This is a genomic window from Nostoc sp. FACHB-133 (assembly GCF_014698055.1).
GTDB lineage: Bacteria > Cyanobacteriota > Cyanobacteriia > Cyanobacteriales > Nostocaceae > Nostoc.
Genome location: NZ_JACJSH010000016.1, coordinates 1 through 115,343 on the forward strand (window position 1 = coordinate 1; position 115,343 = coordinate 115,343).

113 protein-coding genes and 3 pseudogenes (1 of these 116 running past the window's edge) are annotated in these 115,343 nt (G+C 41.3%); 53 read left to right on the forward strand and 63 right to left on the reverse strand.

Features of this window, described 5'->3' with window-relative positions; all coding sequences use genetic code 11:
• The first annotated feature begins 101 nt into the window (after positions 1-101).
• A complete protein-coding gene (locus H6G86_RS14650; protein ID WP_190934943.1) occupies positions 102-2,111 on the forward strand; it encodes a GAF domain-containing sensor histidine kinase in 2,010 nt (669 codons plus the stop codon).
• 27 nt (positions 2,112-2,138) lie between these two features.
• A pseudogene (locus tag H6G86_RS14655) lies at positions 2,139-3,128 on the forward strand (Rpn family recombination-promoting nuclease/putative transposase).
• Positions 3,129-3,295: 167 nt separating this feature from the next.
• On the opposite strand, the gene H6G86_RS14660 reads toward H6G86_RS14655, so the two are convergent.
• A complete protein-coding gene (locus tag H6G86_RS14660) occupies positions 3,296-4,873 on the reverse strand; it encodes an NAD(P)H-quinone oxidoreductase subunit 4 (protein WP_190934944.1) in 1,578 nt (525 codons plus the stop codon).
• A gap of 350 nt (positions 4,874-5,223) precedes the next feature.
• Between H6G86_RS14660 and H6G86_RS14665 the strand changes: the two genes are divergently transcribed.
• Positions 5,224-5,481 carry a hypothetical protein gene (locus H6G86_RS14665; RefSeq protein WP_190934945.1) on the forward strand — a complete coding sequence of 86 codons (258 nt, stop codon included), beginning with the start codon at positions 5,224-5,226 and terminating at the stop codon, positions 5,479-5,481.
• Between the two features lie 114 nt (positions 5,482-5,595).
• On the opposite strand, the gene H6G86_RS14670 is transcribed toward H6G86_RS14665, so the two are convergent.
• Positions 5,596-5,823: a type II toxin-antitoxin system MqsA family antitoxin gene (locus H6G86_RS14670; protein ID WP_242064821.1), complete on the reverse strand. Its 228-nt coding sequence runs from the start codon at positions 5,821-5,823 to the stop codon at positions 5,596-5,598.
• Positions 5,824-5,825: 2 nt separating this feature from the next.
• On the reverse strand, positions 5,826-6,107 hold the full coding sequence (locus tag H6G86_RS14675) for a DUF4258 domain-containing protein (protein WP_190934946.1): 282 nt from the start codon (positions 6,105-6,107) through the stop codon (positions 5,826-5,828).
• 274 nt (positions 6,108-6,381) lie between these two features.
• On the opposite strand from H6G86_RS14675, the gene H6G86_RS14680 reads away from it, so the two are divergent.
• Entirely contained in the window at positions 6,382-7,386 is a 1,005-nt protein-coding gene (locus tag H6G86_RS14680; protein WP_190934947.1) for a type I restriction enzyme HsdR N-terminal domain-containing protein, read from the forward strand.
• Positions 7,358-8,128 (forward strand): hypothetical protein, encoded by a 771-nt coding sequence (locus H6G86_RS14685; RefSeq protein WP_190934948.1) that lies wholly within the window; start codon positions 7,358-7,360, stop codon positions 8,126-8,128. The genes H6G86_RS14680 and H6G86_RS14685 overlap by 29 nt, the downstream gene beginning before the upstream one ends.
• Before the next feature lie 146 nt (positions 8,129-8,274).
• On the opposite strand, the gene H6G86_RS14690 is transcribed toward H6G86_RS14685, so the two are convergent.
• The 6 genes from H6G86_RS14690 to H6G86_RS14715 form a co-directional block, all read right to left on the reverse strand.
• Entirely contained in the window at positions 8,275-8,505 is a 231-nt protein-coding gene (locus tag H6G86_RS14690) for an addiction module protein (RefSeq protein ID WP_190934949.1), read from the reverse strand.
• 46 nt (positions 8,506-8,551) lie between these two features.
• Positions 8,552-8,737 (reverse strand): type II toxin-antitoxin system HicA family toxin, encoded by a 186-nt coding sequence (locus H6G86_RS14695; RefSeq protein WP_190935049.1) that lies wholly within the window; start codon positions 8,735-8,737, stop codon positions 8,552-8,554.
• Complete coding sequence (locus H6G86_RS14700; RefSeq protein WP_190934950.1) at positions 8,734-8,925, reverse strand: type II toxin-antitoxin system HicB family antitoxin; 192 nt, start codon at positions 8,923-8,925, stop codon at positions 8,734-8,736. Before H6G86_RS14700 ends, H6G86_RS14695 begins: the two co-directional genes overlap by 4 nt.
• A 150-nt stretch (positions 8,926-9,075) precedes the next feature.
• Positions 9,076-11,178, reverse strand: coding sequence for an NAD(P)H-quinone oxidoreductase subunit 5 (locus tag H6G86_RS14705; RefSeq protein WP_190934951.1), 2,103 nt, complete (start codon positions 11,176-11,178; stop codon positions 9,076-9,078).
• A 220-nt stretch (positions 11,179-11,398) separates the two neighbouring features.
• The gene (locus H6G86_RS14710) at positions 11,399-11,785 is read right to left on the reverse strand and encodes a thioredoxin family protein (protein WP_163927474.1); all 387 of its coding nucleotides are present in this window, start codon (positions 11,783-11,785) and stop codon (positions 11,399-11,401) included.
• A gap of 414 nt (positions 11,786-12,199) precedes the next feature.
• A complete protein-coding gene (locus tag H6G86_RS14715; RefSeq protein WP_190934952.1) occupies positions 12,200-12,922 on the reverse strand; it encodes an NnrU family protein in 723 nt (240 codons plus the stop codon).
• Between the two features lie 212 nt (positions 12,923-13,134).
• On the opposite strand from H6G86_RS14715, the gene H6G86_RS14720 reads away from it, so the two are divergent.
• The 5 genes from H6G86_RS14720 to H6G86_RS14740 all read left to right on the forward strand — a co-directional run bounded on the left by H6G86_RS14720 (position 13,135) and on the right by H6G86_RS14740 (position 19,639).
• Positions 13,135-14,148 (forward strand): LysR family transcriptional regulator, encoded by a 1,014-nt coding sequence (locus tag H6G86_RS14720; RefSeq protein WP_114084359.1) that lies wholly within the window; start codon positions 13,135-13,137, stop codon positions 14,146-14,148.
• A 253-nt stretch (positions 14,149-14,401) separates the two neighbouring features.
• Entirely contained in the window at positions 14,402-15,799 is a 1,398-nt protein-coding gene (locus H6G86_RS14725) for a serine/threonine-protein kinase (RefSeq protein WP_190934953.1), read from the forward strand.
• A gap of 26 nt (positions 15,800-15,825) precedes the next feature.
• Entirely contained in the window at positions 15,826-16,872 is a 1,047-nt protein-coding gene (locus tag H6G86_RS14730) for a PstS family phosphate ABC transporter substrate-binding protein (protein ID WP_190934954.1), read from the forward strand.
• 57 nt (positions 16,873-16,929) lie between these two features.
• Positions 16,930-18,330 carry an ABC transporter substrate-binding protein gene (locus H6G86_RS14735; RefSeq protein ID WP_190934955.1) on the forward strand — a complete coding sequence of 467 codons (1,401 nt, stop codon included), beginning with the start codon at positions 16,930-16,932 and terminating at the stop codon, positions 18,328-18,330.
• Positions 18,331-18,592: 262 nt separating this feature from the next.
• The gene (locus H6G86_RS14740) at positions 18,593-19,639 is read left to right on the forward strand and encodes a PstS family phosphate ABC transporter substrate-binding protein (RefSeq protein ID WP_190934956.1); all 1,047 of its coding nucleotides are present in this window, start codon (positions 18,593-18,595) and stop codon (positions 19,637-19,639) included.
• 54 nt (positions 19,640-19,693) lie between these two features.
• On the opposite strand, the gene H6G86_RS14745 is transcribed toward H6G86_RS14740, so the two are convergent.
• Positions 19,694-20,413 (reverse strand): Crp/Fnr family transcriptional regulator, encoded by a 720-nt coding sequence (locus tag H6G86_RS14745; RefSeq protein ID WP_012412419.1) that lies wholly within the window; start codon positions 20,411-20,413, stop codon positions 19,694-19,696.
• A gap of 524 nt (positions 20,414-20,937) precedes the next feature.
• Between H6G86_RS14745 and H6G86_RS14750 the strand changes: the two genes are divergently transcribed.
• Positions 20,938-21,666 carry a DALR anticodon-binding domain-containing protein gene (locus H6G86_RS14750; protein WP_313931016.1) on the forward strand — a complete coding sequence of 243 codons (729 nt, stop codon included), beginning with the start codon at positions 20,938-20,940 and terminating at the stop codon, positions 21,664-21,666.
• A 180-nt stretch (positions 21,667-21,846) separates the two neighbouring features.
• On the opposite strand, the gene H6G86_RS14755 is transcribed toward H6G86_RS14750, so the two are convergent.
• Together H6G86_RS14755 and H6G86_RS14760 are read right to left on the reverse strand one after the other, a co-directional pair.
• Positions 21,847-22,716, reverse strand: coding sequence for a Cof-type HAD-IIB family hydrolase (locus H6G86_RS14755; protein ID WP_190934958.1), 870 nt, complete (start codon positions 22,714-22,716; stop codon positions 21,847-21,849).
• 283 nt (positions 22,717-22,999) lie between these two features.
• Positions 23,000-23,698, reverse strand: coding sequence for a choice-of-anchor E domain-containing protein (locus H6G86_RS14760; protein ID WP_190934959.1), 699 nt, complete (start codon positions 23,696-23,698; stop codon positions 23,000-23,002).
• Between the two features lie 540 nt (positions 23,699-24,238).
• Between H6G86_RS14760 and polA the strand changes: the two genes are divergently transcribed.
• Positions 24,239-27,172 carry a DNA polymerase I gene (gene polA / locus H6G86_RS14765; RefSeq protein ID WP_190934960.1) on the forward strand — a complete coding sequence of 978 codons (2,934 nt, stop codon included), beginning with the start codon at positions 24,239-24,241 and terminating at the stop codon, positions 27,170-27,172.
• 217 nt (positions 27,173-27,389) lie between these two features.
• On the opposite strand, the gene psb27 is transcribed toward polA, so the two are convergent.
• From psb27 to H6G86_RS14785, 4 genes are all read right to left on the reverse strand, one after another.
• On the reverse strand, positions 27,390-27,794 hold the full coding sequence (gene psb27, locus H6G86_RS14770) for a photosystem II protein Psb27 (RefSeq protein ID WP_175586534.1): 405 nt from the start codon (positions 27,792-27,794) through the stop codon (positions 27,390-27,392).
• A 622-nt stretch (positions 27,795-28,416) separates the two neighbouring features.
• Positions 28,417-29,115 carry a phosphatase PAP2 family protein gene (locus H6G86_RS14775; RefSeq protein WP_190934961.1) on the reverse strand — a complete coding sequence of 233 codons (699 nt, stop codon included), beginning with the start codon at positions 29,113-29,115 and terminating at the stop codon, positions 28,417-28,419.
• Between the two features lie 31 nt (positions 29,116-29,146).
• Positions 29,147-29,890 (reverse strand): COG4705 family protein, encoded by a 744-nt coding sequence (locus tag H6G86_RS14780; RefSeq protein WP_190934962.1) that lies wholly within the window; start codon positions 29,888-29,890, stop codon positions 29,147-29,149.
• Between the two features lie 132 nt (positions 29,891-30,022).
• Positions 30,023-30,790, reverse strand: a complete 768-nt coding sequence (locus H6G86_RS14785; RefSeq protein WP_190934963.1) for a COG4705 family protein — start codon at positions 30,788-30,790, stop codon at positions 30,023-30,025.
• Positions 30,791-31,093: 303 nt separating this feature from the next.
• Between H6G86_RS14785 and H6G86_RS14790 the strand changes: the two genes are divergently transcribed.
• Positions 31,094-31,579 carry a PepSY domain-containing protein gene (locus H6G86_RS14790; RefSeq protein WP_190934964.1) on the forward strand — a complete coding sequence of 162 codons (486 nt, stop codon included), beginning with the start codon at positions 31,094-31,096 and terminating at the stop codon, positions 31,577-31,579.
• A 19-nt stretch (positions 31,580-31,598) separates the two neighbouring features.
• Here H6G86_RS14790 and H6G86_RS14795 read toward each other — a convergent pair whose 3' ends face one another.
• Complete coding sequence (locus H6G86_RS14795) at positions 31,599-32,831, reverse strand: HAMP domain-containing sensor histidine kinase (protein ID WP_190934965.1); 1,233 nt, start codon at positions 32,829-32,831, stop codon at positions 31,599-31,601.
• Between the two features lie 63 nt (positions 32,832-32,894).
• Positions 32,895-33,569, reverse strand: coding sequence for a response regulator transcription factor (locus tag H6G86_RS14800; RefSeq protein WP_190934966.1), 675 nt, complete (start codon positions 33,567-33,569; stop codon positions 32,895-32,897).
• A gap of 417 nt (positions 33,570-33,986) precedes the next feature.
• Here H6G86_RS14800 and H6G86_RS14805 point away from each other — a divergent pair, with 417 nt between their 5' ends.
• Positions 33,987-35,672, forward strand: coding sequence for an alkaline phosphatase family protein (locus H6G86_RS14805; protein WP_190934967.1), 1,686 nt, complete (start codon positions 33,987-33,989; stop codon positions 35,670-35,672).
• 145 nt (positions 35,673-35,817) lie between these two features.
• Here the strand turns inward: H6G86_RS14805 and cofH are convergent, their stop codons facing one another.
• The 4 genes from cofH to H6G86_RS14825 form a co-directional block, all read right to left on the reverse strand.
• Positions 35,818-36,960 (reverse strand): 7,8-didemethyl-8-hydroxy-5-deazariboflavin synthase subunit CofH, encoded by a 1,143-nt coding sequence (gene cofH / locus H6G86_RS14810; protein ID WP_190934968.1) that lies wholly within the window; start codon positions 36,958-36,960, stop codon positions 35,818-35,820.
• 103 nt (positions 36,961-37,063) lie between these two features.
• Complete coding sequence (locus H6G86_RS14815) at positions 37,064-38,665, reverse strand: glycosyltransferase family 39 protein (protein ID WP_190934969.1); 1,602 nt, start codon at positions 38,663-38,665, stop codon at positions 37,064-37,066.
• Between the two features lie 234 nt (positions 38,666-38,899).
• Positions 38,900-40,069 (reverse strand): hypothetical protein, encoded by a 1,170-nt coding sequence (locus H6G86_RS14820; protein WP_190934970.1) that lies wholly within the window; start codon positions 40,067-40,069, stop codon positions 38,900-38,902.
• Between the two features lie 390 nt (positions 40,070-40,459).
• Entirely contained in the window at positions 40,460-40,651 is a 192-nt protein-coding gene (locus H6G86_RS14825) for a CbtB domain-containing protein (protein ID WP_163927486.1), read from the reverse strand.
• 711 nt (positions 40,652-41,362) lie between these two features.
• Here H6G86_RS14825 and H6G86_RS14830 point away from each other — a divergent pair.
• From H6G86_RS14830 to H6G86_RS14845, 4 genes are all read left to right on the forward strand, one after another.
• On the forward strand, positions 41,363-42,388 hold the full coding sequence (locus tag H6G86_RS14830) for a multicopper oxidase domain-containing protein (RefSeq protein ID WP_190934971.1): 1,026 nt from the start codon (positions 41,363-41,365) through the stop codon (positions 42,386-42,388).
• Between the two features lie 165 nt (positions 42,389-42,553).
• A complete protein-coding gene (locus H6G86_RS14835) occupies positions 42,554-43,591 on the forward strand; it encodes a ComEA family DNA-binding protein (protein WP_190934972.1) in 1,038 nt (345 codons plus the stop codon).
• Between the two features lie 187 nt (positions 43,592-43,778).
• A complete protein-coding gene (locus H6G86_RS14840) occupies positions 43,779-44,213 on the forward strand; it encodes a ferritin-like domain-containing protein (RefSeq protein ID WP_012412436.1) in 435 nt (144 codons plus the stop codon).
• A gap of 113 nt (positions 44,214-44,326) precedes the next feature.
• On the forward strand, positions 44,327-45,295 hold the full coding sequence (locus H6G86_RS14845) for an FTR1 family iron permease (protein WP_190934973.1): 969 nt from the start codon (positions 44,327-44,329) through the stop codon (positions 45,293-45,295).
• 102 nt (positions 45,296-45,397) lie between these two features.
• Here H6G86_RS14845 and H6G86_RS14850 read toward each other — a convergent pair whose 3' ends face one another.
• Positions 45,398-46,333 (reverse strand): ABC transporter substrate-binding protein, encoded by a 936-nt coding sequence (locus H6G86_RS14850; RefSeq protein WP_190934974.1) that lies wholly within the window; start codon positions 46,331-46,333, stop codon positions 45,398-45,400.
• 448 nt (positions 46,334-46,781) lie between these two features.
• Between H6G86_RS14850 and H6G86_RS14855 the strand changes: the two genes are divergently transcribed.
• Positions 46,782-48,281: a family 10 glycosylhydrolase gene (locus tag H6G86_RS14855; RefSeq protein ID WP_190934975.1), complete on the forward strand. Its 1,500-nt coding sequence runs from the start codon at positions 46,782-46,784 to the stop codon at positions 48,279-48,281.
• Between the two features lie 116 nt (positions 48,282-48,397).
• Here H6G86_RS14855 and H6G86_RS14860 read toward each other — a convergent pair whose 3' ends face one another.
• The 3 genes from H6G86_RS14860 to H6G86_RS14870 all read right to left on the reverse strand — a co-directional run bounded on the left by H6G86_RS14860 (position 48,398) and on the right by H6G86_RS14870 (position 51,477).
• Positions 48,398-48,994 carry a molybdenum cofactor guanylyltransferase gene (locus tag H6G86_RS14860; protein ID WP_190934976.1) on the reverse strand — a complete coding sequence of 199 codons (597 nt, stop codon included), beginning with the start codon at positions 48,992-48,994 and terminating at the stop codon, positions 48,398-48,400.
• Between the two features lie 102 nt (positions 48,995-49,096).
• Positions 49,097-51,154 carry a thioredoxin domain-containing protein gene (locus H6G86_RS14865; RefSeq protein WP_190934977.1) on the reverse strand — a complete coding sequence of 686 codons (2,058 nt, stop codon included), beginning with the start codon at positions 51,152-51,154 and terminating at the stop codon, positions 49,097-49,099.
• Positions 51,155-51,321: 167 nt separating this feature from the next.
• Positions 51,322-51,477 carry a QAALIT motif small membrane protein gene (locus H6G86_RS14870; RefSeq protein WP_167755982.1) on the reverse strand — a complete coding sequence of 52 codons (156 nt, stop codon included), beginning with the start codon at positions 51,475-51,477 and terminating at the stop codon, positions 51,322-51,324.
• Positions 51,478-51,791: 314 nt separating this feature from the next.
• Here H6G86_RS14870 and H6G86_RS39540 point away from each other — a divergent pair, with 314 nt between their 5' ends.
• Both H6G86_RS39540 and clpP read left to right on the forward strand, forming a co-directional pair.
• The gene (locus H6G86_RS39540; RefSeq protein ID WP_277883603.1) at positions 51,792-51,914 is read left to right on the forward strand and encodes a hypothetical protein; all 123 of its coding nucleotides are present in this window, start codon (positions 51,792-51,794) and stop codon (positions 51,912-51,914) included.
• Between the two features lie 255 nt (positions 51,915-52,169).
• Complete coding sequence (clpP, locus tag H6G86_RS14875) at positions 52,170-52,781, forward strand: ATP-dependent Clp endopeptidase proteolytic subunit ClpP (RefSeq protein ID WP_190934978.1); 612 nt, start codon at positions 52,170-52,172, stop codon at positions 52,779-52,781.
• A gap of 119 nt (positions 52,782-52,900) precedes the next feature.
• Here clpP and H6G86_RS40170 read toward each other — a convergent pair whose 3' ends face one another.
• On the reverse strand, positions 52,901-53,428 hold the full coding sequence (locus H6G86_RS40170; protein WP_524538509.1) for a slr1353 family protein: 528 nt from the start codon (positions 53,426-53,428) through the stop codon (positions 52,901-52,903).
• An 87-nt stretch (positions 53,429-53,515) separates the two neighbouring features.
• A complete protein-coding gene (locus H6G86_RS14885; protein ID WP_190934979.1) occupies positions 53,516-54,400 on the reverse strand; it encodes a slr1353 family protein in 885 nt (294 codons plus the stop codon).
• A gap of 961 nt (positions 54,401-55,361) precedes the next feature.
• Here H6G86_RS14885 and H6G86_RS14890 point away from each other — a divergent pair.
• The 3 genes from H6G86_RS14890 (at position 55,362) to H6G86_RS14900 (ending at position 59,226) form a co-directional block, all read left to right on the forward strand.
• On the forward strand, positions 55,362-57,716 hold the full coding sequence (locus H6G86_RS14890) for a ribonuclease R family protein (RefSeq protein WP_190934980.1): 2,355 nt from the start codon (positions 55,362-55,364) through the stop codon (positions 57,714-57,716).
• 17 nt (positions 57,717-57,733) lie between these two features.
• Positions 57,734-58,354, forward strand: coding sequence for a flavin prenyltransferase UbiX (locus tag H6G86_RS14895; RefSeq protein WP_190934981.1), 621 nt, complete (start codon positions 57,734-57,736; stop codon positions 58,352-58,354).
• A gap of 173 nt (positions 58,355-58,527) precedes the next feature.
• Entirely contained in the window at positions 58,528-59,226 is a 699-nt protein-coding gene (locus H6G86_RS14900) for a LapA family protein (RefSeq protein WP_190935050.1), read from the forward strand.
• 19 nt (positions 59,227-59,245) lie between these two features.
• Here H6G86_RS14900 and H6G86_RS14905 read toward each other — a convergent pair whose 3' ends face one another.
• From H6G86_RS14905 to H6G86_RS14935, 7 genes are all read right to left on the reverse strand, one after another.
• The gene (locus H6G86_RS14905; RefSeq protein ID WP_114084331.1) at positions 59,246-59,440 is read right to left on the reverse strand and encodes a hypothetical protein; all 195 of its coding nucleotides are present in this window, start codon (positions 59,438-59,440) and stop codon (positions 59,246-59,248) included.
• A 1,207-nt stretch (positions 59,441-60,647) separates the two neighbouring features.
• The gene (locus tag H6G86_RS14910) at positions 60,648-61,736 is read right to left on the reverse strand and encodes a sensor histidine kinase (protein ID WP_190934982.1); all 1,089 of its coding nucleotides are present in this window, start codon (positions 61,734-61,736) and stop codon (positions 60,648-60,650) included.
• Positions 61,737-61,741: 5 nt separating this feature from the next.
• Positions 61,742-62,452, reverse strand: a complete 711-nt coding sequence (locus H6G86_RS14915) for a response regulator (protein ID WP_190934983.1) — start codon at positions 62,450-62,452, stop codon at positions 61,742-61,744.
• An 80-nt stretch (positions 62,453-62,532) separates the two neighbouring features.
• A complete protein-coding gene (locus tag H6G86_RS14920) occupies positions 62,533-63,228 on the reverse strand; it encodes a LabA-like NYN domain-containing protein (RefSeq protein ID WP_190934984.1) in 696 nt (231 codons plus the stop codon).
• A gap of 562 nt (positions 63,229-63,790) precedes the next feature.
• The gene (locus H6G86_RS14925) at positions 63,791-64,873 is read right to left on the reverse strand and encodes a fatty acid desaturase (RefSeq protein WP_190934985.1); all 1,083 of its coding nucleotides are present in this window, start codon (positions 64,871-64,873) and stop codon (positions 63,791-63,793) included.
• 193 nt (positions 64,874-65,066) lie between these two features.
• The gene (locus H6G86_RS14930) at positions 65,067-66,119 is read right to left on the reverse strand and encodes a fatty acid desaturase (protein ID WP_190934986.1); all 1,053 of its coding nucleotides are present in this window, start codon (positions 66,117-66,119) and stop codon (positions 65,067-65,069) included.
• 342 nt (positions 66,120-66,461) lie between these two features.
• Positions 66,462-67,283 carry an acyl-CoA desaturase gene (locus H6G86_RS14935; RefSeq protein WP_114084324.1) on the reverse strand — a complete coding sequence of 274 codons (822 nt, stop codon included), beginning with the start codon at positions 67,281-67,283 and terminating at the stop codon, positions 66,462-66,464.
• A 90-nt stretch (positions 67,284-67,373) separates the two neighbouring features.
• Between H6G86_RS14935 and H6G86_RS14940 the strand changes: the two genes are divergently transcribed.
• Positions 67,374-68,609 (forward strand): methionine gamma-lyase family protein, encoded by a 1,236-nt coding sequence (locus H6G86_RS14940; protein ID WP_190934987.1) that lies wholly within the window; start codon positions 67,374-67,376, stop codon positions 68,607-68,609.
• Positions 68,606-68,965, forward strand: a complete 360-nt coding sequence (locus H6G86_RS14945) for a hypothetical protein (protein WP_190934988.1) — start codon at positions 68,606-68,608, stop codon at positions 68,963-68,965. Before H6G86_RS14940 ends, H6G86_RS14945 begins: the two co-directional genes overlap by 4 nt.
• On the opposite strand, the pseudogene H6G86_RS39985 reads toward H6G86_RS14945, so the two are convergent.
• The 8 genes and pseudogenes from H6G86_RS39985 to H6G86_RS14980 all read right to left on the reverse strand — a co-directional run.
• A pseudogene (locus H6G86_RS39985) lies at positions 68,951-69,061 on the reverse strand (NADH-quinone oxidoreductase subunit D-related protein); the annotation flags it as partial. The gene H6G86_RS14945 and the pseudogene H6G86_RS39985 sit on opposite strands and share 15 nt — an antisense overlap.
• 222 nt (positions 69,062-69,283) lie before the next feature.
• Entirely contained in the window at positions 69,284-69,625 is a 342-nt protein-coding gene (locus H6G86_RS14955; protein ID WP_114084321.1) for a cupin domain-containing protein, read from the reverse strand.
• Between the two features lie 104 nt (positions 69,626-69,729).
• Entirely contained in the window at positions 69,730-70,899 is a 1,170-nt protein-coding gene (locus H6G86_RS14960) for a zinc-dependent alcohol dehydrogenase (protein WP_114084320.1), read from the reverse strand.
• A 163-nt stretch (positions 70,900-71,062) separates the two neighbouring features.
• Complete coding sequence (locus H6G86_RS14965) at positions 71,063-71,455, reverse strand: hypothetical protein (RefSeq protein ID WP_114084319.1); 393 nt, start codon at positions 71,453-71,455, stop codon at positions 71,063-71,065.
• Positions 71,456-71,544: 89 nt separating this feature from the next.
• Positions 71,545-71,670, reverse strand: a complete 126-nt coding sequence (locus H6G86_RS39545) for a hypothetical protein (protein WP_277883604.1) — start codon at positions 71,668-71,670, stop codon at positions 71,545-71,547.
• A 154-nt stretch (positions 71,671-71,824) separates the two neighbouring features.
• The gene (locus H6G86_RS14970) at positions 71,825-72,523 is read right to left on the reverse strand and encodes an SRPBCC family protein (RefSeq protein ID WP_190934990.1); all 699 of its coding nucleotides are present in this window, start codon (positions 72,521-72,523) and stop codon (positions 71,825-71,827) included.
• 106 nt (positions 72,524-72,629) lie between these two features.
• Positions 72,630-73,727: a DJ-1/PfpI/YhbO family deglycase/protease gene (locus tag H6G86_RS14975; protein WP_190934991.1), complete on the reverse strand. Its 1,098-nt coding sequence runs from the start codon at positions 73,725-73,727 to the stop codon at positions 72,630-72,632.
• Between the two features lie 93 nt (positions 73,728-73,820).
• On the reverse strand, positions 73,821-74,222 hold the full coding sequence (locus H6G86_RS14980) for a DUF2267 domain-containing protein (protein ID WP_190934992.1): 402 nt from the start codon (positions 74,220-74,222) through the stop codon (positions 73,821-73,823).
• 124 nt (positions 74,223-74,346) lie between these two features.
• On the opposite strand from H6G86_RS14980, the gene H6G86_RS39550 reads away from it, so the two are divergent.
• The 7 genes from H6G86_RS39550 (at position 74,347) to H6G86_RS15005 (ending at position 78,628) form a co-directional block, all read left to right on the forward strand.
• Positions 74,347-74,469 carry a hypothetical protein gene (locus H6G86_RS39550; protein ID WP_277883605.1) on the forward strand — a complete coding sequence of 41 codons (123 nt, stop codon included), beginning with the start codon at positions 74,347-74,349 and terminating at the stop codon, positions 74,467-74,469.
• A gap of 115 nt (positions 74,470-74,584) precedes the next feature.
• Positions 74,585-74,983 carry a DUF6335 family protein gene (locus H6G86_RS14985; protein ID WP_163927511.1) on the forward strand — a complete coding sequence of 133 codons (399 nt, stop codon included), beginning with the start codon at positions 74,585-74,587 and terminating at the stop codon, positions 74,981-74,983.
• A gap of 320 nt (positions 74,984-75,303) precedes the next feature.
• Complete coding sequence (locus tag H6G86_RS14990) at positions 75,304-75,501, forward strand: hypothetical protein (RefSeq protein ID WP_190934993.1); 198 nt, start codon at positions 75,304-75,306, stop codon at positions 75,499-75,501.
• A gap of 195 nt (positions 75,502-75,696) precedes the next feature.
• Positions 75,697-76,188 (forward strand): orange carotenoid protein N-terminal domain-containing protein, encoded by a 492-nt coding sequence (locus H6G86_RS14995; RefSeq protein WP_190934994.1) that lies wholly within the window; start codon positions 75,697-75,699, stop codon positions 76,186-76,188.
• A 910-nt stretch (positions 76,189-77,098) separates the two neighbouring features.
• Entirely contained in the window at positions 77,099-77,548 is a 450-nt protein-coding gene (locus H6G86_RS15000) for an orange carotenoid protein N-terminal domain-containing protein (protein ID WP_163939222.1), read from the forward strand.
• Positions 77,549-77,820: 272 nt separating this feature from the next.
• On the forward strand, positions 77,821-78,009 hold the full coding sequence (locus tag H6G86_RS38185; RefSeq protein ID WP_199338281.1) for a hypothetical protein: 189 nt from the start codon (positions 77,821-77,823) through the stop codon (positions 78,007-78,009).
• Positions 77,966-78,628, forward strand: a complete 663-nt coding sequence (locus tag H6G86_RS15005) for a ZIP family metal transporter (protein ID WP_199338282.1) — start codon at positions 77,966-77,968, stop codon at positions 78,626-78,628. The genes H6G86_RS38185 and H6G86_RS15005 overlap by 44 nt, the downstream gene beginning before the upstream one ends.
• Positions 78,629-78,687: 59 nt before the next feature.
• Here the strand turns inward: H6G86_RS15005 and H6G86_RS15010 are convergent, their stop codons facing one another.
• Together H6G86_RS15010 and shc are read right to left on the reverse strand one after the other, a co-directional pair.
• The gene (locus H6G86_RS15010) at positions 78,688-78,855 is read right to left on the reverse strand and encodes a hypothetical protein (RefSeq protein WP_190934995.1); all 168 of its coding nucleotides are present in this window, start codon (positions 78,853-78,855) and stop codon (positions 78,688-78,690) included.
• A 252-nt stretch (positions 78,856-79,107) separates the two neighbouring features.
• Positions 79,108-81,018 carry a squalene--hopene cyclase gene (gene shc / locus H6G86_RS15015; RefSeq protein WP_190934996.1) on the reverse strand — a complete coding sequence of 637 codons (1,911 nt, stop codon included), beginning with the start codon at positions 81,016-81,018 and terminating at the stop codon, positions 79,108-79,110.
• A 119-nt stretch (positions 81,019-81,137) separates the two neighbouring features.
• Here shc and H6G86_RS15020 point away from each other — a divergent pair, with 119 nt between their 5' ends.
• The 3 genes from H6G86_RS15020 (at position 81,138) to H6G86_RS15030 (ending at position 83,476) form a co-directional block, all read left to right on the forward strand.
• Positions 81,138-82,379, forward strand: a complete 1,242-nt coding sequence (locus H6G86_RS15020) for a glycosyltransferase (RefSeq protein ID WP_190934997.1) — start codon at positions 81,138-81,140, stop codon at positions 82,377-82,379.
• A gap of 84 nt (positions 82,380-82,463) precedes the next feature.
• Positions 82,464-82,700 carry a hypothetical protein gene (locus H6G86_RS15025; RefSeq protein WP_041565757.1) on the forward strand — a complete coding sequence of 79 codons (237 nt, stop codon included), beginning with the start codon at positions 82,464-82,466 and terminating at the stop codon, positions 82,698-82,700.
• Positions 82,697-83,476, forward strand: a complete 780-nt coding sequence (locus H6G86_RS15030) for a nucleotidyl transferase AbiEii/AbiGii toxin family protein (protein WP_190934998.1) — start codon at positions 82,697-82,699, stop codon at positions 83,474-83,476. The genes H6G86_RS15025 and H6G86_RS15030 overlap by 4 nt, the downstream gene beginning before the upstream one ends.
• Positions 83,477-83,547: 71 nt before the next feature.
• On the opposite strand, the gene H6G86_RS15035 is transcribed toward H6G86_RS15030, so the two are convergent.
• Positions 83,548-83,898 (reverse strand): ArsR/SmtB family transcription factor, encoded by a 351-nt coding sequence (locus H6G86_RS15035; RefSeq protein WP_190934999.1) that lies wholly within the window; start codon positions 83,896-83,898, stop codon positions 83,548-83,550.
• 80 nt (positions 83,899-83,978) lie between these two features.
• On the opposite strand from H6G86_RS15035, the gene trxA reads away from it, so the two are divergent.
• The 4 genes from trxA (at position 83,979) to H6G86_RS15055 (ending at position 87,563) form a co-directional block, all read left to right on the forward strand.
• Positions 83,979-84,302: a thioredoxin gene (gene trxA / locus H6G86_RS15040; protein ID WP_012412473.1), complete on the forward strand. Its 324-nt coding sequence runs from the start codon at positions 83,979-83,981 to the stop codon at positions 84,300-84,302.
• A 164-nt stretch (positions 84,303-84,466) separates the two neighbouring features.
• Positions 84,467-85,261: an SDR family NAD(P)-dependent oxidoreductase gene (locus tag H6G86_RS15045; RefSeq protein WP_190935000.1), complete on the forward strand. Its 795-nt coding sequence runs from the start codon at positions 84,467-84,469 to the stop codon at positions 85,259-85,261.
• 391 nt (positions 85,262-85,652) lie between these two features.
• The gene (locus tag H6G86_RS15050; protein WP_190935001.1) at positions 85,653-86,765 is read left to right on the forward strand and encodes an alkene reductase; all 1,113 of its coding nucleotides are present in this window, start codon (positions 85,653-85,655) and stop codon (positions 86,763-86,765) included.
• Positions 86,766-86,897: 132 nt separating this feature from the next.
• Positions 86,898-87,563 carry a nitroreductase family protein gene (locus tag H6G86_RS15055; RefSeq protein WP_190935002.1) on the forward strand — a complete coding sequence of 222 codons (666 nt, stop codon included), beginning with the start codon at positions 86,898-86,900 and terminating at the stop codon, positions 87,561-87,563.
• Between the two features lie 180 nt (positions 87,564-87,743).
• Here H6G86_RS15055 and H6G86_RS15060 read toward each other — a convergent pair whose 3' ends face one another.
• Positions 87,744-87,914, reverse strand: coding sequence for a hypothetical protein (locus H6G86_RS15060; protein WP_190935003.1), 171 nt, complete (start codon positions 87,912-87,914; stop codon positions 87,744-87,746).
• 44 nt (positions 87,915-87,958) lie between these two features.
• Between H6G86_RS15060 and H6G86_RS15065 the strand changes: the two genes are divergently transcribed.
• The 3 genes from H6G86_RS15065 to H6G86_RS15075 all read left to right on the forward strand — a co-directional run bounded on the left by H6G86_RS15065 (position 87,959) and on the right by H6G86_RS15075 (position 90,823).
• Positions 87,959-89,257 (forward strand): MFS transporter, encoded by a 1,299-nt coding sequence (locus H6G86_RS15065; RefSeq protein ID WP_190935004.1) that lies wholly within the window; start codon positions 87,959-87,961, stop codon positions 89,255-89,257.
• A gap of 74 nt (positions 89,258-89,331) precedes the next feature.
• Positions 89,332-90,021, forward strand: coding sequence for an SDR family NAD(P)-dependent oxidoreductase (locus tag H6G86_RS15070; protein ID WP_190935005.1), 690 nt, complete (start codon positions 89,332-89,334; stop codon positions 90,019-90,021).
• A gap of 34 nt (positions 90,022-90,055) precedes the next feature.
• Positions 90,056-90,823: a class I SAM-dependent methyltransferase gene (locus H6G86_RS15075; RefSeq protein ID WP_190935006.1), complete on the forward strand. Its 768-nt coding sequence runs from the start codon at positions 90,056-90,058 to the stop codon at positions 90,821-90,823.
• Between the two features lie 72 nt (positions 90,824-90,895).
• On the opposite strand, the gene H6G86_RS15080 is transcribed toward H6G86_RS15075, so the two are convergent.
• A complete protein-coding gene (locus H6G86_RS15080; RefSeq protein ID WP_190935007.1) occupies positions 90,896-91,861 on the reverse strand; it encodes a class I SAM-dependent methyltransferase in 966 nt (321 codons plus the stop codon).
• Positions 91,862-91,887: 26 nt separating this feature from the next.
• Positions 91,888-92,058: a hypothetical protein gene (locus H6G86_RS15085; protein WP_190935008.1), complete on the reverse strand. Its 171-nt coding sequence runs from the start codon at positions 92,056-92,058 to the stop codon at positions 91,888-91,890.
• 137 nt (positions 92,059-92,195) lie between these two features.
• Here H6G86_RS15085 and H6G86_RS15090 point away from each other — a divergent pair, with 137 nt between their 5' ends.
• Both H6G86_RS15090 and H6G86_RS15095 read left to right on the forward strand, forming a co-directional pair.
• Positions 92,196-92,894 (forward strand): glutathione binding-like protein, encoded by a 699-nt coding sequence (locus H6G86_RS15090; protein ID WP_114084299.1) that lies wholly within the window; start codon positions 92,196-92,198, stop codon positions 92,892-92,894.
• A gap of 438 nt (positions 92,895-93,332) precedes the next feature.
• Positions 93,333-94,190 (forward strand): 1-acyl-sn-glycerol-3-phosphate acyltransferase, encoded by an 858-nt coding sequence (locus tag H6G86_RS15095; RefSeq protein ID WP_190935009.1) that lies wholly within the window; start codon positions 93,333-93,335, stop codon positions 94,188-94,190.
• Positions 94,191-94,307: 117 nt separating this feature from the next.
• On the opposite strand, the gene H6G86_RS15100 is transcribed toward H6G86_RS15095, so the two are convergent.
• The 7 genes from H6G86_RS15100 to acs all read right to left on the reverse strand — a co-directional run bounded on the left by H6G86_RS15100 (position 94,308) and on the right by acs (position 101,355).
• A complete protein-coding gene (locus tag H6G86_RS15100; RefSeq protein WP_012412483.1) occupies positions 94,308-94,568 on the reverse strand; it encodes a MoaD/ThiS family protein in 261 nt (86 codons plus the stop codon).
• Positions 94,569-94,687: 119 nt separating this feature from the next.
• The gene (locus H6G86_RS15105) at positions 94,688-95,446 is read right to left on the reverse strand and encodes a Uma2 family endonuclease (protein WP_190935051.1); all 759 of its coding nucleotides are present in this window, start codon (positions 95,444-95,446) and stop codon (positions 94,688-94,690) included.
• A gap of 108 nt (positions 95,447-95,554) precedes the next feature.
• Entirely contained in the window at positions 95,555-96,511 is a 957-nt protein-coding gene (locus tag H6G86_RS15110; RefSeq protein ID WP_190935010.1) for a nucleoside triphosphate pyrophosphohydrolase family protein, read from the reverse strand.
• Between the two features lie 123 nt (positions 96,512-96,634).
• Positions 96,635-97,183: a DUF1643 domain-containing protein gene (locus H6G86_RS15115; protein ID WP_242064822.1), complete on the reverse strand. Its 549-nt coding sequence runs from the start codon at positions 97,181-97,183 to the stop codon at positions 96,635-96,637.
• A gap of 45 nt (positions 97,184-97,228) precedes the next feature.
• Positions 97,229-98,410: a nucleotide kinase domain-containing protein gene (locus H6G86_RS15120; protein ID WP_242064823.1), complete on the reverse strand. Its 1,182-nt coding sequence runs from the start codon at positions 98,408-98,410 to the stop codon at positions 97,229-97,231.
• A 173-nt stretch (positions 98,411-98,583) separates the two neighbouring features.
• Positions 98,584-99,264 (reverse strand): tetratricopeptide repeat protein, encoded by a 681-nt coding sequence (locus H6G86_RS15125; protein WP_190935053.1) that lies wholly within the window; start codon positions 99,262-99,264, stop codon positions 98,584-98,586.
• A 117-nt stretch (positions 99,265-99,381) separates the two neighbouring features.
• Positions 99,382-101,355 (reverse strand): acetate--CoA ligase, encoded by a 1,974-nt coding sequence (acs, locus tag H6G86_RS15130; protein ID WP_190935012.1) that lies wholly within the window; start codon positions 101,353-101,355, stop codon positions 99,382-99,384.
• 232 nt (positions 101,356-101,587) lie between these two features.
• On the opposite strand from acs, the gene H6G86_RS15135 reads away from it, so the two are divergent.
• From H6G86_RS15135 to H6G86_RS15155, 5 genes and pseudogenes are all read left to right on the forward strand, one after another.
• Positions 101,588-102,232: a restriction endonuclease subunit R gene (locus tag H6G86_RS15135; RefSeq protein ID WP_190935013.1), complete on the forward strand. Its 645-nt coding sequence runs from the start codon at positions 101,588-101,590 to the stop codon at positions 102,230-102,232.
• Positions 102,233-102,254: 22 nt separating this feature from the next.
• Positions 102,255-103,004, forward strand: a pseudogene (locus tag H6G86_RS15140) (Uma2 family endonuclease).
• Between the two features lie 91 nt (positions 103,005-103,095).
• The gene (locus tag H6G86_RS15145) at positions 103,096-103,788 is read left to right on the forward strand and encodes a hypothetical protein (protein ID WP_175586905.1); all 693 of its coding nucleotides are present in this window, start codon (positions 103,096-103,098) and stop codon (positions 103,786-103,788) included.
• Positions 103,789-103,855: 67 nt separating this feature from the next.
• Positions 103,856-104,296, forward strand: a complete 441-nt coding sequence (locus H6G86_RS15150) for a hypothetical protein (RefSeq protein ID WP_190935014.1) — start codon at positions 103,856-103,858, stop codon at positions 104,294-104,296.
• Between the two features lie 572 nt (positions 104,297-104,868).
• Positions 104,869-105,591 (forward strand): MeeY/MeeF family manganese export membrane protein, encoded by a 723-nt coding sequence (locus H6G86_RS15155; protein ID WP_114084286.1) that lies wholly within the window; start codon positions 104,869-104,871, stop codon positions 105,589-105,591.
• 119 nt (positions 105,592-105,710) lie between these two features.
• Here H6G86_RS15155 and ndk read toward each other — a convergent pair whose 3' ends face one another.
• Positions 105,711-106,160, reverse strand: a complete 450-nt coding sequence (gene ndk / locus H6G86_RS15160) for a nucleoside-diphosphate kinase (RefSeq protein ID WP_012412496.1) — start codon at positions 106,158-106,160, stop codon at positions 105,711-105,713.
• A gap of 231 nt (positions 106,161-106,391) precedes the next feature.
• Between ndk and speA the strand changes: the two genes are divergently transcribed.
• On the forward strand, positions 106,392-108,410 hold the full coding sequence (gene speA / locus H6G86_RS15165) for a biosynthetic arginine decarboxylase (RefSeq protein ID WP_012412497.1): 2,019 nt from the start codon (positions 106,392-106,394) through the stop codon (positions 108,408-108,410).
• A 131-nt stretch (positions 108,411-108,541) separates the two neighbouring features.
• On the opposite strand, the gene H6G86_RS15170 is transcribed toward speA, so the two are convergent.
• The 3 genes from H6G86_RS15170 to H6G86_RS15180 form a co-directional block, all read right to left on the reverse strand.
• Entirely contained in the window at positions 108,542-109,711 is a 1,170-nt protein-coding gene (locus H6G86_RS15170) for a nucleotidyltransferase family protein (protein ID WP_190935015.1), read from the reverse strand.
• 231 nt (positions 109,712-109,942) lie between these two features.
• Positions 109,943-110,773 (reverse strand): segregation/condensation protein A, encoded by an 831-nt coding sequence (locus tag H6G86_RS15175; RefSeq protein ID WP_163930882.1) that lies wholly within the window; start codon positions 110,771-110,773, stop codon positions 109,943-109,945.
• 277 nt (positions 110,774-111,050) lie between these two features.
• Positions 111,051-112,136, reverse strand: a complete 1,086-nt coding sequence (locus H6G86_RS15180; protein ID WP_190935016.1) for an AI-2E family transporter — start codon at positions 112,134-112,136, stop codon at positions 111,051-111,053.
• Positions 112,137-112,263: 127 nt separating this feature from the next.
• On the opposite strand from H6G86_RS15180, the gene pdxH reads away from it, so the two are divergent.
• A complete protein-coding gene (gene pdxH, locus H6G86_RS15185) occupies positions 112,264-112,908 on the forward strand; it encodes a pyridoxamine 5'-phosphate oxidase (RefSeq protein WP_190935017.1) in 645 nt (214 codons plus the stop codon).
• Between the two features lie 122 nt (positions 112,909-113,030).
• On the opposite strand, the gene H6G86_RS15190 is transcribed toward pdxH, so the two are convergent.
• Positions 113,031-113,648, reverse strand: coding sequence for an FMN-dependent NADH-azoreductase (locus H6G86_RS15190; RefSeq protein WP_190935018.1), 618 nt, complete (start codon positions 113,646-113,648; stop codon positions 113,031-113,033).
• 146 nt (positions 113,649-113,794) lie between these two features.
• On the opposite strand from H6G86_RS15190, the gene H6G86_RS15195 reads away from it, so the two are divergent.
• Positions 113,795-114,148 carry a winged helix-turn-helix transcriptional regulator gene (locus tag H6G86_RS15195; RefSeq protein WP_190935019.1) on the forward strand — a complete coding sequence of 118 codons (354 nt, stop codon included), beginning with the start codon at positions 113,795-113,797 and terminating at the stop codon, positions 114,146-114,148.
• Positions 114,149-114,236: 88 nt separating this feature from the next.
• On the opposite strand, the gene H6G86_RS15200 is transcribed toward H6G86_RS15195, so the two are convergent.
• The gene (locus H6G86_RS15200; protein ID WP_190935020.1) at positions 114,237-115,130 is read right to left on the reverse strand and encodes a DUF3153 domain-containing protein; all 894 of its coding nucleotides are present in this window, start codon (positions 115,128-115,130) and stop codon (positions 114,237-114,239) included.
• A 26-nt stretch (positions 115,131-115,156) separates the two neighbouring features.
• A protein-coding gene (locus H6G86_RS15205) for a tetratricopeptide repeat protein (protein ID WP_190935021.1) crosses the window boundary here: on the reverse strand, positions 115,157-115,343 show its final stretch. The gene runs 356 nt beyond the window's last position; the window shows 187 of its 543 coding nt (coding positions 357-543); the start codon falls outside the window, past its right edge; the stop codon is at positions 115,157-115,159.

A 115,343-nucleotide genomic window follows, 5' to 3' on the forward strand; every position in this document is an offset into this window, starting at 1 on the left:
CAGAGAAGGGAAAATATAGTACACAGCGTATAAGATTTAACTCCAATTCTTCTGCTTAATTTTTTGTTACATACTTATAAATTTTTCCCACGGCTTACTTAGTGTTAAATTATTTCGGTGCTAAACTGCTGGATAATTTTAATCAAGCTTTCGCTAACGTACCTAGTCAGGGAATGCTGCTGAATGCTGATGGTTATTGGTTAAAAGGGGCTAAATCTGAGGATGAATGGGGATTTATGTTTCCTAATCGCAAAAACCACACTTTTGGCAAAACTTTTCCTCAAGCATGGCAGCAAATTTCTCAAAAAGAATCGGGACAATTCCAAACTGCTGAGGGAATGTTCACTTTTACTACAGTTTATCCACTTCTTGAAGGACAAAAATCTAGTACAGGGGCAGGACAGGCTTTTGCACCAAGCCAAAATCAAATTGATACCAAATCCTATTATTGGAAGATTGTCTCATGGGTATCGCCAGAGATGTTGATGGCCAAATCAAACCGATTTTTGAGCCAATTGCTACTTCTATATGCTGGGTTAATAGGACTCATTGGCATTGGTTCTTGGCTACTAGCAAAAGCTAGTGTCAATCGTCAGATGGCCCAGCTAGAGTTAAAGCAGTCTGAAACTGAGTTACGAAAGCTAGTTGAACGGGAAAAAATTCTTAAAACTCGTTTATCTAGTCAAATTCGCAACTCGCTGGATCTAAATACGATTTTGAGTACAGTAGTAGTTGAAGTTCGGGAACTGCTACAGATTGATCGATGCCAGTTTTTTTGGTGTCATCAAGAAGATGAATCTACTAGTTTTGAACTCAGTCAACAAGCTTGCGCTCCCGACTTGCCAGAACCTTTAGGTTGTTCTCCTATCCAGAATGTGGAAGCACTGAGTGAGGCTATTGTGCAAGGGAATTTGCTTTGCTTTGATGACATTGCAACAGATCCATGGCTTGATTTCAAGAGTCGGAATTTACTAGTGACATTGGGTTTTAAGTCTCTCCTAACAGTTTCGGTTCAAACTCAGTCAGGTCGCTTGGGTGTGATTGTCTGCGAACATACTAGGGCGCTGCGTTCTTGGAGTGATGAAGAGGTGGAACTGATTAGAGGCGTAGCTGACCAGTTAGCGATCGCCATTGACCAGGCGCAATTGTATAATCAAAGCCGCGCTGCGACTGCTGCTGCAACTACTCAAGCAGAACAACTCAACCACGTACTGCACAATCTCAAACAGACCCAAGCTCAACTAATTCAAACTGAAAAAATGTCGAGTTTAGGTCAATTAGTAGCTGGGGTAGCTCACGAAATCAATAACCCAGTTAACTTTATCTACGGTAATCTGACCCATGTAAATGAATATACGCTGGGCTTGTTGGAACTGGTAGAACTCTATCAAAAGTCCTATGCTAATCCAACACATGAAGTACAAGCTTATATAGAAGCGATCGACCTTGACTTTATGGCTGAGGATCTACCTAAACTCCTAACTTCAATGAAAATGGGAGCTAATCGCATTCGTGAAATAGTTCTATCCTTGCGGAATTTTTCTCGACTTGACGAAGCGGATATGAAGCCTGTCAACATTCACGAAGGTATTGATAGCACACTACTGATTTTACAAAATCGCCTCAAACAAACGTCTGGAAATACCGGAATTGAAATAGTCAAAGAATACGGTGATATCCCTTTAGTAGATTGCTATGCTGGACAACTCAATCAGGTATTTATGAATCTCATCAGTAATGCCATTGATGCCCTAGATAGTTATAACAGTCAGCGAACTCTTGAAGACATAGAACCTAACCCCAGCCAAATTGTAATTCGTACTCAGTTACGCAACCCAGATCGTATAACTATACAAATTGCAGATAATGGTGCTGGCATAACCCCAGCAGTTAAGCAACGATTATTTGACCCTTTCTTTACCACAAAACCCGCAGGTAAAGGCACAGGATTAGGATTGGCAATTAGCGCTCAGATTGTCACAGAAAAACACAATGGAGCTATCTGGTGTATTTCGGAACCAGGACGGGGAGCAGAATTTTGGGTTGAGATTCCGATTTCTCAAAGTAGTACACTAGCTACTACAAGTACCGCTAGTCTATCCAGAGTTTGATGTTACTCTGGACCAATGGAAAATGATATGAATAATTATAGCAACCGCGCTGATTTTGATAGCCCTTGGAAAGAAATTATAGAAGCTTATTTTCCCCAAGCAATGCATTTCTTTTTTCCAGAAACTTCTGCATTAATTGATTGGGAACGTCCCTACGAATTTCTAGATAAAGAATTCCAACAAATAGCTCGTGAAGCCGAACAGGGTAAGAGATATGCCGATCAATTAGTCAAAGTTTGGCAAATCCAAGGGGAAGAACTTTAGTTATTAATCCATGTTGAAATTCAAGCACAAAAAGAAGATAACTTTGCCAAGCGGATGTTTACCTACAACTTTCGTATATTTGACCGCTTTGATCGACCAGCAATTAGCCTTGCAATTCTCTGCGATCCAAACCGCGAATGGAGGCCAAGCAATTATAGTTACAATTATCCCAATACTCGCTTAAATTTTGAGTTTGGCAGTATTAAACTTTTGGATTACGAAAATCGATTTGACGAGTTAGAAAATAGCGATAATCCATTTGCAACCGTTGTCATGGCGCATTTGAAAACACAACAGACACGCTCATCACCAGAACAACGCAAAATATGGAAATTTAGCTTGATTCGTAGGCTCTATGATTTAGGTTTAGAAGAGCAGGATATTCGCAACCTGTATAGATTTATCGATTGGGTTATGATATTACCAAAGGCATTAGAAAATCAGTTTTGGGAAGAGTTTAAACAATTTGAGCAGGAGCGAACTATGAGATATGTAACTACAGGTGAGCGCATTGGCTACGAGCGCGGAAAACAAGAAGGCAAACAAGAAGGCAAACAAGAAGGTAAAAAAGAAGGTGAACAACAGCTTATTTTAAGGTTACTACAAAGACGAGTGGGAGAATTATCACCAGAATTGCAAGAGCGCATCCAATCTCTTTCTTTAAATCAATTAGAAACCCTTGGCGAAGCTTTGTTAGATTTTACTGGTATGGAAGATTTGCTTAAGTGGTTGCAAACAAATCAATCAGCTTAAAATCTATTTTTATAAAAATTCACTTAACCCTATACAGGATTTTTTAAATCAGTTCAATGATTTAGTTTTTACCTTGCCCATAAAAAGTTACGAATGAGTAACAAAAAGGGCAAGTATAAAACCTGCCCTCAAAGCAATCAATATTAAAACTAAACTAGCGATCGCAACTAATTACCAATTTCCGGCGCACTCAAAGAAACCTTTAGTGTTTCTTCTTTTTGCTGTGCTAATGTCGGCACGGAATCACGCAATCTTGCTGTCAATTGTACCGTTGTCGCGTCATACATCTGAGTCAGCAATTTTGGATAGAAACCAATACCAATAATTGGAATTAACAAACAGGCAATGATAAATACTTCACGGGGTTCAGCATCTATTAAAGCTTGGTGAGAAACTAATTCCTCGTTCTCTTTACCGTAGAAAATTTCTCGCAACATCGACAGCAGATAAATCGGAGTTAAAATCACTCCAACTGCCATCAAAAACACCACAATAACTTTGAAGGTAGAGCTATAAGCATCGCTAGTAGCAAAGCCCACAAATACCATTAATTCTGCTACGAAACCGCTCATCCCTGGCAATGCCAAAGAAGCCATCGAACAGGTAGTGAACATAGCGAAAATTTTCGGCATTCTCTTAGCGACACCGCCCATTTCATCCAACATCAGGGTGTGGGTGCGATCGTAAGTTGCGCCAACCAGGAAGAACAAACTCGCCCCAATTAACCCGTGGGAAACCATTTGTAACACCGCTCCACTCAATCCCAAATCGGTGAAGGAGGCAATACCAATCATCACAAAGCCCATATGAGAAATTGAGGAGTAGGCAATTTTTCGCTTCAGGTTGCGCTGGGCAAAGGATGTCAAGGCAGCGTAGATGATATTAACTACCCCCAAAACCACCAACACTGGTGCAAAATAAGCGTGGGCATCGGGGAGCATTTGAGCATTCATCCGAACTAAGGCGTAACCGCCCATTTTCAGGAGAATACCTGCTAATAGCATGTGTACAGGGGCTGTAGCTTCACCGTGGGCATCAGGTAGCCAGGTGTGCAAAGGAATAATCGGCAACTTGACGGCGTAGGCAATTAGGAAGCCAGCATAGAGGGCTAGTTGGAAATTCAGGGCGAAATCTTTTAAGGCGATCGCTCTCATGTCGAACGTCACCGTATCGCCGTAAAATCCCATTGTCAGGGCAGACAGCAAAATAAACAGCGAACCGCCAGCAGTGTATAAAATGAATTTGGTCGCTGCATATTGCCGCCTTTTACCTCCCCAAATCGACAGCAGGAAGTATATCGGTACTAGTTCCAGTTCCCACACCAGGAAAAATAACAGCATATCCTGGACGGCGAACACGGCAATCTGACCGCCATACATCGCCAAAATCAAGAAGTAAAATAGCTTGGGCTTGAAGGTGACAGGCCAAGCTGCTAAAATCGCCAGCGTGGTAATGAATCCAGTCAAAATAATTAGGGGCATGGATAAGCCATCTGCCCCTACTGACCAATTCAAACCCATTTGTGGTACCCAGGGGTAACTTTCCACCAACTGCAAATCTGGATTGGAGAAATCATACCCAGTATAAAAAGCATAAACAATTAGTGCAAAATCTATCAGCCCCACAATAAGGGAGTACCAGCGCACTGTTTTGCCTTCTTTATCAGGAATGACGGGAAGAAGTAGCGACGCGGCTATCGGAAACAGAATAATCGTCGTCAGCCACGGAAAATTAGCTATATTCATCACAATTCGTCTGCTATCAAAATCATGTTTGGCAAAAAGTCACTAGTTATTAAGTAACAGCTTTTTGGGGATTTCGTCTTCCTCGTTAGGTTGATTTAATTAAATTGGCAATCCCCCGTTTCTTCTGTTGGGAGTCTCTTTTGACCTTTGGGCGTGCGGAATGTAGATTGTGATACTCCCAGTCAAGTCAAAAATGTACCCTAAAAAAGTTGGTAAACTAGAATTTTAGCGGTGCGATGTCTACGACAAGCCGCTCTGCGTCTACGTGTAGCCTACCACATCTCTAAAAATACAAGATGCTGTTTAGTGTTGATTCGATATAAAAAAGCATCACAGGAGAACTAAACATAATGATAATCGCACAAATTGAAAGTCAGATTCGCTATGTGACCAACGTAAATGGAGAAACAACAGATGTACTCGTCCCTGTAGAACTTTGGCAACAACTTATAAGTTCCATAAATTCTGATAACGTCAGTGGTTTAGCTTGGATTGATGAACAAGAGCCAAAAGCACAAATATTAGCCGATCTGCAAGAGTCTGTGCGACAAGCAGCAGTAGGACAAACTTTTCCAGTTTCAGACCTTTGGGACGATATCGAAGCCTAGATTTATGGCAGAAGTTCGCTTTACACCTCCCTATAAGCGCCGTCTCAAAACTCTGACTAAACAATATCTATATCATCAGCTTCATGCATGGTAACAGAGAAGTAAATAATAACACTAAGCTGCATATCTAATAATCTCCAATTCTGCTCCATTATTAATAGCTGACTCTGCTTTTTCTAAAACCTGTTCTGTAACTGCATCACTCAAATAATATTCACCACAGTTATCACAAATCTCTGCTGGAACTTTTTTCAAGACAATAATACATTCATCTCTTTCTAATGTCACAGTTACTAAGCCAGGTTTAGTTTCTCCATGCTTACAAATTACGCATCTCATCATCTTTATCTCCTAGTTGTAAAACCATCTAACCAAATATTAGTATCAGGAATATAAGCTGTTACTACATATCCTGTATCTGTAGCTTCATCGTAGGAAAATACAACATGAATCGGTTTACCTTCTATAAAATACAATATTAGATAACTGGGATAGGGTGTATCATCAGGATTTTCTTCTATCACTTCTCCATAAGAAATAGCAGTTTTTACTTCTTTTTGACTGATGCGACGATAAAACATTTGTTGGATAGCATGACGGGAGAAAACTAGATTTTCACAATACATACATGAATTATTTTTAAATTATAATTAGTGATAAAATTATTATTTCGCTGAATCTTGGGCTTATTTCGCTGACTCTTAGGCTTATATTAATTTTTCTCTTAAGAGATTGCCCAGAATAACATATCATTTATCTACTATGTAGTCTGTCTCCCATAGCAATAACTTCATGCCTTTCTCTGATTTCACTAATCCTTACCAAAATCCGGCTAACATACCACAGAAGTATCGCCAGCATATAAATCTATAGAAGTTATTTAAAGCTGATGGTTCTTATGTGCGTCCAGCAGAAGACCCTGTGACGATGTGGGCGCTTCAGATTTTAGTAGAAGAGTACGGTGTTCCACTAGAGGCAATGGAACTAGAACTAAATTCAGATTTTGCCGAGGGAACTTATCAAAGTGGGCGACGCTATCAACGACGTGTAGACATTGTAGTTTACGATTACTGTTATGCTGATTCTGTAGGTAATTTTGATCTAGCCTTCATTATGGTGGAGGCTATGGAAGCAAGTAAAAAATTTGGCGGGACTGAGGGGGAAGGTTGGGTCGATCATCTTAACCGACTCAATGCTTACATGAGTGCTTCACTATCTGCCCGTTATGCCATTTTAACCAGTGGTAAACATACAGTAATTTATCGTCGTGACCTTGACTATCCAAGAAAGTTAGAAATAATTGGTGATTTACCTAAATACGAAAGCGCCCGTGAAGCTGCACAGCACAGTCCTTATAGTGTAATCCTTAATCCCAGTGAACCAGATGGGATTCAAACCAGACTCACGCCCCTAACCCGTGATAGGTTTCGGGAGGTTTTGGGAGATACGCGTTCTGGTTGTCACTCTATTCTGAGAGATAACGAGGGTTTGCAGCCACAAGAAGCCGTTGATGCAATGGTTAAATTCTTGTTTGCTAAGTGGTATGACGAAGAGGCAACAATTGACTTGGTAAAGCAAACAGGAGAATCACGGGCTTATGTATTTAGTGTTAGTAATGAAACTGACCCAGAACGTTTATTAGTTCAAGTCAGAGACACTTTTGAAAAAGCGAAGCAGTGGGAACGAGAAACACTAGCGAAAAAATTTGGTGATGATTTGGGTGTGCGTTTGGCTTTTAATGAGGCTGATGTGCTGCAATTCAAGCCTCACACGACAATGGAAATCGTCAAGCGTTTACAGCCTTGGAGTTTGCGAAAATCTTCAGCAGATGTCAAAGGTGGGGTGTTTAAGGATTTTTTGAGTAAAACTTTCCGCGATGATTTGGGGCATAAAAAAGTATTTTGATGCTTTAGGGGCTACATACGATAGAAAGTTTCGGATTAATCCATCTAACAATTATCGTATAGCTGAAGCTTATTTAGCAATTGATTATGAATTAACTATTAATATTAATTGGGAATGTTCCCCCCAACCAAAATTATTAAATTTTGATATTGAATCTCTGCAAAATATTGATATTGATAAACTGAAGGATTTAATTGAAGAAGAAGCAGAAAATTATTTTGGTAAGTTAACGCTTGTATATAGCTCATGCGGTCGTTCTCGTAATTTAGCTAGTTTTCCATTCTTCTTTGACTTAGAAAATGTTATTAGGGAATTAATTATTAAAGTAATGATTTCTCAGTATGGTACTCATTGGTGGAATAACGGTGGTATTGATATTAACTTGGTAAGAAAAGCTAATAATTACAAAATAAATGAAACTACAAATTCGTTACATGATAATTTTGAATTACATCCAATTTTTTATTTAGATTTTAAAGACTTACAAAAAATCATAGATGATGAAGATGCAAAACATATAGCAAATAAACCATTCCAAGATATTTTTGATAATTATGACCAGGTAAACTTTATAGGTAAAATTAGGGAAACTCGCGACTTACGTAATCGCGTAATGCATGGCAAATATTTAACTGAAGATAATTTACAGACTATTCGATTTATTTGTAGTCAATTGCATAGGTTTCTTATACAGCGAGGTCATGTAGGTGATTTTCAGGATCAAAAACTAATCTCTAGATAATTTTTAAGTAATATTTTACAGAGAAAGTTTTTGAAAAAAGTGATAAAAAGTCTAGATAAAATGAGGTTAGAAGGAAAACAAATCACATGAATGAAGGAAGGGAGTAAGTAGCAGCCACTCCTAAATTTTTGCGTGGCAATGAGCAGTCATTGTAAAGATGCACGAACTCGTTGAAACACTTCTTCAGCCGGAATACCAGTAATTTGATTGGTGTTCATATCTTCATCACGCTTCTGGGCTTCTTCAGCCCAACTAGCCGCAATTTCTTTATCTATTCCACTTTCTTGACCCAATCTTTCTAGTAATCTTGCTAATAAAATCACTTGAGAATCTTTTGGAAGTGCAAGAACTTCGGCTTCAAGCTGTTCAAGGGTCATAGTCAGTATCTAAACTCTCTAGTAAAATTACCTCTTATTCTAAGCATTAGCCAGCTTCATCACTAAGTATCTTAATAATATGTTTTGCAAGTTGCTCTTTGATTTCTCTATGTCTGGGAACAGCTTGAGAAATTTTTGTTATTGGATTCTGATACCAATCATGTTTGCCACCATGACGAACGAAGATACAACCCATTTCTTCAAGCTTACTGATTAAATCTCTTCGTTTTATGAAACTTCAAGTTCTGCAACTCTACGAATATTTTGGATATTTCCACTTGTTAATTCACTGTAAATATCGAGTAGATTTTCTCTTAGCTCCTCTTCGGTTTCACCCTGAGTCCAATAGTCAGGATATTCTTCGATATAACCTAACCACATATCATCATCTTGCCAGTAAATGTATTTCTTCTTAATCATTTACCTATTCGCTGCCTTTTTCTGAACTAGGAGGTTTTTGAGTAATCTAGGAGACTGTATATTAAATTACTGAACTATTAGGCAAAAAAAGGAGTTTAATTTAGACTCTTAAAAAATTTAGGGGCGGACAGTCGCCCACCCCTATAAAAATCAGGTAACACCAAAAACAATCACTAAGCCCAAAACTGCCCCAAACACAATCAAGGCATAGAATTGAGCGCGACCGTTTTCTAGGTACTTCAGACCTTCACCGCTGACAAGGGTAAAAAAGCCTGTGAGGTTAACAGCACCATCAACAACGCGGAAGTCAACTTCCATAACTTGTCTAGCTACGCGACGCAAGCCGAGGACAAAAACCCGATGGTAAATGTCATCAAAGTACCACTTGTTGAGGGATAACTCGTAAAGTGGTTTGATTTGAGCAGCGATCGCAGCCGGGTCAATTTTACGGCGCAAATACATCAGCGAAGCCAGGGTAATCGCAATCAAAGAAATTCCGACTGAGGCACCCGCCATGATGTAGAATTCCGTCGCATTGAACTCGGAAGCCTTTTCTATAACTTCGGAGAGAGTTTCGCTAGGAGGAAAGATAAACTCTTCAAAATAATTGGCGTAGGGTGTTCCCACCAAACCAATCAAAATCGAAGGCACAGCCAACAGTGCCAACGGTAGCGTCATTGTCCACGGGGATTCGTGGGGCGAGTCGCTGTGATGCCCGTGGGAGTCATGGGAGTCATGATGCTCGCTAGTTGCCGCCAATTCTCCTTTCTTCATCGCCCCAGGCCCAAAATTCGGGACTGGTTCTCCTGACTCTAATTCCAGGACAATTGTCGCCGCAGCCTTCTTGAGCTTTTGCTTGATTTTCTCGTCATTACCCCGAAATTCGCCTTCAAATGTCGAGAAATACATTCTAAACATATAGAAAGCCGTAATCCCGGCAGTTAGCCAGCCAATCAACCAGAGAAATGGGTTAGCCTCAAAAGCCTTCCCTAAAATTTCATCTTTTGACCAGAAACCAGCAAAAGGCGGAATACCAGAAATTGCCAAGCAACCAATCAAAAAGGTAATTGAGGTGACGGGCATATATTTCCGCAGTCCACCCATCAACCGCATATCTTGCGCTAAGGCGGGGTCGTGACCGACGACACCTTCCATACCATGAATTACTGAACCTGAACCCAAGAACAGCATCGCCTTAAAATAGGCGTGGGTCATTAGGTGGAATAATCCAGCACTGTAGGAACCTATTCCCATTGCCATCACCATGTAACCAAGTTGGGAAATGGTGGAATAAGCCAAGCCCTTTTTGATGTCGTTTTGAGTAATGGCAATGGTTGCCCCCAAAAACGCCGTAAACGCCCCAGTATAGGCAATGACGTTCATTGCGGCTGGAACGTGTTCAAATACTGGGTACATCCGGGCAATTAGGAAAACACCAGCCGCCACCATTGTTGCCGCGTGAATCAAGGCAGAAATGGGGGTGGGGCCTTCCATTGCATCTGGCAACCAGACATGGAGGGGGAATTGGGCTGATTTCGCCACTGGGCCTAAGAAAACTAAAATCGCCAACAGGACAGCGAGGAAGTTGCTGATCGAACCTGATTGCACGAGTTCGGCGAGGCGATCGCCCATGACATTAAAATCAAAGCTTCCTGTTGCCCAGAATAGCCCTAGAATGCCGAGTAATAGACCAAAGTCGCCGACGCGGTTGGTCACAAACGCTTTTTGAGCGGCATCGGCTGCTGACTTGCGATCGTACCAAAAGCCGACCAGCAAGTAGGAACACATCCCTACCAGTTCCCAGAATATATAAATCTGTACTAGGTTGGGGCTGACCACCAGACCTAACATTGAGGAGCCAAACAAACTGAGATAGGCGTAAAACCTCACGTAGCCGGGATCGTGAGCCATGTAGCCATCGGTGTAAACCATGACTAAACAGGCTACCGTTGTGACAATCACCAGCATTAGGGCTGTCAGGTGGTCAATAGTGTAGCCCATGCTCAGGTGAAAATTACCTGCCGCCGCCCACTCAAAGGTGCGGAGATAAGGCGCGTGTCCTTGAATTTGACTCCATAACAAGGCAAACGACAGCCCCATAGCTGCTGCCATCATGGAGATAATCACCACAGCGTTAAGCTGCCGTAGGCGGTTTGTCACCTGATTCAACGAGATTAACCCTAGACCGACCAGCATTGCCCCAAAAAGAGGGAACACCGGAATCAGCCAGGCATACTGATAGATTACTTCCATCACTGACGCCTACTTTTAGAATTCTTGATTTAGCGTGTCGAAACTGTTAATAATTGTGACACACACCCTTTAGGATAAAATAACCCACCCAAGACTGATTGGGTGGGGTATTAAGCATGGTTTTAGATTTGGTCATTAGTCATTAGTCATTTGTCATTGGTCATTAGTCATTTGTCCAATGCCCCATGCCCCATGCCCCATGCCCTATTCCCAATATTCATCAAGCTGATCGACACTCTAAGTCCACTGTTTTTGGACTCTTGTAGATTTTCGCGTAATTGCTGTAGCTGGCTTTAATGTCTTCTAAAGCTAGACGTAAATCTTCTCTGCCGCGAAAGCCTTCCAAGCGATGGCGAACAGTGCCATTTTGAATCAGTAGTAAAGTTGGCAGTGACTTTAGCCTATAAGTAGTAGACAATTTAAAATTTTGATCGGCGTTAACCCCAACTAATTTAATTTCGTCCCCACATTGGGCTTGAAATTGCAACAACAGTGGGTGGATAATCCGACACAAGCCACACCAAGGTGCTTCAAAGTTAACTAAAACAGGAATAGGTGATTCTAAAACTTCTTGAGTAAATGTCCGTTCACTAACCGACAACACCATGACGCCTCTTGGATTATAAGGTTTTTATATCAAACTACCTATCAGTACTGAAGTGAAGGATTGGTAAGTCAGTAACTGCCGATAGATGCTTTCAGGAACCAAATCTCAGGACACAGAATAATTAGGCAAAAATTCAGCATGTTAATGTGTCTCTGACGTAAAAAGCCACTGCGATTCTCACTGTGGCTTTTTCGGATGTTAGACTCCTGATTGCTTTGTCCGCCTGGGATTTCACTGAATCTGCTACTGACTCCCAAGGAAAGACAACGGGTCTTCAACTACCAATATAAAATCTTAAGCCGACTAAACGCACCCCCACTGATAGATGTTTGAATTTATCCTACATTGATTCGGAGCAATTGATAAGCGGAAATTCCAATCTATTTGGGATTTTTTGCTGACATTGGGGATCGCTTAAATGTCCCATTTTATTCTACCAGTTGCTTCCATCAACAGAGGGTGCGACCACCAAAGCAAAGCGATAAAAATGGCAACTCCCAAATAGGAAGGGCGGAGAAATTCCTGCCATAAGATAGATTGACGGCCGTCAATAATTGCTTTAAAGGGAATAATTGAAGTCCGTTGTTTGGCAATTTCAAAGGCTTCCCCATAGCGATCGCTTAGACGGCGATCCCCATGCCAAACCCCAAACAAGTGATGCAACACCAATCCGATGGAAGTCACAAGGGTAAAGGTAGTACCCAGCCAGAGGGTATGGGCAACACACCAGATTATTTGTCCCACCATCTGGGGATGACGGGTAATTCGAATAATTCCTGTTTCGTAGAGATGAACTTGGGGCTTTTGAATGGCAGCAATTTCTAGTAGATTGAAGGTAGCAGGATATAAAAACAAAAACGAGATTGCTGACAGCAGCCAAACAAATTCTCGTACTCCTGGCACTCCTTGTACCTGCCAAAGTTGCAAACCATCATAGCGGTGCCCAAAAAAGTAAATAATTAATATCACAGCCAACGGTAGGCTGACTAATGCAAAAAAAATGCGATAAAGCCTTGGGCCAATATATTTTTCTGCCCAAGGACGCAAAGCAGCGCCTCCACTGTGAGCGATCGCAAAAACTATTTGTAACCCCAGTATGACAAAATGACTGGGTGTCAACCAAGAAATCAGCAGCATATAGACGGGTGAAGTAATTTAAAGAAAATTGAATTCAGTACAACCAATACCACAAAGTATTCCAAAGGAGACTTTAGTCAAGATGTTGTGCTACTGTCCTTTTCGAGTCAAGTCCTCAAGTTTAATATGCAACAAATCATACGCGGCTGATTGCTGCCAAAGTTTATTTGTTGTGTGCATCCGCTCCTTTCAATGTTTGTGGGTTGAGCCTTATGTCTGACCTTCCTTTCACTTTAGATCAGTTACGGATTTTAAAAGCGATCGCACAAGAAGGAAGCTTCAAGCGTGCCGCCGATAGTCTTTATGTCTCCCAGCCTGCCGTCAGCTTACAAGTCCAAAATCTCGAACGGCAGCTAGATGTCCCTTTATTCGACCGTGGGGGACGACGTGCCCAATTAACTGAAGCAGGACATCTACTCCTAAATTACGGTGAAAAAATCCTCAGTCTGTGTCAAGAAACCTGCCGCGCCATTGAAGATTTACAAAATCTCCAAGGCGGTACGTTAATTGTCGGTGCTTCTCAAACCACCGGCACTTATCTTTTGCCTAGAATGATCGGAATGTTCCGACAAAAATATCCAGATGTGGCAGTGCAATTACACGTCCACTCTACCCGGCGGACTGCTTGGAGTGTCGCTAATGGACAAGTTGATCTGGCAATAATCGGCGGTGAAATTCCTGGTGAACTATCAGAATCTTTGGAAGTTCTGTCCTACGCAGAAGATGAACTAGCGCTGATTTTACCTGTCTTTCACCCTTTTGCTAAACTTGAAACAATCCAAAAAGAAGACCTATATAAATTACAATTCATTGCCCTAGATTCCCAATCGACCATCCGCAAAGTGATTGACCAAGTGCTAGGACGTTGTGAAATTGATACCAGACGTTTTAAGGTTGAAATGGAACTAAATTCCATTGAAGCAATTAAGAATGCTGTGCAATCTGGTTTAGGGGCTGCTTTTGTTTCAACAAGTGCGATCGCTAAAGAGTTACAAATGGGTGTTCTGCACCGTACCCCTATTGAAGGGGTAGTCGTCAAACGGACGCTATGGTTGATTTTTAATCCCAATCGCTATAGATCCAAGGCCGCAGAAGCCTTTAGTCAAGAAATTTTGCCCCAGTTTGCTAACCCCGGATGGAGTCAAGATGTGTTAAAATTTACACAAAAAAACATCGTGGTAACTACATTGGATATAGCAATACCCGCCTCCTCTGGCGAAGACTAAAATCTGGTAACACAATTTTGGATTTTAAATTTAAGATTTTGGATTGATCCCATAGGAAAAGTGGAGCTTGAGATCATGAAATTATTTGATTCATCTCCACGAATTAATTCAAGGGTATAAAGCCAATATTTTAGATTTTGGATGGGAAATTTTTCCTTAACTCCAAAATCTAAAATCTAAAATCTAAAATTAGTTAAGGTTATTAGTCCTTTGTTTTTTGTAAATGACCAATGACTAATGACTAATCACGAAAATGGAAGTTTACTGTACTCGTCCACGTTGTCCACGCCCACAAAACTATTTTGCTGATTTAGATGATATTACAACCCTGAAAACAACGCAGCAAAAATACTGTACTACGTGTGGTATGCCACTGCTGTTAGATGGTCGATATGTACCCACGAAGTTGCTGGGAAGGGGTGGATTTGGAGCAGCATTTTTGGCACGCGATCGCCGCATCCCAGGAATGCGTCAATGCGTGGTTAAGCAGTTTCAACCAGTGGGTAATTTAACCTCAACTCAACTGCAACAAGCACAGATAATGTTTGAGAGAGAGGCAGACGTTCTAGCACAACTTGGTAACGATCACGAACAAATTCCTGACCTGTTTGCCTTCTTCCCAGTGATAGTTAATAGTTCGCAATCAGGACAGGAAGACCAATTTTTTTACTTAGTACAAGAATATATTGATGGGCAAAATTTAGAAGAAGAATTAGTTCAACAGGGTAAATTTTCTGAACACCAAGTCTTAGAGGTGCTGCAAGAAATCCTGAAGGTTCTAAAGTTTGTCCACGAGCGAGGCATTATCCACAGAGATATTAAACCTTCTAACATCATGCGCCGTCGTGATGGGAAACTTTTCCTCTTAGATTTTGGCGCAGTTAAGCAAGTAACAAATGTTGCACTAGGAGCTGCTTCTTCCACAGGAATTTATTCTATGGGATTTGCACCACCTGAACAGATGTCTGGGGGGCAAGTATTCCCATGTACAGACTTATACGCTTTAGCTGTAACTATTATTACCTTATTAACAAATCAAGAAGCAATTCAACTATTTGATGCCTATAGCAACCAGTGGAAATGGCGGGAGCAAGTAAATGTCAATCCTCGCCTTGCTGACATTTTAGATAAGATGCTGTTACCTGCTGCTAATCAGCGCTTTCAATCGGCGCAGGAAGTTCTAGATGCACTTTACTCACAGCCTCTAGCCCCTACACAGCTTAATTCGCCTTCTATAACACTTCCACCACAATCACCTAAAAGTTCTAATCCCGTCGTCTCCCAGACTTCACCAACTCAACCAGCGTTTTCTACACTAGAATTGTTGGGTGGAGCGGCATTTAGTGGATTTGAGGGGGCATTGATAGCGATCGCCCTCTTCAGTCTAGTACAATCGCCAATAGTTACTTTAAGCGTTGTATGTGTAATTTTGGGAATACTGGTATTTGCCCAAACCAGACGCTGGATTGAAAAGTTCGATTTATTAATTATTCCAACAATTACTTTTGCGATTATTTTTTTCATTCCCTTTTTACAAGGGGGTCTTGGCATTCAGGCAGTGGTCATTTTATCAGTTGCAGCAGCATTGGTAGCCATTTCACTGACAGCCATATTTCGGCTTATTTATAAATTATTATCTCTCATCCTTTAAAAAGCTTTTGGTGCTAATAGTCACCTATGTCTCAGAAAAACGAAACACTTAGTCTTTTCTTAGCTGCTGTTATCACCATTGGCTTAATCTTTAGTGGCTTATGGTTTTTTATGGAACGGTGGGCACAGCTAAATGGAACTGCTGCTAAATCTTCAGGGACTAACAACACAGATAATCCGATAAACCAGTTTATCAGTAGTAAATGTAACGTGCCCAACCTCTTAGAAGGGACATTCAACTATGGTGGTAGCACAACTTGGGCACCCATTCGTAAAGATGTAGACTCCGTACTAGAAAGCCAGTGCCCTCGATTTATTTTACGTTACACTCAACCTCCATCAGGTAATGCAGGATCTGGAACTGGTATTCGGATGTTGATAGACAATCAACTAGCTTTTTCTCAATCTTCTCGTTCAGTAAAGGCTGAAGAAAATGCCGAAGCTCAACAAAAAGGATTTAGTTTGAAAGAAATTCCAGTAGCGATTGATGGAATTGCGATCGCTGTCAACCACGATCTCAACATCCCTGGTTTAACTGTGGCTCAACTCAAAGACATCTACACGGGCAAAATTACTAATTGGCAACAGGTAGGTGGGCCAAATTTACCCATTAAAGTTTACTCTCGCAATGAAGAAACTGGGGGTACAGTAGAATTCTTTGTCGAAAATGTTCTAAATAAAGAAAAGTTTGGTGCCAATGTTAATTACGTTGACACGACCACTGAAGCAGTACGAAAAGTAGCTGCAAATCCTGGGGGAATTTACTATGCTTCTGCCCCAGAGATTGTACCTCAGTGTATTATTAAATCCATACCACTGGGACGCACAAGCAGTCAATTTGTCCCTCCTTACCAACAACCGTTTGTACCTCCATCTCAATGTCCCAGTAAACGTAATCAATTGAATAGTCAGGCATTTCGTAGTGGAGATTATGCAATTACCCGCAATTTATTTGTAATTATTAAACAGAATGGCCAAGCAGATCAGCAAGCAGGCGTTGCTTATGCAAATTGGCTGCTGACACCTCAGAGTCAAGACCTGATCGAAAAGGCTGGATTTGTCAGAATTAAATGATCAAATGAGCTAGATTTAGCCAAATAATAAACATTTTTATTTTATTAAAATTTGTTCATGTCACAAAAGAATGAAACCGCAGTTTTAACCTTGGCTCTGTTGCTGACAGTTGGAATAGTTGGCGGTGGTGTGTGGTGGTTTACTAATGGCTCTGGAGCCAAAATAGGTAATACCCTCATTCCAGGTTCAGAAGCAGGCAAAAATCCATCCCTACAAGATCGGATTAGTTTTGGGGACAAAACTTTGACTCCAGGTGCGGTTTCTGCTGCAAAAAAAGAAGGAGTCCAGGCGATCGCTGCTAAAAGTTATGATAAAGCGATCGCTAATTTCACGGATTCCCTAAAACTCAACCGTAATGATCCAGAAGCACTGATCTTTCTTAATAACGCCCGCATTGGCTCTTCCAAGAGTTACACCATTGTGGCTTCCGTAGCAATAGGCACTAACCCCAATGCGTCTTTAGAAATTTTACGTGGCATCGCTCAAGCCCAAAATGAAATTAATACCTCTGGGGGAGTCAAAGGAGTACAGTTGAGGGTAGGCATAGCTAATGATGACGACAATCCAGAAATAGCAAAGCAAATCGCTTCTAGCCTAGTCAGCAATTCAGAAGTATTAGGTGTAGTTGGGCCCATTACTAGCGATTCTACCTTAGCCGCAGGTACTATTTATACTTCTGGACAACTTGTAGCTATTTCCCCTACCAGTACATCTGTCAAAATTTCTAACTTTAGCCGCTACGTTTTTCGCACGGTTCCCAGTGATTTTATGGCTGCGAGAAGTTTAGCCAACTACATGGTGAGAACTTTGCAGAAAAAAAATGCAGTGGTTTTCTTTAATTCTCAGAGTAACTATAGCCAGTCCTTAAAGTCTGAATTTGTTTCATCTGTTTCTTTAGAAGGTGGACAGGTATCCAGCGAATTTGACTTATCCAAGGCAGATTTTAGTGCGGCTAAAAGTGTAGAACAAGCAACTAAGCAAGGTGCAGAAGTGTTGATGTTAGCTGCTAATACAGCAACTCTCGATAAAGCGCTGCAAGTAATTCAGATTAATCAAAAAAAGTTAACTCTGCTGGCAGGAGATGATGTTTATACCGCCAAAACTTTAGAGATTGGTAGAGAACAAGCTGTGGGGATGGTAGTGGCGGTTCCCTGGCATATTGACGGCGATCCTAAATCAGATTTCCCCCAGAAATCTCGGCAGCTATGGGGTGGTGATGTGAGTTGGCGAAGCGTTCTCAGCTATGATGCTACAGTGGCTTTGATTGCCGCATTAAAACGCAATCCCACACGTTCTGGAGTCCAACAAGCACTCTTTTCCTCTGACTTCTCTGCCACCGGCGCTTCTGGTACAATTCGATTTTTAGCATCAGGCGATCGCAATGCGCCAGTCCAACTTGTAAAAATCGTTCCTGGTTCTCGCTCTCGCACAGGTTATGACTTTGAGCCAGTGCGTTAATCAGCAATAAAAATTAAAAATTAACCAATAGTTAACCTAAAAAAGCTCTCAAGATGAGAAATTGAGCTTTATAGGGAAAAATTCTAATATCAATTAACAAATAATTCAAAGGAAATTTACTATATCTAAAACCGTAGGTAATTCAGAAGTTAGGATTTGTCATAATTCACTAACAAAATACCCGTCCGCCAAATACAATCTCTAGTAGCAAGCACCTATTAAGTTAAGCACTTATATTGAATGGACGTGCGGGTAATTTACTATGTCTCAAAAAAATGAAACAACTATTCTTGTTTTATCCATCCTAATCACAGCCGGGTTAATAGCTGGTGGTTTTTGGTGGTTTAGTAGAAAGTCTGGTGTTGAGCTAAATACAATTAATTCTGGTAGCACCAAAACACCACAAGCTGTATCAGAACAACCTAGTGGCAAGACTTTTGCCTCAATCCAAGATGTTCCTACAGGATTATTCAATTATGGAGGTAGTACATCTTGGGCACCGATTCGCTTGGTAGTTGATTCACCAATTCAAGCGGCGCGACCAGAGTTTCGGCTGCGTTATGTAGAACCCAGCAATGCATCTCCTGGTTCTGGTACTGGCATTCAGTCACTGATAGACGGTCAACTAGCCTTTGCCCAGTCTTCCCGACCAGTTCTCGATCAGGAATTAAGCCGCGCCCAGCAGCGTGGATTCAGTTTGAAACAAATTCCTGTAGCTATTGATGGTTTAGCAGTCGCAGTTAACCCCAACCTTAAAATCTCAGGACTGACTGTAGACCAATTAAAGTCAATTTACACAGGCAAAATCAATAATTGGAGCCAGGTGGGTGGCCCCAATATTCCGATTAAGCCCTATTCTCGCCGCATTGCTGATGGCGGTACTGTAGAACTTTTTGTCCAAGACATCTTGGGTGGTCAAGCTTTTAGCCCCAATGTGGAATTTATCTCCACAACCACCCAAGCCTTGCAAAAATTGGCTGGTAGTTCTGGTGGTATTTACTACGCTTCTGCCCCAGAGGTGATTCCTCAATGTTCAATCAAACCCTTACCGTTGGGGCGAACACAAGGGCAATATATTGCTCCTTACCAAGAAACATTTGTCCTCCCGTCTGAATGTCCTGGTAAACGGAACAAATTGAATATTGAGGCTTTTCAATCAGGAAAATACCCGATTACCCGCAATCTGTTTGTGGTGGTCAAACAGAATGGTCAGACTGAGCAGCAAGCAGGTGTCGCTTACGCCAACTTACTGCTGACTGAGCAGGGACAGGAATTGATTACCCAAGCTGGATTTGTCAAAATTCGCTGACACCTGGGATTACACTCAGGCAGAGTGGCGGAAATCGCCGCTCTGAACTCTGCTTTAACCAGCTCTATTAATCGATTCTGCTGGCAAACAAATTAAATTATCCCCTTGGGTGAGGATTAAGCCGCGTTGACGCAGCTTACCCATCAAGCGGGTGACGGTGACACGAGTCGAACCAATCGCGCTACCAATTTGGGCATGGGTGAGGGGGAAAGGCAGACAATAGCCGCGAATCACATCAGGATCGGTGTCGCTCATTGCTGGCTCTCCATATTCCTCAATTAACAATGTGAGAAATCCTAAGAGTCGATCAATTGTACGGCGTTGTCCCAAGGCACTCAGCCACAGCAGCTTACGCTGGTGCTGATACCTAAAGGCATCCATAACTTCACGACGGAAGTGAGGCCAGTTGTCTAGGTCATGCCAGTACATCCACAGCACCGCAGTTTGGTCAACATGGGCGTAAGCCTGGAGTGTAAATGGCGACTGAGCAACAATTTCAAATGGCTGTCCCGCTCCCACAAAACCCAAGAACGCTTCTTCTGGGGTTCTGTTGATTCGTCGAGACGTTAGCTGACTAGCTGTTGCACTAACTTGGGCAGTTCCTACCATGCGGATCGCACCCCTTTGCACCAAATATAGCAATCCAGGCCGGGCTGGAATACGCTCATCTTTGCTAAAGGTACGGCATCGATAGTGTTCTTGAGCCCAGTCAAGAATTCGTTGCCAAGTTAAGAAAGGCCGTGATGCCTCAGAAAAGGAGGATGGAGATTGCATAGGTAACAAAGAGCGTTCGGCTGAAGACAAAGACGTGATCAAAAGGTGCAAGGAGTGTCTTTGTGTTGACGAGGCAGGCTTAACGCCTAACAGCGCCAGCCAATCCAAAGAATAGAAAGCAAATTACTCTCTACTCTTTTGTTATACTTCCTACTGTACAATGATGGTAGTAAAGTTTACTTACTATTCATCGATTATTCATCAAATTTTATCCTCTTCTCATTTTTCTTCATCTAAATTCAATTTATACCGCAAGATAGATGACATAAAATTAACAAATATATCTTACATGGTTGTTTAAATAATATTACGTGCATTATAAATTACCAGCTAGCAAAAATAAGTCAATAAAGCAGTTATTGTACAGTTATTTAATAAAATCACTAAGCATTGATACTTATAACGCAGAAAATGGATGCATAAAAGATAAAAAAATTCATCTACATAAAGATAGAGATGAAAATAGAGTTTTATATACCTCAAGTGTGTCTCTGCAACTGTCAAAATCTCAGAATCGAAAAGCTATGGAGCTTGCTAGTGCGATCGCATCTGATTTATCAAGGACTTGTGGTGACGTTTTTACCATCCAAATTGTTCCCCCTGGCTGGATACATTTTGAATTGACTCACTCGACCTTAGCAACTTGGTTACAAAGTCTCGTAGTCGGGAGTTCGGGGGAAGAGGGGGAGATGGAAGTGGGAAGAGGGCAGGGGAGCAGGGAGCAGGGAGCAGGGGGGAAAGAGGTTATTTTTAATTCTCCCCCTTGCCCCCTGCCCCTTGCCCCTCTGCCTTTTGTGCCCAATTTGTTTGCTGTTCAGCACGCCCATGCACGTTGCTGTTCGCTGGTATTGCTGGCTCACCGAGAAGGATTGATTAAACTTAAACAACCTGTTACAAATACTAGTCAAGGTTTTTGGGATGTTATTTCTCCTAACCCTCTACCTTGGCTCAACGGTGATGAAACATTACGACTAAATCATCCAGGTGAGCGTCGTTTAATTGCCGAGTTAATACAAGTAGTAGACAACATAGAGTCCCCTGATATTAACGGTTCTGTGAAATGGGAAAAATTAGCGCTGAATTTGAGTCAAGCTTTTGAACACTTCTGGTCTAATTGCCGGATTTGGGGTGAGGTGAAAGTTACATTGCCAGAGTTAGCACAAGCCAGACTCGGATTACTTATGGCTACTCAGTCAGTATTAAGATACGTACTAGAAGAAAACTTGGGTGTTTTTGCACCCTTGGAGTTATAAATCGGTAAGGTCGCTTAGGCACAAATAAAAACTTTTATAATAGCTATTGACTCAATGCATCACCTCGGCTACATTAGCAGGTGTGTGAGGAGCGAACCAGCTAGGGCACCGAGACGAAACACGGCCAGTCGTCGGTGTCCTTTCTGATTTATAGGGTTTAGGCTTGAAAAAGTGTCCTCATTACAGCAAAAACTTTTCAATTGCTACTGCTGCTCCGTCTTCCTCTACACTAGGAGCTACCCACTGCGCGATCGCTTGGACTCCTTCGGGTGCGTTGCCCATAGCTATACCAAGTCCAACAGACTCTAGCATTTCTACATCATTGAAGTTATCACCAATCGCCATAACATTGGCTATCTGTAATCCCAGCAATTCTTCGGCTAGGTAACGCACAGCAGTTCCTTTATTCACAGAGGCGTTAGTTGCTTCAAAGAAGGTAGCAACGGATGTCGTGAGATAAAGTTCAGCAGGTGTGTATCGGCGGCGCAAATTCCCCAATAACTGATCGATTAAATCTGTGTCATCAGATAAAGCGAGAATTTTTGTCGGTTCATTCGTTAAGCTTTGGCGCAAATCACCAACGGGAATCGGAGTAATACCAGAACGTTCTGCATAAATTTGGGTTTCTCTGGTTAACTCACGGACGTATAGCTGATCGTTGATGTAAAAGTGGACAGATAGGAGCGATCGCAACTCAGGCTGTTCAAAATAGTCGAGTAGTTGATGAGCCATTTCCCTGGAAACAGGCCAATGGCGATGAATTTTTTGAGTAATTGGATCTTGAATCCAGGCTCCTTGATAGGCCATTAATGGTAATGTAGAGCCGATGTCTTGGTGAAAACGCAAGGCTGAACGGTACATTCTACCTGTAGCGATCGCCACTGGAATTCCTCGTGCTTGGACTGCCACAATAGCTTGCTTTACACCTGCGCTGATGGTGTTAGAGTGTCCTGCGATCGTACCGTCTATATCCAAAACTAGTAGTTTAATGTCTTTTGCAGCAGCCTGATAATCGGTAGATGCCAAATGGGTGGCAGATGCTTTCTGCATAATTTCCTAGATTTTAAGTTCCAGTAAGAGGTTAACAGGCTCTAGCGACCAGTGGGCAGTAATAGCAAAAATTGGGTTCTTTAGTCAACCTAACTTTTTTAACATGAGGATGCTGAATCACATGATTTTAGATTGCTATAGTTTTTTTATATTCAAAATTCTCGATAATAATCACAACAAAAAACCCCGATTCTCGAAAAAATCGGGGTTTTTCATTTAAATTAGAAAGCCTGATGGATAGATAATATAAGAAAAACCACCTATTCAAAAAAGCCTATAAATTTTACCCTTTGCTCCAGCTTTTTTTGCGTTGTGACAACAGACAAAGCCCAGCAATTAAACCAACTCCAAGTGTGGCAGAGGGTTCAGGTATCGATTTAACATCATCGTAGTCATAAGTTACTTTGATATTTGCTTTGGCAAGCGTTTGAACATAAGATGCTATGTTGCCCGAACCTGAAACTACTGAATTAGCTGAAGCTGAGAACAAAAAGTCTATGTTGCTATTACCAATGAAAGACTGCAAGAATTGGGTATTAGTGAAAGATTGAGTACCAGATTGTGTGGCAGTTAGTCCAGAAACAGTCTTTCCAGATGTACCACCAAAATTAATGATGTTGTCAAATTGACCAACTTCGTAACTGAAGCTATTTTGTGGATTGAGTGTAAATAGAGACTGATTATTTAGTTCTAAACTGAGTTGACTGGCAAGATTTACTGTTATATTGGCCGAGCTTTTACCCGTATTTTCAAAACCTGCATCTCCCAGGATGTCGCCAGTAAATCCTATTGTCACACCTGTGAGTGTGCCTAGAGATGAGTCAAATTGTTGGACGCTCAGAGGTGCATCAGTGATATCTGTCAAATCGTAATCAATGGAACTAGTGTACGAGAGAGAAGCTGCATTAGCTGCGCTAGATGTTGCAACTATTCCTGCCAACGTTGTGGCAGCCGCCAGAGTGTTCAATAATTTTGTTTTCATGATGAAAGATTTTTTCTAAAACGAATCATTACGGGATTACTAACTTACTTTCTAACTCTGAAACTTTACTTGTAGGCTTGATAAATACACGTAACTTTATGTAAAGCTTTTATATTCAAGCCCCTTCGGAAAGTATAGTTCATGATCGGTATATATAAAGTTTTATTAAAGAAGAGAGGCTTTGTATAGTGGTAGTCTACTATGGAGTGTTTGTGGTTCCTAAGAAGTAAGCTAGGTCTATCTAATTAAACATAAAACGCTCAAGAGTATAGATCCCAGATTTCTGCTGAAAAGTTGGGGACTTGTTTACTATGTTGATACTCACGTACTTAATTAGGGTAGTATCCTTAGTAAAAGTTATTCTACTGGGCTTCCGTACTAAAACTGTAAATACTTAGAATTTTTATGCATAAAATCATACTTTAAATAATTTATAAAATAATTTGCACTGAATAAAGTACGCTATTATCGCCAAAGCCAAGCTGAACAAGGATTGGAAATTGCTAACTATGTGACAAAGCTTCTGGCTAAAATAAGGCTATGTCTGAAATCACTTCTGTAACTGCAACACGCCCCACGTTCATCCTTGTAGATGGACACTCGCTGGCTTATCGTTCATACTTTGCTTTCGCCAAAGGGCGAGATGGAGGACTGCGTACTAAAGCAGGCATTCCTACGAGTATATGTTTTGGTTTTGTGAAGTGCCTGCTGGAAGTAATGGCAACACAACAGCCTCAAGCAATGGCGATCGCTTTTGATTTGGGTGAGGCCACTTTTCGCCATGAAGCTGACGAGACTTATAAAGCCGATCGCAAAGAAACGCCAGAAGACTTCATTCCCGACTTAGCAAACCTGCATGAGTTACTGAATGGCTTTAATCTACCAATTTTCACTGCCCCTGGTTTCGAGGCGGATGATGTTTTGGGAACCCTAGCGCAGCGAGTAACTGCTGCTGGGTATAAGGTGAAGATTCTGACTGGCGATCGCGATTTATTTCAACTGATCGACTCTGACAAAGAAATCACTGTTCTGAATTTTAGCCCAGATGCCATAAAACGCTCTACAAATAGCATTACGGAATTTGAAGCAGAACAAGTCAAAGAGAAGATGGGCGTTTTACCTTCACAAATTATCGATTTCAAAGCTCTTTGTGGAGATAAATCAGATAATATTCCTGGAGTTAAAGGAATTGGAGAAAAGACAGCAGTACAACTGCTAAATACCTATGGTTCCCTTGACAATATTTATGCTGCATTAGATGAAATTAAAGGCGCAACTCAGAAAAAACTGGCAAGTGGTAAAGAAGATGCCGATAAGTCTCGTTATTTGGCAACCATAGTTTTAGATGTTCCTATAGAAATTAATTTAGAAGATTGTAAATTAAAAGGATTTGATACAAGCGTCTTATCTCCAATTTTAGAAAAGTTAGAATTCAAGTCTTTTTTAGGGAAAATCAACGACCTTCAACAACGTTTTGGTGGCAAAATTGAAGAAAAGCAAGAAGCCAAAACAGACATAACTGCTCCTAACTCAGAATTGAAGGATGATGAAGATAATGATTTGTGGTTTTTCAGCGCTAGTGATACAGCAGCAGTTCCACAACAATCTACTTCTCCTATTACACCACGCATCATCAACACCGAAGCCAAACTAACTGAGTTAGTGAAACTTTTACAAACATTCACCACCCCAGATATTCCCGTTGCTTGGGATACTGAAACTACCGCTTTAGAACCAAGAGATGCTGAGTTAGTAGGAATTGGTTGCTGTTGGGGAATGCAACCAGATGAGGTAGCGTATATTCCTCTGGGGCATAAAACTGGAGAAAATTTGCATAAAGATTTGGTACTAGAAGCATTACGCCCAATTCTTGAAAGCGCTGATTATCCTAAAGCTTTACAGAATGCTAAATTTGATCGCTTAGTTTTAAAGTGTCAAGGGATTAATTTGGCAGGAGTAGTGTTTGATCCCATGCTGGCAAGTTACATTCTAAATCCAGATTCAAGTCATAATTTGATGGATTTAGGGCAGCGATATTTGGGATTAATAGCAAAAAGTTACTTAGATTTAGTTCCTAAAGGCAAAACCATCGCTGATATAGATATTCCCTCTGTTGCAGATTACTGCGGTATGGATGCTTATTCTACCTTTGGCTTAGTACCAAAATTGCGTGAGGAACTGGATAAAATTCCAACTTTGTCTAAGCTATTAGTGGAAGTTGAACAGCCACTAGAAGCAGTTTTAGCCGAAATGGAATACACGGGTGTCCGCATTAATTCGGCTTATTTAAAAGAACTTTCGCAGCATTTAGAAACTGAGTTAGCCAGGTTAAAAGAAGAAGCAACTGAAATAGCTGGGGAAAATTTTAACTTAGGTTCCCCTAAGCAGTTAAGCCAAATCTTGTTTGAAAAGTTGGGGTTAAGTACCAAACATTCTCGTAAAATTCAAACTGGCTTCTCTACAGACGCAGCCACACTAGAAAAACTCCAAGAAGATGATAAAAGTGGTTTTGTTGAGGCGATCATTGAGTATCGGACTCTATCTAAATTAAAATCTACTTATGTTGATGCCTTACCTGCATTGGTGCGTCCAGATACCCAGAGGGTGCATACTGATTTTAATCAAGCAGCAACATCAACCGGTAGGTTATCTTCTTCTAATCCAAATTTACAAAATATCCCGATTCGTACAGCTTTTAGTCGCCAAATTCGGAAGGCCTTTTTGCCTGAAGCTGGTTGGTTAATGGTGGCTGCTGATTACTCACAAATTGAATTGCGGATTTTGGCTCATTTGAGTCAAGAGCCAATATTAGTGCAAGCATATCAGCAAAATGAAGATGTTCACACTGTTACCGCGCGGTTAGTATTTGAAAAAGAAAATATAACCTCAGAAGAACGAGGAATAGCAAAAACTATTAATTTTGGCGTGATTTATGGAATGGGTTCTTTAAGATTTTCGCGCTCAACAGGGATAGATAAGAACATTGCCAACGAGTTCATTAAGCGGTTTAATGAACGATATCCTAAAGTTTTTGCATATTTGGAGCAAGTAAAAAAAGAAGCGATCGCTCTAGGTTATGTAGAAACTATTCTCGGTCGTCGTCGTTACTTTGATTTTACTAATAACAGTTTACGCAAATTAAAAGGCAGCAACCCAGAAGATATTGATCTGAGTAAATTGAAGAATTTGGGCCCTTATGATGCGGGTTTACTACGCTCGGCGGCTAATGCACCAATTCAAGGTTCTAACGCTGATATTATCAAAATTGCAATGGTAAGACTGCATGAGGTTTTGAAGAACTATCAGGCGCGTTTGTTGTTGCAAGTACACGATGAATTAGTATTTGAAATTCCCCCTGATGAGTGGGAAGAATTACAACCGCAAATTAAGTCGGTGATGGAAAACGCAGTTCAGTTGAGCGTGCCGTTGTTGGTAGAGGTGCGTGTCGGTGAAAATTGGATGGATACAAAGTAAGTTGAATTTTGGACTGCGGATTTAAACAATTTTTAGTGAAAAATTTAAAAGGTAATCAAGAGTCAAAACTTTTGACTCTTGATTCTTGATGATTGAATAGATAATAAGCTGTTTCACATTTAAATTGCATAAGCTGGGTGGGCTTTTCGGCCTACCACACAAGAGTTATATTTGATTTGGTTATGCAAATTAGATGTTTTTTCGCTTAGTCTAAAAGTTAACCGCCACGCTTTAGCGCTGCCTCAACCTGCTGTAATTCCTTTTCTAAACGATTTTTGAGTTTTTCGGGTACGGGACGATTTGGGTAAGAACTGTAGTGTCCAGCCAGGGAATTAAGGGCTGTCCGCATGGTTGTAAAGGAACCAAGACCAGAAACAGAGTTAACTCGCTGATAGCGAGCCGAAAAGTCATTAATTTTCTGACGCGCTTCTGCTTGAACTGCTGTTTTGTCTGATGAATCTTGTGATAGATTCAGAGCCTGTCTCATAACATTGACCACAGCTAAGGTATCTTGGCGATAATCCCCAGTCAAACTATCTGGACTGCCAGAACAGCCCATTAAGCCGATAGACACAACCAAAACCAGCGCAAGCAAACGCGACCAATAGCGCTTCATATGCATTAATTAAAAGAATACGTAAATCAACGTCCATCCTATCTTGGATTGGTAACTTGGGGATCAATTGAATGGGGAGTAGGAAGTTGGTAATGGCTATTTCATTCCCTAAAAGGCGTTCATTTACAAGCATCTTGGGCAAAAAATTAGATGATTAAAAAATCTGATTGGATAATTATCATAGTCATGGCTTCTCTACCAGACGCTACGCGCATAGTTTGCTTCGCCGTATGAGTACAGCAATACACTTAAATTTACTTGTTGAGGCGGTAGCTTTTCGATTACCAACTGGGTGCAGATTTTTCGCTTAGACTCTTGACAAAATTCCTGTGACAGTTGGTGAGTAGGGATTTCAATCGCCGATTCAACAAAATACTCAGAAGGGGTAATGCTCTCGTTTTGGGCTTACTACCTTATAGTGCAATACAGTTCAGTTAAGCATTTTTTATTCTATTTCTTCTCTTTCTTCGTGTCCTTTGCGTCCTTTGCAGTTTGTTAAAAAAATTCACTTTGACAAAGAGTAAAGCCTTAACCCAAGCGTATTGCCTTACAGTGAGAGTAAAAGTTTTCAGTCTATGGAAAATAGTAGCTTGTGAGTTAGATTTATATAATGAGAGGTTGAGACTATTTAATCAACTGACTTCCCTTGCCTCAATCTCTGCACTTTCAGCATCGTAATACATATTATCAGCCACAAAAAGCCGACTCCATAACCTGCAATTATGTCTGTGGGCCAATGGACTCCTAAATATAAGCGGCTAATACCAATAGCAGCAATTAAAATAACTGTCAAACTGTAAATCAACTTGGCAAAACGAGGATAATGAGTTGCCAATTCGTGAGCAATAAAACCATAAAGCACCATAGAGCCAAGTGCATGACCGCTAGGAAAACTAAAAGATTTTTCAGAAATTAATTGATGCCAGAGTTCCGGGCGAGGTTTAGAAAAAAATAACTTTAGCCCTGTATTTAAAATGAATGCTCCCAGGCAAGCAAGTAGAAAAAATCTTGCTTCTTCTCGATAACGTCGCCACCAAAGTAATAGTAGATTAATGCCGACAACGATAACCACTGTAGTAGGATTACCAAGATTTGTAATAAACAGCATTAAATTATCTAAATTTGGATTGGCAAACTGATGTAGCCATAACAGAAAAGTAGTATCAAATCTAAAAGCATCTCGCTCTAAAACCTCTTCAGCCAGTTGTGCTAAAACAAAAAGGATGAGAAGACAACTAGTAAGTCCAACAATACCAATTGTCGCAATTAAGGGAGCTAAACGAGGATGTATATGACGTAACCAAAAGTTAGAAATTTTTCGAATCATACTTTAATTTTATTCATTATGCTTAAACGCATCACTCAATTGGGTGACGCACTTTTTTCTCCTTTCGCACGGAAAAGAATAGCACAACTGCCAGCAGTATAAAGGCGATCGCCGAAGCATACCCCCTTGGCAGTGATAGACCACCATTTTTTACTGGTTTTGTCAGAAAATCACCGAAGGTAGCTCCGAAGGGACGTGTGAAGATGAACGCAAGCCAGAATAGGAGGATATCGCTCAACTTTGTTACGTAGTGAAGGGCGATGACAACACCAATGACGCTGGCTGTTACAAATGCTCCCTGGATATAACTTAGTCCCAAGTTGCTTGTCAGAAAGTCACCAAAGGCTGTTCCTAAACTGTTGGAGAATACGACAGCCAGCCAGTAGGTGGTCTCTGCATCTTTCTTCACGATCGGATAAACACTCAGATCCCGATCGCGGTAATACCAGATGCTAAGAACGCTCAGAAGACTGGCTACCAGAATAAGCGATCCCAGTGCATAGCCAAGCCCAAGAGATCGATCCATCAGGTCTGAAACTTCGGTTCCGGCTGTGGTTGTCGCGATGATGGCTGTCCAATAAAGAACTGGACGATATCTATCGGATTGAATTTGAAAAAACAGGAGAATAGCTAGAATGGCGAACGTTATGGCAAAGGCTACGTAATAGCCCAGTCCAAGAGACATTGATATAAAGTCACCTGCCGTTTCGCCGAGGGTCGTGGCGATGATCTTCATGATCCAAAAGAAAATTGTGACTTTTGCAACTTTGTTCATTTCTTTTTCACAATAAAAAATAGTAAGTCATCCTAGAGAAATACTGACTGTTGCTGCGATCGCAAATTACTACCAAATTGCTAGGTCACAAACAGAAAGACATCCAAGTTCAGAAACCGATCAATTGCCTTCTCAATCTTGTCGGTCAATCGGCAATAAGGCTGGTTTCTTCTGCTTAAGGCTTAAGTAAATAACCAGACTCGCGATTATAGACAGAAAAAGCATACTGGTTCCGACCGTACCAAAACCAAAGCCTCCATTTGTAGCAGATTGGGATAGTAAATCACCTATAGATGCTCCAAGTGGACGAGTCAATATGTAAGCTAACCAGAATGCCAAAACTGCATTCATCCACAAGTAATAATAAGCGCTCGCTATAATTGCAATTGAAGCGCCAAATATCAGTGATGATTGTGCATAGCCCAGTCGTAAATACTCTGCTAATAGGTCTCCTGTTGCAGTGCCCAAGGCAAACGTAAACAAAACAGCTACCCAATAAAAAAGCTCTCTTTTAGCTGTATTGATGGAGTGCATGGCTAATGTCTTTTCGTTTGAATACCAGAGCCCAAACACTACCAATAAGGAAACACTAAAAATTACAGTAGTTGTCATCAAGCTAACTCCAAGCTCGTCTACTAATCTATCAGTAATCAGTGTGCCAACGATACTTATCAAAACGACCACAAACCAGAAACTTGCTGGAACATAACGTTTAAGCTTAAACTGATTCAACAGCGCAATCAATAACACGCTGCTCATAATGTAAGATGTAATGCCTAAACCAAGGTTCAGGGTTGCTGACAGAAAATCTGCTGCGGTTTCACCTACTGTGGTTGCCAAAACCTTAATAATCCAGAAGTAAATTGTAACCTCTGGAACCCTGTTTAAAATCTTATTCATAATCTTTCTCCTTCTGGATTTTTCCATAGAAATGAGATTTCATCACATCTTAAAGTTACCTGTGTTGTCAGAAATTGCTGAGTGATTATACTTTACACAGCAAAAGTCAAGAAATAGTCAAGATTTTATTGAAAAAGTAATTTTCTCCTAATATAGGCACTAGGAATAACTGAAATTTATCATTAAAAATTAATTTCACCACTTGATATTAAATTTGTTAACTTAAAACCAATCTTGACTATTTCTTGACTTTTATTACCTACTATGAAAATACAAACCCAGACTTCAAAGGATTTTACAAGTATGAAGACTTCAACAAAAATTATTTTGACAGCAGCTTTTGTTGGTACTTTGGGATTTGCTGGATTGTCGAGAGTTGTTTCTGCAAAACAACCACAATCTTTCGTAGCAATTGCGCGTCAGCATCATAGTGCTATCCAAGTTGCTGAAGCCAGTGATGGAGACGGTGAAACCAACGACGATGCACAAGAAGCGGCAAAACTGCAACCGCTAGCTAAAATTACAGCACAACAAGCACAGCAAGCAAGTGAAGCATCGGTGCGAGGTAAAGCCAAAAGCATCAAACTCGAAAATGAAGATGGCAACTTAATTTATGCTGTAGAAATTGGTCAGCAAGAAGTTACAGTAGATGCTGGTAACGGCAAAGTTCTCTATGTTGAAAATGCCAATCAACAAGATGAGAAGAATGAAGCCACTCGTCCCAAGAGTAGTATTCAAGTTAAAGAAACTAGTGATGGCGATCGCGAAACCAATGATGATGCTAAGTAAGGAAAGTAAAATTACATTGTCAAGAAGTTGGTAAACGCACAGTAAAACAACTACCAACTCCTAATTGACTGGTAACACTAATTAATCCACCGTGATTTTGAGCAATAGTTTGAGCGATCGCTAGCCCTAAACCAGAACCACCTAACCAATAAGAACGAGATTTATCTGCTCGCCAAAAACGCTCAAAAACCTTGTCAATATCCTCTGGTGCAATTCCGACACCTGTATCTTGTAGGTTGACATAAAGCTGGGAACCAACACGACTAGTTTTAATTTCAACTACGCCTCCTGATGGTGTGTAGTAGAGTGCATTTTCAATTAAATTAGTAAACAGTCGCATTAATTGAACGGAATCACCTATTAGCTGAATATTAGCAATTAATTGAATTTTCAAATTAATTTGTTTGGCTTCAGCTTGAGGTTTATACAGTTGGATTAGGTTCTCTAATATTGAAGTTAAATCGAGAGTATCTCTATCCTGATTGGAAACTCTATCAGTGCGTGCTAACATCAATAAGTCTTCTGTGAGGCGAGTCATCTGGTTAGTAGCGTTGGCGATCGCCCGAAACTTTTCTGCATCTTTTGGGCCTATTTCTTCTGGATATTCTAGCGGTAACTCAGCATTAATTTTGATAGCCATTAACGGACTACGCAGTTCATGGGAAGCATCAGCAGTAAATTGTTTAAGCCTTGCAAAACTCTCTTCAATGGGTTGCATTGCTTGACGAGTTAGTAAAATTCCGCCAATACCACTCAGAACCAAAGTTATAATAATCCCACCACCTAATCCCCAGTCCAGCTTTTGCAGGGTTTCATCAAATTCATCTAAAGATTGACTAACTCTCACATACCCAACAAGCTCACCATTATCGCTAGCAATAATTGGTACAGTTACTGCTTGAATAGGAATTTTACCAGTCTGAACTTGTACTATTTTGTTTGGTAAAAAAGGTAAAGTTAAAACAGTTTTTCCTTGTTGCGTAATCAAGTTTCCTTGACTATCAAACCACTGTAATGCTTGATGAGAAGCAATTAAGTCTTGTGGACGAAAGTCACTTTCAATAGTTAGGCGACCTTTTTCAAACTCTACATTTGCAGATGCACCTTTCCCTATGGCTGTGAGTTTATCTGTGATTTGTTCAGTCAGACTACGTGTGAAAGCAAATCGGACTGCGATCGCAAATATTCCCAGCAGTGATGCGAACACAACTAAGTAAGACAACAACAAACGATATCTAATTCTTTGAAACACATTATTTTTGCTATAAAATGGTTAATTTTTATTTAAAAAATGACGATTTTATCTTAAATCATTTTACTTGCTTCCTAGACGATAACCAATGCCATAGATATTTTCAATCAAGTCTTCCGAACTTCCAGATGCTCTCAGTTTATTCCGCAAATTTGTAATATGAGTTTTAATACTTCCTTCTCCCGAAGATTTATCAAAATCCCATAGTTTCTCAAGAATTGCCGAACGAGTGATAACTTGATTTGGGTTTCTCAAAAAGTATTCTAATATCATATATTCTTTAGGAGTTAATAATATGATGTTTCCTGCATAAGTAACCTGTTGAGTTGCTGGGTCTAGTTGCAAATCACCGTGGATTAAAATCTGGGGACGAATTTCTGGAGTTCTTCGAGCTAAAGCTCTGATGCGTGCTGCTAACTCTTTTAATTCAAATGGCTTAACCAAGTAATCATCAGCACCAGCATCGAGTCCTATAATTTTGTCGCCTGTTGTATCTCGTGCCGTCAGCATTAAAATAAGAACATTAGATGAAGCAGCGCGTAAACGCTTACATAGAGTGATTCCATCTAATTTAGGAAGCATTAAATCTAATAAAATTAGCTCATGTAATGCTGATTGCGACCATTTCCAAGCTGCTAAACCGTCGGTTGTTATATCTACAATATGGTGTTGTCTTCTTAAAAACTCGGCTAATGGTTGGGCAATGCGATCGTCATCTTCAACTAGCAAAATTCTCATAATACTCCATCTCTAAATTATTAAGGCTTTCTAATACGAACGGGGGTTATCTTACCTACAAGGTTAGTCTTAATCTTTTTTATCATATATTCTTAACTTGAGCTTAATCTTATCTGATTAATGTTTCGTATGAGCGTTCAAAATATGCAATACCAATCAAGCTGATTCATCAAATGATAAATTCCTAAATTAAATGCTTACTTCAATAGAGGTAACGACAAATAGAGGAATTAAAACTTTTGCTATTTAGTAACCAAATACCTTTTTAATCAAGCGTATTCACAAATTTTCGTATTGTTTTAGCTTAGTCATATTCGGCTCTATAAAGGTTAATTGGCGTTGATTCATAACGCAAATAACCACAAACAAGCCTAAAACAATACATAGGGTACTTTATCAGCAAAGGAAATAAATAGAATGACTCGATTTAGCAATTCTCATCTACCTACTGTTTTCAAAACAGTAATTTTTAGCACAGTTATTTTAACAGGGCAGACATTTTTACAATTTAATAACTCAGCAGCAACAGCAGCCAGCCTTTACCAACATGTATTACTCTTATCAGTTGATGGACTGCATGATGCTGACATCAACGATCCTTTGCTTCAACCTTACTTACCAAATATTAATAATTTGCAAGCAAATGGTGTTACTTACACTAATGCCTTTACTAGTACACCCTCCGATTCTTTTCCTGGTGAATTGAACTATCTAACAGGAGCAAGTCCAAAAACTACGGGGGTTTATTATGACAATTCATATAGTCGCTCATTATTAAGTCAAATCGGGAGTCCTGCTGGTACTGGAGTTCTATTTGATGAAAGTATTGATAAAAACCCAAATCTTATTAGTGGAGGTGGTGATTTTGGGAAAGGTAGCATTGATCCAAGTAAGTTGCCAGTAGATAGCACAGGAAAACCCATTTATCCTCATAACTACCTGAATGTTAATACAATTTTTGAGGTAGCTCACGATGCTGGTTTACACACGGCATTTATTGATAAACATCCTGCCTATGACTTTGCTAATGGGCCTTCAGGCAAGGGAATTGACGACTTTTATGCTCCAGAAATCAATGCTAAAGTAGCTTTGGAAAATGGCAAATTAGTCGATCGATCAACAGCCCAAAATCCTAGCAATCTCACATTTAAAACGACAACTAAAAGCACTAGCCTTACAGAGGCTTATGATGATTTGAAGGTAAATGCGCTTTTAAACCAAATAGCTGGTAAAGATTCTCAAGGAATTACTACTCCGGGAACTCCTGCTATTTTTGGCATGAATTTTCAAGCTCTTAGTGTCGCTCAGAAAGATGCTAGTAGTAATGGTGGGATTGCTAGTGATGGAACACCTTCACCAGGATTAATTAATGCTTTAGAACATACAGACGCTAGTATCGGAAACATAGTTAATGCATTGAAGCAACAAAATTTGTTTGATTCAACATTAGTGGTATTGACAGCAAAACACGGTCAAAGTCCCCGTCAAGGAACAGCTACCCTGATTTCCGAAAACACATTTACAGATGTTTTAGAAAAAGCTGGGATTACCGTAAATCATGCAACACAAGATGATATTGGGTTGTTTTGGCTTGCAGATCAAAGCCAAGCTGATACTGCGACAACTCTTTTAAAAAATCTCAAAAATCCGGCGATTAATGAGATTTTATCTGGTAGCGCATTACAACAAGCAGGTTTTGGTAATCCTTTGTCAGATGACCGGACACCAGATTTTATTATCAAATTGAACCCTGGATATGTGATTTCAGATAGTACAAAAAGGGCTGAACATGGGGGTTTTTCAGATGACGATACCCATGTTGGATTGATTGCTGCTAGCGGGATTTTAGCTTCTGGACTCAAAGGTACAATCCAAACACAGGCGGTAAAAACAACTCAAATAGCTGTTACTGCTCTAGATGCGTTGGGGTTAAATCCCGATTTATTACAGGGTGCGGTGAAGGAAGGTACTAAAAAGTTACCAGGGTTAGAAATTTCTGATATCGATGCAGTACCAGAGCCAAATACAAATTTTGGCTTGTTATCTTTTATGGGCTTGATGTTAACTGTCTCTCTATGGAGACAACGCAAAGAAATCAGTTAAGCGTTGAAGATTAGCTTTTTTAAGCTGACTTGTAAAATCTGTTTTTTCTCTTTGAGCGCTCTGTGCCTTTGCGGTTGAAAAGCAATTTATTTAACCACGGAGGCACAGAGAATACAGACTAAGGAGATTGAAGAGGAATTTTTTCCTAACTCCTAATTTTCTGATAAAGAGTGTCTCGTTGTTGGTAAGGTCTTCCTAAAGAAGCGATCGCAGTTTCTAAAGTTTCCACTTCCATACATGTACCACCCAAAGCACCCGCCATTGTGGTGATATGCTCCTCCATCAAGGTGCCACCGATATCGTTGCAACCCCAAACTAGGGCTTCAGTTGCACCTGCAAGCCCCAGTTTTACCCAACTCTGCTGATGGTTGGGAATCCAATTACCCAAGTAAATCCGCGCCACAGCGCCTAGCAGCAGCGCATCGCTTAAAACTGGTTGATCGCGTCCAACACGGCGACGTAAGGGTTTGGGCGCTTCTTGACCAACAAAGGGTAATAAAATAAACTCTGTGATTTTTGCGGGATATCCCTGATTGATGGCAGTTTTTTGGAGCGATCGCAATTTTTCTAAATGTCCAATTTGCTGCTCGTGGGTTTCAATATGCCCAGATAACATGGTGCTAGTGGTATGTAAGCCTAATTTATGAGCGGTGCTGACAATTTCTAGCCAAGTTGCTGTATTAATCTTCTCTGGACACAATATCCGCCTTACTTCATCGTCTAATACTTCTGCTGCTGTTCCTGGCATTGAGCCAACGCCAGCATCACGCAAAGCAATAATTACATCGGCATATTCAAGTCCATCAAGTCTGGCGATAAATTCCACTTCCTGGGGAGAAAAAGCATGGAGATGAATCTGCGGAAATTCCTGTTTGATGGTTTCCACTACCTTGAGATAGTAGGGCAAAGATTTACCATTTATCTGCGCTTGTGGATTTAACCCACCCTGCATACAGATTTCTGTTGCACCCCGTCGCACTGCATCTGTTGCCTTTTCCAAAATTTGCGCCGAATCTAACCAGTATGCACCGACATCACCATCATCTCGACGGAATGCACAAAAACTACAGTGCTGCTCACAAATATTAGTAAAGTTGATATTACGGTTAATTATGTATGTAACCGTATCGCCTGCTTGGGTGTGGCGGAGTGTGTCTGATGTAGTACGAATTGCTGCGATCGCCTCTGGCTCAGTTTGTTGCAGCAATACCACTCCCTCTTGAGGAGATAAGTCATACCCCATCAAGGCACGCTCAAGAATTTTTTCAACAGCAATTTTTGTCAGCATTATTTCTTAATTTCTCAGTAAATTTTAATTTTATAATCTGGTAAATAATAAAATTTTACTTAATAAATACGCCAAGTTCTGGAGAATCCCAGCTAGAGAAAATTTAACTACCTTTCTGTTCTAGCCGCCACAGCCTACTATACTGGAAAACATCGACTAGTTTGTATTTCCTTTCAAGTTCATATCTAAATTTCTTAGAAGGATTATACAAAAATACCTCACTGAAACTATTAGGAATATTTGGCAGGCTTGGTTCAATTACCAATTGCATCTGCACTTTCTGATCTAGCAGATGAATGAGAGACATTATATCGCCAATATTTAGAGAATAAGTACTACTAATTAATAGTGGATTATTAGCTTTATTAATGATGCGAGCTATTTGAGGATTGGCAGGGCTGCTTTTATTCCACCACGACTCAGCTTGAGAACTGACAGCACAAGATACAATTCCACTAGAAATTACTACTACCACTACTAATTGCCAAAATTTCTGGGCTATTAACTTAGAAGTAAAAATTTGAGATGCCAGCAAGTAAGGAACAGCTAGCTGAATGCCTACATAGCACGGAATGACATATCTAGCTCGCAGACTAACCTTACCTCCAATAATCAAATCAGGCAATATGAAAGCTAAAGCAGGTACTCCACTTAATATAAAAACAAATAACCAAACTCGTGTTCCTGCGTGACGATAAAGAAATAAGAATGAGTATATTACCAAGATTAGTAGGAAGGGAATTAAAAATCGACCCCAGCGCAAAACTGGCAAATTCAAATCTGGAAAAAATTGTTCGTAGCGCCAAAAATCAGCAAATAAACAGCTAATATTACTAATCCAACCAGAAATCAAAACTGAAACAGATTGCCTGGTTTGAGCGCTGATTGTTGTGCGTTGAATTTCAGACAAGCTGTTAATAATATTTAAAATCCAAGGAACGAAAGCTAAAAACCCAACACTAGTTGCTATTAGATAAGCTTTAACAGTTTTGGTGAATCGAAAGCGCTCGATGGCAAATACATAAATACCGTAGGCGATCGCTAGCAACCCAGAAAACAAAAAGGTGTACAGTCCTAGTGCCACTGTTACTGCATAAATCCCCCAAAGCTTCTTGCTACCCAGTTTTATTGCTCGCAGCAGTACAGCACTCTCTAGCAAGGTAGTCACCATCCACAAACCAAACTCCCTTGCTTCTTGGGCGTACAGCACATGTAAGGGCGAGACTGTTAGAAGGGCTACGCTTATCCATGCTGTTATAGGTGACTCAAATAACTCTAAGCACAGCCAATAAATGCAAGGAAAAGCTATTAAGCTAATTATGGCTGACAAGCTTCTCGTAATCGCTACTGAGTTGCCAAAAAACTGCATCCATAATCTAACCATCACGTAATAAAGTGGAGGATGCTGGGCATCCTCCACTGCCAAAGAGTTGATTGTATTTATGAAACCTTTTTCAGAATTAGGCTGTTGATATTTTTGTATATCTCCAACAGCAAACACACGCCCATTAAACACTTGTTGAACAAATTCCGTCTTAGTGTAACCAGAAATTCTTAATGAGGTATAAGCTTCATCATGCCAGTAGACTTTTCTATCCAGATAGGCGAAGCGAAAAAATATGCCTAATATCAATAAAATAATGATTAAAAATCGAAGCCAAATAGGAGGAAAATATTTTGCAAGTAATGATTGTCTGTCGATCATAAATATAGAACTATAGCGCATATTGCAGATTTATGAAGTACATTAGCAGTCTTTAAACCAGATTTTAAAAATTTAAAATTAATCAAGTGTATAGCCGTTACAATCAGAAGAAAAACTTTTCTAAGAAGAATTCAGAACTTAAGGGCGGAGATAGAGACGCTTCACCTCCAGTCAGAATTCAGTATGAATTCTGTACGAGTAGGTGATAGCGTCTCACTAAAGCACTGGATATTGCTAATTTTCCCTTGCTTGTGGTGTTCGTCGGTGCTGTATTAGCAACCCAATCGCCATACCAATGCCGACGAAGGCTGTAAAGTAGAATAAACCAATTAATCGGATATAAATTGGTGGTGCGATCGCTTCAACTTCAACTTCTTGCGCTACTTTTACTGGTGCAAATTGACGGTTAGATCCAGGTAGAGGAGTTGCTTCCACCTCGATTTTGTGGGGTGAACCATCAAAAAACTGTTCTTGCCATGTTAACTTACCTTGCTTGTCGGGAATACCTTTGTAGTCAAAGACTGTTAAATTATGTTCTGTGGCGATCGCTTTCACTTGCAACGCTACATCAGTGATCGGTTGTCCACTTGCTGTATCTTTCAGTTGTAGTTCTAAATTCGCAAGTTTTCCGACAGTTGCGTTTTTATCTCCGTCAAGGCTAATTTCCAATCCCTGAGATTTCTGAGATGATGGTGCAATTACTTCGGTACTACTTGGATGGTGTTCACTGCCATGAGCTTCTGCAACTTCTGCACTAATATTGATAACTAATAGGGTTACTATAGCCACTACTGTCAATGCACTTAATAAAAGGCGTACTGACTGTGGCGCAATTTCTCCTTGTTGTAGTTCTCCTTGTCCGCCGATAACCCAACCACCTAACAATCCAAGTGATAGTAAAATAGCTGCGATAACCACAAAATATTTATATTTGGTTGGATTTTCGTGGACATTCAGATTTAAAGTTTGCTGATATGGAGCAAAAGCATTTGTTACTAAAGGTGAAACATTCACCAGTAGTTTGTATTTACCACGAATAGGTAACATTTGCTGAATTTCTAACTTACCATCAGGTGCATTAGCATCTATTTCCAGCAATTTTGTTCCTTCAACAATAGGGAAATCTGTTGTTAACCAAGGATTACGTGGTGGTGTTAGAATTTGTAAGCTAATTTTGGTATTTTCTAAATGTTTACCAGCAGCATCAACAGCTTGTAACGTCAGGGTAACAGGAGATTGTGGTTTTTCTGCCTCTGCTTCAAAGGGAAGAATACGTTCTAAAGGTGGGTTGGTAGAAAGTAGCACTCTGGATGTAGGAGTTTGGGAATTACCTACAAAAGAATAAAGAATTGACAAGGTGATGCAAACAGCACTGATAATCCCAAAAAGTCGATATTTTTTCATAAAAACTTACGGTAAATGTGAAATTTTTGTACTTTTTACAACTTAAAGCAGTTTTCATGTATATGAACCACATCTGTCGTAGTAGGGGTGCAATATCTACGCTCCTGACGTATGGTATATTTACTTGAAAATCGCTGTAAAGCTTAATAGCAGTGGATGAAATTTACTCCACATTCTTATTACTAAGTAAAAGAATTATTCATAAATTCAGACATTATCAAAAATACAGTTAAGGTAATGTGGAGATGAAAAAAGCATCTCTACATTACCTAAAAGTTATTTCCAAGCAAAAACACTGGTGCGAAACCTGCGATATTTTAGCGTTGTAACTTTGTTATGTTAACTAGCAAAGTTTTTCATTCACCTAAAAAATCTTGGGATTATGATAATTTAGTGACATGCAACGCCTAATGTATGGTGACGCGCTGAGTGTGCTGTGTTATGAACCGCAGGATAGGTGGAGAACAAAACAGTCCAGATAACTAAAGAAGATAGCAGCATATAAAGTGTTACCTGCACAGGCTTAGATAAGGTAATACCTGCGGTTTTCTGCAATACTGACATCTGAGAAAAAGTAGTCATTTTTGACCTCCGATAATTAATTTGGGTAATTTATCAATCAAAAGGCATGATGCCACTTGATTGGAAAAAGATATACGATCAACTTTGTCTTTGACAAGTGTGTATCAAATGTATTGTGTAATTTGACTTTAGTGAATACTATACTATCCTTTGAACATCGGCTCATCAGGAAGTAGAAATCTCCACATAAAATCCATACAAATAACAAAATAATGACACATGGATTTGAATAACGGCATTTTCAAAGCTGATAACACGAAGGTAACAGATTAAATTTAAAAATCAAAAATGCTCATGTTACCAAGCATCCAAAATTCCTTGAAATGTAATTTATGTTATCTCTAAGCCAATTAAATACACTACTGATTACCGATATTTGCTTGCTTGTGTCTATATCTAAGATGCTATTATACTCATTGTTTGTACTATAGGTATTGCTGAAGCAATAAGCATATCAGGAATAGGTATAAAACAGTTAGTTTTTGCCAAACATAATTTATACAAAAAACAAACGTAATAATACCGTTGAAATAAAACAAGGTTGGCTAAAATTTTTCAAGACTGATTCTAGCTTGATCTAGATTTAGCAACCTAAATAACAGTTTTTAAGCACTATCAAATTATTGACAATAATTATTAATTCCTCTAAGCTTTAAAAGCAATTGCAAATCTTTTGCAACTCTTTTTTGGTGCTAACCGTAACTAAATGTCATGCCCAACAACTTCGCTCTAGGTAACGGAAAGCCTTGGAGCCGCCGTCAATTATTGAAGCTGGGACTAGCAGGTGCTGGAGTGACTGGTGCAGCTGGACTTTGGCAGATGCTAAATCTACAAAGCCAGTCAATCGTCAAAGTGCCACCATTCAACATGGAAGCACCAGACGATGTTACTAACCCGATGAAGATGTTAAGGGATTTTGATTATGGGACGGTAAAGCAAGAAAATGGGCGGACTATCCGTGAATTTCAGCTAACTGCTGGTACTTCCATCATAAAGCTCAATAGTGCTGTCTCTTACAACATCTGGGACTTAAATGGTCGCATACCAGGCCCAACGCTACGGGCAAAACAGGGCGATCGTATTCGGATACTATTTCTCAATAACGCGGGACATTCTCACTCTTTGCATTTTCATGGGGTTCATCCGGCGGAAATGGATGGTGTTCGCCCTATCAGCAATGGTAGTGCCACAATTTATGAATTTGATGCCGAACCTTATGGTGTACACCTGTACCACTGCCATATTGAACCAGTCACCCGTCACATTGCCAAGGGACTGTACGGGATGTTTATCATCGATCCACCTACTCCCCGTCCCCCGGCTGATGAGATTGTACTAGTGATGGGTGGGTATGACGTGAATGATGATAGCCATAATGATTATTATGCCTTCAATGGTCTGCCGCACTATTACATGCATAATCCCATTCCTATTTACAAAGATCAGTTGATTAGGCTGTATGTCCTCAACATCATTGAATACGATCCAGCAGTGACTTTTCATCTCCATGCCAACTTCTTTGATGTCTATCGCTATGGCATGAGTATGACTCCTAGCGAGAAAACTGATGTGATTACGATGGGTGTAGCGGAAAGGCACATCTTGGAATTTGCTTTTCGCTACCCAGGTAAGTATATGTTCCATCCCCATCAGGATGCGATCGCAGAAAACGGTTGCATGGGTCAATTTGAAGTACTTACTGAGAGCAACTCTCAAAATACTGTTAAAAAGTCTTAAATAAATAATTTGTCATTAATTTCTTAAAATTTTAGTTCAACTAGTTGATAAAAACTGTCATTATATGTCAAAGTAAAGTCTACTACAACGTGTCAAACAAACTAGCTTCTACTAATAGTTTGAAATGTTTCAATTAATACTTTTTTAGTTTTGTGAGGAGCAAGAATGATAAAACTTCGTTATGTCTGTTTAACAGCAGCAGCAGCCTTAATAGTTACCTTGAGTTCCTGTAGCAGTACACCAACCGCAGAAAATCCATCAGCACCAGTTGTTAGTACTCCAGCTACAGAGGCAGTAAGTAATAACAGTCATAGTGGTCACGCTAGCAAAGAAAAAATTAACATTAACACTGCTATTTTGTCAGAATTAGATAAGTTTGAAGCCAAACTAGGTGTTCCAGCATTATCTAACAAAATCCAGGCAGGTCGTCCTTATGGCAGCCCTGAAGATTTAGTTACTAAAAAAGTAATTACTCAAGAACAATTTGACCAAATTAAAGACCAGGTTGGTGTTCAAGAAGTGGCACTCACGGGTGAGGCAAAAGATGTTGACTACATGAGTAAATTGGGCTTAATGAAAGGGCATCTTTTGGTAGCACAAGAACTGCTAGATCAGAATCAGCCAAAACAAGCAGAGCCTCATATTGGACATCCAGTTGAGGAAATTTATGTTGATGTAGAAGACCAATTAAATGAGCGTAAAGTTAAAGAATTTAAGACAACATTAGTGAGTTTGCAAGATTTAGTAAAATCTAGTCCGAAGGATAGCAAAGTTAAAACTAATTTTACTTCTTCAGTGCAAGCAGTTGACGGAGCGATCGCAGCTTTGCCAGAAGCTCAACGCTCAAAACCAGGATTTGTGCTACAGGTAATTAACGAACTGCTAGATTCAGCTAACTCCGAATATGGCGCTGCGATCGCCAATGGTAAAATAACCGCGCCCATCGAGTATCAAGACTCCCGTGGTTTTGTCGTTTACGCCAATGATTTATACAAAGGAATTTCTAGTCAAGTAGCTCAAGCAGATCCCGAAGCGTACAAAGCGATCGATTCTAGTTTTGCTGAACTAATAAAAGTTTGGCCCGCCGCCATCCCACCAGCTAAAGCAGTCAAAACACCTAATGATGTCACCAAGCTGGTAAAAACCATTGAAGAAAACTCTCAAAAAGTAGTTGACAAATCCAATACCCAAGCACAGCGATAACACTTTGTTTTAATGGAAAGCTGATGCGAAGGAGTTTAAAATGATGAAATCGTTAAGAGTTAGGGGTTATGAATTAAGAGTCCTGAGTTAAGAATCCCGATTTGCTAACTCTTGACTTCCAACTCCTCACTCCTAACTCCTAACTTCTACCTAATTACACTCCATTCGTTACTTGAACTAAGAACTGATGCAAGAACTTGACTATAAAAAGACTATCGACTTGCTGAACGCCATCATGGAATTTGAACTAGCAGGAGTAGTGCGTTATACACATTATTCTTTGATGGTGACTGGCCCTAACCGTATTCCAATTGTGGCTTTTTTCAAAGCACAGGCAAGCGAGTCTTTACTTCATGCTGAACAAGTAGGAGAAATTCTCACCGGTTTAGATGGGCATCCCTCCCTGAAAATTGCCCCAATGGAAGAAACTTACCAGCATAAAGTCAAGGATATCTTGGAAGAAAGCTTATCTCACGAAAAAAAGGCATTGGATCTGTATAAAAATCTGCTCGAAACTGTCACCAATGCTAGTATTTATCTTGAAGAATTCGCTCGCGGCATGATTGGACAAGAAGAGATGCATAATCTCGAACTGAAAAAGATGCTACGCGATTTTAGCTAATAGTCATTAGTCATTAGTCATTAGTCATTGGTCATTGGTCATTAGTTAAAAACAAATTCAAATGACAAAGGACAACTGACTAATGACAAAAGACAAAAGACAAAGGACAAAAAATGAATTTTAGTACTGCTCTACCTACTTTTATAATCACACTCCGAGAAGGAGTAGAAGCGGCCCTTGTTGTTGGTATTGTGCTAGCGTTGCTAAAAAAAGCTAAACAATCCCGACTCAACTCTTGGGTATATGCTGGTATCGGCGTTGGCATTATTGTCAGTGCTTTTATAGGTGTGCTATTCAGTTGGGTAATTCAAATACTGGGAGCAGCGAATCCTCAATACACCTCGGTAGTTGAGCCAGCCTTGGAAGGTGTATTTAGCGTATTAGCGATCGCAATGCTGAGTTGGATGCTAATCTGGATGACTAAACAAGCCAGATTCATGAAAGCTACGGTTGAGGGAGCAGTAACAGAAGCGCTGACACAAAACTCAAATGCTGGCTGGGGTGTTTTTACTTTAATTTTAATTGCCGTTGTCCGTGAAGGCTTTGAGACTGTTCTGTTCGTTGCTGCTAATTTTCAACAGGGATTAATGCCAGCATTGGGTGCTATTGCTGGTTTGGTAGCGGCATCTGCTATTGGGGTGCTGTTATTTAAATGGGGTGTCAAAATTAACATCCGCCAGTTTTTCCAGGTAATGGGCGTTTTCTTAGTGTTGATTGTCGCTGGGTTGGTAGTTTCAAGCTTGAAACACTTTGACGAAGCTGTGGCTAACCTTGCTCTTAGTAGTCGTTCCACAGAAAGCTTTTGTTTCTATTACGAACGTTTTACAAAAGTCCACTCCTGTATTTTGGGGCCAATGGTTGCAAATACTTCCACAATCTTGCCTGACGAACAGTTTCCTGGGATTATTCTCAAATCTTTATTTGGTTACAGAGACAATCTCTATCTTGTACAAGCAGTGGGATATGTGACGTTCTTACTCACTATTGGAGGACTGTATTTCCGCAGCCTTGGAGGTGCTTCTCCCGAAAGTAAAAAAAATATCCCCTTTGGTCAAAAACCGATTAGTTCTGCAAAAGATTAAAAGCACAAACAACGATAACCCCGATTTATTAAATAAGTCGGGGTTCTGAAGCCTTACAATTTTCATAAATTAAATTAAGATTACTAATTATATTTAATTCAACTAAGTGCCCTGTGGTGCAAACAACACTTGCTTAAGCTGCTGACAAGCCTTTTCAATTGCATCTATACTACCTGGATTGACCAAACCAAAATAATCAAACACATAAACTCGGTTATTTTTAGTTGCTTGTAGTTGCTGCCAAAAAGCTTCCTTCTTCAACGAATCTAAAAGTGCTGCTTCTGAATTCCCTTGTGGGGGATTAACCAAAATTATCACCTCTGGATTTGCTTCTAAAACTTTCTCAGCAGAAAGCGTCACATAACCACCAATTGGACTCTTTCCTTGTAAATCTGCTGCTATATTTTTCGCCTGAAATTTTGCCAACAAATCCCCTGCCCAACTATTTTTATTCGGCGCTAAGATTGGTTGACGACTAACCAGCGCTAGAGTAGAAAAACCCTGAGTTGGCTTTTCTGGCAAGAAAGTTTTATAACGATTTAACAAAGGCAGAGGATCGGCATCAATTTTTTTAGCAAGAATTTTAGTAAGTTCTTCTAGAGATTCCCAGTTATTCACCTTAGTGAGAAAGGTGTTAATTCCTAGCTGCTGAAGTTTTTGAATTGGGATGTTAGAAAAACCTTCTGCACCAATAACTAAATCTGGTTTTAGTGCTACTATTTTCTCTAAATTGGGTGGGCTTTGTCCTTCACTAACACGGGGAATATCTTTGAATTTTGAGTCATTTTTAAATAATTTACTACCAGTGATTCCGACAATTTTGGTTGAATTAAGTCGAGAGATGATATCCGCAGAAAGAGAAGAAAGAGCAACAACTCTTTTTACTGATCCTGTTGGTAATTGTTGAGAATTTGCGTTGATTGTCTCAGTAGGGTTTGTGACTTTTATTTGTGACTGCTGAGTGGTTGGAGTCGTGCAAGCAGCTAAAACTATACTCATCAAAAGTGCTAAAGCAGATAAGAGCCAACGACGATGCATATTAAAATTCCTTCTGGGGTAAGAATTGCATAAGAAGCATACTTAGCAACACATTCAAAAATCGTAAATGTAGCTTTTAGCAATATAGCTATAAAGTATCAAACTGGATCAACGCAGCCAGAGATTGAAAAGATATCGCTAATGACAAGAGCTAAAAGTCAACCTATTCTTGTTTCAAAAAAACTACTAGCTTTGGCAGATTTTCACTAACTAAGGTAGAGGCGCAATCTACCCAATAGTAGACTAAACTTGCTTTGTATTCAGATGTTTTATACTTCCTTATATACGTTTATGTCTTTATAAAAAAATGCGGCAACACAAATAGGGCTTAGGTAGTCTTGAAAAAATAGGTTTTAAACCCTTGGTATTTACTTATATAATTCGATACACGTTACTTACAATTATCTGAATTGGGGTCGATGATTATTGTGTCCATCTACTGGAAGATATGTCTAACCATCCTTTAAGCGTTGCAAGATCAACATTATTTTGGCGGCGTATATTCGCTGTTGTTTTCACTAGCAGTTCGTTGCTGCCCAATTTTGGAGCCGAACCAGCAAGGGCGCAAGTAACCCAATATTGCCAGTTATCATCGTCGGCTGCGAAAGAAAAAGAAAACTTACGTTTATCAGCTCTTAAAGGCAATCAAGATGCCCAAACCCGCTACCAAAACTTAATCAAAAAACAGGCACAGGAATTACAGCAGTGCCGCACTCGGACTTGGCCACAAATCCAAGCTCTCTGGTTGCGCTTGTATCCCTGTGACATTCAGCCAGGAATAATCGACCAGATTATGGATCGGATTGTCAACCGTGGCTATAACCAAGTTTATTTGGAAGTCTTTTACGACGGACAGGTATTATTGCCAGCAAAAGCGAATCCAACGGCTTGGCCTTCTATAATTCGCACTCCAGGGACAGAAAACATCGATATACTCGCCACAGCAATTCAAAAAGGTCGGCAACGTGGTTTGAAGGTCTACGCCTGGATGTTTACTAATAATTTCGGCTATACTTACGCCCAGCGACGAGATAGAGAAAGTGCGATCGCTCGTAATGGCAAAGGTCAAACGAGCCTATATGTCGTAGATAACAGCTCTCAAGTATTTATCGACCCCTACAACTCGCAAGCAAAAAGCGATTACAACCAATTAGTAAAAGAAGTTTTGCGCCGTCGTCCAGATGGCTTGCTATTAGACTATGTGCGCTATCCCCGCCAAGCCGGAAGTGATTCCATCGCCACCAAAGTTTCAGATTTATGGCTATTTAGTCCTGCAATTCAACAAGCTTTATTTAAACGGGCACTGAATTACAAAGGACTGGACTTAATTCGACGCTATTTGAGCAAGGGATATGTCACCGCCGGAGATATCGCGGAAATTGATCAACTTTATCCCCAAGAAGGAGAACCGCTTTGGCAAGGACGCATTCCCCCACCAGCGCAAAAATCAATTCTGTCTGCAACCGACAGACAACCACTTTTGCAATGGGAATTGTGGCAGCTAGCAGTTGCTCACGCCATGCAAGGAATTCTAGATTTTGTCAATATAGCTAGTTACCCAGCAAAGCAGCAAGGAGTTTCCACGGGAGTAGTGTTTTTCCCTGATGGCAACCAAACTGTAGGACAAGGGTATGATTCTCGCTTACAACCTTGGGATCGCTTCCCCACTACATTAGAATGGCATCCCATGTCTTATGGAAATTGCGGTAATGTCAGTTGTATTGTGGCGCAAGTGCAACGGGTTTTGAGTATGACAAAACCAGGTACTAAAGTGATTCCAGCTTTAGCCGGCAAATGGGGAGAATCGGTTAGTAATCGTCCATCCCTAGAAGTGCAAATGCAGGCACTCCGCCAATTTGCGCCCCAACTGAAGGGAGTTAGCCATTTTGCCTATTCTTGGCAATATCCTGAAAATGATAACGATCGCAAATTTTGTCGCATTCGGTAAATAACATAATTCAGGACGGGCTAAATGCCCCGCTACCGCTAACAGAATTCAGAAGGAAAATTTCCCTCATTTCTCTTATTCCCACTAATTGATTCTGAATTCTGGAGCTTCTTCAACTAACTTAAAGCCAAATCTTCTGGTGTATTACAGTTAAACAGCATTTCGGGTTCTGCTAAAGGCAAAACTTCCACAGGATATTGCCGCAGCCATTGCTGAAACGATCGCCCCCCTTGGTTGATAAATTCTAAAAGTTGTGGCAAACAACGACGGCGATAAAAACCACACAAAGGTTCCCAGCCTTTAGGATGATGAGCTAAAGCTGCGATCGCATCATCCCCCACGTTATCAAGTCTAGTTACCCATTCTTGCAACACCTCAACCCGCAACCTTGGTAAATCGCAAGCCAGCAGTAATACCCATTCTGTCTGCACTTCGGTTAGTCCTTGAGCAAAACCAACTAAAGGCCCATGAGATATAGATTCTCCAGATAAAGGTACTTCTCGGATAAATTGGCAACCAGGCAAAAGCAAATCTTGGTAGCGTTCTGGCCAGGGAGTGATTATATAAACAGTATTGCTACAGCTTTGAGCAATCCCACAAACTCGCTGTAACAACGGTATCCCTTCAATGGAAATCAAGGCTTTATCTTGACCCATCCGAGAACTTTTACCGCCTGCTAATACAATTGCTGTTAATTCGCTTCTGGTCGTCATATTTATACATCGAATCGGGGTCTGGGTACTAAGAAATGGAGAGTAGGCACTAAACAAACAAAAAGCATAACCCCATGCCCCATGCCCCATGCCCCATGCCCATCATCCCCTATTCTGACTTTTCTCTACTTGCTGCAATAAATGTTCTACATTTTCTGCTGGTGCAAGACACTTCAAACCTTGGCAAACTAACCCAACGCTTCCCTCTGGTAAATCAGATGTTATGGCAAACACAGCCGTTGGTAGAAACTTGGGGATCAGCGAGTTTATTTGCTCAGTGGTGCTACGAATCAAAGTAGAATTACGATACCAATCCAAAGCTGTAAATAAGCTGGGACAAGCCTGGGGAGAGCGCTCCATTACACTCTTAAAAGCTTTTAAACCAAGTTCCGCTAAATCTAAATAATCTAGATTATCGGTGAGTAAAGCGAGACGAACAAGGTTAGCGATCGCAATTCCATTCGCTGATGGTGTAGCATTATCCACGTAACTGCGTTCTCTGACAATTAAATCTTGACTAGAATCGCTTGATGTGTTATTGTAACCACCTAATTCCACACTCCAGAGAAATTCGTTAAATTCATCTTGAATAGCGATCGCATTTTCTAACCATTGCTTATGCTCAGGGTTTGAAGCTTGTAAATCTAGCAGAGCTTTAATAAAAAAGGCGTAATCTTCAGACTGCGCTAACACAGTCGGTTCGCCTTGATAGTTGAGTCGTTGAAAACGCCCATCTACAAATTGATTTTCCAAGATAAAATTCGCCGCTCGTGTTGCTAATTCCAAATATGATGGTTCTTGGAAAACGCCAGCAGCCTTAGCTAGCCCAGAAATCATCAAGCTATTCCAAGCGACAATCATCTTTGTATCTGTCACCGAGGGAATGCGACCTGGCCAATTAGTGGTTTTTGCTTCCTGGTTGTTACGAGCCGGGGGAAAAGTTTCTAGCGACTCAGAACTAACGCCATAGCGAACAATAAACAGCTTACTCAGTGCGGTTTCTAGCGTTGCACTCAGTTTACCAGAATTCTTTCTTTGTAAAACATTACGTCCTTCAAAGTTGCCGTTAGGGGTAACAGTAAATTGTTGTTGTAATTCCGTTAATTCTTCAGGCGTTAACAGTTGTTGAACTTCGCTATAACTCCAAACATAAAAAGCTCCTTCTTCTGGTTCTACCGCCGTGGGTTCAGTAAAGCTGTCGGCATCTTGAGAAGCATAGAAGTAACCTTCCGGTGCGGTCATTTCTCGCTTCAGCCATTGTACAGTACCAGCAACTGCTCTCTCAAACGCTGGTTCCTGTACTCCTGCACTCCATAAATTTCCGAGATACTCCACAATCTGTCCATTGTCGTAGAGCATCTTTTCAAAATGCGGTACTGTCCAAGTTGGGTCAACAGTATAGCGATGAAAACCACCACCTACATGATCATAAATGCCTCCCAGCGCTAAGTCTAGTCCTCGTTGGGTACAAACTTGCTTGCCATCATAACGAGATTCAAAATTAAATCGAGTTCCCCGCAATGCTAATTCTGTATAGGGAATCATCGGAAAGCTATTACCAGATTGACCAGGAGTAATTACACCTGTGCTGGTTTCCCAACCTTGGCGGAGTAATTCGTGGTCTTCAAGCTCAGTTGTTGTACCGTCTTGCAACACCGCAGACGTGAGCAGGGACTCAATAATTAAGGCTTTGCGTTTCTGTAATTCTGCTTTTTCGGTGTCGTAATAACGGCGAAGGGCTTGCAACACCTGCAAAAATCCCGGACGACCATAGCGCGGGTCTACAGGGAAATAAGTACCAGCATAAAACGGTACTAAATCTTCTGGGGAAAGAAAAATATTCAAAGGCCAACCCCCTTGACCACTCATCATCTGCAAAGCCTGCATATAGATGCTATCGAGGTCAGGTCTTTCTTCCCTGTCTACTTTAATGGGAAGATAATTGGTGTTCATGTAGTCAGCGATCGCAATATCAGAAAAAGCTTCGCCTTCCATGACAGTACACCAGTGGCAACTAGAGTAGCCAATGGAGAGAAAAATCGGTTTATTTTGCGCCCTTGCAGTTGCAAGCGCTTCGTCACACCAAGGCCACCAATCAATGGGGTTTTCGGCGTGTTTGCGGAGATAGAGGCTCTTAGCTTCAGCAAGGCGATTAGTCATGATCAAATGCAAATAGTTGCCTTCTTTGCTCAGTCTACCTTGTTCCCAAGAGTGTTAACCTAGACAGCTATGTATATGCAAGATAATCCTACAAGCGACTTACCCCTTGGTTAGGAGTAGTACACATCATTGATACCGCCGACACCTGTGTAATTTGTGAACTATTTTTACTGAAAAGATCGCAATAGCAAGCTGACAATATTTGGTGGTGTTTCTGGCACAGGTGATGCTGTCTTTGACTGAATTAAAGTATTTGGGCTAAGTCCTGCTATCAGGTGGAGCAAGAAGGTGATGATGGCGGCTTGTATAAGTTTTTCCAGCATGGCACGTCTCTCTCTGAGGGGATAGCATTTCAATTAGGACTGGTTATTCTGAATACACCTCGTACTATCGATTTACCGAATCTAACAAAAATAACTTGATAATTGCTGAGGGAAATCCTAAAAAAATGTTTAAAATGTTACAGAAATTTAACACAAGTCCCTAAGCAAGTTGGATTTCGGTTATCGGTTTAATGACTACATCGCCAAAGTTATCTAACAAAGGTCGAGATTATGAAATTGGCGATAATTTAGAGTTTTTTGATTTGTTCTTCCCTGCATGGGATATTCTCTTAGACACCTTTTGCGGCTAAAAAGTGCCCTTAGAGGTTGAAAAAGAGGCAATGGAGCAGGGAGCAGGGGGCAGAGGGCAGGGAGCAAGGGAAAATGTTGAAGCAGGCAACAGAAGCAATTCATTTATAGAACTCGACCCCGAATGAATTGAAACCACTGAAGTTTCGTACCCTGCGGGAAGCTGACGCAACAGTGTTCTTGTCTTAAAACCTTTCCCTGGTTGGGGCAGGAAACAGATAGCGCCGGCGGCAAGCGAATCTGCGAGCGTCGGGCAGTTTTCCTTTTGCCTCCTGCCTTCCTCAATCAAAATTTAAGTTATCTGCTTGAGAACAGTAGAGATAAACCCCAGTTTCGTGCTGTCACCGATAAAATGTATTTAAAGTAGCCACAAACACGCTTCCATGATTCCTATCGTTATTGAACAATCGGGTCGAGGTGAACGCGCCTTTGACATCTACTCACGGCTGTTACGTGAGCGCATCATCTTTTTGGGACAACAAGTTGACAACAACATTGCTAACTTGATTGTTGCCCAACTGCTGTATTTGGATGCTGAAGACCCGGAGAAGGACATTTATATGTACATCAATTCTCCCGGTGGTTCGGTGACGGCTGGTATGGGCATTTTTGACACTATGAAACATATTCGCCCTGATGTCTGTACAATTTGTACCGGATTGGCGGCGAGTATGGGCGCTTTCCTTCTCAGCGCGGGTGCTAAGGGTAAGCGGATGAGTTTACCCCATTCTCGGATTATGATTCATCAACCTCTCGGTGGCGCTCAAGGACAGGCGACTGATATTGAAATTCAGGCGCGGGAAATTTTGTACCACAAGCAACGGCTAAATAACTATTTAGCCGAACATACAGGTCAACCAATTGAGCGCATTGCTGAAGATACTGAACGTGACTTCTTTATGTCACCAGAGGAAGCCAGGGAATACGGTTTGATTGACCAAGTGATTGACCGCCACGCCGCTGGTAGCCGTCCAGCTGTTGCTGCTGTGAATTAATAATCACGATTGGTAAATGGTGATTTACCACTTTTAATTCCCTTAAACCTCAAAAATAACCCCTCTTCAGTTATGAAGAGGGGTTATTTGAGTTCAAAACTTGATTTAGAAGTTGCAAATCAAAATCCTGCGCTTGGGTCTGGCTGAGATTGCAGGTATTTGATAAATCCGTGTAATTCTTCTTCAGTTAGCAAAGTACGTCCCCGTTTACCGTAGGTTTTAATCAGATGCTCCCGTCCCTGTTCTGGTGTCCATCCTAAGCGGTGCATTGCGACATCTGTATTAGCAATTAGATCCGACAAATCTGCTGGTTGAGTTTTCTTTTTTCTCCTTCCTGCTCCTGTCAGAGAGACTACATCCTCTTTCATCCAACATAATTGTTCGATTTCAGCATTAATTTCCCCCTGCTGTTGTGTCCAACATAACTGTTCGGTGTCAACATCAATTTTGGCAGTCACAACTTCATCTAACGGTTGAGATTCAAGATATTGAAGGAATTCTAGTAATTCTACTTCTGTCAGTAAAGAACGCGATCGCTTACCATAACTTTTTTTGAGATGCTCTCGTCCCTGGTCTATTGTCCAGCCTAATCGCTGCATCTCAACATCTGTTTGAGCAATTACTTCAGCAAAATTAACAGGTTCCATAACTTCGTCACTCTTTTAACAGCCTGCATCATTTGTCATTTGTGATTGTTAAGGACAAATGACAAATGACCAATGACAAATGACAAATTAAAATCCCGCTATTGGGTCAGGCTGCGATTGGAGGTATTTGAGGAACCCGTGTAATTCTTCTTCAGTTAGCAAAGTACGCCCGCGTTTACCGTAGGTTTTAATCAGATGCTCCCGTCCCTGTTCTGGTGTCCAGTTTAAACGCTGAAGTTCGACATCTGTTTTTGCAATCACATCCGATAAATCCACGGGTTCAGCTTTCTTCTTTCTCTTTCCTGTCACTGACGGGGTAGGGACATCCTCTTGAGGGCTGTAACTCCGAGGTGTAAATGGTGTGACATTATTAGCAGAAATTGCTGGAAAGGTTTGATTTTCTGGCTCGTTACTAAACGTTATTTCCAAGTTTTCAACTGGAAGATCAAATTCTAGCTCCCGGGTGGTAGTCACAGGAAAGTTTTGACTTAAATCTTGGCTAAAGTTATCGCTTGGTAAAGGCGCAGCGCTACTGTATTCGTACTGTTCGTTAGTAGTTGTTACTACTTCTGGTTTGATGTTGCGGACTTTGGAAGGCGGTATAGATATTTCTTTGTCGCTAACCACTGGCCATTGACTACCTACAAAATCCCCAGCTTTCGTAGAAGAATAAGTAGATTCGCTCAATCCACCTTTGGTATTCAAGGAGGGATTTAGCTGCGCTGGAGAAATTGAATTTGAGCTAAATTCTACTGATTCTGGTGGCGAATTTGTAATACCCAAAACTATCAACGCCCTAGTTCTGGCTTGGTCTTCTGCTGCTTCTACGGTTTCTGCTGCTGCCATACCCGTCGCACGGGTTACGCCTTCAACTTGCACGCTTGCCCGGACAATATATTTTCCTTGAAAAATTTGCACTAATTCAGAAGTCAGACTGCCCTTGGGATACAAGCTCTGGAATTGAGCCAACATAATACTACTACCAATCTAAATCTTTTGGGGACTTGGGATTGGAGACTGGGACAGGGGAAAGAATTATTTTAATCCTCATCCCTAATACCCAATCCCCAGTCCCTTTTAATGCTTTGTCTAGTGTCCCAATTGTAGCAGTAGCTGTTTTTTGACGAAATTTTTGGCTAGTGCTAACTTATCTGGGTAGTCTTGCCTGCAATGCTATACTGATTACCCAACTAGATATCTAGAACTATTTTCTGGAAGTGCGCTCTAAATCTACAATAATGGAGATAAGGTTCGCCCTCACTGCTTATTAAGCTGCTCACCTAATTGTTACCGATTCTACATGTGGGAAAATTGGGTTCACCGGCAGTTCCTCCTAGTTAAAAATCAGATTCTAATGGCGTAAAATTACCTTCAATCTAGACAATCAAACACCTGTAGTTTCCACGCCACTTGACGGCAGTTGCTCCACTTGGGGAGACCCCAAGACCGCACTGCCTCCTCCACTTGGGGTTCGGCAGTCCCCCAGACGCTCTTACCTCGCTAAGGCTGCGCTAAGACGGGGGCTGCCTCACCGCAGTGGCTCCCCTGCATAGCGCTTTTGAGCAGTATGGATTCTCTAAACCCAACTTCTCAAAAACCCGTCGCGTAATTCACTAGCGGGGCTAAATTGTAAAATCAGGCGTGCAATCTTAAGTTTGGTTAGGTGAAGTTACTTGAACGCAGGCGAATTCTGAGAGCATCGTGCAGTGAGAAGTTCGTAGATGCCCAAAGTTGTCCGTGGGTAGGCTTCCTTTGCTCGGAACTGCCGGAGTAGTTTCCTACTCTTGTTAGGTTGGGTTTCCTTTCCTTAGAACTTAGGAAGCCTTGCCTCTGGGCAATTCGTTTCCAGCTTGTTTCTGTAAGCCGTGAGGGTATACAGGAATGAACCAGATTAAACAACAAATGATGTTTTGACCAAAGGTCGGTTCACTGCATGGAATTTTCAATCGCTACACTCCTTGCCAATTTCACCGATGATAAATTGGTAGCTCGGAAGGTTTTAGAAAAGAAACTTGGCTGTGAAGATGAAAAAAGCTTACAAAAACTTCACATTGCCTTAGATGTTCTCGAAAAAATCGGTATTTTGGTCAAAGAACGGGGCAAATACCGTCGTGTTTCAGAAGAGGGAATAATCGAGGCAAAACTCCGTTGTTCTAGTAAAGGCTTTTGCTTTGCTATTCAAGATGTGGAAGGAGCCGAGGATATTTACATCCGCGAAAGTCATTTGAGTAATGCTTGGAATGGCGATCGCGTTTTGGTTAGAGTTCTCAAAGAAGGCAGCCGCCGTCGCTCTCCTGAAGGGGAAGTGAAGCTGATTCTAGAACGTTCCAACCACACGTTACTGGCACGAATTAAGCAGGTGGAAACTGGTTTTAGGGCTGTGCCTTTAGATGATCGATTGCTGTTTGAACTCAAGATCCAACCTAACGAGGTAAAGTTGGAAGAAGCGATCGACCACCTTGTTCATGTGGAAGTTTTGCGTTACCCGTTAGCACAATATCCTCCCCTTGGTCGAGTGGTACAAATTCTCGGTAGCGATGCCGAAGCTGCTGCTGATATAGATTTAGTTACTTGCAAACACGACCTTTCCCGGACTTTTCCCGATCATGTTCTCGAAGCAGCCGCCAAGTTACCCAAAAAGCTACTCAAAGCAGACCTAAAAAATCGGTTAGATTTGCGTAATTTGTTTACTCTCACCATTGAAGGGGTAAACGGCGATACCAAAGTTATAGAAAACGCTTTTAGTTTAGAAAAAAACTTAGCCGGAAATTGGCTTTTGGGCGTTCATATCACTGATGTTTCTCACTATGTCCAACCTGATGAAGCCCTAGATAGAGAAGCACTCAAACGGGGTAAATCAGTGTATCTGGGAGAATTAGTACTGCCAATTTTGCCCCCGGTTGTGGCAGAACGCTGTTCTTTAGTACCTGGGAGCGATCGCTTAACTATCTCTTTTTTAATTACCATTGATCCCCAATCTGGAGAAGTGTTGGAGTGGGAAATTCAACCTAGTGTAATTAACGTCGAAACTGCACTAAGTACTGAACTTGCCCAAGCAATTCTCACAGGTGAAGCTCACGATCAATCTCCACAGGTCGTCCAAATACTGCAAGACCTCCAAGCCTTGCAAACAGGTGTGAAGCAGGTACGGTTGAATCGTGGTAGCCTCCAGTTGAATCTGCCGCCTAGCCAAAACGCCTATTATGATGAGGGGATTCTCGGCGCAGTGGTGGTGAATGATTTACCAGTGCGATCGCTACTCACAGAGTTGGTACTGTTAGTTAATCAACTGATCGCAACTCACTTAAATGCTCTTGGTGTTCCGGCTATCTGGCGAGTCCAAGGCACACCCGATGTCGAAGATGTTCAGGAAATGCTGAAATTGGCAGTCAATTTAGGCGTTGACCTCACACTCGATCCAGAAGTCGATATCCAACCTTTAGATTATCAACATTTGACCACAGCTTTTGCCGAATCTCCATCTGAGCAAGTTCTTACTTACTTATTGCAAGATACCCTTAAGCCTTCGGCATACAGCACCACCAAAGGATCTCACTTTGGTCTGGCACTACCGCAATATGTCCACTTTAGCGCTCCCTTGCGGCGTTACCCAGATTTGCTGATGCAAAGAGTGTATTACACGCTACTTGAAAACGGACGCGATCGCCGCAATACCCGTGTCAGAGAACGCGTTAACCTGCGCCACTCCTCTAGCCACGAGGAAATTAACTGGAACGTTTTACCCCCAGAATTGCAACAAGAACTCCAAAGCGATTTAACTAGGGTAATTGTCCAAATCAACGACCGAGAAAAAGAAGTCCAAGAAGCTGAAGCCGATTTAGCCGGACTGCAAAAAGCCCAACTGATGAAGCAACGCATCGGCCAGGTATTTCAAGGCGTGATTACCGGCGTTCAATCCTACGGTTTCTTTGTGGAAATTGAAGTACCAGCAACCGAGGTAGAATCCAGCAGTAATCCTGGTGTGCCTTTGAGGGTAGAGGGATTGGTACACGTCAGTTCTCTCAAAGACGATTGGTATGAATATCGCGCTAGACAACAGGCACTGTTTGGTCGCAAAAATCGCGCTTCTTATCGATTAGGCGATCGCGTCGCCGTCCAAGTTAAGAGTGTCGATTACTACCGTCAACAAATTGATTTGGTAACTGTTGGCAGCGATGGTGTACCCAAAGGTTTAACTGGCAATGGTTCTAATGAGGAGCTTTCAGACCTCTACTTACCAAATGACATTGAGCCTGATGACCTAGACCCTTACTCTGAGGATGAGTAAAATCAACTAAAAGTTACGTGTCAAAAAAAAGCAAACCTCTAATTTTAGGCGTATCGGGCGCATCTGGTCTGATTTACGCTGTTCGCGCCATCAAATTTTTGCTAGAAGCGGATTATAGTATTGAATTGGTTGCTTCTAAATCTACTTACATGGTTTGGCAATCAGAACAGGAAATTCGGATGCCACCAGAACCAATTCAACAAGAACAATTTTGGCGGGAGCAAGCTGGAGTTGCCCTTTCGGGTAAACTCCGTTGCCATCCTTGGGGTGATGTTGGAGCCGGGATTGCGAGTGGTTCTTTTGCCACTCTGGGGATGATAATTATTCCATGCAGCATGAGTACAGTAGCAAAGCTAGCGGTTGGCTTGAGTTCTGATTTACTAGAACGGGCAGCAGATGTCCAACTCAAAGAAGGGCGAAAACTGGTCATTGTCCCTCGTGAAACGCCTTTTAGCCTCATCCACCTGCGTAACTTAACCTCTTTAGCTGAAGTTGGAGTGAGAATTGTCCCCGCTATTCCGGCCTGGTACCATAATCCCCAAACCATCGAGGATTTAGTTGATTTTGTAGTTGCCCGTGCTTTAGATCAACTAGATATTGACTGCATCCCAATTCAAAGGTGGGAAGGTCGTCGCTAATGCCCCTAGTGGACTCATCGGAAATTTCACAATAGTCCTAAAAGGGTAATGATAGAGATGGCTGATAGTGTCAGTAGTCAGTGAACAGTAATTAGTGAAGAGTAATCAGACTGATAATTGACCACTGACCACTGACAACTAACCACTGACAATTGACAATTGACAAAATTGCTATGGCTGTAATTCGCTTAATTCTATTGGTGGCGGTACTGGGAGGACTAACGCTGTTGTTAGTTCAAAATTGGTCGCCTGTCCTATCGCTAGTATTTTTGGGCGTGCAAACTCAACCATTACCACTAGCGATATGGATTTTGTTCAGTACTACCGCAGGTGCTTTCACATCTATATTGATTGCTACCTTATTTAACTTATCTAATTATTTTGGGGCAGGACAACGCCAAACTCCTAACCGCCGAAGCACAACTTCGCCTCGTGCAAAGGCAACCCCAAGAGAAGAATCTACATCTCGTGCCACTCCTCCACCACCAGCTAGTAAAAAAGAAGAGCCTACTAGTGATGAATTTGATGATTGGGAGACAAATGGCAGTAGAGATGATGATTGGAACTTTGATGAAAAGTCCGAGGAAGCGCCTACACCTAATCCTCAAGCTCAACCTGCTAGAGACTCGAAAATCTACGAACGTCAATCAGAAGCCAAAAGCAGTTCTCAGTCTGGTTCAGTTTACTCCTACAGCTACCGTGAGCCTAAAAATACGGCTGTGGGAAAAACTGAATCCGTTTATGATGCCGATTACCGAGTAATCATCCCTCCTTATCAGCCACCCACAACTAATCAAGCGGATGACGATGATTGGGAATTTTTTGATGATGATGAGGATTTTGAGGATGATGATAAACGCTCCCGTCGGTAAGACATAGTAGGCTAAGTCTCTACTTGATGCCACACCTCTCTCTAGACTCCTGCTTGACCTTACCAGTCATGGCAGCTTCTTGCAAAGCCATGAAAGCATTTAAATCTTCCAAGTCATACGGAGTAGTCAACAGTTGTCGTAGTTGATTTTCAGCTTCCACTGTCAAATAGCCAGTTGCTAAAGCTTTTTGTACAACGTCACGAATTCGATTCATAGTTGACGCCTCATTCATCCTATATTTATTCATTCAGGCTTATTGGGGTGAAATATGCAGTAGTTTTTGTGTCGAAACTTCTTTCTTTACAAAGGTTTTTTGGGCGATCGCAGAATACTAGTCATTATTTACACCTTTCTTGGAAACATTTAATTGGGTAGGACTTGTTATAACTAGATTTTTAGACTAACCATACCGTGCTATTAGAAACACAGTATTTTGTATACTTAAAATTATGCACCAGAGTGAAAATTCGGATTATTTAGATAGACAGAAATTGTTTGGATAAAGTTTCAAACAAGCTATGTTAATTTTTTCATTAAGCAAAGCGCTCGCTATACAGCAACTACCAAGTTACTATAGGACAATCACTACATTTTTGAGAAATTTATCGTTGATTGTTTATAGTAATTTCACTGAAGAATGGTTAATTTATTGCTAAGTTACTTTCAATACATTAATTAAATAGACTTGATAGTAAAGAGAAGTGGTTAGAAAAGAACATTTAAAAAATTAAGGTTTAAAAACTAACATAGTAGAATCTCTTTAGGGATTAAAACGGGTTTTCAAATCATTAAAGTTAAAGTAAAAAGTGTTACTAATTGCAATGTATCAAAATGCTTGTTAGGCATGGAAACAAAACCCTACTACTTTCAGGAAGCGGTAGGGAAAAGACTGCAATTGATCAAAATTCCTATTAGGGAGCCTCTCTTTCCTATACTCTGCTAATGAATGGCTGATCTAGTCGGATATTGATACTATTTCTGTGTGAGACTGCGCCAAAATTTCTTTATTTGTGTCCTTGCTTCAATGAATTGCTTGCCTCTGAGCCACACGTCAACGCTACAGCAATCCAGACCGTGGGCAGCAAAGGATACGACGGACTTGCGATCGCAATAGTAAACTAGAAAATAGCCAGAAATCGTTATCTGCTCAGTCTTAGGAACGATTTTGAGGAAACAGGTAAGCGATCGCAGCGTAACCCGAAACACTTAGTAGACTAACCAAAAAAGCAGCCAAAATAAAAGTAGACATATCGAATTCTACCCAAATGCCAAATTAACGTTATATTCCACCCAATTCCAAAATCTCGACACCCATCAAAAAAACAAGATTTTGGTTAGATACTTTCAAATTAGCAATTGGGTATGACACAGCCGTGACTAACCTGTGTCAATGCCTTGTATGTCAAGGGTTTTGACTTAACTTAAGCCAAAGGCAGAAAAAACCGAAACGTACTGCCAACTCCCAACTCGCTTTCTACCTGAATCTGACCGCCTTGTAATTCAATCAAACGATGGGAAATAGTTAAACCAATACCAGTACCTCCCGAATGGCGATCGCGCGATTGGTCGGCTCGCCAGAAACGCTCAAACACATGAGGCAAATTTTCTGGAGCGATACCAATACCTGTATCTACAACCGCAATCGAAAGTTGAGATGCTTCAGTCCCAACACGAATGGTAATTGAACCTTCGTTAGTGTAACGCACCGCATTACCAAGCAGATTAACTAACACCTGTTCTGTACGGTCAATATCCGCCAATACAAGAGGTAGCACAGATGGACATTGTAAGAGCAGAACTGGCCCATCTTCCAACAATTGATCGGTGAATTTCTCCACTAACGACTCTAATAACGGACGCAGATTTACCCGTTGTATATTAATTGGCAAATAACCAGCTTCTGCCTTAGAAAGTTCTTGCAAATCGTTTACCAGCCGCTCTAAGCGCCTAGTTTCTTTAGCTAAACGCCGATAAATTTCAGGAGACGCTTCAATTTCCCCATCAGCCAGTTCTTCTAAGTAACCACGCACAACCGTTAACGGTGTTCTTAGTTCATGGGTCATGTCTCCAATCACCTCACGCCGCCGCGCTTCCACCCCCTCTAAACTGGCTGCCATTCGGTTGAAACTAGCACCTAGTCCATTCAGTTCTGGAATATCAGACATAGGTAGTCTTGCATCCATCTGACCAGCAGCAAATTTCTGGGTGATTTGTTCCATCTCCGTCAAGCGTTGCATAATTCGTCTGGATACCCAGTAACTCAATCCTCCGGCTGCCGTAGTACCGACTAAAACTGACCAAATAGTGCTTCGCCGCCAAGCAAGTTCAAATCCTGTAACTAATTCAGTCCGAACATCAATTAAGTCAAACCCCTGATTTTCTAATCGTTCCAAATGCAGCACAAATAAGCGGGGGGAAGAGATTTTGCTAATGCTCACCAGACTAGCTACCCCCACGATCATTACTACTAAGTGGGAGAAAAATAGGCGCGTTCTCAGCCCCATCTTCATAACATTTACGCTAACGGAGGATCTTCAAATTTATAGCCCACCCCAACAACAGTTTTAATAAAAGTAGGACTTGCCGAATCAGGCTCAATCTTTTTTCGCAACCTGGCTACATGAGTATCAACCACTCGTTCATCGCCGAAAAAGTTATCTCCCCAAAGTTTATCAATTAGTTGAGTGCGATTCCAAACTCGACCAGGATTACTAACAAAAGTGGTTAGTAAGTTAAATTCTAGGGTAGTTAAGTCCAAAATTTCCGGTTGCTGAGAATTCATCTGACGGCTGGCAGTGCGCTGGTCTACATCGACGATAAAGTGTTGGGTACGATTGACTTGATGTTGTCCCCCTTGGCGGAGGCTACGCCGCAATAATGCCCGCACCCTAGCTACCAACTCTCTAGGGCTAAAGGGTTTAACCATGTAATCATCAGCGCCAGTAGATAGACCAATCACACGATCGATTTCCTCGCCCTTAGCTGTGAGCATCAAAATGTAAGGATCTTTTGTACCCGGTTTCTGGCGAATTCTGGCGCAAACTTCCAACCCATCCAAACCAGGAATCATTAAATCTAGAATGATTAAATCAGGTGGTTGCTCCTGAAACATTCGTAAAGCATTTATCCCATCGCGGCTAATGCGACAAAAAAATCCTTCTTTTTCTAAAGATAATTGGATTAAATGAGCAATTTCTGGCTCATCTTCAACTATTAAAATATCCATTTCAATTAATCACAAGACTTAGAGCAGACAAGGGGTAAAATCCCCTTGTTACAAAATAGATAAACTTCCACCAGAGTGGATTAAAGGTTTGAATTTGACGGTGTGCGATAACTATAGCCAAGATTAGAATCTTTTTGAATGTGTGATTTAATACTATCGAGGTCAATGAAGCAGTCAGCAACATCAATCAAGCTTTCACTAGTAGTAGTTTGTAGGCTCACCACTTCCACCCGAACCCCCATTCTGCTGACAGCGTTCACCGCATAAGCTAAGTCTCCATCGCCACTGACTAAGACCGCAGTATCATAATAAGGAGCTAAAGTTATCATATCTACAGCAATTTCTACGTTCAGATTTGATTTTTTGAAATTCTCTGCTGGTTGCATAATATCTTTAGCTACTACACGATAGCCATTACGACGCATCCACAATAAAAAACCTTGTTGCTTTTCATTGCTGTTATCAACCCCAGTATAGAAGAAAGCCCGCAACAGTCTTGAACCATTGGTTAGATGACAAAGCAATTTAACGTAGTCAATTTCGATGCCGAGTTGTAAAGCTGTATGAAAGAGGTTTAAGCCATCAATAAAAATAGCAACTCGACCACGATTCAAGCTATTGACAATTGAACTATCAGATGTAGTATCTTGTATTTTAGGCTCTTTACTTTTGACCGTAGTATCGCTTAAATTTTGCCCTTGCCAATGTGGTTTAGTTTTGAGTACTTTAGGTTCCTTAAATTCATTTCTTTGTTTGCTAAAATTAGTTATAATCATTGATACCTCTGATTTTAAAGCTGGAAAAAGTTTTTGTGTAAATTGTCTATAGTATAGTCTGTGCTAATTTATAACCCTAGCAGGTAATGGTCTTAAATCACTACATGCAGATAAAGTTAAATGGTGCTGAAGCAGATTCAAAGTAGACATCCAAAATTTTTTCAGTGTTGTTAGGGTTGGTTTGATAATATATTGCTTCTGTCCACAGATATGTTAATCTTTACCCACCAAGACAGCAAGAGTCTGGAGAAAATAAATCTTACTACCAGGTTAGGCGCAAGAATCCGCAAACGTCATCTATCTATTTTTATTTTAACTCTGAGTTTTAATAACCTTACAGCAAGAAGTTGAAAGTTATCGCAATCTCAGGACGCTCAAATACTGTCAGACTAATAATGTAATATGCAATTGCACCTCAAAAGATAGGTTTTTTAAGGTATTTGGATAATCTTTAAAAGACAATTTTTATCTGAATAAGGGGATGTTCAATCTTAAATAGTCAGAAAAGGCTGATAGAAATACAAGATTCCCGACTTCTTTAAAGAAGTCGGGAATTTGAGTTTTAGTCCTTAGCCAACTTATTATTAGATGTGTAGTAAACCTGACTACCAGTATCAGGTACAAAATGACAGCTGATACATGAATTCCATAATGACTTCCAAATTGGTTCTTCCGATTTGTGGAAATACTCACCCATCACTGGTTTGATTGCCTCAGTTGCCTTCAACAAATTGTAGTGAGGGATGTTAAGGAATATATGATGAGCAACATGAGTACCGATATCGTGATGAATATGATTAACTAAACCATAATCACGGTCAATACTAGAAATTGCACCTTTCAGGAAAGTCCAATCTTCTCCACGATACCAAGGAAGCTCTGGCTCAGTGTGGTGCAAAAATGTCACCAAATCTAGCCAAACTATAAACACAAGGTAGGGGACAGCGTAATATTTCAGCAACCACATCCAACCCCATTGGGAGGTGAGGAAACCCAGCAAACCTATCATCCCAATCAAAAGGACAGTGCTAGTAATAACATCCCATTTTTCCGAGGGCTTGAAAAGCGAACTACCGGGCAAAAAGTGTGAGCCTTCTTTATTAGGAGAACGCTTAAACAAATACACAGGATAGGCCAATAGAAAAACATAATATCTGCCTATTTTTTGTGCTAAAGGCATCTCCTTATACTGTGATTCTGTCACAGGATACCAGCTTTCATCGTTATCGATATTACCAGTATTTTTGTGATGGGTTCTGTGGCTAATCCGCCAACCATGATAAGGAACAAGTATTGGTGTGTGAGAAAGATGTCCAATCAAATCATTGAGCCATTTATGCTTAGAAAAAGATTGGTGTCCGCAGTCATGACCGACTACAAACAAAGCCCAAAACATTGTTCCTTGCATTAGCCAGAAAATCGGAAAGAAAAGCCAAGAATCCAGGTAAGAAGCAACTGCATAAAGCAGACCGATAATCAGGATGTCACGAAAGAAGTAAAAAAGCGATTTTGTCACATTGGGCTGAAAGCATTCAGCAGGAATTGCAGCTTTTAAATCCCCAAGTGTGAAAGGTAATTTAGTCGTCGTATCCTCAGACTTTTCAGAGCCAAGAGGACTGTTGAACGTAATGATGTTTGATGGCACTGGATTCTTTTGATTGGATATAAATTAGAACTTTGATTAGAATGCCCACGATACTAGCGATCGCTAACATACAAGAGGGATAATTTCTGGCAATTTATCTTTTTATTCAGTAAACAATTGCCAGATTTTATTAAAACACAGCATGATAAACGCTCTCGTTGGTTCAAGAGCGTGAGTGTAATCACAGGGCTATTTATTGCTCTGTATAATGTTCGTTGAAAGTCTTATAACCAACGTCAGTTGTGTACAGTTGACACTCGTCTGTAATTTGCTTCATTAAAGGCCAAGAAAACTGACACTCATCATGGAGATAAGTCCCCCAATTTTCTTTGATGCTGCTGTAAGCTAGCCGCAAATTATAAGAAGGAATAGCGGTGGAAATATGATGAGGGACATGAACATTGATATCGTGGCACAGGATTTCTACCCAATGCGGATAATCGCAATGAATAGTGCCAGATAACTGTGCTAAAGCTTCGTTCCACTTGTTCGCTGTCGCAAAAGGAACATCTGCGGCAGTATGGTGAACAATAGTAAAAGTACTCATCCAAAAATGGTAAACCATCCAGGGTACTAGCCAGAACTTGACAAATCCCCAGATACCAGTTGTAGCGATCAGAAGCGGAAAAGCGATCGCAGCAAACACAACTACTACAGCCACAGAAAGCTTGATGCTGGATTGGTCTTTAGTTTTGAAGTTCCGCCAATCAAAATGCACAACAGCCCAATGTCCAATGGAACCTACCCACCAGAGGCGTTTACGCATAAACAGCTTAAAAGCAGACTGCTTAGTTGTATCCCAATTTTCAAACACTTCTGGTCTGATTGGATGCCAAGCGTTGTCCTCATCCAGCTTGTTGGTATGGGCATGGTGATAATTATGCTTAATGCGCCAACTGTGAAAAGGGTAAATTAACGGCATCATGAAGAAATGCCCCACCAAATCATTTACCCAACGACGTTTGGCAAAAGACCTGTGACCACAATCATGGCCAATTACAAAAAAACCTGTTAAAGCAGTGCCCGTAAAAATCCAGGCTAGGGGCAAAAGAAACCAAGGAGTGATGATCAGGCTGTAATAACCCAAGGCAACTGCCAAGACACTGAGTATGACTTGTGTCCAAGCTTTGCGACGGTTCTGCTGAAAACATTCGCGTGGCAGGGTTTTGATAATATCTTTGAGCCGGAAGTCGGAATTGCCTGGCTCGTCACTTAATTTTTGGCTGTTAATTATTGATGTAGTCATGAACACCTGAAAAACAACAAGATCCTACACCAAGTCACAAAAAAGTAACTTGCCGCAAAAATTCTTCACATTAGCGCTTCGGATTATAGCAACCTAACAGACACAAGCGCACCCGTAAATAGACTTTTGAAAAGTTAGTAGTTAGGAGTGATGAGTTAGGAGTTTAGATTCTCAACTCACGCCGAATGTGAATTAGAAATACTTCTTGTGCCATAAGGATTTCTGTGTCTACCCAAAATCGGGGTTTGAGAAATCGACGGCAAAATAAAAATTCTCAAGCCTGATTCACATTGAACGTAATTCCTAACTCCTGTAGAGACGCGATTAATCGCGTCTCTACTCCTAACTACTTTTTGCTGGGGCCAACTTTACATTAGTAGCCAGACCAACCGCCTGTAGCAATTGAACAGTCATCCAGGTTAAATCGATTTCCCACCATTCCAGCCCATGACGAGCTGAGTATTGAAAAGCATGATGGTTATTATGCCAGCCTTCACCGAAAACTAGTACGGCTACCCACCAGCAATTAGTCGATTTATCACCAGAATCATAGCTCTGATAGCCAAACTTATGAGTAGCGCTGTTCACCAACCAAGTGCAGTGATAAACCCAGACAATGCGAACAAAAATTCCCCAGATAACGAAAGGCCAGCCACCTAGGAGCAAAAGTAATACACCTAGAGCAACCTGAATCAAAATGAAATATTTTTCTAAAAACTGATAAACTGGGTCTTCTGCAATATCTTTGGTGAAGCGAGGAACATCAGCGTGAGCTGGACAATAATGAGTCAGCCAACCCATGTGGCTCCACCAGAAGCCTTTATTAGAATCATGGGGATCGGTGTCAGTATCAGAGTTTAAATGATGAATTCGATGTGTCCCGATCCACTCAATTGGGCCTCCTTGACAGGAGAGTGTCCCGAAAAAAACCAGGAGATACTCTAGCCACTTGGGAGTTTGAAAACTGCGGTGGGTAACAAGGCGGTGAAATCCTAGAGTAACGCCTAAACCGCCAGTCACCCAGTACAGCAAGAAACCCACACCAACTGCTGTCCAGCTAAAGTTACCAGGAACAAAAGCAAATAAAGCGCCGATGTGCAGTCCAATGAAAAACAGGGTATTAACCCAGTTAATTTTAGGTTTGGTTGAGGTAGCAATTGTCATGCGATAACCTGAATTTGAATTTTCCCGCCTAGTATGTGCGATCTTAAAATCCGCATATCTATAATTTAATTTTTTTTGAACGAGGAACTGATGAACAGCTTAGAACAGCTGCGGCAAGCAGAACAGGCACTATTAGAAATTTTTTCTGGAATTGACACTCAGGTCAAGCATAATCTAAAACGAGTGCTGGATGCTTTTCGTAATCACCGTGTGGGCGCACACCACTTTGCTGGTGTAAGTGGTTATGGTCACGATGATTTAGGACGAGAAACTTTAGATAAAGTTTTTGCCGAAGTTATGGGTGCTGAAGCTGCGGCCGTGCGGGTGCAGTTCGTTTCGGGAACTCATGCGATCGCCTGTGCTTTGTTTGGTGTTCTCCGTCCCGGAGATGAAATGTTAGCAGTGGTCGGTTCTCCCTACGATACGCTTGAAGAAGTCATTGGTTTACGAGGTAAAGGTCAAGGCTCCCTTATCGAGTTTGGCATAAATTACCGCCAATTGGAGCTAACCCCAGAAGGAACTATTGATTGGCAAGCTTTAAGTAGTAATGTGACTGAAAACACTCGTTTAGTGTTAATTCAGCGCTCATGTGGCTATTCTTGGCGACCTAGTTTATCAATTGCCGATATTGAAAAAATTGTCCACTTAGTCAAACAACAGAATCCAAATACTGTTTGCTTTGTGGATAACTGCTACGGCGAATTTATTGAAACAAAGGAACCTACAGCCGTAGGTGCTGATTTAATGGCGGGGTCACTGATTAAAAATCCTGGTGGCACAATTGTCAGCGCTGGCGGTTATGTCGCCGGTCGCGCCGATTTAGTGGAAGCATCCGCCTGTCGCCTCACTGCTCCCGGTATCGGTAGTTATGGCGGTGCTACTTTTGACCAAAATCGCTTGCTGTTCCAAGGCTTATTTCTAGCGCCGCAAATGGTCGGAGAGGCGATGAAAGGGACGTACTTAACTGGTTATGTATTTGATAAACTCGGTTATCCGGTGAATCCTGCACCCCTCGCTCCTCGTGGTGATGTGATTCAGGCGATTAAACTTGGTTCTGCCGAAAAGCTAATTGCTTTCTGTAAAGCGATACAACAGCATTCTCCCATCGGTTCTTACTTAGATCCTATTCCAGATGAAATGCCGGGGTATGAGAGCAAGGTAGTGATGGCTGGGGGGACATTTATTGAAGGAAGTACTTTGGAGTTATCAGCAGATGGGCCTTTGCGTGAACCTTATGTGGTTTATTGCCAGGGGGGAACTCATTGGACTCATGTAGCGATCGCGCTAGAAGCTGCGATTAATGCAATAGGAAATGCTGGTGATTGATTACAGCATATATTCCGCAGGGTATTAGGTTTATTGAGAAATTGTCAAAGGCGATCGCATTTGCTACTTTGGCGACCGCATTTGTTAATTTGGCGATCGCATTTGTTACTTCGGCGATCGCATTTGTTACTTTGGCAATCGCATTTGCTACTTTGGCGATCGCATTTGTTAATTCGGCGATCGCATTTGTTAATTCGGCGATCGCATTTGTTAATTCGGCGACCGCATTTGTTACTTTGGCGATCGCATTTGTTACTTTGGTGAATGCATTTGTTACTTCGGCGTTCGCATTTGTTGATTTAGCGATATCTACGGCTGGCTACGCCTACGCATTTGCTATACTACTGTTCTACTGATCCCATGATAATATCGATACTAGCCAAGACTACAACCAGATCGGCAACCTTCACGCCGCGTAAGATTTCGGGTAATACTTGCAAGTTATTGAAATTTTGGGCGTTGCTGAATTAAAGTATGAATCTGGATGTAGAGACGTAGCACTGCTACGTCTCTACAAGGATTTTGGTATTATGCAAAATCATTTTCATACATGGAATCAGCAACGCCATATTCTATGCAATCGAAAGCAGCTATAAGTTTTTAGCGATACCTTCTCTACGAGACGCTACGCGAACGGTGAGCTTCGCTAACGCAAAACTTCAGATAACTGCAAATCAGTTTTCGTCTCGCCCGTGAACTTGAGCGGGTGGACTGGTTGCCTCAACAGCAGTAAATGCTTCTAGGATTTTGTAAGTATGGCTGGCTCCTTTGGGTACAACCCAAGAACTTCCAGGCTCTAGTAAAATTGTTTGCCCTTCAATATGCAATTCTGCACGGCCAGTGATTACATAACCAACAGTTTCATATTCCCGTGCTGTTGGCTCTTTAGGTTCGTTCGGTTGCTCATTCTCCCACAGGCGCATAGAAATGCTTTTGCCAGATGCAAGATATTTCTGACCAAGTTGACCTTTAGGCGAATGACTAGAGTCTACTTTGATAACGGTTGTATCAGACATATTTTTTGCCTCTTTATACTTTTAACTTTGGGCATTGGGCATGGTTATTTTCCTTGTTTCCATTCCCAATTCCCCATTCCCAATTCCCAATTCCCCATTCCTTACTAAGGTTTGAGTACAACTTTGATGCAGTTATCTTTCTTGTCTTTAAAAATTTCGTAGCCGTGGGGCGCTTGTTCTAGAGGTAATCGGTGGGTGATGACAAAGGTTGGATCGATTTCACCATTTTGAACGTGTTCTAGCAAGGGTCGTAAATACTTATGGACATGGGTTTGTCCCATTTTTAAAGTTAGACCCTTATTCATCGCAGCACCCAACGGCACTTTATCTACAAAGCCACCATAAACCCCTGGAATTGATACATGACCACCCTTACGACAAGACACAATTACTTGCCGTAATGCCGTTGGACGGTCTGTTTCTAGACGTACTGCTTGCTTTACTTGGTCGTATAACGCCATGAAATCTGTACCGTGTGCTTCCATTCCCACTGCATCAATGCAAGCATCAGGGCCACGACCCCCAGTCATTTCATTGAGTGCTTCGCCAACATCCACTTCTTCGTAGTTAAGGATTTCAGCTTTACCGTATTCTTTAGCCATTTGTAGGCGTTCGGGAACGCGGTCAATGGCAATCACACGTTCTGCACCAAGAAGATATGCACTTTGAATAGCAAATTGTCCGACTGGGCCACAACCCCAAACAGCGACAATATCACCGGGTTGAATGTTGCAGTTCTCAGCAGCCATATACCCAGTAGGGAATATATCTGTTAAAAATAGCACTTGCTCATCCGTCAAACCATCAGGAATTTTAAACAAACCCACGTCTGCAAATGGCACTCGTGCATACTCTGCTTGACCACCTGCATAACCGCCGAATAAATGAGAGTAGCCAAATAGACCTGATGGTGAATGCCCCATTTGCTTTTCTACCATCCAAGCGTTGGGGTTAGAGTTGTCGCATAGTGACGATAAATCTCGATTGCAAAAAAAGCAGTTACCGCAGGAGATAGTGAAAGGAACAACCACGCGATCGCCTATGTTCACATTTTTAACTGCACTTCCAAGTTCTACAACTTCCCCCATGAATTCATGACCAAGGATATCGCCCTTTTCCATTGTGGGGATGTAGCCGTTGTAAAGATGCAAATCAGAACCACAAATTGCCGTAGATGTAATTTTAATAATGGCATCGCGTGGGTTGAGAATTTTGGGGTCGGGAACTGTTTCCACCCGCACATCGTTTACTCCATGCCAGCAAACTGCCTTCATAATTATTTAGTCCTTAATGATGATTTCTGTCTCGTTAATATCAAGATAAAAATACTCGAATTAACCTATTGGGAGACGCGATAATGATCGCGCCTCGGTAAATAGTCAAAGCTTAATCGGCAATATATGAGTCAAACAATTAGACTCAAAATTTGTCACCAATCTAGCTTCTATCTCTTAGTTGTTTGCTAGCAGGATTTTGGTAATAACCTTCTTTATCTCCGGCTTGGTTCTTTGCAGGATCAAAAAACTCTTTTGTAGCTCTAGGTGTTTCTTCATCCAAGTTTAACTTTTCCCGGATATTATCAGCAGCGCTTTTTAATGGATTTTGAGCGTTTCTTATTTGGGTATCGTTTCTTGATTGGGTATCATTTCTAATTTCACCTTCATCGGGTGTTCCTTTGTAATAAATACCCTCTGGAGTTTTAACAGTATCAGCTTGTGCTACATTAACGTAGCTAAAAGCCTGACCCAATAGAAACATAAATCCTACCAGAAAAACTACAAAAATTTGGGAAATCCGAATATTTCGTAGCGCTGAAATTACTCGACTCATAAAAAACCTCAATTGCATTATGTTAGGTGGATAATTCAAAAGACTGAATAACTATTCAGCATTCAGCTTTAAGAACAACTTTGATGTAGTTATCCTTTTTTTGTTGAAAAATATGATGGACGTAGGGTGTTTATTCTAAGATCACGACCACCAGTCATCTCTTTCAACGCTTTGCCAGTATTAACTTTTTGGTTGGCAAACTTTTTCGCCATCATTTTCAGGCGTTAGGGAAAGCGATCGCTTTTTCGCCTCCCATTATGTAGGTGCTAATCACGTCTCTAGCCCCACATCATTACCACCGTTCTAGCAGACTTTTCATAGTCCTTAATCATTAGTGATTCGCTTAGGCAAATGACAAATGACAACTAACTACTTGCGTCCAGAAGGTTGGCCTTCGGTGGTGGCGATTTCGCCTGTTTCCATTAGCATCTTGAAGCGGCGCAATTCATCACCAATTTGTTGTTCTGGTTCTTCACCAAAAAGTTTAGCTACGGTAGCTCCCAATGCTCCACCGGGTGGATTATATTCCAAAACAACCTTAACTTCCGTGCCGCGATCGCCTGGTGCTTTTTTGAAGCGAACAAAACCAGAATTATCAACATCTGCACCTTCCACAGAAGCCCAAGAAATAAACTCATTTTCCCGGTCTTCGAGAATATCTGCATCCCATTCTACACTGTTACCCAAGGGTGCATTGGCAATCCAATGAGAACGTTTTTCGTTGTCCACCCTTACAGATTTGAGATGCTTCATAAATGTGGGCAGATTCTCAAAGTTGTGCCAATAACGATAAAGTTCATCTGCTGGTTTGTTGATCGTTACTGTCTTTTCAACTTTGATGGGTTGGTTGATACCAATTGCTTCTTGTGCTTGCTGGATTGTGCTTTGCTTTGTTGCACCTTGATAAATCAAACCGCCACCTGCTAAAGCCGTCAGCGCTCCCCGCAATGAACCTTGCCTTAAACCCATCAGCACCATCGCACCACCACCGATGAGAGATGCCCAACGCTCTACTTCACTAGCTTCAGTCTGGCTGGTACTTAATTTATCGCCTGATGTTGAAGTCACTTTTTATACCTCTATCACAGTAATTATCCATAGAGACGCATATATCCTCTTGTTTCTATCTCTGTGTTATTTGCGCCTCTGCGATAGCCGTCTAAGTTCAAAAAACTTACATTGACACTGCCGCGCCTGTAGTCGGCTTAGGAGGCTGAATCTGAGTACCTATCCGCGCCCGATACAGTTCTACTAATCGCTGTTCGTATTTCAATAAATCGTGGTAAATTTCTTTGAAAATAGCAGTTGCTACTGGGTCAGTGAACATTGCAGACAAATTACCAATATCGCCGATACCAGTTTGCACATCACCTAAAGCAGAACGTAACTGATATATGTCATCACTTCCTGTAAAGGCAGTTTTTACCTTGGCATACTGATTAGCAATATTTGCTCCTAAAGAGGGTTTTTCACCCAAATGATGAATATAGGTTTCTAGCTTTTGAATGTGGCGCTGTTTATTAGCAATTATTTCTTGAAAGACTGAGTTGACTTCCCTATCTGATTCTTTTTCCAAGTATTTCTCAAATGCTTCTAGTGAATAACGCTCACCAGCAAGGGCATTATTTAAACCTCTGGTGATATCACCTTTAGTTGAGCCACCCCAAGCATCAGCTAGCTTCCACCATTCAGCACTTGTGTCTTTCTCATTTGGTAATGCAGCATCTTTGCCACCATAACCCAAACGGCTTAATATAGCTGTGGTGAAAATTGGTAAGTCTCCAGGCTCACGAGATGTAATCAAATTGCCGTCAACTACTAGCGGCTCATCTAGATATTTTGCGCCAGCGTTAATCATATCCTTGGCAATAGCGACAAAACCAGTGGCTTGTTTACCTTTGAGTAAGTCGCCTTCAATTAAAAGTTGTGGGCCATGACAAACAGCAGCAACTAATTTTCCTTGTTGTATGGCTTCTTGGACAAAGCCTACTGTGTTGATGTTGCGCCGCATTCTGTCGGGAGCCATCCCACCAGGAATTATCACCGCATCGAATTGGGCTGCGATCGCTTCTGTTGTAGTACCATCAGCTTGAATGCTAAGTTTGCCGCGTTTACCCTTATATTTTTCATTCATTCGGGAACCAAGGACTACTACCTCTATTCCAGCTTGTTTTAGTCCGTTATAAGGAACTGTAAATTCTGCATCCTCTACTGCCTGTTCAATAAGGATGGCAACTTTTTTCTTCCCGGAATGATTGTTATGGTCAGTCATAGATGTTATTACCTGTTTATTTCTAGTATTTAACTTTCATCAATGAGGAAAGTTAAAAATCCTGAATTGTGAACTTGATTTTTTTATTGCCTATTATGCAGTTACTTCATCTGTTGATGAAATACCAAATAGTTCTTCATAATCGTGAGAGAAATAGGCATGAAGTGCAGCAAATTTTTCTGGGCTAATAGCATTTTGCAACACAGCAAATACAGCCCGAACATGAATTGCAGCAGTTGTTGGTTCGATGTTTTCTTTTTGGCTTGCACGAGCGATAAATTCCTGCAAGTTAAAGGATTGAACACTTTCTCCTTCTCTGCCTCGCAAATAATTGCCTAGTTGTGCAGGCAAATTTTTAGCTATTTCTTCTGCTTCATCACCTGCTATCCGTTCTTTTAGAGTTTCTAGTGTGGCACGGGTAGCACGTTCTGCTTCTTCACGAGAATCTGATTGGGCAAGGCTTTGTACATGTGTAATGAACTCGTTGTATTCCACTGTCTACCTCCGCTTCCCAAAATTCTTGAATGTTTTGTTATTTAGCATTCAGGTAGTTAAAAGCATTAGTCTAAAATTAAAATGGAGCAAATTCTGATTTTTCCTAATTAATAAAAAAATAGTTATGAGTGAAAAGTGGGCTACTGAATTATTTCGGTTTGACAAATTTTCACTCATAGCTAAAAACTTCAACTACAAGTTGCTTGACCATGATTTCATAATTTCAATGGTATGGTGCGATCGCTAGTTTAGCTTCGTACTAAGGGGATAGATTGTTTTATTTCTAAAGCTATACATCTCTAGTAAGATAACTTCGTGACAGGAAAACGTTATTGTGAGAATGCAGAAAAAAGGCTAGTATCATGGCAGAAAAAAATCATAATGACGAAATTCAAACCAATGATTTGCCACAGGAAATTACCGAATCCTATGGTACTGGTGTGAAAGAGTTGCCAGGATATAATATTGGTGGGCGCTCAATCAGAGAAGAAAGACGTGAGTATACAGAAACTAGTCCTGAACTCACTGGTGGGGATGTTGATGCTTATTGGCAAGATGCAGATGCAGTTGGGGATGAAGCTGTTGGTGGTAGCACTGCAACTCCTGATAAAAATGTAACTGAGGAGCTAGAAGCGGCAGTAGGGCTAGAAATGGCTGATTCTGAGTTTCTGCATACCAATGATATTTTAGAGGATCGTGATGGCGATCGCTGGGAGTTAGATCCAAAATCTTCTGAAGATTATCAAGAGCGGGGAGAATAAGCTTGATAAAACCAGAAGCCATATTTCTACTGTGAATTCACAAATTTAATGTGGCTAAATTGGACAGTGCTTTTCTAAGCACTGTCACAACAAAACTAATCATCTATCTATCGAAATATATATCTCGAAAATTTCTCAATTTGGCAGTATTGAAATTGCCAATATTTTACTTTGCCTTTCCCAAGCATTATTTTAGCTTTTGATATAGCAATCCGCTTTAATTTATGTTCGTGCAACATGGCATAGACATAATTATTTGCTTATGAGGTAATAGGGAAGAAGTTTATTTGAGTTGAATTGAATTTTTTCAGAAATCAAATATGAGTTTTATCGAAGAAGAATTCAGAATTCAGGAGCCAGAATCCAGAATCGATTCTGTGCTACCGGATAAAGAATCGAGGTTTAAAACCCCCGATTTTAAGACGCTCGTTCGCGGAGCGTGCCGTAGGCAAGACTCGCTAACGCTACGCTATCTTGGAGAAGAAAAAATTCTTTCCTTGCTGAAACCCCTGACTTGACTCCTTCTTATATTGCATTTGCATCTAAGTTTAATTCTTATTTCTAAAGTGAGACTATACTTTCCCCGATTTATGTTTTGTTTATAATTATTCTTCTTTCTGATTTTAATACCTATGTCTTCAGTAGGGTAAAACGTTAAATGTATATTTGATACCTTTACTAATAGCACTGATAAATTGCAATTGGAGTTCATAATGACATACACACAAACTAGCGATCCAACTATTCGGGAACATGTTCAAGCTTGGCAAAAGTTGGATGTGGATCAACAACTGGCTTTGTTTTGGTTCATTTACAAAGAAATGGGTGGCTCAATTACGCCAGCTGCTCCTGGGGCCAGTACTGTTTCTCCAGAAATCGCAGAAGGTTTGTTTAATCAAGTTAAGGAATTATCTCACGAACAACAATTACAAGTTCAGCGTGACTTGATTAATAAAGTAGATACCCAAATTTCTCGTGAATATGGTTCTTTGGGTGATACCACTAAGTTACTTTTTTGGTACCGATTATCTCAAGGTATGGATAATGGCACTATCATTCCTGTACCTTCTGATTATGAACTACCTTCAGAATCTAAAGCGTTGTTTGGTAGAATTCAAGGATTAGGCTTTGAGCAACAGATCACTCTTTTCCGTGATTATGTGTCGCCAATGGGTGCTGAAGCAAAAGCAGGTGCTGAAATTTAGTGGTTTTTAATTTTTTAGGCTGCTTGAGGTTATCTATTTAGCCTCTAAATGAGGATAAGATGGTTGTTATAGCAAGTTTATTTACTTGCAAAGTTCTGTATAAGCATCTATCTATACCTCTCTTCTTAAAGTTTTCTATATCTGCCAGTCACTTAATATAAATTAAAACTTTAATGATTGGCAGGTTCATTTTTTGTTAATAAATAAACACAGAGTAAAAATAAAACTCTTACCCTGTGAGCATTTATTTCATGAGGTCAGTTGCACCCTACAGTCCTAACGCCCTTTGTTTTGTAATCAATATATTAAAAGTAATTATATTTGAATCAATCTGTCTTTTGGTTGGTTTAAATATGCTTTTTTTATATTAAGGTCTGTCTTTTTATAGTTTTTTATCTAAAATTAGAAGCTTAAGATTAATACAGATATTAAGATAGACAATTCAATTTTTTACACCGGAGATTTAATGAGTTTTTTACATCTTATACCAAATTACATCTATGATAAACACAAAGATGTAACTAATTGATCATTAGCTGTTGTAGCTGATAAAGATATTAATTGATGAAAGCTGTATGTCTCAGCTTTTAAAGGTTTAAATAGAGGCGATTGTTAAACAGGTTTAAAAGCTATTTATTACTTAAACTATGATACAACACCGACTAATAGAAGAGACATATTGCTAACAAAGTTCCGACAATTTTAAGTAACAAGAATAGCGGAGCATACCTAAATTTGTAGCTATTTGCTTGACGAAACTTGTTAGTGACAGAATAGACTTACCAAAATTAAATAATCTTTCCTAGTTCTGTTAATTAGTAAAGCCATAGTCTAATTGGTTCCAAGCAAAATTATAATTTTTACTTAAAAATTTTGAGTTAATTAAGTAGTTAATTAATTTGAGGTGCTTATGACTTCTACAAACGTCAACTTTTTAGAACAAAGCGTATCAAAATTTCAGCGTTTGGATGCAGACGATCGCTTGACTGTCTTAGCCTTACTTTATACTGAAATTTGTGATGAAATTCCGTCACTCTGTCTCAATAATGTGCCAAATGAAAACACTGCAAATTTAGTTGCACAAATTCAAAAGCTGCCACAGGCGGAACAGTTGTTTGCTTTGCGCCAGTTGCTAAACAAAGATGAAGTAGGAGAAACAGCAATTCCTACTGAAGAGTACGCTTCAATGAACGCTGATGATAAATTAGGTTTTTGGTATCAATTAGCCCAAAACTTGGGAACTTCAATCATCGGTGTCCCAGATGACTATATACCTTCTGAAAAAGCTACAGAAGTAGTAGATTTACTTCACACACCAAACATTGAAGATTTAGTGACTTTTTTCAAGCGGGTACTGTAACAGTTTTGAGTTAAGAATCAAAGGTGGGGCATAGGCTCACCTTTAGGTTTAAAAGTTGGGAAAACTTCTGTTTTTACAGCAGTTTTTATGTATTTGAAGCACATTTGAGGTAAGGAAGGGCACAGCATTGCCGTGCCCCTACTGTGTGGTTTAATTACTAGAACTTACGCAAAACTACACGTGGTAGGTGCAATTCATGAATTGCCCTGAAAATAGCTGTAAGTTAATTCTTATGGTGTCTTTATTCTTGGATGTCTGGGTGAGGATATGTGATGTTTCCGCTCTGGTTACAAGCGGGTTTTTGGGGTTTAGTTGGCGGTTCAGCGCTGCTGTTAGGTTCCGCAGTGGGTTACTATGCCAAAATTTCTCAACGAGCGATGTCTAGCGACAAGCCGCTGACGCGTCTACGCCGCAGTGATGGCTTTTGGTGCAGATGTGCTAATTTCCGCGCTATCGTTTGAACTCATGGATGAAGCTTACAAACGTGGTGGTTTTGACTCAACAGCTATTGGTTTTGTAAGTGGTGCAGTCATCTACACCGTAGCAAATTGGTTTTTAGCTTATCAGGGTGCTAAACACCGCAAGCGTTCAGGTGAACAGCAACCATCTGAAGAAGCTCAAGGTGGAAGTGGACTAGCGATGTCTAACGACAAGCCGCTTCGCGTCTACGCAATAGGCGCATTACTCGATGGTATTCCAGAATCGATTGTAATTGGTGTCAGCATGATTGAGGGAGGAGTTGTCAGTTGGGTAACAGTAGCGGCTGTTTTTCTCTCTAATGTTCCAGAAGGACTTTCCAGCGCTGCTGGTATGAAAAAAGCAGGACGTTCAACTGGTTACATTTTCGGTGTGTGGGGAGGAATTGCCATCATCTCCGGTATAGCAGCACTTCTAGGTTATGCTTTGTTCAGTCACTTCTCAGCAGAAATCATCGCCGCAACTACTGCTGTAGCCGCAGGTGCTATTTTAGCAATGCTTACAGACACCATGATTCCAGAAGCCTTCGAGCAAGCGCATGATTTTGCTGGAATGATAACTGTACTTGGATTTCTTGCCGCTTTTGTCCTTAGCAAACTCTAAAAGAGACTATTAGCGCAAGGCGGAATTCAAAATTAAAAATAGAATACAGCGTGGGATTTTCAGAGATTTAGAATGGGTTGTTTATTTCCGTCAACCTGCAATGTCATTGCATCGACTCGCAATACCATTGCATCAACTCGCAATGCCATTGCATCAACTCGCAATGCCAATACATCAACTTCCAATACCATTGCATCAACTCGCAATGCCAATACATCGATCTGCAATGCTATTGCATCAACTCACAATGCCAATACATCAACTTGTAAAAATTAGCATATTAGGGACTTCCAAATAAAAAAATATCCCAAAGTCGATAGCAAAAATTCTGTCTATTTCTCTTCACTCTGTGTTCTCTGCGTCTCTGTGGTTTATTTCGTAGAAATCCCTTATGCAGCAACTTTAAAAAACTTGTGTGTACACCGTAGCCGAAGCAGAGAGAGGCTTTGAGTATTACTCGCCTCCCCTACGTCCTTCCACTATTGCAGAACCGCTTGATAGCGACCTAACGCGATTAAAGGAAAGTATTGTTGATACAAGTGATATTTGAGATAAAAATGGCAAGGGAATCCAGTCCCTGTAAAGTCTGCCTCAAACCAAGTACCATCAGATTTTTGAGTTGTAACTAAATAGCCAATTCCTTGCTCAATAGCCTCAAGAGCGAATTTACCAGTTGCTTCACCTGCTGCCAAGAGGCCAATTAAAGCCCAAGCGGTTTGAGATGCAGTACTATTTCCTTTTCCTTTGAGACTGGGGTCATCATAGCTGCGGCAAGTCTCACCCCAACCACCATCTTGGTTTTGACATCCCACTAACCAAGCTGCTCCTCGTTCTATACTGACTTTATGTCTTTGAGGATCAATCAACGCTAAGGCTGACAAAACGCCACTGGTTCCGTAAATATAATTTACACCCCAACGACCAAACCAACAGCCTTCGGTTTCTTGTTCGCGCAAAAGATAAGTTAGCGATCGCTCTAAATTATCACTATCAATTGACAAATCACAAGCACCAAGCATTTCTACGACTCTAGCCGTAACATCTGCGGTGTTTGGATCGATCATCGCTTTCAAGTCGCCATAAGGGATGGAGTTCAGCCAATCTTGATCGTTATCCAAATCAAAGGCAGCCCACCCACCTGGTTTACATTGCATAGATGCAATCCAGTTTACCGCCCGTGCGATCGCAGCCTGCTTGATTTTTTCGTTGGGAAGTTTCGCCAAATGTAAAGCCATCACCACCACCGCCGAGTCGTCTACATCGGGATAAAACCGATTGTCAAACTCAAAAGCCCAAGCCCCCGGTTTTCCTTGGCGATTTTTTACAGCCCAATCTCCGTAATCTAAAATTTGTTTTTGCAACAACCATTCTCCAGCCTTTACCACGGCGGGATGATCTGGTGCAAAGCCAGATTCGACTAAAGCACGCATCGCCCAAGCTGTATCCCAAACCGGTGAAATACAGGGCTGGACTCGATAGCTATTCTCTGTTTCAATGACAAAGTTATCAATTGCTTGCAAACCTCTTTCCACAATCGGATCGCTATGGTCATAATCCAGACAGCGCAAAGCTAGCATTGAATTCAGCATCGCCGGAATAATTCCGCCCCAGTCGCCTGTAGCTTCTTGGCGTTCTAAAATCCATTTTTCGGCCGCTTTGATACCTTCTTCACGGAAGGGGACTAAATTCAGGCTTTCTGCCCACTTGAATCCTTGATCGAGGGTGAGGAATAAATCTGTCCAATCGCCACTTTGAGGTAGTTCCCACCGGACTTGATCAACACCTTCAGCGTATAGCTCATCTAGGTTGATAGTTGGGTCAGTGATAAAAACAGGTTTGCGATCGCATACAATCAGCAACGGCACAGTACTGGAACGTGCCCAGCTAGACATTTCGTAGATATTAACGGGGAAAGCTTTGGGCAACAACATTATCCAAGGCGGTAGCGAGGGAATACCGCGCCAGTTGTAGCAGCCAATCAAGGCTAAGTGCAACTTGGTAAAAATCCGAGTTTTGCTGATACCACCCCGTTGGAGAATAAAAGCTTTCGCCCGAATCATCGCCGGATCGCTTGCTGGTACACCTAGCAGTCTCAGCGCCATGTAAGCTTCAACTGAAGTGCTAAGTTCTCCGCCATCACCGTAATAAAGCTCCCAGCCGCCATGCTGTCGTTGCTCTTGACGCAGATATGCTTCAACTTTGTGCAAAGGTCTGGTTTGGTCTGTTCCCCAAATCTTATGCAAAAGGACGGTTTCAGCAGTGATGGTGACGTTAGATTCTAACTCTGCCCACCAGTAGCCTGCTGAATTTTGAATCGAAAGTAAATATTGTTGACTGGCTGCGATCGCTTCTGCAACTTGATTGACTTTTACCCTGTCTGGTGTTTGCATCAAATACTATCTAACCTCACACTCAACACTAGTTATGAATACGGCAATACTATGAAAAATTTTTCCTTTATTGGTAGACATAGTATTGTGTCTGAGTCACTGAGAATTTGCAATAGGTTATGGATGTAATTGTATTAGGATTAACGCTCTTATCCTTGACAATTTGGTTAGGATTACTGTGTTTTTGGGGACAATTTTGGCGGACAGACCAGCAATTAGAGATGGGAGAAACTCAACTACAATCGTTACCTGTGGTTTGTGTAGTCGTTCCAGCCCGTAACGAAGCTGAGTTCATACCAACTAGCTTGCGATCGCTCTTACTCCAAGACTATCCTGGTTCTTTCAACGTGTTTTTAGTAGACGATCGCAGTACAGACCAAACAGCAAATTTTGCCGAAGGGGTTGCACACGCTGTAGGTAAACCCCAGCAATTGCATATTATCTCTGGTGAATCACTACCTGCTGGTTGGTCGGGTAAACTTTGGGCAGTTGAGCAAGGTATAAAGAGTGCTAGTAAATTTACACCTGACTATTTTTTACTGACCGACGCAGATATCGAACACGATCCTAGTAATCTTCGCCGACTCGTTGCAAAGGCTGTTCAAGAAGATTTAGACTTGGTTTCGGTAATGGTGCGACTTAGATGTGAAAGCTTTTGGGAAAAACTTTTGATTCCGGCTTTCGTCTTTTTCTTCCAAAAACTCTATCCCTTTCGCTGGGTTAATAATCCAAACAATCCCACAGCCGCCGCAGCTGGAGGTTCTATTCTGATCGCCCGTGAAGCTTTAGAGCGAATTGGTGGCATTCAAGTGATTCGCCAAGCTTTAATTGACGATTGCGCCCTGGCGATGGCGGTTAAGAAGAGCAGAGGAGCAGGGGAGCAGAGGAGCAGAGGAGACAAGGAAAATAAGCACGCCCCATACCCAATGCCCAGCCAAGGGCGTATCTGGCTAGGATTGAGTACCTTGACTCGCAGTCTGCGTCCTTATGACTCGCTAGCGACAATTTGGGATATGGTTGCTCGTACTGCCTATACCCAACTGAATTATTCGCCATTACTATTATTGGGAACTTTAGTAGGAATGCCTCTGATTTATCTAGTTTCACCTGTGTGTGTAATTCTGGGTGCAGTTTGGGGCAATTGGGCGATCGCACTTACGGGTTTATTAGGATGGCTATTGATGACTTTCGCTTACTACCCAACGATCCGCTTTTATAAATGTTCTCCTTGGTTCGCGTTGAGCTTGCCTGCGATCGCTTTTCTCTATACGCTGATGACTTTAGACTCAGCACTACGTCACTGGCAAGGGCGCGGCGGCGCTTGGAAAGGAAGAGTTTATCCCAGTTCGGATAATTTATAGTTAGAATAAAATTAAATTTCGATATCGATATCGATAGTGCTAATCTAAATAAAAGTAAGCTGAAAGTGGTTGATTAAAAGAGCTATGACAACCGCAACAACAACAAATAATCCTGTTACTGTCCCCAAAAAGCTGCCTTTTCTGGAGTCAATTTGTTGGCAGACTGCCGATGTGTATCGGTTTACTTCAGAACAAATGCTGAGTCGCTATGAGCGTGGCTGGCAGTATCATAATCTATTTAATAATCTTGAAGGTGAAGAACTCAATTTTGTTCAGGAACTCGCTAGACGCTATAAGTCCTGGTTGCAAGTTTGTTTATGACCTTCAGGTTAGAACACCATAATCAAATTCTCACAGTTCTTGAATCTTTAGATTCGGACATACTTAGGAAGGGTTCTGCTTACTTTGGTGGCGGAACCCTTCTTGCATTTGAGTTTGAAGAATATCGCTGGAGTAAGGATATTGATTTTATTGCTTCTGTTGGTACAGAAGGCTATAAATATTTACGTACAGTAGTATTTGAAGGTGGGCATGAAGCATTATTTCATGATTTAAGCAAAATCCAAGTTGGACGTAGCACAACTGACCAATATGGAATTCGGATGATCGTTTTTGTGGATGATATGCCGATTAAAACGGAAATTATCGCTGAAACTCGTTTTCAACTAGACCCACCAAGATATCCAAAGTGGTCACTCGTTCCTTGCTTAAGCTTCAATGACTGTTTTACTTCTAAGCTGCTGTCAAATTCTGATCGTTACGCGGATGACAGTGTTGAAGCAAGAGATTTAATCGATTTAGCAATTCTTAGGCTGCAATCTCCAATCCCTCAAGCATCAATTGAGAAGGCTGAAAAAGCCTATCAGGTTATGCGCCCTTTGAAAAGAGCGATTGAACTCTTTCAGGGAAGACCTGATTACAGGGAGAAATGCTTTCTCAGTCTACAAGTTGATCAAGCTCAGATACCCAAAATTCTCGATGGTATTGATTTACTCTCAACAGATTTAGGTTTATCTCACACTCCAAGGGCTTTTCAAGAACAACATGATATTTTTGCTGATTTAGAAACACAAATTCAAAAACAAGAAGATTCTTAAACAGATACCGTTATCCAATGCCCCATGCCCCATGCCCCATGCCCCATGCCCAATGCCCCATGCCCAATGCCCTAAATCCTTGAAGCTGTTTGTTTATCACTTGCAAGACTAACAGGCAATGGTTGAGCCGCTTTCAATACTGCATCCAGCAACCCTGGAAACAGCACCTCTAAATCTTCACGTCGCAGTATGTTGATGTGATGTGTCCCTTCTTTACGTGTAAAGACTATCCCAGACTCCCGCAAAATCTTAAAATGATTGGACATTGTAGACTTTGCGATCGCAAAATCAAACTTGGCACAGCATTGTTCCCCCTCAGTCGCCAACAGCCGCACAATCTCTAGCCGCACTGGATCGCCCAATGCATACAGCACTCCCGGTAAAGAAATATTTTTTCTATCTGGATGATAAAGAAATCTCATAGTTGCATTATCTCATCAAGTGGCATATATTTTTATTATTCGATATTATCGAATTATAGAATTAACTAGGAAGGCAATTTATGTCATCCATTACAAATGTCACAGAAGCCACATTCAAGCAAGAAGTCTTGGAAAGTGAGATTCCGGTCTTAGTAGACTTTTGGGCCCCGTGGTGCGGCCCTTGCCGGATGGTAGGTCCAGTGGTCGATGAAGTTGCTGCGGAATACGAAGGACAGGTGAAATTTGTGAAGCTGAACACAGATCAGAATCCTACTGTCGCCAGCCATTATGGAATTCGCAGCATTCCGACGCTGATGGTTTTTAAGGGAGGTCGGCAGGTCGATACTGTCGTAGGGGCAGTTCCAAAAACCACCTTGAATAAGACCTTAGCACAGCATCTTTAATCTAGGTACTGTTATAAGACGCATTTAGTTTGCAGTCTTCTCTAATCAAGGGAGACAGGAGTCAGAATACACCTGACTCCTGTACAGACGCGATTAATCGCGTCTCTCCCCACTCTTGACTTCTGACTCCTGAATTCTGTTTCAACTAATGGGGAAAGAGCAAAATGGACTCGAAATTGCATGGTAAATCCGCGCTAGTTAGTGGCTCAACCGCAGGTATTGGTTTGGCGACAGCCCAAGCGCTAGCTCAAGAAGGTGCATCAGTGATTGTCAACGGTCGATCTGAGGAAAGAGTAACCCAAGCGATCGCTAAAATTCAGCAAAGTACACCAGACGCGAAAGTTTCTGGCGTTGTTGCTGACACAAGTACTGCATCAGGGGTAGAGGAACTCTTTCAAAAAGTTCCTCACGTTGATATCCTCATTAATAATGTGGGTATTTATGAGCCAAAAACCTTCTTTGATATTACGGATGAAGACTGGTTAAACATATTTCAGGTTAACGTTCTCAGTGGAGTCCGTTTGAGTCGGCAATATCTGCAAAAGCAGCTAGAGCAAAACTGGGGGCGGATAATCTTTATCTCCAGCGAATCTGCGATTCAGATCCCAGTAGAAATGATTCACTATGGAACAACTAAGACAGCGCAGCTTGCTATTGCACGAGGTCTAGCAGAAATGACTGTCGGGACTGGAGTCACTGTAAACTCCGTCCTCCCCGGGCCAACTCGCTCAGAAGGAGTTGAAGAGTTTATTATCAACTTGGCACAGGAACGTGGTATTAGTCCAGCAGAAGTTGAGACTGAGTTTTTTCAAAATGTGCGTCCAAGTTCCCTAATCAAACGCTTTGCAACTAATGAAGAAGTAGCAGCGATCGTAGTTTACCTTTCTAGTCCTGTAGCTTCAGCAACTAATGGTGCAGCTTTGCGGGTAGATGGTGGTGTTATTCGATCGATTGTTTAGTGAATGAACTGCACACAAAATTGGGTATTGGGAAGACTTTTTTGTTGTTTTCGAGACTATTTCTTTTTAGAAATAAACCGCCCATAACTAAAGTTTTTGAGTACCTTAAAACGGACAATAACCTTTTCTTAGTGGTCTTTAGAGACTTTCGCTATTAGACTGAGAATTTATCGAGGAAGACAGGAGGTAGGCTAAATGAGAATAGCATAGCCCTGCCCTTATTCCCCTTATCTCCCAATACCGTTTGGTTAAGGCAAGAGACGCGATAAATCGCCGTCTCTACAAAGGACTGATTATTGTAAAGACGGCGAAAAACCTTATCCGCACCGTATTGCCTCATCTCCCAGCTATGGGGTTTTGAACTTTGAATTTTGAATTGGAGCAAAATAACATGACTAGTGATATCAACTTATTCTCTTCTTACCAATTAGGTAATTTGGAACTCCCTAATCGGATTGTGATGGCACCCTTAACCCGAAACCGAGCCAGTGAGGGAAACGTACCATACGAACTTAATGCTACCTACTACGCTCAACGTGCTTCCGCTGGACTGATTATTGCTGAAGCAACACAGGTAACTCCTGAAGGACAAGGCTATCCTGCGACACCAGGAATTCATTCGTCAGAACAGATAGAAGGATGGAAATTAGTCACTGATGCTGTACATCGGGAGGGAGGAAGAATTTTCCTGCAACTATGGCACGTAGGCAGGATTTCCCATCCTGACTTACAACCAAATGGAGCTTTACCTGTGGCACCTTCTGCCATTGCTCCTAAAGGTGAGGCATCAACTTATGAAGGGCCAAAACCATTTGTTACACCCCGTGCTTTAGAAACTTCAGAAATACCGCAGATAGTAGAACAGTACCGTCAGGGAGCGGCAAACGCTCTAGCGGCTGGGTTTGATGGGGTAGAAATTCACTCAGCTAATGGTTATTTAATAGATCAATTTCTCCGCGATCGCACCAATCAACGTACAGATAAATATGGGGGTTCCATTGAGAATCGCACCCGATTCCTGTTGGAGGTGACAGAGGCGGTAACTAGTGTGTGGGATTCTAACCGAGTTGGGGTTCGTTTCTCTCCCAGTGGGACTTTTAACGATATAGGTGACTCCAATCCCCTAGAGACATTCGGTTATGCAACTCAAGCGTTGAACCAGTTTAATTTGGCATATCTGCATATTTATGAGGCAACAGAAGCAGATATCAGACATGGCGGGATAATTGTACCCACCAGTCATATCCGCGATCGCTTTACAGGTACACTCATCGTCAATGGTGGTTATACCCGTGAAAAAGGCGATGCAGTGCTGGCAAACAAAGCAGCAGATTTAGTTGCCTTTGGCACATTATTTATATCAAACCCAGATTTACCCCGACGCTTGGCTTTAAATGCACCATTAAATGAAGCAAATCAAGCAACCTTTTATGGTGGCGCTGAACAAGGATATACAGACTATCCATTTTGGTCGGCTGCTAATGAGGCGGTAGCTCAGGCGTAAGGCGTAATTCTGACTTTTGTTCGGGAACAAGGAATAATTTTTATTTTTGTTTCATGAATAAATAGATTCATTTGTATCCTACATTATGAATCACGAATTATTTGGTCATAACTCAACTATCAGGAGAATCTCATGAGTTCCATCACCCAAACCATACCTTTAGATGTACCCAGTGCGATCGCTCAACGTCGTTCAATCAAAACTTTTAAAGCAGACCCCATTGCCCCAGAACTGCTCAAGCAACTGGTAGAATTGACCGTGGCAGCGCCCAGTAGCTTTAATATCCAAGACTGGCAAATTATTCTTGTGCAAGACGAGGCGCAAAAGGCAGCACTATCAGCAGCATCGTGGAATCAACAGCAAATTGTCCAAGCACCTGTAACCTTCGTCTTTGCTGCCGATCCTACCGTAGGCGAAAGAGACTTAACCCCAATTTTTGAGCGGGCAACTGAAACTGGAGCATGGAATGAAGGCACGGTAAACTACTTTAAAAGCGCCATCCCGCAATTTCAAGCTGGACTAGGCGACAAGCGACGCGAATATGCCATCAAAGATGCCATTATTGCCGCTACTCACTTGGTGTTAGCAGCAGAAAGTTTGGGATTATCCACTTGTTTTATGAACGGTTGGATTGAGGATCAGGTAAAACAAGTGATTGGTGCTGAGGATAATCCAGATTTAGCGATCGCTGTTGTTGTTCCTGTTGGCTATGCAGCCGAACCACGCTTAAATCCAGGTCGTTTACCATTCTCCTCTAACGTCTCTGTGGATAGAATCGGTAATCCTTATGCAGGGTAGTTTTTCCTAAATTCGGCATAAAAGAAGAGGTAAAAGAGTCGAGTTCTGAGCTTCATTAATGGAGTTCAAAAGCTCATTGACGAAGCTCTGAGGTTCATCAACGAAGCTTTGAGGTTCATCAAAGAAGCTCAAAGACTCGTGAATGATTCTTTAATAGTCATTCACGAGTCCCATTTATACCTACTCGATAAATTTAGATATTGATCTCTGCTCCACCACTTCCAATATCGTTCGGTTAAGACAAGAGACGCGATGAATCGCCGTCTCTACAATAATCAGTCCTTTGTAGAGACGGCGATTTATCGCGTCTTTGTAATGATGTATCGGGTCTTTCCGATCTAGAATTTTCATCAAAAAACCTTAACCGAACTTATTGTCACCACTCTCTACTCATCATGTCCCTAGCCTCCTTCCTCGCGCGTCGTTCGTTCCACTATGGCTGGATTGTAGCTGGCTTAACATTCTTAGCCTTGCTCGTTGCAGCCGGAATTCGCTCTGCTCCCGGAGTTTTTATAGTGCCTCTCGAACAGGAGTTTGGCTGGAGTAGAGCAACTATATCTTTGGCAATTTCAATTAATTTAGTACTCTATGGATTAATTGGCCCTTTTGCCGCCACAGTTATGGAGCGGATCGGCATTCGCCGGATGATGGTGTTCTCCCTTGCTGTAATTGCTCTTGGTGTCGGTTTAACTACTTTGATGTCAGCATCTTGGCAGCTAGTTTTGCTGTGGGGTGTAGTTGTCGGTTCTGGTAGCGGAGTTATCGCCCTGGTTTTGGGAGCTATTGTTGTCAATCGCTGGTTTTCTGAAAAGCGGGGTTTAGTTCTTGGCATCCTAACCGCTAGTACAGCCACAGGACAACTAGTGTTTTTGCCCATGCTGGCCTCAGTAGCCGATCGCTTTGGATGGCGAACTGCGGCTTTAGCTCTTACTGGTGCAGCACTTTTAATTATTCCAGCGATCGCAGCCTTTATGCGCGATCGTCCAGCAGATGTCGGTTTGCGACCCTTTGGCGACAACAGCGAAACTGTAGAAATATCACAGCCTAGAGCAAATTCCATCGCCTCTACCCTCAACGCCCTCTGGCTGGGAATGCGTAAACGCGATTTCTGGCTGTTATTTGGGAGCTTTTTTATCTGTGGTGCTAGCACAAATGGGTTAATTGGAACTCATCTGATTCCCGCTTGTATTGACCACGGTATCCCTGAAGTCAAGGCTGCGGGACTTTTGGCAATCATGGGGCTATTCGATTTTTTTGGAACTACTATGTCTGGTTGGCTCTCTGACAGATGGAATAATCGTTACTTATTATGCTGGTACTACGGACTGCGGGGTTTGTCTTTAATTTTCTTACCCTTCAGTTTCAACTTTTCCTTCTATGGACTTTCCATTTTCGCCGTCTTCTATGGACTTGATTGGATTGCTACCGTACCACCGACAGTCCGTCTTGTTGCCAATGCCTTTGGTAAAGAAAATGTCGGCGTGATGTTCGGTTGGATTGTCGCAGGACACCAGCTTGGTGCAGCCACAGCAGCATTCGGAGCTGGAGTGTTAAGAACTTGGACGGGTAGCTATTTACAAGCGTTTATTTTATCAGGTATTCTCTGTCTGATTGCCGCAGTTGGTGTACTGCAAATTGGTCAAACTCCCAGTAAAGGCGATTCACAACTCTCTTCAGTCACGCTGAATTCTTAATCTTTGAATGTTTTAATCGAATGGCATTAATAAAAGCTCTAAGCTAGGCAGAATAAGCACTACAGGTTTAAAATATGGCAACAACAGCTTTAATTGTCGGCGCAGGTAGTGGACTGAGTGCATCTTTAGCCCGCTTATTTGCCAAAGAAGGATTCACCGTAGCTTTAGCAACTCGTCAAATTGAAAAACTCACTCAATTGACTACTGAAATTGACGCAGTTAGTTTTGCTGCTGATGTGTCAAAGCCAAATGAAGTAGAACAATTATTTATTGATATTGATAATAAAATCGGTTCCCCGAATGTTGTTATTTACAATCCCAGTTTTCGGGTGCGGGGGCCTCTTGTTGATTTAGATCCTGGTGAGGTGGCAAAAACCTTAGATGTGACTGCTTATGGTGGCTTTCTTGTGGCCCAAGCTGCTACCAAAAGATTTTTGCAGCTTGGTGGTGGTGCTATATTTTTTACTGGAGCCTCAGCGAGTATTAAGGGTTATGCTCAGTCAGCTCCCTTTGCAATGGGTAAATTTGCACTGCGCGGTTTGGCTCAAAGTATTGCTAGAGAATTAGCACCAAAGAATATTCATGTGGCGCATTTCGTGATTGATGGGGCAATTCGTTCAGCAGTTCGCCAAGATCCAGTAGATAATCCTGATAGTACTCTTGACCCAGATGCGATCGCTCAAACTTATCTCAGTATTCTACGCCAGCCCCGCAGTGCTTGGACTTATGAAGTAGAACTACGTCCTTGGGTAGAGAACTTCTAGCCTAGACAATTGTTACAAAAATGGTTTTGCAGGTATGAAAATTGATTTTGGTGCAACTGCTGTTGATTACGCAAGACACCGTGCTGGCTTTCCCAGTTCATTATTTAATAAACTGTCTGAATATGGTATAGGTTTACCAGGACAGAATATTGTTGACCTTGGTACAGGGACAGGAACACTAGCGCGGGGCTTTGCTGATAGAGGTGCTTATGTAATTGCCATAGATCCATCAGCATCACTTTTAGAACAAGCGAGACAGTTAAGCGAATCAACCCAAATCAAAGTAGATTATCGAGTCGCAACTGCCGAAAATACCGAGTTACCAGATGCAAGTGCTGATGTAATCACTGCTGGACAATGTTGGCATTGGTTTGATCGTCCCCGTGCTGTCCAGGAAGTTACTCGGATATTGAGAAAAAATGGCTCAATTGCGATCGCTCATTTTGATTGGATACCCTTAAAAGGTAATGTAGTTGAAGCCACAGAACAACTGATTCAGGCTCACAATGCCGCGTGGAATTTGGGCGGCGGTAATGGCTTACATCCCCTGTGGTTACAGGATATTGGCGAAGTTGGATTCCGAGACATCCGCACATTTTCTTACGATGTATTTGTACCTTATACACACGAGGCTTGGCGGGGACGAATTCGTGCTAGTGCCGGTGTGGGAGCCAGCTTGACACCAGAAAAAGTAGAAATATTTGACCAAGAATTGGCAACATTACTCGAAGAAAAATATCCTACGCCAATTCTTGAAGTTCACCATAGAGTTTGGGCTGCGATCGCCAAATCACCGCTATGAAAAAATATAATTATTGAAGCTCTATGTTTCATCCAGAGAAAGCCATCACTAGGGATGGCTTATAATACAAAGTTAGTTGCCCTTGATAGGTTTGATTCTAGCGATCGCTTGTAGTAACATTTTTGGCAGCCAGAACAGATAACAATATAGTTGTTTTGCCTGACTATAAAGCGAGAATAACTTTCCTTCACTCAATAAAGTATATGGTCGTACAGCTCTGAGAAGTTCTGCAAATTTATCTTCAGTCGCAGTTTCAACTGAACCACTGACAAAATAACCTTGTAAATGTGGAGGTAAGGGCCAGTTAATTTTAGGATCTGGCTGATGTATTACAGGCTCAATATTTCCCCGCCAAGCAACTCCCATAATTTGCATAGTTTGATACACCATTGTGTTCCATCCTTTCTCTTTGAAGTAATCCAAGCCTTGTCCTACGTCAGGAGAAGCCAAATCATGAAATAAAATTAAAGCATCTGCTTCTGCAAATTGTTCGCAAATAATTGCATCATTGAGCGGAGCTGGTGCTTCGTGATTACCATCTATAAATATCAATGACCATTTACGTTGAAATTTATTTGCTATCTCTTCTACTTTTTGAGGGCTGCATCCTGGTATTAAATTCACAGATTCCTTTACGCCTGCCAACTTGAGTGACTCTGTAACGCTTTCATTAAATAATTGTTCGGATAGCATCGGATCAATTACATCTAACTCCACCCCTCCTAGAGCCAAGTGACAAGCTGACCATCCCATCCAGCAACCTATTTCTAAAGCTTTTTTTCCCCGAAATTTCAAGGCTGTATTGTATAAAATATGAGCTTCATCTCTGCTCACAAATCCTACCTTTTGCCGTCGTTTATCCACATACCAGTTATGAGTAATATCCCGCCGTAAATAAAGCCAAAAAGAATCATATTTATTTCCTAAAATTATATTGGGAAAATATAAATCTGGCTGGATAGTGGAAAATCCTGACGATACATAATCTCCTTTTGGCAATAAGTTTCCTTCAATCACTTTGACTGTCTTTTCACTCATAAGTTACTCTCTAAGTATTTGAAATTCTAGGTTGTGGGGTTACAATTCAACTGGTCGCGGCGATAGCGTACCCCTGCGGGGGATCTTGCTACACGCAGCGTCTCGTAGAGAGGAACACCGCTTTGATAATCGGGACTGGGACTGTTAATACATTCCAAAATTTGGGAAGGGTTAAAGCCCCGAACATAATTTTTCACTTCTGACTCAATTCCCAATCCCTTTTACTTTTCACCGTTTTTGTCCTCTTTTTTTCAGATTTTGTGATAAATCAGAAAAAAAGAGATGTCTGCACCATTCACTTAAAAAGAATCGCACAATTTTAGGACAAATAACCATGATCGATCTTTATTATTGGACAACCCCAAACGGTCATAAAATTACGATTTTCCTGGAAGAAGTCGGCTTGCAATATACCATAAATCCTGTGAATATTGGGGCTGGAGATCAATTTAAGCCTGAATTTTTGAAGATTTCTCCTAACAATCGTATCCCCGCGATCGTTGACCACGAACCAGTAGATGGAGGTGCGCCGATTTCGGTATTTGAGTCTGGGGCAATCTTGCTATATTTAGCAGAAAAAACCGGGAAATTAATCCCGCAAGATTTACGCCAACGCACTCAAGTTTTAGAATGGTTGTTCTGGCAAATGAGCGGACTAGGGCCCATGGCAGGACAAAATCATCACTTTAGCGCCTATGCTCCCGAAAAAATTGAATATGCCATTAACCGCTACGTGAATGAGACGGGACGTTTATATGGAGTGCTGAATAAGCAACTAGCAGATAGAGAATTTGTAGCTGGGGATTATTCCATCGCCGATATTGCTGCTTATCCCTGGATTGTGCCCTATGAACGCCAAAGTCAGAATCTAGAGGATTTTCCTCACCTCAAGCGCTGGTTTGAGACAATTAAAGCTCGTCCGGCAACAATTCGCGCCTACGAGAAAGCAGAAGCATTGAAAACTCAACCACTTGATCCAGATAAGTCACGAGATTTGTTATTTAACCAGTCGGCGAAGACTATTCAACCTTGAGCATTCTGGGCTTGAAGAAGAATTCAGAAGTCAGAATGAAGACGCAACTCGAAAATACTCGCTACCGCTAGGCTATCCGCCAGTCATACAGAATTCATTCTGTTAGCCGATAGCTAAGGTTTAGCCCATTCTGACTCCTGACTCCTGAATTCTGTTTGATAAAACAATTAGGAAGATTGCGTGGGCTGGTTAGCGCCGGAAGCAGCAGGTAGAGCTTATAGCTTTTTTGTTAGACAGGGAATCGCGCAGCAGTATTTGGTAGGATTGTGGATAACTTCGGCTACATCTATTGTTTTATTCTGGTTGGTATAGCGATCGCTCTGTTCTGGGTTTGGCTAGTCAAGCAAAAGCAATACAGCACTTGAAAGTCAGGTTAATTTAGTTTTAATTCAAGACTTGCCGCGTCTCCCGAAGTTCCGATCTTGTTAAAATGTATCGATGTCAATAAAGCAACATCTCTTAAAGAAAAAACCCGGTTGGTCTTTGGATGAGCGAGATCCAAAGTTCATAGAATCTCTGATGCCTTTATTAGGCTTTTTCTATAAGTACTATTTTCAAGTGCAAACTAGTGGCTGGGAAAATATTCCATCCCAAGAAAAAGTCTTATTTGTCGGTTCGCATAATGGAGGACTCGCGGCTCCCGATATGGGAATGGTGATGTACGACTGGTTCAGACGATTTGGTACAGAGAAACCCGTTTATGGTTTAATGCATCCCAAAGCTTGGCAGGTTAGCCAACCACTAGCGCAAATAGCTGCCAAGGCTGGAGCAATCATAGCTCATCCGAAAATGGCCTACACTGCGTTGCACTCTGGGGCTAGTGTGCTGGTTTATCCAGGTGGAGCCGAAGATGTGTTTCGACCGCATTATTTACGTAACAAAATCTACTTTGCAGGGCGACAAGGATTTATCAAGTTAGCATTGCGGGAAAATGTGCCGATTGTACCTGTGATTTCCTGGGGCGCTCACGATACGCTGATTGTACTGGCTGACTTGTACAAAGTTGTGCAGCAACTCCACGAATGGGGAATGCCTTGGCTACTTGGAATTGATCCAGAAGTTTTTCCAATCTATCTCGGATTGCCTTGGGGATTAGCAATTGGCCCGTTGCCCAACATTCCATTACCAGTGCCTATGTACACGCGGGTTTGTCCGCCGATTGTATTTGAACGCTACGGTCGAGAAGCAGCTAGCGATCGCCACTATGTCAATGAATGTTATGAATTAGTTGTTAGTCAGATGCAGCAAGAGTTAGATAATTTAGTTAAGGTAACTGCTGAATCGAATAGTAGGTGAGGGGGCAGGGGGCAGGAGATAAAAACTTACTTTATATATAATATATGATTTTGAGTCCTGCATTTTGCACCTCACTTACTTTCAATCTGCTGTAATACTTAACTCCTAACTATTTTCCTAGCCGCCGCTAACTGGTGGAATCAATACGACTTCATCCCCATCTTGTAATAGGGTATCTGGTTCAACAAATATTAAATTAATCCCGAAGCGGGTGATGTCTCGCCATTGGGAAAGTTCAGGGTGTTCGGCTATAAGGCGATCGCATACTGCTTTAACTGGCATACTATTGGGAAATTCCAGTACCAGTTCTGAAACCTTAAAGGCTTCTTGATAAGCAGCGAACAATTTGACGGTAACGGTGATTGCAGATTTAGACATACAATATGCTTTGGCAGTACCAGCAAGTAATTTAATCCTTGACAAGCACCCTGAACTCTTGGGCTTAATTATATATTAATAACTAGCAAAGTTGTATTATTGGTAGATAATTATGTTTCCTAATCCAACATTTCTAGGTCAATTCCTAAAGCGTTGAGTTGTTCAGCAGAGAGAGTACGCAATTTCTCTACAATTCTCTCCCGCTTTTGTCGCTCAACTTCAGCCCGTTCCTCACCCGTTAGCAGTAAATTTCCTTGTGCATCCCACCAGCGCAACCAAGGTAACTCTGCATTCTGATAAAATCCTTGCCAGATTCCTAACTCTACCCCCATAGGAGCAATTGGGTAATGTCCCCGTTCATTAGGTCTCATCAGTTGATAAGTATTATCGATTAGGTGGTAAACTTCCACTTGCGCTTTTGCTACTTCATAAATTCCATAATAAGGCACTCGAATTGCCTGTTCATAAACCCAAAACTTACCAACATTTCCACCTTCACCTTGAGATGGCGGTGTGTTATTTCGTTCTTCTGAACCATCTCCAGAGACAAATTCAATCACAATTAGGGGTGCGACATACTCCTTCCACAGCACATAAGAACGCCGCATTTTACCGTCAAGGGTCGGTGGTACATTGGGTACATAAAACCAGTCTGGTGCTTCAGCCCCTTTTTCTGGAGGATCTGTCAATCGCCAGTAGATACCAGAATCTTGTCCGATACAATATTGACCATCAGGATGAAGTTTCTCTAAAACAGGTTTAATTGAATCTGTGATTAAAATGCTTTGCGGATGTTCCTGAAGATTTTTCACAAATGTACCATCTGAGTCTGGTAACTGAGTGTGATCCGGTAAAGTTAATGCCGATAGGGAAGTCATAGGCACAACCAAGATTATATTTGTATTTTATTTATTATCTCAATAAATCTAACAAACTTTGTTGCCGTACTAGGAAGACGAAAACTCAAGTTTATGATGACCAAGCACTCATTTTTTTCCCTGCAAGATATTGTTAAGTGAATGTTTTCTTTCCACAGAGGCTAAATTCAGACTAGACTCTTTTAAATAGCTTATCAAGCGTGCATCAAGGTTAACGACTACCCTTCCTCCCCGATTTTTCTCTACCTGTCGCCAGACATCATAGCCCATCAGAATTGCCTTCTCCCAATCACCCAGTGAACATTGAGAAACTTCTAAATGGGATGTCATATTTTTGATAGTTTTCAATAGTTGGTAATCTAATGTTGAAACGCCTTCTAAGAAACCGTGATTTTTTGCATAGCCAAATACGAGTGCTGATATACCTTCTTCAATAGCTACTGCACGACCGCCGTCTTCAACTTCGTCAATACTAAAATTACTTTTACGCTTACGTTTAAACATACTACGAGTAACAACAGACCAACCTAAAACTGCGGCGTAGGAAAAATGGAAAATATCATGAAAGCGGTAGCCATCGCTTGTATAGGAATTATCGCTGAGGTCATTTCCAATTTGTTTTTTGTTGATAAATGCCTTCATTTTGATTGAGTTATCTTTGCTTACCTCCGTAATTCCTACTTCAAACTGTCGTGGTAAACTTTCATTTTCGGGAAAATCATTGTCGAATATGTAAGTTGTAGCTTTATTATCTATTTGTGCTGAATCTCTCCATCCCCAACGGTCACGGCACTTTCTCAGATTATCTTCCGCGATTCCTTCCAAATTAAGGTTAAACTTGCTTGCCAAGTTGGAAATATACCAAAGCATATCTCCCAATTCTTCCGCGATGCCTTCTTTAAATAATTTGTGTGCATCACCATCGCGTAAATGTTTTTTATACTCAGTCATCAATGAGCCGACTTCACCAACTAAACCTAGTAGCGGTATGATTAGTTCAGTACCTTCGACAGCCGGAATCTGGTCTGTATTTAGTGCTTGCGTTTGATACTCAGAAAAATTCATAATGCAATTCCTCCAATCTCAAAGTTGCTGATTACTAAGATTTTCACAGAGATAAAATAAAAATCTGATAATAAATAGAAAGAATCACTATTATATTTTTTAATTTGGCTATGCTTGTATAGACTAATTAGGAAAAAGTATTGGTTTGGTACTATCTTTAACATATAGCGGGTGACGTGGAAACTTTTTCTTTGTTAGTCCTAGTGGATATTTCTTCTTTGTTAGTTCTAGGCAGTAAAGAGTTTTTTGACCAGAAATTACACTTAGTACTTCTGTTTCACGGTCACGCTTTCTTTGGAGATAATTATTTGCACCCCATGCCACAATAATTAAGTGAGCGCGCTTTGTTGCTGATTGAATATAAGAGTTATTTTCTAGTCCAACAGGGTCATCTACTTGGGGTTGGGTAAGTTGATTAGGATTTGTAGCAATATAAGCAAATAAATTAACCACTTCTAGAGAACCATAATCCCAATAGTGAGCAAACTTAATGCATTTCTTGAGAGTAGGATCATCTTGATTCTCGTCAGCCTTGCTTGGGTTAAGCATTACAAAAGTAACTTGCGGCAAAGTTCTATCCCATCTACACCATAGTGAGTAGCGATACTTTCTACTAATATCGTCGTCAAACTTGACATCTCTTTCCATATCTATATATTTTTTTGTTACCATGTCTTTTACTCGAAATTGCTGTTAATTTATAAATAGTAAGAGATATTAAAATAAGCACAACTGATGAGGCTTTTCTACCTCGGATCTTTGCAAAAACTTTGATTTTTTATTCTGACTATTTTGCCCATATTTTCTATTCTGATTTAATACATTATCAGAGATTTCAGTTGTTGCTTTTTCCAGAAAATCTAAGTTCAAAGATAATTGCTGACAGTTACTATTTATTTGCGAATTAGCAATATCTAATTGTGGCAATCTCTGTGATAAAGTTTCTTTAACTTTATCGTTAATACGCCATTTGGGTGGATAAAAATAATCAATTGATTGAGGTGTTGACGTAAATTTTGATTTTATCTTTTTACGATTACTTTTCAAATCAGGAAATGCTCCTCGGCAGTATTTATCAGTTTCACAAAAAAGATTTTGACAGTCTATAGACTGTAGTGGACGACCCCAGAGTGATTGAAAATTTAACCCTAAGCGTTGAAACTCTTTCTCTTGGTTTTCAGTCATCCAATGAATGATATCAGTATATGTTTTACCATCTGTATCAATGAAACACTTGTTGATACCACGTTCGGCTCCTGGGCCTGCTATAGTAAAACTGTTTTCCTCAAAGTTGATAATTTCACTATAGTTAATATCTGTCGCTAATTGGTAAGCCATAAACTTACCTAGCAATGGATATTCTTGAATAATCTTAAAAATGTCTTCAAAATTTTTGGCTTTGACTATGTGATTGACCACTCTATCTTGGACAACCATTTTATCAATTAATGCCAAATGGTTCTGGTGTTTTTTATCATAACCAAACTCTTTACTGGCACAAGACATATATGCACTGGTATAAATGACATATCCAAGATTCATAGCCTCTTGTAATATATCTGAATATACATTTGAGTCGAAATTAGACAGTGTTATATAGTCTCCTATTTTGTTTTCTAAGTATTCCCATGTTTCTATTTTATTAAAAATTTTAAATAGTAGAATCCGTAAAATTACCTCTTCTTCATTCTGGCTCCTATTCTGATCGTAAATTACCTTTTTGATCAGATATTGTGAAACGCGATCGCTTGCTCGATATGCATTACAAAATTTATAAGTATTAATGATCGGGTCACTCGTCCACGGTGGTGGTAAGTTGTTAATTTTGTTGAAAAATACTTCCTGCCGCATAGCAGCAAATCTCCAATAGGTATCAAAAATTTCTTGTCTTACTTGCATACACTGTTCTCCTAGTTTATCGTTATCAGTTTCAAACCTGTTTTTTATCCATGAGGCAAGATTATGCGACAACTGCCGCATAATCATCGTACCCGATCGTATTTCTAGCAAAGCATCCTTAAAGCCGATCGCAGCAACTCTTCTTAACTTTTATCTACTGAATAATATGATTTTCAGGAAACACTAGGATCGTCAGCAGTTTTGATCTCTTTCAATATTCGTTCGACTTGGTTAACTTTTTCACCTCTATTCTGTTGTTTGAAAATATTTAAAGCTTTTTCTAGAGAAGATAGTGCTTCGTCTTTTTTATTTGTTTGCCACAATACCAATGCAAAATTAGTCAGGGCCTCGCCATAGTTAGGATTGATTTCTAGAGCTTTTTTATATTCAGTCATGGCTTCTTCCCAGCGACTTTGGCTAGCGTAAACCATACCGATCGCATTATAAGCTAGAGCGTATTTTGACTGGAGACGAATGGCTTCTTGATAAGCGGTAATTGCTTCTTCTGGTTTCTTTTGCCGAAAAAGCACATTTCCCAGTTGAAAGTGTCCAAAAGCATCATCTGGGAATTTTTTAATTAACTTGCGGAAATTTTCCTCTGCACCTGTTAAGTCTCCCTGATTAAATAAAGCATTGGCTTGTTGCAGCATTTGCGATCGCTCTGATGACCCTGTATCTGAAAACTGGGCTAGTTTTTGTGGTTGTCTCTGTGCATTCTGTTCTGACGGATGCAAAGAAACTTTTCCAGAAACTGCTAACGCTAATGGTGATAAACTAATTACAGTTAGAATACTCAGCATCATGCAGCTAAAAGGTTGAACAAATGCTGATTTGGGTTTGCTCTTCAGCTTCATCGCCCTCAATGCCTCAATAATGTTCTTATGTCCATCATAAAATGTGGGTGCGTTAGGTGAAATAGACCACAAGTAGGAACGCACATCTGTGCATCCCTACAAGGTCAATTGAATGATTTAGGTACCTTCCCGCAATTTATCTAACACGCTTCTATCTTCTAATGTTGAAGTATCACCAGATACCTCTTGCCCAGCAGCTAGATTCCGCAATAAACGCCGCATAATTTTACCCGATCGCGTTTTGGGCAAAGCGTCGGTAAAGCGAATTTCTCCTGGACGTGCGATCGCACCAATTTCTTTGACGACGTGCTGCTTGAGTTCTTTACTCAGTTCGTCACTTCCCTGATAAGTGCCTTCTAAAGTCACAAAAGCAACTACTTCTTCACCCTTAAGTTCATCTGGCTTACCTACTACTGCCGCTTCTGCAACGGCTGGATGAGAAACTAAGGCTGATTCTACCTCCATTGTACCAAGGCGATGCCCTGATACATTCAGTACGTCATCCACACGACCCATGACCCAGAAGTAGCCATCTTCATCTTGTCTAGCGCCATCACCAGCAAAGTAAGTATATTTACCATTTTGGGGTGGAATATGTTCCCAATAAGTGCGGCGGAAGCGTTCTGGATCGCCGTAGACTGTCCGCATCATTCCTGGCCACGGATGACGCACCGCCAGATAACCGCCTTCGTTATTGGGTACGGTGTTCCCTTCTAAGTCCACCACATCTGCAATAATTCCAGGGAAGGGAAGAGTTGCAGAACCAGGTTTGGTGGGAATTGCTCCTGGTAGCGGTGTAATCATGATACCGCCGGTTTCCGTTTGCCACCAGGTATCAACAATGGGACAGCGATCGCCACCAATTACTTTCTGATACCACATCCAAGCTTCTGGGTTAATGGGTTCACCAACGGTTCCTAGCAAACGCAACGAAGACAAGTTTCGCGCGTTGGGATGGTGTTCGCCCATTTTAATAAATGCCCGAATTGCCGTAGGTGCAGTATAAAAAATATTAACGCCGTATTTTTCAATTACATCCCAGAAACAACCAGGATTAGAAGCACGGGGCGCACCTTCATACATCACAGTGGTTGCACCATTGGAAAGCGGACCGTAGACAATGTAGCTGTGTCCAGTAATCCAACCTACATCGGCTGTACACCAATATACATCTGTGTCTTGGAGGTCAAATATCCACTTGGTGGTGATGTGGGTATACAAATTATAACCAGCAGTTGTATGCACAACGCCCTTCGGTTTGCCCGTGCTGCCTGAAGTGTAGAGAACAAACAGCATATCTTCGCTGTCCATTGGTTCGGCGGGACAATCTGCTGATGCATCTTTTTGCAAATCATGCCACCAATGATCGCGTCCGCCTAACTGCATATAAGTTTCTTGTCCGGTGCGCTTGACAACCAGGACATTTTCAACGCTCGGAACAGCACCATCAGCTAAGGCTTTATCTACCTGTTCTTTGAGAGGAACGATCGCATCTTTGCGCCAACCACCATCAGCCGTGATTACTAGTTTAGCTTGAGCATCAATTAAGCGATCGCGCAAAGCTTCGGCACTAAAACCACCAAATACTACGCCGTGGGGTGCGCCAATTCTAGCACAGGCTAACATAGCGATCGCAGCTTCGGGAATCATCGGCATATAGATTCCAACGCGATCGCCTTTCTGTACACCCAGTTGCTTCAATACATTAGCGAACTGGCAAACTTCTCGGTGCAGTTGGGCATAAGTGAGGGTACGCGAATCACCTGGTTCTCCTTCCCAAATCAAGGCTGCTTTATTTTTGCGCCAAGTAGTGAGATGTCTGTCAAGGCAGTTGTAAGAAATATTCATCTTACCACCAACAAACCACTTCGCAAAAGGCGGTTGCCAATCTAGCACCGTGTCCCATTTTTGGAACCATTCTAATTCTGTTCCAGCCAAATCTGCCCAAAATTGCTGCGGATCGGCTTTAGCTTGATCATAGAGACGCTTGTAATCGTCTAAGCTTTTTATATGGGCGTTCTGCGAGAATTCACTAGGAGGATGGAAGAGGCGGTTCTCTTGGAGGATTGATTCAATATTTGGTTCAGACATGGTTAGTTATGAGTGCGATCGCTATTATTACTAAAAACTATTCTTAGCCCAGTTGTGCTAGACGGTGTTTAGATTTTCGTTAAGCTAGGTAGAAATTGGTGAGTTATTTAGTTTACATTCATTTTCATCTACCAAAACCAAGCGATCAAGAAATGTAAAGACGTTACATTGCAACCCATCTACTGTGAATGTTGCAAAATATAAGTAGTCTTGACAAACAACGCCTGAAACTATGACGCTCACTGTCGAAGCTAGTAGCCTATGTGTCAACGATGTTCATCGCTTTCTTAAACTGGAAGAACTTTCCAATGGTTCATTCACAAATTTTTTAAGTCTAGAACCACTGTCTGAGTTTGAACAGCAGGATTTATTGCGAATCAGAAATGACTTCGGTTGTTACTTAAATGCAAGGAAAGTTTCTGAAGGGCTGGTTAAATTTATAACATTCGCACCATTGATGCGGTTAGCAGGGTTTTACGATGTGCCGATTCGGTTGACAATGGAAGATAGCATTGCGATCGCTGTCGAAGATGAAGACAGAAGAATTACCGGACGGATGGACATTTTAGCAATCAACAGCTTTCAAAGTAATATTGCACCGCCATTTTGGGTTGTAGTAATTGAAACAAAAAACAGTGCGATTGAAGTGGGTGAAGGTTTACCTCAATTACTGACTTATGCTTTTAAGAGTTTAGAGCAACAATCATCTGTTTGGGGACTGGTAACTAACGGACTACGTTATCAATTTGTTTATCTAAGACATGACGAGCAGTCAAATTATCAGTTAATGCCATTATTAAGTTTAAACGAATCTCCAGATGCAATAGAGTTATTGCAAGTGTTTAAAGCCATCTGCAAGTTACCAAATTTTCAGTAAATAAATTGCGGAGCGATCGCTGATGTCTGAACCTACTACCATAGAATTGATTTCTGATGGTGTTTCAGAAGACGAAGTTATTTTTCCTCCTGGTGATATACTGAGTGACGAACCACCCTTGGAAAGCGATTTACACCGTGACCAAAGCGATTTGCTGATTCGCATACTCAAATTATGGTGGCGAGAGCGTCAAGATTTCTATGCTTCTGGCAATTTGACGATTTACTATAGTCCTAACCAGAAAAAATCAGAATATTTTCGTGGCCCAGACTTTTTTGTAGTTTTGGGGACTCAGAAAAAAGACCGTAAGAGTTGGGTAGTTTGGTAAGAAGACGGCAAATATCCAAACGCGATTGTGGAAATTTTGTCAAGTTCAACGACAGCAGTTGATAAAGGGTTAAAAAAACAAGTTTATCAAGATACTTTCCGCACACCAGATTATTTCTGGTTTGACCCTGTAACAATGGAACTTCAGGGATTTCATTTAGTTGATGGCAAGTATCAAGAAATCCAAGTAACTACTGATGGACGTTTGTGGAGTCAGCAGTTAGAACTTTATTTAGGAGTTTATGAAGGTAAATTAAGATTCTTCACTACTGAAAATCAATTAATATTATCATCAGAAGAGTTAGCTGGACAAGAACGTTTACGTGCCCAACAAGCAGAAGAACGTGCCCAAGAGTCAGAAGAACGCGCCCAACAAGCAGAGCAAGAACTCGCTCGATTGCGGGAGGTATTACGCACAAAGGGCATCGACTTAGAGAATATTTGATGACATCAGGAAATTAATTAAGTACACTTTCAAGTTAAGATTTAGTTATTAGTGTGTAAAAAAGCGTTATCTTCTGAAAGTAGGGCCTCGTTTGCAAGCAACAGAGATTAAGGATAAGCTAAAGTCACTTACCCTGCGAGCTTCCTCGGTAGATCATAATTTGGCGAGAAGATTAGATGAAATCAATCGTTGGGTAAAGAATATCAAGCCAGGTTCCCTGACTGCAAAACCATTTGTCATTGCATTTCTCTTAGAGGTAATTACTGATTCTACCATTTGGCTGATAATCAAATCCTTACCTTCGGAAGAAGAACAGAAAGCAAAATTCGAGTTGATGACACCGATTGAGAGATATTGGTATGGTTATTTATTTCCTAGATGGATTAATGCAAGTGACTCCAAGTTTTATATTTGGAAACAAAAATTAATGGCAGGTGAATTTAATCAGGTCGATGATGATATCATTAAGTCAATAGCTCAAGATGTTGTAAGTCGAGAAGGTAGTTTTTGGCAGCGTTATATCGCCGACCTCTCTATGGCAACAGACCTAATTGTTAGTAGTCGTAACAATCAACCGCTTTGCATTCAAGTTACTAGTGTCTCTGAAGAACTTAATTACCAAAAGTACCAAGCTTGGCAAAATACACTGCGATCGTGGGAAATAGAGAGAGGATTGTTCTTAAGTTACAATCCCAAGGATGCTAACTTTGTCAACCAGTTAGTCAACGTGGCCCTGTATAACAGTGATTACCTTTCTGGTGGCAAATATTTAAAATTTTCGTGAACTTTAAGGAATTTGATATTTCCGGTTTGTGTTCAGCCTACATACTTACTTGCTAATTACAGCTTTTATGGCTAACAAAAGAGAAACTCACTGCAACAATCAAGTGGATACATTTGCTGAAGCTTTAGCAACAGCGCGACAAATGCAGCAGAACTGGCTAACTTACGGAGTTAATTTTGTAAATTTTTACGTTGAAGATGTAGATGGAGACTGGCTAGAAACGTGGGGACATGACGAAATTTTAGGTAATTCTCAATTAGATACTATCAAAGAATTTTTGGTAAGTAATGATACTGTAGCTGTAAAGGTGAGACAGCATTTAGGAGAGCGATCGCTATTTGATTTTGCAGTAAACTTAGAAGAATTGTGGAGAATTTCTGAACCCAATGACAGGTTATCTGCTGTAAGAAACTTGTTTGCTGGTGAAGGAAATAGTATTGATACAGATGATATCAGGTTATTGGATTTAGCAAACACTCTGGTGGTAAAGTTGGCAGAGATTTTGTGAGGTTTTAGTAGATTTTTCGTAGGTTAAATTGCCCTTAAACTATAATCTATTGCTTTAGAAATAAAGCCTACGTAAGCAGGCTTTGTTTTATTTTTCCCACGCATAACCAAGAAAATATGGAATGTGCCAATATAATTTAATTTAGTAATATTACGAACTTTTTAACGTTCAAAGAGCAGTTTTCCATCAAAAATTAATTTTATCAATATAGCTTTAGCTCGACTTTATCCATTTTTTGGTAACACTCAATCTGACGCTTAAACCTGTGTAGTACAGTAGTTTTAAGCTTATTTACTCTAGTTTTATTTGGGTGTGATTCACTACGGCAGAAACGGCGTGATAGTTTACGTCAGAAATTGAAGGCGATCGCATTGAGCAAGATGTTAAAACTTTTGGTGTATTGACTTATACGCAAATTACCCCACTCCGACTGCGATCGCATCCATTAAACCCCCTTCAAAATGCACCAGAAGCACGTTAAGCTGAATTAGAGTGACAATTTATTGCGCTTTTTAATATATAAATCTCTGAATCTTGTCAAATTTTAATTTTTTCTGCTTGAGAAACCCGGAATGCTAGACCGAATTTTTGATTACCTCGACTTTCATTTCAGCCTTGAAGCCCTTATAGTTCTGCTGATCCTGGTGCTTTTAGAGGCGCTGTTATCTGCCGACAATGCGATCGCTCTCGCTGCGATCGCAAAAGGGTTGGAAGACAAGGAACTTGAGCGTAAAGCCCTCAACTTTGGTTTAGTCGTTGCTTATGTGCTACGAATCAGCTTGATTCTCACTGCCACTTGGGTGCAAAAATTCTGGCAATTTGAATTATTGGGCGCTGCTTATCTGCTGTGGTTGGTATTTCAACACTTTACCTCGGAAGAATCTAAGGACGATCACCATCACGGGCCGCGTTTTAATTCATTGTTGCAAGCGATACCTGTGATTGCATTTACAGATTTGGCATTTTCTTTGGATAGCGTGACAACTGCGATCGCAGTTTCTCAAGAAAAATGGCTAGTGCTGACGGGTGCAACAATTGGTATTATTACGCTGCGATTTATGGCGGGATTGTTTATCCGTTGGCTAGACGAATACGAAAACCTAGAAGACGCAGGCTATGTAACTGTAGCGTTTGTGGGCTTGCGCCTGTTGTTGAAAGTGGTGAACGATAATTTAGTTCCACCAGAATGGATCATGATTACTGCTATCTTCCTGATTTTAGGCTGGGGATTTTCCAAGCGTGTTAACACTGAAGTGCCCCAATTAGAACCGGAGAAGAGTGAAGTCTCTAAGTAAGAAGAGGGGAGAGGGAATAGGGTACAGGGTACAGGGTACAGGTACAAATTATTCCCTATACCCTGTAACCTGTAACCTGTCACCTGTCACCTGTAACCTGTAACCTCTCCCCTAATGTTTTACTCGTGCAACCAAGGGGTTATGTGTGGTTGCCAATTGACTAATTCTTCATCTTTAAACCATAGGGCTATTTCCTGTTGTGCGGTTTCTGGAGCATCAGAACCGTGAATCAAGTTTCGACCAATATTGATGCCAAAATCACCGCGGATTGTTCCCGGTTCAGATGTTAAGGGGTTCGTGGCACCAATAATCTTTCTGGCAGATGCAACGACACCATCACCTTCCCATACCATCGCTACCACTGGGCTAGAAGTGATAAATTCGACTAGACTACCAAAAAAGGGACGTTCCCGGTGAACACCATAGTGTTGTTCAGCCAGTTCTTTACTGACTTTCAAGAACTTTAAACCAACTAGGGTAAAACCTTTAGTTTCAAAGCGACGGATAATTTCCCCCACTAATCCCCGTTGTACTCCGTCAGGCTTAATTGCTAAAAATGTACGTTCCATTGCGTTCTCCCAAAGCTTAATAAAGTTTTTATCTTGTCAATTGTCAATTGTCATTTGTCCTTTGTCTTAAGTCTAAGGATTTTGCACTAATGACCAATGACCAATGACTAATGACCAATGACTCTTGACCAATCAGAGTTTATCTTAGAAATTATCCTTGGGTACATATACGTTCCCAAATGAATGCGTTAAATTGTTAAGTCGTGGGCGAAAAACAGAGGTTAGGAAGAAATGGGTGTTGAGTCAACTGCTACATCTGACGAGGTGGTACCAGTACCGTCCAATGGACAAAAATCTGAAGTGAAAAATCATAAGCAAAAGAAACTTTTACCACCTAGTACTACCACAGGAAGTTTACCTCGCTCCTGGAAAATTGAGGATAGCGAAGAATTATACCGTATTGAAGGTTGGGGACAACCCTATTTTTCCATTAGCGCTGCTGGTCACGTCACCGTTTCACCCAAGGGCGATCGCGGTGGTTCCCTAGACTTGTTTGAATTGGTTAACTCCATGAAACAGCGCAACTTGGGACTTCCGATGTTGATTCGCTTTTCCGATATTTTGGAAGACCGGATTGAACGGTTGAATGCTTGTTTTGCCAAAGCGATCGCCCGCTACAACTACCCTGGCGTATACCGGGGTGTGTTTCCTGTCAAATGCAACCAAGAGCGGCATTTGATTGAAGATTTAGTCAAGTTTGGCAAACCCCATCAATTTGGCTTAGAAGCTGGTTCCAAACCAGAATTAATGATTGCCCTGGCTGTCTTAGATACACCAGGAGCGTTGTTAGTTTGCAACGGCTACAAAGACCGAGAATACATCGAAACGGCAATGTTAGCCCAAAGATTAGGGCAAACACCAATCATCGTCTTAGAACAGATTGAAGAGGTTGATTTGGTGATTGATGCCAATCGCCAGTTAGGTATTAAACCGATTTTGGGAGTTCGTGCTAAACTCAGTACCCAAGGTATGGGACGTTGGGGAGCCTCTAGTGGCGATCGCGCTAAATTTGGTTTGACAATGCCTGAAGTCATTGAGGCTGTTGACAAGTTACGGGAAGCTAACCTGCTCGATTCTTTGCAGTTGATGCACTTCCACATCGGCTCACAAATCTCTGCCATCAATGTAATTAAAGATGCCATCCAAGAAGCCAGCCGCATTTATGTGGAATTGGCTATGCTGGGGGCGGATATGAAATACCTTGATGTCGGTGGTGGCTTGGGCGTAGATTATGATGGCTCCCAAACCAACTTCTATGCGTCGAAAAATTACAACATGCAGAACTATGCCAACGACATCGTGGCAGAGTTAAAAGATACCTGTGCAGAGCGCCAAATTACCGTACCAACACTGATTAGTGAAAGCGGACGTGCGATCGCTTCCCACCAGTCGGTGCTGATTTTCGACGTTCTCAGTACTAGCGATGTCCCTCTCGATTCACCAGAACCTCCACAAGAGGGAGAATCCCCAATCATTAATTATCTTTGGGAAAGCTACCAATCTATCAACCAAGAGAATTACCAAGAGTTGTATCACGATGCGGCACAATTCAAAGAAGAGGCCATCAGTCGCTTCAACTTAGGAATTTTACGCCTCAGAGAACGAGCCAAAGCCGAACGGCTATACTGGGCTTGTTGTCAGAAAATTCTTAACATCACTAGACAGCAAGAATACGTACCAGATGAACTAGAAGACCTTGAGAAAATCATGGCTTCCATCTACTACGTTAATATGTCAGTGTTTCAATCAGCACCAGATTGCTGGGCGATCGACCAGCTATTCCCCATCATGCCAATCCACCGTTTGGATGAAGAACCAATCCGGCGAGGAATTTTAGCAGACTTAACCTGCGATAGTGATGGTAAAATAGACCGCTTTATTGACCTGCGCGATGTCAAATCGGTTTTAGAACTACACACCTACAAGCCCGGAGAACCCTATTATTTAGGGATGTTCTTGAATGGAGCTTACCAAGAAATCATGGGTAATTTGCACAACCTATTTGGCGATACTAATGCTGTTCACATCCAATTAACGCCCAAAGGCTACCAGATTGAACACGTTGTCAAAGGTGACACCATGAGCGAAGTAGTAAGCTACGTTCAGTATGACTCCGAAGATATGGTGGAAAACATTCGCCAGCGTTGTGAGAAAGCATTAGAAGAAAAGCGTATCACCCTAGCAGAATCTCAGCGATTACTGCAAACCTACGAGCAGAGTCTCAGAAGATACACGTATCTGAATAGTTAGTTAGGAATGGGAATTGGGCATTGGGCATTGGGGATTGGGCATTGAGAATTGGGTATGGCTCAAGAATCAATAAATAGTTCTTCTTCCCCTGCTTCCCCATTCCCCATTCCCCATTCCCCATTCCCCATTCCCTAATTCGCGTTTGTCCCCAGCAATTCCTCTATCGCTTGTCGCTCAACAGGGGTATGAGATGGTGGTATCTGGCGAGCATCGGTAATTAGCCAGTCTAAAGCAGCCGCTTGGACATCTATAGCGGCCCCAGTTTTATCTACACAATAACGTCCAAACACTAGCTTATCGACTAACCTGACTCCTGGCCCCAGGCGCGACCATTCAAAAATCACGCTATTTTCTACTGTTGCGCCACTACATATCCAACAATTGGGGCCAATCATCGCTGGGCCGACAATTTTCGCTCCGTCTTCTATTCTTGTCATCCCGCCGATGTAAACTGGGCCTGTGATATCCACTTTGTCCCAATTCACGGCGACATTTAAGCCAGTATAAATACCAGGGGCGACTTCATGACCGGGGATTTGCACATTTTTGATTTCACCCAGCAGTACACCGCGAATCGCCCGCCAATAGTCTGGAACTTTACCAATATCTACCCATTCAAAGTCCATAGGGATGGCGTAGAAGGGGGCTTTGATTTCCACTAATTTGGGGAACAATTGGCTACCAATGTCATATTCCAAATCAGAGGGAATATAGTTAAAAACCTCTGGTTCAAAGATGTAAATACCTGTGTTGATGTTGGTGCTGAGGGCTTCTTCAGTTGAAGGTTTTTCTTGGAAAGCTTTAACACGCCCTTCTTCATCAGTGACTACCACACCATAGCTCGAAACTTCTTCCTGGGGAACAGATTTTGTAATAATAGTAGCGATCGCCCCTTTAGCTCTATGCCATTTAACCGCCTCAGTTAAATCTAGGTCAATCAAAGCATCACCGCACAACACCACAAAGGTATCATCAAAAAACGGTGAGAAGTCTTGAATGCGGCGCATCCCTCCAGCAGAACCGATTGCTTCCCCTACCAGTTTACCGTCATCATCAATTTTGCCTTCAAAGGAATAGGCAATCTGCACCCCAAACCGTTGACCATCACGGAAATAGTTTTCTATTTCTTCAGCCAAATGACTGACATTGACCATAATTTGGTCAAATCCATGTTGGCGTAACAGTTCCAGCAAGAATTCCATCACTGGCTTTTGCAGGATGGGAATCATTGGTTTAGGAATTGTATAGGTAATCGGACGCACGCGAGTACCCTTGCCAGCCGCGAGAATCATCGCTTTCATAAAAATTTATTCCTCAACCACAAGCCAGTTTACTTTCATCGAGTGATACTTAATCATCAGTTTTGATTTCTGCTCTAAGTTATCCCCAAAACAGGGATAACAGGAATTTAGTGGTTATTACAACCATCTATATACTTAGATGACAAGCGATCGCTTATCTTTTCAATTTACTCGGATTTTGAGACTGAATCAAAAATCTGTAAATTATCTGTAGGGCTACTTTTCGCTTTTTTAGTTCATCGACTGCTCAAAAGGTTTACTGGTCTTAGCTGAATCTGTAATTAGCCGAATTTTAATCTCATTGTAAAACTCCTCTTGAAATAGCTCTACTTTCGATTGAGCCGAAAGTAGTAGTAGCGCCCAAAAAACGCTAACTAAATGACTGTGTTTAGACTCATGTCCAGACCCATTTTGGTTGAAAAGCTTTGTCTGAGTCCACAATTCTACAAGTTGTTCTAAATTCAACCAATTTTGTTCTGAATTTAGCTCTCTGGCCGATAAATTCAAGACTTGTTCGAGTTCTCCAGCTACTTCTGTCAGATTTTCTTGGTGAGCTAACTCCAGCGCCTCCCGCATACTTTGGACGCTAGGCAAACGTCTGGGACGAATAGGTTTGCTGACTTTTTCTACTAGTTTTAGCTGGTTTGCCATAATCTGCAATTGCTTGATTAATTCTTGCAGAGTCACCCGGCGCTTTGGTGGTGGCATTGCCGATGGACGGCGACGCAATTGCCGTTCTAATGGTAGACGATGACCATGATGTGATATTCCGTCTTCATCTTCCAGCATCGCATCATCTAATACACCATCCTGGATATCACCTACTGTTGACAATTGCATCAATGTATTGGCTTTGAATAATACCAGCATTGATGCTGATAAGAATGCCTGTCCAGATTGAGACAAATCCGCTTCATAGCCTCTTCCTATTGACTCCGGTGCCATCAGTTCTAAGTAACGGTCAATCACCTCAATTACTTGGACATCCCAAGGGTCAATTTCTCCCTGTTCAGCTTGGTAAATCAGGAGTGTGATTGTTTCTAATAGCTCGGAAGCTTCCATCAACGGGTTCTAAGTTAATTAATTAAGAATCGAAAGACTGTAAATTCAACAGTAAATTCATTGACTCTTGGCAAAGCGTGTACTTAATAGATTCGCTTGTGCTTCTTTTAATCAGGAATTGCCTGCTGCCAGTATCCTCTGAAATTTGTAATCAATCACCATTGTGAATTGTGAGATCGGAATGTGCAACTTTTGATATTGGGAATTGGGCATTGGGAATTGGGAATTGGTTAAAAATTGTTCTTCCCTTGCCCCCTGCCTCGCTGCCCCTCCCCTCTCAATCTGGAGGTGGGTCATTAGTAATGGTGACAGTTGAGACAAAATTACTAGGCTTGCCGCTCTTGATCGCATCGAAAGTGCCTTTAATAGTACCAGCAATGGGAACAGCAACAAGCGTTCCTAACAGCCCAGCAATCTCAAATCCCATCAAAATAGCTACAAAAATCCAAATGGGATTCAGTCCGATAAAGTTGCCGAGTAACCTGGGAGCTAACAAGTTATCTTTAAGCTGTTGCATAAGAATTGCCGCTATAGCAACTTGAACTGCTAACCACCAATTTTGCAGTAGTACTAAAATCGTCACTAGACCAATGCCAAGAGATGCCCCAATAAAGGGAATGAGTTCTGAAATCCCAATTAATATGGCAAACAGCAGGGCAAAGGGTACCTTCATGACTAAGAAAATTGGTGTCAGGGTTAGCATCATGAATAGCCCTAGCAACAACTGACTAAGGAAGAAGTTCTGGAAATTTAGGCGTAAGGATGCGGTAAGAGGCTCTCCAATATTAGAAGGCAAAAGATTGACCAGACCATACCAGACGCGATCGCCATATAAAAGCATATAAAATGCCAGCACAATGACTAACACTACGTCAAATAAGCCTGATAACAGTGTCCCAGCAAATCCCACTGCCCCAGAAGCTAACTGTTGTACCAAATTCTGAATGTTGGCATTGATTTGACTGCTTACAACCCTGAGATCAATCGGCAAACGTCTTTGTTTTGCCAGCATCTCAAATTGCTCTAAGTTTGCTTGACTAGCGCCTAACCAATCAGGGATCTTATTTAACAGTTGGATTGTTTGGTCAATGATCAACGGCACTAGGGTGACACCTAGAATCCCAAACAGGGTTAATGTTGCAAGTAAAACTATGATTACTGCCTGAGTGCGCGTGATTCGGGCACGTTCAAAAAATTTAACCGGGTAATTTAGTAGAAAAGCTAAAATCGCCCCAATGCTCAAGACTGTAATTGGATGCTGAAAGTATCGAAAAAGCACGGACAGTAGCCAGACATTAAGAGCGATAATTGGACCGCTCAGACCATAAATTAACAGGCGTTGAAGGGAGGCCGAACGGCGCATTTTATGCAACCTATCTTAAGATATTTCTGAAAGAATTTGTAAAATTCTTGATGGTACTGATTATCATCATAGATATTTTTAACAAAGATATGTATAAGCGTATCTGATAGCAAGGAAGTAAATCAAAATGGACAAAACCGTAGCTGACCTCCGCAAAGACTACACCTTGGAAGGTTTAAGCGAACTTGAGGTAGACCTCAATCCTTTTATCCAATTTAAAAAATGGTTCGATCAGGCTTTGGCAGGTCAACTCCCCGAACCCAATGCGATGACTCTTGCTACCGTCACACCCGACGGGAAGCCCTCAGCCAGAATGGTGCTACTGAAGGATTTCGATGAACGGGGCTTTGCTTTCTTCACCAACTACAACAGCCGCAAAGGACAAGAACTGGCAGAAAATCCTCTGGCGGCTTTAGTCTTTTGGTGGGCAGAACTAGAACGTCAAGTTCGGATTTGTGGGTATGTAGAGAAAGTTTCTGAAACTGAATCCGACCAGTATTTTGATACTCGCCCTCCTAACAGTCGCCTAGGTGCGTGGGTATCTAATCAAAGTGAGGTGATAGAAAGTCGAGAAATTTTAGAGCGACGTATGCAGGAGTTTTATAGCAAATATGAAAATCAAGAGATCCCCCGACCGCCTCATTGGGGAGGCTTACGAGTGATCCCTACAGAAATTGAGTTTTGGCAAGGACGTTCTAGTCGCTTACACGATCGCTTGCTCTATAGCCGTTTAGATAATGGCACTTGGAAAATTGAGCGGTTGTCACCCTGAAGAAGAGGCAGGGGGCAGAGGGAGCAGGGAGCAGGGGAGGCAGGGGGAGCAGGGGAAGAAGAACTATTTATTGATTCTTGAGCCATACCCAATTCCCAATTCCCAATTCCCAATTCCATACATTACCACTGAGCGATCGCGTCTTGAATTGCTGCCCGTGCTTCTGATAGAGATTGGGTACGGGCATCACCCTCATTCAGCCTGTTAGCATTAATAAATTGAATATCTGTAAGCCCAATAAAGCCAAAAATCGCCCGCAGGTATGGTTCTTGGAAGTCGTAGGCAGCAAAAGGAGATGTCCCGCTAAAGTCACCGCCGCGAGCTGTAATGATAATCGCCTTTTTACCCTCGACTAAGCCTCTAAAGCCTTGAGCTTCTACAGCAAAAGTCCGGTTAGCGCGAACGATTTGGTCGATGTAAGCCTTAAAAGTGGAAGGGATATTCAGGTTATACATTGGCACTCCAAAGACGTAGCGATCGGCTGCCAAAAACTCATCAATCAATTCGTCAGAAATCCTGATTGCCTCAGTTAATTCTGGGGTATGGGTTTCTGGTGGTGAAAATGCTGCCGCAATCCAAGCTTCATCAACGTGAGGAACAGGGTGACGGCCTAAATCTCTATAGGCGATCGCATCTTCAGGATGTGCTGCCTTCCAAGCACTGACGAATTCTTTAGATAGTTCTCGTGAGTGCGATCGTTCAGCACGGGGGCTGGAATCAATATGTAGAATGTTTACCACCAAATATCTCCTGATTTAGAGTTTTCTGCCTTGACTTTTTTTGAGTCTAAATTTCAAAGCATTACATCAGATACTAAAAGTAACTAGTTACTAAAGTAAAGTAGTTACCATAAAGTAACTATTGGAAAAATTTGGCGAATTTATCGATGTCTCTCTCTAAAAATTCTGATGCTTGCCCAATCAGCATTCTGATGTCTTTACTATCAGGCCCTTGGACAATGTATATACTGTGGGTGTTGTGTAATAGTGGGCCTACTCGCTTTGTTGCATTGAAGCACTTAGTCGAGGGCATCTCTACCAAGGTTTTAACAGAAAGACTGAGGATGCTTGAGGCAGCAGAGATTATTTATCGCCAATATGAACCAACTGTTCCACCCCAAGTAACTTACGGTCTGACAGAACGGGGTAAGGAACTCATTGAAATCCTTCATCAACTCAATGTACTTGCTGAACGCTGGTATGGCAGCGAGCAACGGGAACAGGGAATGGGGAATGGGTAATGGGGAATGGGGAATGGGTAATGGGTAATGGGTAATGGGGAATGGGGAATGGGGAATGCCCAATTCCCTCAAAATGATGAATAGTCTACTATTCTTGGGTCGCTGCTGCTTTGGGAAGCAATTGAGTTCTGGGATCTGGCATGAAATTGTATCTTAAGTACAATCCTCCCCAGACAAATAGGATAATTAACAATCCACCAATACCAAGGGGACTAGGAAGCCAGAAAACCGCTTCTATGTGGTTGAGTTGACCAGGCTGGAGTTTCCACACTAGTTGATTGCCATTTTTTTCTGGCTCAATGGCAGTTTCGGCAGTGTCAGTTAATTGAATGTTTTTGGCTCCCCAAGGAGTTTTCAAGCTAAATTCCAAGTCGAGAATTGAACCAGCATTAGCGAGAACATTACCTTTGCTGGCAATTAGAGCAAGCGATCGCAAATCCAAATCATAAATCAACCGATTTCGGACTAAAAGTAAAAAATAATTCTGCTCCAAAAGGACGTTTGATTCAATTTTTGGCAGTTCTGAGTCAGATTTGCTCTGCACAGCCTCAGAAGATTGATTTGTACGGGAATTAAAAAATTCGTTGAACTTCTCTTGCAATTCGCTACCACTACTAAAAGGAATTGTAACGATGATTTCTTCTTGGGAAACTCGCTGCGTTTTACCTTCTAGTTGACGGGCGCGGCGTTCTATGCTGTTCAACCATTCGTATACAGAATCGCCACTAAAGCTGGTTAGCCGCTCTCCCAACTTAATATGCTGTACGAATTCACCACTATTTGAATTATCAAAGTTAAGCCCTACATCGTACTTAACACAGCCAGTCAGTAACAGGGATGTTAACAGCACTAGCCACAATATAGGATTTCGCATCGGAAAGACGCGGTTCATTCGATTTCGACCATTCAGTGTCAATACAAAACTAAATGGTCTAATTAACCACAAAAAAATCTTTCCGAAAATTGAAGAAGTTGAAACCATAAATCTCCCCAAAAGTCAACATAGTATCAGCCAGGGGTTCCTGAAAAATTCAACCAAACCAAGTACGAGATGGTTAAACCAATGGTAATTAGCGCCACCCAGATAAAGCGATTATCTCTGGTATTGACCTGACTGAGGTCAACAAATTCTGGCTCTGTAGGTTTTGGCTTCTGCGGCACAGAAGATTTAGTGGGTTTAGCAGCTACAGAAATT

Bases quoted from the DNA above. Each gene is read 5' to 3' on its own strand.
- H6G86_RS14660 (WP_190934944.1), bottom strand. From the start codon at position 4,873: ATGAATATAGCTAATTTTCCGTGGCTGACGACGATTATTCTGTTTCCG.
- H6G86_RS14665 (WP_190934945.1), top strand. From the start codon at position 5,224: ATGATAATCGCACAAATTGAAAGTCAGATTCGCTATGTGACCAACGTA.
- H6G86_RS14670 (WP_242064821.1), bottom strand. From the start codon at position 5,823: ATGATGAGATGCGTAATTTGTAAGCATGGAGAAACTAAACCTGGCTTA.
- H6G86_RS14675 (WP_190934946.1), bottom strand. From the start codon at position 6,107: ATGTATTGTGAAAATCTAGTTTTCTCCCGTCATGCTATCCAACAAATG.
- H6G86_RS14685 (WP_190934948.1), top strand. From the start codon at position 7,358: ATGATTTGGGGCATAAAAAAGTATTTTGATGCTTTAGGGGCTACATAC.
- H6G86_RS14690 (WP_190934949.1), bottom strand. From the start codon at position 8,505: ATGACCCTTGAACAGCTTGAAGCCGAAGTTCTTGCACTTCCAAAAGAT.
- H6G86_RS14700 (WP_190934950.1), bottom strand. From the start codon at position 8,925: ATGATTAAGAAGAAATACATTTACTGGCAAGATGATGATATGTGGTTA.
- H6G86_RS14705 (WP_190934951.1), bottom strand. From the start codon at position 11,178: ATGGAAGTAATCTATCAGTATGCCTGGCTGATTCCGGTGTTCCCTCTT.
- H6G86_RS14710 (WP_163927474.1), bottom strand. From the start codon at position 11,785: ATGGTGTTGTCGGTTAGTGAACGGACATTTACTCAAGAAGTTTTAGAA.
- H6G86_RS14715 (WP_190934952.1), bottom strand. From the start codon at position 12,922: ATGCTGCTGATTTCTTGGTTGACACCCAGTCATTTTGTCATACTGGGG.
- H6G86_RS14720 (WP_114084359.1), top strand. From the start codon at position 13,135: ATGTCTGACCTTCCTTTCACTTTAGATCAGTTACGGATTTTAAAAGCG.
- H6G86_RS14725 (WP_190934953.1), top strand. From the start codon at position 14,402: ATGGAAGTTTACTGTACTCGTCCACGTTGTCCACGCCCACAAAACTAT.
- H6G86_RS14730 (WP_190934954.1), top strand. From the start codon at position 15,826: ATGTCTCAGAAAAACGAAACACTTAGTCTTTTCTTAGCTGCTGTTATC.
- H6G86_RS14735 (WP_190934955.1), top strand. From the start codon at position 16,930: ATGTCACAAAAGAATGAAACCGCAGTTTTAACCTTGGCTCTGTTGCTG.
- H6G86_RS14740 (WP_190934956.1), top strand. From the start codon at position 18,593: ATGTCTCAAAAAAATGAAACAACTATTCTTGTTTTATCCATCCTAATC.
- H6G86_RS14745 (WP_012412419.1), bottom strand. From the start codon at position 20,413: ATGCAATCTCCATCCTCCTTTTCTGAGGCATCACGGCCTTTCTTAACT.
- H6G86_RS14750 (WP_313931016.1), top strand. From the start codon at position 20,938: ATGGAGCTTGCTAGTGCGATCGCATCTGATTTATCAAGGACTTGTGGT.
- H6G86_RS14755 (WP_190934958.1), bottom strand. From the start codon at position 22,716: ATGCAGAAAGCATCTGCCACCCATTTGGCATCTACCGATTATCAGGCT.
- H6G86_RS14760 (WP_190934959.1), bottom strand. From the start codon at position 23,698: ATGAAAACAAAATTATTGAACACTCTGGCGGCTGCCACAACGTTGGCA.
- polA (WP_190934960.1), top strand. From the start codon at position 24,239: ATGTCTGAAATCACTTCTGTAACTGCAACACGCCCCACGTTCATCCTT.
- psb27 (WP_175586534.1), bottom strand. From the start codon at position 27,794: ATGCATATGAAGCGCTATTGGTCGCGTTTGCTTGCGCTGGTTTTGGTT.
- H6G86_RS14775 (WP_190934961.1), bottom strand. From the start codon at position 29,115: ATGATTCGAAAAATTTCTAACTTTTGGTTACGTCATATACATCCTCGT.
- H6G86_RS14780 (WP_190934962.1), bottom strand. From the start codon at position 29,890: ATGAACAAAGTTGCAAAAGTCACAATTTTCTTTTGGATCATGAAGATC.
- H6G86_RS14785 (WP_190934963.1), bottom strand. From the start codon at position 30,790: ATGAATAAGATTTTAAACAGGGTTCCAGAGGTTACAATTTACTTCTGG.
- H6G86_RS14790 (WP_190934964.1), top strand. From the start codon at position 31,094: ATGAAGACTTCAACAAAAATTATTTTGACAGCAGCTTTTGTTGGTACT.
- H6G86_RS14800 (WP_190934966.1), bottom strand. From the start codon at position 33,569: ATGAGAATTTTGCTAGTTGAAGATGACGATCGCATTGCCCAACCATTA.
- H6G86_RS14805 (WP_190934967.1), top strand. From the start codon at position 33,987: ATGACTCGATTTAGCAATTCTCATCTACCTACTGTTTTCAAAACAGTA.
- cofH (WP_190934968.1), bottom strand. From the start codon at position 36,960: ATGCTGACAAAAATTGCTGTTGAAAAAATTCTTGAGCGTGCCTTGATG.
- H6G86_RS14815 (WP_190934969.1), bottom strand. From the start codon at position 38,665: ATGATCGACAGACAATCATTACTTGCAAAATATTTTCCTCCTATTTGG.
- H6G86_RS14820 (WP_190934970.1), bottom strand. From the start codon at position 40,069: ATGAAAAAATATCGACTTTTTGGGATTATCAGTGCTGTTTGCATCACC.
- H6G86_RS14825 (WP_163927486.1), bottom strand. From the start codon at position 40,651: ATGACTACTTTTTCTCAGATGTCAGTATTGCAGAAAACCGCAGGTATT.
- H6G86_RS14830 (WP_190934971.1), top strand. From the start codon at position 41,363: ATGCCCAACAACTTCGCTCTAGGTAACGGAAAGCCTTGGAGCCGCCGT.
- H6G86_RS14835 (WP_190934972.1), top strand. From the start codon at position 42,554: ATGATAAAACTTCGTTATGTCTGTTTAACAGCAGCAGCAGCCTTAATA.
- H6G86_RS14840 (WP_012412436.1), top strand. From the start codon at position 43,779: ATGCAAGAACTTGACTATAAAAAGACTATCGACTTGCTGAACGCCATC.
- H6G86_RS14845 (WP_190934973.1), top strand. From the start codon at position 44,327: ATGAATTTTAGTACTGCTCTACCTACTTTTATAATCACACTCCGAGAA.
- H6G86_RS14850 (WP_190934974.1), bottom strand. From the start codon at position 46,333: ATGCATCGTCGTTGGCTCTTATCTGCTTTAGCACTTTTGATGAGTATA.
- H6G86_RS14855 (WP_190934975.1), top strand. From the start codon at position 46,782: ATGTCTAACCATCCTTTAAGCGTTGCAAGATCAACATTATTTTGGCGG.
- H6G86_RS14860 (WP_190934976.1), bottom strand. From the start codon at position 48,994: ATGACGACCAGAAGCGAATTAACAGCAATTGTATTAGCAGGCGGTAAA.
- H6G86_RS14865 (WP_190934977.1), bottom strand. From the start codon at position 51,154: ATGACTAATCGCCTTGCTGAAGCTAAGAGCCTCTATCTCCGCAAACAC.
- H6G86_RS14870 (WP_167755982.1), bottom strand. From the start codon at position 51,477: ATGCTGGAAAAACTTATACAAGCCGCCATCATCACCTTCTTGCTCCAC.
- clpP (WP_190934978.1), top strand. From the start codon at position 52,170: ATGATTCCTATCGTTATTGAACAATCGGGTCGAGGTGAACGCGCCTTT.
- H6G86_RS40170 (WP_524538509.1), bottom strand. From the start codon at position 53,428: ATGGAACCTGTTAATTTTGCTGAAGTAATTGCTCAAACAGATGTTGAG.
- H6G86_RS14885 (WP_190934979.1), bottom strand. From the start codon at position 54,400: ATGTTGGCTCAATTCCAGAGCTTGTATCCCAAGGGCAGTCTGACTTCT.
- H6G86_RS14890 (WP_190934980.1), top strand. From the start codon at position 55,362: ATGGAATTTTCAATCGCTACACTCCTTGCCAATTTCACCGATGATAAA.
- H6G86_RS14900 (WP_190935050.1), top strand. From the start codon at position 58,528: ATGGCTGTAATTCGCTTAATTCTATTGGTGGCGGTACTGGGAGGACTA.
- H6G86_RS14905 (WP_114084331.1), bottom strand. From the start codon at position 59,440: ATGAATCGAATTCGTGACGTTGTACAAAAAGCTTTAGCAACTGGCTAT.
- H6G86_RS14910 (WP_190934982.1), bottom strand. From the start codon at position 61,736: ATGAAGATGGGGCTGAGAACGCGCCTATTTTTCTCCCACTTAGTAGTA.
- H6G86_RS14915 (WP_190934983.1), bottom strand. From the start codon at position 62,452: ATGGATATTTTAATAGTTGAAGATGAGCCAGAAATTGCTCATTTAATC.
- H6G86_RS14920 (WP_190934984.1), bottom strand. From the start codon at position 63,228: ATGATTATAACTAATTTTAGCAAACAAAGAAATGAATTTAAGGAACCT.
- H6G86_RS14930 (WP_190934986.1), bottom strand. From the start codon at position 66,119: ATGACTACATCAATAATTAACAGCCAAAAATTAAGTGACGAGCCAGGC.
- H6G86_RS14935 (WP_114084324.1), bottom strand. From the start codon at position 67,283: ATGACAATTGCTACCTCAACCAAACCTAAAATTAACTGGGTTAATACC.
- H6G86_RS14940 (WP_190934987.1), top strand. From the start codon at position 67,374: ATGAACAGCTTAGAACAGCTGCGGCAAGCAGAACAGGCACTATTAGAA.
- H6G86_RS14955 (WP_114084321.1), bottom strand. From the start codon at position 69,625: ATGTCTGATACAACCGTTATCAAAGTAGACTCTAGTCATTCGCCTAAA.
- H6G86_RS14960 (WP_114084320.1), bottom strand. From the start codon at position 70,899: ATGAAGGCAGTTTGCTGGCATGGAGTAAACGATGTGCGGGTGGAAACA.
- H6G86_RS14965 (WP_114084319.1), bottom strand. From the start codon at position 71,455: ATGAGTCGAGTAATTTCAGCGCTACGAAATATTCGGATTTCCCAAATT.
- H6G86_RS39545 (WP_277883604.1), bottom strand. From the start codon at position 71,670: ATGATGGCGAAAAAGTTTGCCAACCAAAAAGTTAATACTGGCAAAGCG.
- H6G86_RS14975 (WP_190934991.1), bottom strand. From the start codon at position 73,727: ATGACTGACCATAACAATCATTCCGGGAAGAAAAAAGTTGCCATCCTT.
- H6G86_RS39550 (WP_277883605.1), top strand. From the start codon at position 74,347: ATGAGTGAAAAGTGGGCTACTGAATTATTTCGGTTTGACAAATTTTCA.
- H6G86_RS14985 (WP_163927511.1), top strand. From the start codon at position 74,585: ATGGCAGAAAAAAATCATAATGACGAAATTCAAACCAATGATTTGCCA.
- H6G86_RS14990 (WP_190934993.1), top strand. From the start codon at position 75,304: ATGAGTTTTATCGAAGAAGAATTCAGAATTCAGGAGCCAGAATCCAGA.
- H6G86_RS14995 (WP_190934994.1), top strand. From the start codon at position 75,697: ATGACATACACACAAACTAGCGATCCAACTATTCGGGAACATGTTCAA.
- H6G86_RS15000 (WP_163939222.1), top strand. From the start codon at position 77,099: ATGACTTCTACAAACGTCAACTTTTTAGAACAAAGCGTATCAAAATTT.
- H6G86_RS38185 (WP_199338281.1), top strand. From the start codon at position 77,821: ATGTTTCCGCTCTGGTTACAAGCGGGTTTTTGGGGTTTAGTTGGCGGT.
- H6G86_RS15005 (WP_199338282.1), top strand. From the start codon at position 77,966: ATGGCTTTTGGTGCAGATGTGCTAATTTCCGCGCTATCGTTTGAACTC.
- shc (WP_190934996.1), bottom strand. From the start codon at position 81,018: ATGCAAACACCAGACAGGGTAAAAGTCAATCAAGTTGCAGAAGCGATC.
- H6G86_RS15020 (WP_190934997.1), top strand. From the start codon at position 81,138: ATGGATGTAATTGTATTAGGATTAACGCTCTTATCCTTGACAATTTGG.
- H6G86_RS15025 (WP_041565757.1), top strand. From the start codon at position 82,464: ATGACAACCGCAACAACAACAAATAATCCTGTTACTGTCCCCAAAAAG.
- H6G86_RS15030 (WP_190934998.1), top strand. From the start codon at position 82,697: ATGACCTTCAGGTTAGAACACCATAATCAAATTCTCACAGTTCTTGAA.
- H6G86_RS15035 (WP_190934999.1), bottom strand. From the start codon at position 83,898: ATGAGATTTCTTTATCATCCAGATAGAAAAAATATTTCTTTACCGGGA.
- trxA (WP_012412473.1), top strand. From the start codon at position 83,979: ATGTCATCCATTACAAATGTCACAGAAGCCACATTCAAGCAAGAAGTC.
- H6G86_RS15045 (WP_190935000.1), top strand. From the start codon at position 84,467: ATGGACTCGAAATTGCATGGTAAATCCGCGCTAGTTAGTGGCTCAACC.
- H6G86_RS15050 (WP_190935001.1), top strand. From the start codon at position 85,653: ATGACTAGTGATATCAACTTATTCTCTTCTTACCAATTAGGTAATTTG.
- H6G86_RS15055 (WP_190935002.1), top strand. From the start codon at position 86,898: ATGAGTTCCATCACCCAAACCATACCTTTAGATGTACCCAGTGCGATC.
- H6G86_RS15060 (WP_190935003.1), bottom strand. From the start codon at position 87,914: ATGAAAATTCTAGATCGGAAAGACCCGATACATCATTACAAAGACGCG.
- H6G86_RS15065 (WP_190935004.1), top strand. From the start codon at position 87,959: ATGTCCCTAGCCTCCTTCCTCGCGCGTCGTTCGTTCCACTATGGCTGG.
- H6G86_RS15070 (WP_190935005.1), top strand. From the start codon at position 89,332: ATGGCAACAACAGCTTTAATTGTCGGCGCAGGTAGTGGACTGAGTGCA.
- H6G86_RS15075 (WP_190935006.1), top strand. From the start codon at position 90,056: ATGAAAATTGATTTTGGTGCAACTGCTGTTGATTACGCAAGACACCGT.
- H6G86_RS15080 (WP_190935007.1), bottom strand. From the start codon at position 91,861: ATGAGTGAAAAGACAGTCAAAGTGATTGAAGGAAACTTATTGCCAAAA.
- H6G86_RS15090 (WP_114084299.1), top strand. From the start codon at position 92,196: ATGATCGATCTTTATTATTGGACAACCCCAAACGGTCATAAAATTACG.
- H6G86_RS15095 (WP_190935009.1), top strand. From the start codon at position 93,333: ATGTCAATAAAGCAACATCTCTTAAAGAAAAAACCCGGTTGGTCTTTG.
- H6G86_RS15100 (WP_012412483.1), bottom strand. From the start codon at position 94,568: ATGTCTAAATCTGCAATCACCGTTACCGTCAAATTGTTCGCTGCTTAT.
- H6G86_RS15105 (WP_190935051.1), bottom strand. From the start codon at position 95,446: ATGACTTCCCTATCGGCATTAACTTTACCGGATCACACTCAGTTACCA.
- H6G86_RS15110 (WP_190935010.1), bottom strand. From the start codon at position 96,511: ATGAATTTTTCTGAGTATCAAACGCAAGCACTAAATACAGACCAGATT.
- H6G86_RS15115 (WP_242064822.1), bottom strand. From the start codon at position 97,183: ATGGTAACAAAAAAATATATAGATATGGAAAGAGATGTCAAGTTTGAC.
- H6G86_RS15120 (WP_242064823.1), bottom strand. From the start codon at position 98,410: ATGCAAGTAAGACAAGAAATTTTTGATACCTATTGGAGATTTGCTGCT.
- H6G86_RS15125 (WP_190935053.1), bottom strand. From the start codon at position 99,264: ATGAAGCTGAAGAGCAAACCCAAATCAGCATTTGTTCAACCTTTTAGC.
- acs (WP_190935012.1), bottom strand. From the start codon at position 101,355: ATGTCTGAACCAAATATTGAATCAATCCTCCAAGAGAACCGCCTCTTC.
- H6G86_RS15135 (WP_190935013.1), top strand. From the start codon at position 101,588: ATGACGCTCACTGTCGAAGCTAGTAGCCTATGTGTCAACGATGTTCAT.
- H6G86_RS15150 (WP_190935014.1), top strand. From the start codon at position 103,856: ATGGCTAACAAAAGAGAAACTCACTGCAACAATCAAGTGGATACATTT.
- H6G86_RS15155 (WP_114084286.1), top strand. From the start codon at position 104,869: ATGCTAGACCGAATTTTTGATTACCTCGACTTTCATTTCAGCCTTGAA.
- ndk (WP_012412496.1), bottom strand. From the start codon at position 106,160: ATGGAACGTACATTTTTAGCAATTAAGCCTGACGGAGTACAACGGGGA.
- speA (WP_012412497.1), top strand. From the start codon at position 106,392: ATGGGTGTTGAGTCAACTGCTACATCTGACGAGGTGGTACCAGTACCG.
- H6G86_RS15170 (WP_190935015.1), bottom strand. From the start codon at position 109,711: ATGAAAGCGATGATTCTCGCGGCTGGCAAGGGTACTCGCGTGCGTCCG.
- H6G86_RS15175 (WP_163930882.1), bottom strand. From the start codon at position 110,773: ATGGAAGCTTCCGAGCTATTAGAAACAATCACACTCCTGATTTACCAA.
- H6G86_RS15180 (WP_190935016.1), bottom strand. From the start codon at position 112,136: ATGCGCCGTTCGGCCTCCCTTCAACGCCTGTTAATTTATGGTCTGAGC.
- pdxH (WP_190935017.1), top strand. From the start codon at position 112,264: ATGGACAAAACCGTAGCTGACCTCCGCAAAGACTACACCTTGGAAGGT.
- H6G86_RS15195 (WP_190935019.1), top strand. From the start codon at position 113,795: ATGTCTCTCTCTAAAAATTCTGATGCTTGCCCAATCAGCATTCTGATG.
- H6G86_RS15200 (WP_190935020.1), bottom strand. From the start codon at position 115,130: ATGGTTTCAACTTCTTCAATTTTCGGAAAGATTTTTTTGTGGTTAATT.